The organism is Paenibacillus taichungensis (genome assembly GCF_047302525.1).
In the GTDB taxonomy this organism is placed as follows: domain Bacteria; phylum Bacillota; class Bacilli; order Paenibacillales; family Paenibacillaceae; genus Paenibacillus; species Paenibacillus taichungensis_B.
Window position 1 is genome coordinate 4,320,275 of sequence record NZ_CP168020.1, and the last position, 115,343, is coordinate 4,435,617.

A 115,343-nucleotide genomic window follows, 5' to 3' on the forward strand; every position below is an offset into this window, starting at 1 on the left:
AGACAATGTAGCTGGAATCGGCTCAGGTTCAATCGCCGGGAAGATGACGTGAGCAGTCATGATGGCATCCACTCCGGCCTCAATAGCGCGACGGAACGGCAGAAGTTCCACCTGATCCAGCCTGTTACGTTCATGAGGTACAGTGACCATACCGAGATGTGAATCCACCGCTGTATCTCCATGTCCGGGAAAGTGTTTGGCTGTCGCAGCAACGCCTCGGGATTGATATCCTTTGATGGCTGCTGCACCATGAGCAGCTACGCTCTCCGCATTCTCGCCATAGGAGCGCACGCCGATGACCGGGTTAAGAACGTTGTTATTCACATCCAACACTGGAGCGAGGTTCATATCGATACCGATGCTTTTTAACTCTTGACCTAGAATCTGTGCGCATTCAAGGGTATAGTCCGGATTACCCGTTGCTCCAAGCGCCATGTTTCCAGGTACCTGGGTCACTCCCTCTTTGTCAATCCGGGCCACCATCCCGCCCTCCTGATCCACGGAGATCATCAGAGGTGAATCCCCGGCTTCAGCGGCAATTGCTTGCAAGTCGGCAGACAGTCGATTGATCTGGTCTACACTTTCCACATTCCGTCTGAAATAAATGACGCCTCCAACATGATAATCACGGATCAGTCGATTGACCTGATCATCCGCATGCTGTCCATGGAATCCACACATAAACATCTGTCCTACCCGCTGTTCCAACGAAAGCTGATCGATCGAATTCATACGCATGCTTTCCTCCCCATTATGAACCTGCTCTTTGGTTTGACCTGAATTCTGATGGTTTCATGTGAAAATGTTTATGGAACACTTTGGAGAAATATCGCCGCTCCTTGTACCCCGTCGCTTCTCCAATGGCTGTAATACTCCATTCCGTTGTACTTAATAATAAGGCTGCGCTCTCCATCCGCTTATGGGTCATATATTCAACAAAGGTTACGCCCATCTGGTTTTTGAACAGCTGACAAAAGTAACCCGGACTGATGCCCAGCCAATCAGCTACCTCATCAATACCCAGATCACATTCCAGTCTGGCGTTCATATACTCGCACGCAGAACTGATCAGCTCAGACACAGAAGGGCGAGGCACACTTTTCTTATCATGACAAACATAAGCAAGTGCCTCCGCCAGTTCGATTAATTCCTTGATGGAGGTTGCTGAGTGCAATGCACTCCAGAAGTGCATTTCGTCTTGTTCAGCCATGACATGTACTTCGCGCAATTCACGAAGCATATGTACAAGCAGAAAACGCAGGCTGTTTTCGGCTACGCCATCCAGCGCACTCTTATGCTCGCTCATCCGAAGTTTGAGCATAACGAGCAGGTCAATCAATCCCTGTTTATTTCCCTGTCTGATCCAGCGGGTGATCAAGTCCAAATCCTCTTTTGTAATCCACATCGTTGCCCTTCTGGAAGGTTCTTTAGATGACTCTATTAAGTGATCAGCAGAATCTTTTCCCAGCTCATCGCTGCGCTGATTAGAATCATTCATGATCAGCAATCGCTGACAGTGCCGGTATCGCTCAGCCATCTGATCATCCAGTTTCACAGGCATAACATCCTGAATGACCCTTGTCTTCATACCTGAACCCAGTTCAAATGTCGCATCTAATTCCATCTGAACCTGTTGAGCCAATGCATTTGCCCGCAGTCTCCATTCATCTGATGCCTCCACCAACATGCACCATTCTCCCTTACGGGCCGAAATCAGCAGAGTTCCTTCACAGATCCGGTCTGTAATCTCCCTAAGTCTGGAACGGATCATTCCATGCCAGCTTTGGTGCCGGGTCCCAGACCATCCGATCGAATGTTTGAAATATCCCGACACATCGATAAGCAGCAGGATATACCGTAACGAGGATGCATGTTGTTCCGGGGAAGAAGGAGGAAAAGAAAATAATGAGTCTTCCTCTTTTCGCATCAGGTCAATGATATGTTTGTGCTTCACCCATACTTCCATCTCCGATTTGCGGTGGCGTTCAGCCTCCACTTCCAACCGTTTCTTCTGAATCTGACTAGCAAGCTCACGCAATTTATATTCCAGATCCAGGTAATCGATTGGCTTGCATATGTATTCATGGACATTGTAACGGATGGCCGTACGGGCATACTCGAACTGCTGATATCCTGTCAGCAAAATAATCTCACAAGTTTCACCTTGTTCCCGCAATATTCGTATCAGTTCCAGACCATCCATGGAGGGCATACGAATATCACATAACATGATGTCAGGGTGGCATTCTGCAACTTTATCCAGTGCTTCTGACCCACTTCTAGCCGTACCCACAATTTCAATGCCCATGTCTTCCCATGGCAAAATAAAACTCAAATTCTCCAAAATCGGCAGCTCATCGTCAACCAGCAACGCGGTTAGATTCATTCATCTTCCCCCTGCTCATATTGTGGAATAATACATTGAATGATGGTGCCATGTCCCGGAGATGAACATATAAACACCCCGTATCCGGCCCCATATTGAATCCTTATCCGATCTGCAACACTTCTTAAACCCAGCCCTCGACGCTCTGCCATTGAAGACAGTGGCTTCGTTCCCTCAGCCATGATGTATTCAGGTGGGTCTTCTGCCATGTATTCGAATCGGGCCAACATTTCCTGGGGAATACCGATCCCATTATCCTCAACTCGCAGCACCAGGTTATTCCGTTCCACAAATGCACTGATCCGAAGTACACCCTGATATTCAATTCCCTCGAACCCGTGCTGAATACTATTTTCCACAAGAGGTTGGAGGGTAAGCTTGAGCATAGATGAGGTGTACAGATGAGATGGAATATCGATCTCATACCGGAACAAATCACTGAACCTGTAATGCTGGATCTCAAGATAACTCTGCAAGTGCCTTAACTCCTCACTGAGCGAAATCTCCTCCTGATCCTGAATACTGATGCGCAGCATATTGCCAAGACGTGTCACCATTTCACTTACTTTACGCCCTTCTCCCCTCATGGCTAGTCCGTTAATGGATTCCAGCGTATTAAATAGAAAATGAGGTTTGATCTGGGCTTGAAGCACACGCAGTTCTGCCTTGGCCTTCTGTTCCTGCTCAGCACGCACACGTCGGAACAGACCTCCGATCCGATCCAGCAATTCATTGAACCCTTGGGCGAGTAATTGCATCTCGTCAAAGCCACTTCCTTCGACCCGGGCATTAAAATCCCCGTCATCTACACGCCTCATGAATCGTACGAGCACCGCGATATTGCCGGTAATCCGGTTCATGAAGAACACATTGAAAACCATCGCAGCAAGCAGACACAGCAGAATGATAATAATCGACCAGCCTGCGAACACATTCGTCTCTGCCGATAACGCTTCCCATGAAGCGACACTGACCAGACTCCAGTTATAGTTTTTCAGATGATATTGTGAAATGATGCTTTCACTGCCATCGAACACTGCTCTGGTGCTGCTGAACCCTGGTCCGTAAATTCCAGAACGCACCCCCAGATTCTCCATCTTCTCTCCGCTGTAGCGTCCGGAAGGATCGTATACGATCAGACCCTCTTCATTGATCAGCAGGAACGAAGTATCCTGTGCAGGATCACTTATCTGCAGATGGCGGAAGATGCGGTCCATCTCCCCTTTTTTAATCTGAACGACAAGGACCCCAATATTCTGAAAATAACTGAGTTCCTTAACTAACCGAATCTGAGTAAAGACAGGCTCTCCCCCCGTCAGTTCAGGATATTCTAGAGGAGCCAGCCATTTGGGCACGCCGTTGAGTTCCTTGATTTCTTTGAATATTGGATGAACTTTAAATTGTTGAAAAGGAAGCGCTTGAAAATTTTCTTTCGTAAATATAGAAACAATCTGGTTATCCTGAGACGAACGCGGACGCAAATCATACAAGAAGGCATAACTAATGAACGGGTAGTTGTATAAAAGGGAACGGAAATTACGCTGGCTGGCATTCAGCGACAATTGATTACCGATTCCAAGATCCTGTTTGCTCGGATCTTTGGCGTTCAAAGCCATCTGGAATACCGATGTGGCAATGCCATTGTCCGTGACATTGTTGATCTGCTGAAAAACATTCTCGATATTATAGCTAATCGCCTGGAGTGCATATTCAGACTGCTGATTGTATTTTTTCTCAATCGTATGTGATGTGACCAAGAACATGCCGATTCCAAGCGTGCACATCGGTACAATGATGAGCAACAGAAATGCCATGGCCAGCTTCATCCGCAAGTTCATTTCCCGTTCTCCCTATATAACGCATCGTTAATTAACCTTTAACACTACCTGCTGTTACGCCTTCAATGATTTTCTCCTGCAATATGGCGTAGATTACAACAACCGGTACAACACTGTATACAATACCTGCTGACATCTGGGCATAATTCATTTGATACTGATCACGAAACTGGACCATGCCGACAGGCAGTGTACGCAGTTTATCGGTGGATAAGAAATAATTGGCGAGTAAAAATTCGTTCCAGTTACCGAGGAAATTTACGATAAACACCGTAACAATGGCTGGAACTGTAAGGGGTATCACTATTCTAGCAAAGATACCCGGAGCCCTCAACCCATCCATAACCGCGGCTTCCTCAATTTCTCCAGGGAGCGACCGCATAAAAGCAGCCAAAATAATAATCGTGAACGGAATTGCATTCGCAACATAAGGAATGATCAGCGCCAAATGAGTATCCAAAATGCCAAGCTTGCGGACAAGTAAATAAATCGGCAGCATGAGCGCATTGTTTGGAATCAGCATTCCCGCCAGAATGAGACTGTACAGCAACATGCTCCATTTGCGGTGTCTCATCCGTGTTATAGCAAAGGCAAACATGGCACCAAGCACAATGGTTCCGACTGAGGACAAGACCGAAATGTACATACTATTCCAGAAATACGTTCCAATCTTGGCATTTACCCAGGCCTCCACGTAGTTATTAAACACCCAAGTGGAAGGCAGACCGAACGGATTCAGTGCAATCTCGTTGTTATCCTGCTTAAATGAAGAAAAGATTACGAATAAAAAGGGAAACAGAATCGCAAGTAGATACAACATCAACAAAACATGAGGTATACTGCCTTTTATGTTCTTTGCCATCAATATTCCACCCTTTCGTTGCGTCTCGCCACCAGCAACTGATATACCGCGGTGAGCACAAGCGTCAGAGCAAAGATCAGAACCGCAATCGTATTGCCATAACCGTATTTAAAATTGGTAATCGCATATTTGATCATATACGTGGCAAGCACTTCGGTAGAGCCTGCGGGTCCACCTTTGGTCATAACCAGAACAATATCTGCTGCCTTCATCGCACCGGCAATGGACAACATGATGACGACGGAAATGATAGGTCTGATTAGTGGCAATGTAATTTTGAATGCTCTTTGTACGGCTGTTGCTCCATCAATGGCTGCCGCTTCATCCAGATCCTTGGGAATAGCCAGAATGGCCGCCAAAACCATGACAATATAGAATCCCGTCCACTGCCAAGCATTGGTTACGAGAATGGATATCATTGCGAACCGATTATCGGACAGCCAATAGACCGGCGAGATACCTACGGTTTCAAGTAACTGATTCAACAGGCCAATGTTAGGCTCGTAGATGAATCCCCACAGAATACCGATGACGGCCGTTGACATAATGGACGGCAAAAAGACGGCTGTTTTGTACAATCCCTTCAATTTCTTTACGTTCGCAATGAGCAGGGAAAACAGCACAATGAGAGGTACCTGGATCAAAACGGAAAATGCGATAAAGAAACCGTTATTGCGAGTAGAAATCCAAAAACGTTCATCTGTCAATGCCTTAGTATAATTGGACAGTCCCACAAAACGGGGCTCTGCGGATACACCGTTCCAACTGGTCAGACTGTAATAGAGTGAACTGCCGATAGGATACAGGAAAAACATGATAAACAAGATCAGTGCCGGCAACACAAACAACGTATAGATCAGCGGGCTGCGGAGTGAAGTATTCATGATCTACCTCCTTCAGTGACTTCAACTTCTTATGCTCATATATAGAGCAGATTCCTCAGCAGTGTAATTCTTTAGATAGGACCAAGGGTTTTACCCCGGCAGTGTTCCAACCGGGGTAAACCAGCATGGTGTTAGCAGGTACTCTTCTTTGCTTGAAAGATCGTTATTCTACTGAAGCATTAGCCTCTTCCTGAACCTTTTGCAATTCTTCGGCCATTTTCTCTGGTGTCGTCTGTCCACCAACCAGCTTCTGAATTTGCAGGTTGCCGATCTCTGTCGTAACATCAGCTTGAACGAGTGCATCAAATGCCGGGAACGAAGTCTGCGATGCATTCAGAACAGCTACGATTTCTTTCATCAAATCGTCGGTGATGCTGTCAGTCAGCACTTTTTCATCCAGTTTCATCGCTGGTAACACACCGTCTTCTACGAGCCCACGTACTTGCATATCTTCGTTGTAGAAGTTTTTGATAAAGGCTTTAACAGCCGCCAGTTTCTGCGGGTCATCCGCAGCCGCTGCAGAGAAACCGTATCCATTATTGACGTCACGCATCAGGGCTGTCTGATCTCCTACACCGTTCTCTACCGGAGGCATATTGAAGAAACCAACTTTGCCAATGAGCGACTCCCCGCTCTGTCCTTCCTTGAATACAGACGATTTCCACGTTCCGTCATACATCAGAATCGCTTCACCGCTCGTAAATTGAGTCGTATATTCAGCATATTCATAACCAAGCTCGCCTTTTTTGAAGTAACCTTTATCCACCCATTCCTTATGCTTCGCGAATCCTGCGACAACGCCTGGATCAGTCCACTTGGCTTCGCCTGTAGCAAACTTCGCCGTAATATCAGGTCCAGCGTAACGGGACCACAGATGGTTCGTTAACATGAGTGGAACCCAGCCTGCTTTGGAAGCAGAAGCAAGTGGCACCTTTCCATCAGCCTTGATCTCAGCGAGCATATTATCCAGCTCAGCCATTGTTGAAGGCGCTTTCCAACCTTTTTGCGTAAAGTACTCTTTATTGTAGAAGAATCCTTCACCCGATCCCCCAATAGGCAGTCCGTACACTTTGCCTTCATAGGTGAATGGTTCAAGCGATGAAAATTGGTCCTGAATACCCAGCTCTTGCAAGATCGGTGTGAGATCCAACAACATGCCTTCTTTGGCATATACTTTGGAGTCCGGGCTACCGAACAATTCGAAGATATCCGGCGGATTGCCCGCTGCCATCTCTCCACGAAGTTTCTCCTTACGGTTTACATCGGATTCAACTCCGTCCAGTGTAAAGGTCAGGTTGGGTACTTCGCTCTCCACTTTGGCCACAACGTCCTGCAGAATGGCCAGCCTTTTTTGTTTGTCGGCACCCACCTGAGTGTGACGGAGAAGCATCTCAACCGGTTCCTTGCTTGTCTCCGCAGGCGCATTGCCTGCTCCCTTTTGTGGTTCGTTAGTTGAGCTCGAACAACCTGCCAATGTCCATGATGTGATAAGTAATAATGAAAGCAGTAATGTCATTCCTTTTTTCATTCGTATGACCCCCCTCAAGATATTGAGCATTTGGCTTTACACTCTGATTATAAAAAGTTGTAGCTTACATCGTAAGGATGACAATTCATCAATGGAGGGATAAAATCCTTCACTGGACAAATAATCTTGCATTTACAATGGATAACAGCAAAAAAAACAGCCCCTGCGAAACATGTTCGCAAAGACTGTTTGGTTGGTATATAAGTTGAACTTAAGAATAATTACACTTGCCACTCCGATGACAGAACAACCTTCCGATCGCTGTTATCCCCCGATTTTTTTTAATTCACTTTTACAAAGGTGAAAATCTGGGGATAAAGGCGAACGCTCCGCTTCTCCAGCTTATTTCTGTCCTCTACGTTCTCGTGTAAATAGTTAGTTCAAATTATATAGGTCCTGTATATAACTGTAGTTACTTATTGGAACAAGCCACGCCCGCTGTTTCCGTACGACCTTGTTCAATCAGACGATACGCCCGCTCTACTTCCTCATCACTTGGTGAAGGAACTCCATCGAGCGGATAAGCCTTCCCCAGCGCCTGCCATTTGTAAATACCCATCTGATGATAAGGCAGGATTTCGAACTTCTCCACTCCATTTAGCGTTCCAATAAACCGCCCCAGATTGAGCAAGTCTTCTTCCTCATTGTGAATCCCTGGCACATACACGTGGCGAATCCACATTTTTCGTCCATTGTCCGATAACCACTGTGCGGTGCGCAATGTTCTCTCGTTGGATTTGCCTGTCAGCTTGATATGTTTCTCATCATTGATGTGCTTCAGATCCAACAAAACCAGGTCCGTGTTATCTAACAAATCATGAATCCGATCCGGTTCATTGAAACCGTTGCTGTCCAGCGTAGTATGCAATCCCCAGCGGCGTTTCGCTTCTTTGAAAACTTCAGCTACAAAATGAGCCTGTAATGTTGGCTCCCCGCCGGATACCGTAAGTCCGCCGCCGGAACTGCGATAGTAGGACAAGTACGGCTCGATTTCAGCCAGTACCTCCTCCACGCTCATTTCCCTGCCACCATCCAGTGCCCATGTATCCGGATTGTGACAATACTGGCATTTGAGCAGACATCCCTGCATAAAAAGCACGAAGCGGATGCCTGGGCCGTCAACCGTCCCGAAAGTTTCGAGTGAATGAATATGTCCATTAACCATGCTGCCTCTTCCTTTCTGTATCGCATCCGCTGTGCGTTTAATATGGAGGTACTACTCCTATCTCCTATGAACTGTTGAGTTAAGCCCGTGTTACATCGAACCGTGGAAGGTCCGGTTAATGACATCGAGTTGTTGCTCACGTGTCAGTTTGATGAAGTTAACCGCGTAACCGGATACCCGTACAGTCAGCTGCGGATAGTTTTCCGGGTGATCCATCGCGTCAATCAACTGCTGGCGATCAAATACGTTCACGTTCAGATGGTGTGCCCCTTGATCAAAATAACCGTCCATCATAGCAACCAGATTAGATTTGCGTGTGTCTGACTCTTTTCCGAGTGCTTTAGGCACGATGGAGAATGTGTTAGAGATCCCATCAAGGCTGTGTTCATATGGCAGTTTGGCTACTGAACCCAGGGATGCCAGTGCACCTTTTTTGTCCCGACCATGCATTGGGTTCGCCCCTGGAGCAAACGGTTCGCCTGCTTTACGGCCATCCGGTGTTGTACCTGTTTTCTTGCCGTACACCACGTTGGATGTGATAGTGAGTACAGACTGTGTTGGAATCGCATTACGATACGCTTTGTGTTTGCGAATCATGCCCATGAAGCTTTCCACCAGTTCAACTGCGATGCTATCGACACTGTCTTCATTGTTACCGTAACAAGGGAAGTCGCCTTCAATTTCAAAATCAATTGCGATGCCTTGTTCGTTGCGGATCGGTTTAACTTTGGCATACTTGATTGCACTCAGGGAATCTGCTGCAACCGAGAGGCCAGCAATACCACAAGCCATCGTACGTACGATATCGCGGTCATGCAGGGCCATTTCAATACGCTCATAGCTGTATTTGTCATGCATGTAGTGAATGACGTTGAGTGAGTTCATATACAGTTTGGCAAGCCATTCCATCATCGGTTTGAAACGTTTCATAACTTCATTGTACTCCAGCACTTCGCTTGTGATCGCCGGATATTCAGGTCCAACTTGTGCTCCCGATTTCTCGTCACGACCGCCGTTGATTGCATACAGCAATGCTTTTGCGAGGTTGGCACGAGCGCCAAAGAACTGCATTTGTTTCCCGATCTTCATCGCAGATACGCAGCAAGCAATACCATAATCGTCTCCATAGATCGGACGCATCAGATCATCATTTTCATACTGGATGGAGCTCGTTTCGATGGATACTTTCGTACAGTATTGTTTGAAAGCTTCCGGAAGCTTGGTGGACCAAAGTACAGTAAGGTTCGGCTCAGGTGCAGGACCAAGGTTGTTCAGGGTGTGTAGGAAACGGAAGCTGTTTTTCGTAACACGGGTTTCTCCATTTACGGACATGCCTCCGATGGATTCAGTTACCCATGTTGGGTCACCACTGAACAATTCATTATAATCCGGCGTACGCAGGAATTTGACGATCCGCAGTTTCATAACAAAATGGTCAACCAATTCTTGAGCCTGTTCCTCAGTTAGCAAGCCTTCTTGCAAATCACGTTCAATGTAAATATCAAGGAAAGTAGAAACACGTCCCAGCGACATCGCCGCACCATTTTGCTCTTTGATCGCAGCCAGGTAACCGAAGTAGAGCCATTGGAACGCTTCTTTCGCGGTTGTGGCTGGCAAGGAAATATCGAAACCATGCATTTCACCCAGTTGTTTCAACTCTTGCAATGCACGAATCTGTTCGGACAGTTCTTCACGCAGGCGAATGACATCTTCATCAATCACATCGACTTCAAGTGCATTCAGTTCGCCTTTTTTATTTCGAATCAGGAAGTCCACGCCATACAGAGCTACCCGGCGATAGTCACCGATGATCCGGCCACGGCCATAAGCATCAGGCAGACCAGTAATAATCCCTGCTTTACGTGCTGCACGCATTTCAGATGTATAAGCATCAAATACGCCCTGGTTATGTGTTTTACGGATGTTCGTAAATATATCAATGACGCCTTGAGGCATTTCAAAACCATAAGCTTCACAAGCATCAATCATCATGCGAATTCCACCGAATGGCTGAATGGAACGTTTGAATGGAGCATCCGTTTGAACACCAACAATCTGTTCTTTGGATTTATCCAGATAACCTGGTTGGTGGGAAACAATCGTTGCTGGCGTGTTTACGTCAACATCAAGTACCCCGCCGTTATCGCGCTCTTTTTTGGTCAGATCGGATACGATATCCCATAACTCTTTCGTATTCTGAGTTGCACCTGCAAGAAATGCTTCGTCGCCATAATAAGGTGATAAGTTGCGTGCCAGAAAATCATTCACATCTACGGATTTCGTCCATGTTCCTTTGGTAAAGTTTCTCCAGCCTGTTTGTTGTTTGACATCTTTTTCGATCACCGACATAGTAATCCCTCCACAAATTTGGATTTCCGGACACATGACAGGATGCTTCACTCGTCTCATCTGTGCCCAGAGCCGCGATTAATGTGATAAATTTCACATGTAAGCCGGAACATGTTCTCTCTACTTGGGAACCGGAACCGCGGATGAATGTTTTTCTTACATTTTCAGTATACGTCTTCGCTCTTTCATCATCTGTGATTTTTATCACAAAGTTTGTGACCATCCTCACTTCACCTTTGCTGTGTCAAAGTGAACCTTATAACTATTCACATTTAGCCACTGCGCGGACAGAACAACTTCCGATCGCTGTTATCCCCGGATTTTTTGATTCTATTTTTTAAAGGGTAAAATACGGGGATAAAGGCGAACGCTTCGCTTCTTCAGTTTTTTCTGCCCCCTCCGTTATTGTGTGAATACTTGGTTCCAAAAGTAACATCACGGATTCCGTGTAACCTCTTTTAAAAAAGGTAACTGGGCCTTTCCATCTGGGTGAACCCTGAACCTATTGACCCTAACTTAAATTAATTGAATAACACTTGAAATGCGAAAATGGAATAACACTTAAAACGTGGATGCTTCCCTACTCCAATTTTTCTGCCCTCTCCGTTATTGTGTAAATACCTGGTTCAAACGGCTACTGCAAGGATTCCGTTATACCTTTTTTTACAGGAAGGACGGCAATCGGGGCTCCCCTCACGGGGAACCCTGACTATATCTGCCTAAATCCTGCTGTTGCTTTAGTTGTTATTCAAACTTGCCGTAGAATGCATTGCGATACACGTCTGCCAGCTCAGTCACCAGCGGCAGTTTTGGATTAGCTGTTGTACATTGGTCCTCGAATGCACGGTCTGCCAGATAATCGACATGTGCCTCAAAGTCTTTGGCATCGAATCCGATTTCCTGGAACGACTCTTCAATACCCAATGTTTTGTTCAGTTTGCGAATGGCATTGATGAGGCTAGTAACCCCTTCTTCTGTCGTACGTGCAGGCAATCCCAGAATGCGGGCAATTTCGGCATAACGCTCATCTGCAACAAAGTGCGAATATTTCGGGAACGATGCAAACTTGGTCGGTTTTTTCGCATTGTAGCGAATGACGTGCGGCATCAGGATCGCATTGGTACGTCCATGTGCGGTGTGGTACTGACCGCCCCATTTATGTGCCAAGCTGTGGTTAATGCCCAGGAATGCGTTGGCAAAAGCCATACCGGCAATCGTCGAAGCGTTATGCATTTTCTCTCGAGCCAATTTGTCACCTTGCAGCGCCGATTGCTCGAGGTATTGGAATACCAGTTGAATCGCTTTGATCGCCAGACCATCCGTGTAATCATTCGCCATAACGGATACATACGCTTCGATGGCGTGAGTCAATACGTCCATGCCTGTGTCTGCGACAGCCGTTTTAGGCAGAGTGTATACAAACTCTGGGTCAACGATCGCTACGTCTGGTGTCAGCTCGTAGTCTGCCAGTGGATATTTCGTATTGCCTTGATTTTTATCTGTAATAACTGCGAACGATGTTACTTCCGAACCTGTGCCCGAAGTTGTCGGGATGGCTACGAATTTCGCTTTCACGCCGAGACGTGGATATTTGTAGATCCGTTTGCGGATATCCATGAATTTTTGCTTCAAGTCGTTAAAGTCTGTGTCCGGATATTCGTAGAATAACCACATCGCTTTGGCAGCATCCATCGGTGAACCCCCGCCCAGTGCGATAATGCAGTCTGGCTGGAAGCGGCGCATCATTTCCGTACCGCGGTCTACCGTTGTTGTGGACGGATCGGGTTCTACATCAGAGAACACTTCAATGGCTACCGGCATTTGGCGTTGACGCAGATAGTGCTCTACTTTTTCCACATAACCGAGTTTGACCATCATCGCATCTGTAATAATGGCTACGCGTGTGATGTCCGGCATTTTGGCAAGATACTGTGTTGCACCTTTTTCGAAATAGACTTTGTTCGGCACTTTGAACCACTGCATATTCACGGTACGGCGAGCCACCCTTTTCACGTTGATTAAGTTTACAGCGGTTACGTTGGAAGAAGTCGAGTTACGTCCATACGATCCGCAGCCCAATGTCAGTGACGGCATGTTGGTGTTGTAGATGTCACCGATAGCGCCGTGTGTGGATGGCGAATTCACGATAATCCGTCCGGTTTGCAGGCGATCTGCGAATTTGCCAATGACTTCTTCGTTCGTCGAATGAATAACGGAGGAGTGACCCATGCCGCCAAAAGCAACCACTTCTGCTGCACGCTCAATCCCTTCAGCTGCCGTTTTCACTTTGTAACAAGCCAGTACCGGGCTTAGTTTTTCAGCCGACAACGGGAATTTTGTACCTACCCCTTCAATCTCGGCTACGAGAATTTTGGTACCAGCAGGGACCTCGATACCGCACATTTGCGCAATGCTGACTGCAGATTGACCAACAATTGCCGGGTTCACCGCACATTTCTCAGCGTTAATCGCACCTGCGGTCAGTTTGGCTGCCTCATCCTTGTTGACGAAGTAACAGCCGTTCGCGATCATTTTCTTTTTCACCTGATCGAAGATCGGTTCTTCGATGATGACTGCTTGCTCGGAAGCACAAATCATGCCGTTATCGAACGATTTGGACAAAATCAGATCCGTTACTGCTTGGTTGATATCTGCACTTTTCTCAATAAAGCAAGGTACGTTCCCTGGCCCTACGCCCAGTGCCGGTTTACCACAGCTGTAAGCGGCCCGCACCATGCCTGATCCGCCTGTTGCCAGAATGAGCGCCACATCGTTATGATTCATCAGTGCGTTCGTGCGATCCATGGAAGGATCATCAATCCACTGGATACAATCCGCTGGAGCACCATGTTTCACTGCAGCATCAAGCAGGATTTTGGCAGCTTCCCGGCTACAGTTCTGTGCAGATGGGTGGAAACCGAAGATGATTGGGTTACGCGTTTTGATGGAAATCAGTGCTTTGAACATCGTGGTGGATGTCGGATTCGTTACAGGGGTAATCCCCATGATGATACCGACAGGCTCCGCAATTTTCTGGAAGCTTTCGTACTCATTATCTTCAATAACACCTACTGTTTTATCATATTTGATGCTATGATATACATATTCTGTTGCAAATATATTTTTGGTGATTTTATCCTCATACACACCCCGGCCTGTTTCTTCTACGGCCATCTTGGCGAGCATCATATGTTTGTCCAGACCTGCCAGCGCCATCGCTTGCACGATGCGGTCAATCTGTTTCTGATCCATGGACATGAATGCTGCATGTGCTTTATTCGCTTTGTCAATTAACGTTTGAATATACTGACCTGCTGTCGGTTCTTTTACTGGGGCGACTTCGTTCTTTACAGCCATCTCCCTCATCCTCCTAAAGGTTCGTATTGGTTTGTCTCTCTTCTTTACATTCACATCGTACCATGGGGAAAGAGTTAATTATGTGATTTTTTTCACAAAGTATAACAAATTTAATTTAAGTTTTTTAATGTCCCTCACTTAGCCATTTACACTTCCTATTTAAAATATAGGGCTGTCAGATTCATCCTCCCCTTTTGAAAGTGAATTTAATCACAATGTTTGAAATTTCGCCATTTTTGCCCCCTTTCCACGCCCCTCAAACGGCAAGATAAGGTATATACTGAACTTAAAAATTGAACCACCGCAATTTGTACCGTCCTTCCCGGCCGAGAGATGACCCTGATCAGGACGGCAACGGTTTGCGGCGAACCACGGGGGCCAGTCCAAGCTGCAGAAGGCCGTCCGATGGACACAAAGGGGAGATAGACTTATGAGAGAACAACTAAGTGTACTGGAAAAACGCGGAAATACCAACTGTTTCTCGGAAGCGAATTTCAACCATCTGCTCGTAACGATGAAGGACAGAACCTATCCGGAGGGAACCCATCTGTATTGGGAAGGAGATGTCTCAGACAAACTTTATTATATGAAACGAGGCCGTGCCCAGATCACCAAATCCACGGATGAAGGCAAGGAACTGATCATGTACATGTATCAATCCGGTGATATGATTGGGCAGGCTGATCCGTTCTTCGGATCGAAACACAGCTTTTCGGCGGAAGTGCTGGAGGATAGTGAAATCGGTGTACTGGAGCATAAAGACCTGGAGATGCTGATCTGCCAACATTGTGACTTTGCGATCGACTTTATGAAATGGATGGGTATCCATCACCGTTTGACCCAGACCAAATTCCGTGATCTGATGTTATATGGCAAACCAGGCGCACTCTGCTCCACGTTAATTCGATTGTCCAATTCCTATGGCGAGCCTCATGGAGAGCATGTCATGATTCATAAAAAAATAACGCACACGGATCTGTCCAATATGATTGGAGCGACCCGTGAAAGTGTCAACCGAATGTTAAGCGATCTGCGTAAAAAAGACGCCATTGAATACGATAACGGCATGATTGTCATCAAGGATCTGCACATGCTGCAGGGCATCTGCCACTGCGAATTGTGTCCTAACGAGATTTGCCGAATCTGACGCTTTCCCAGTCTTGTAATCACTTAAAATGCAAATGAAAAAGCCCATCTTCTGTAATGAAGATTGGGCTTTTATTATTTAAGATACAGTAGTCAACTCGAGCTTTACTGCATCACGTGGATTCAACTTCATGTCCAAACCGTTTTCCATCAGTTCCTTGTCATTCACCATAATCATCCAGCGTTGGTTCATCCGGGGAATTACATTTTCAACGGAAACAACGAATTTGTTGTTCTCCGACATTCTTACAATCCCACTGGACTTCAATACATCACGCACAGTACATTCCTGTACATACACCCCGGCATATTGACGATTGAGATTTGGCATAATATTTCCACCGCTCACCTTGAGTAATGTTGTTTGGTAAACAACATCGTCTCCCCCACTGTCAGCGGCTTTTACATATATGATCACTTCATCTTTGACATGAAGCTCCATGTCCCAATTTTCCGGGTCAATATCCTTGCCATTCAGTTTGACCGCCCAGCTAAGTGAGGAGTCCAGAGAAACTTCCCCCACGGATTGGATCCGCTTGCCATCTGCTGTAAAATCGACAAGTCCACTGTTCAATAGTGCTTTCTTGAGCGTCAGACCTTCACTAAAATCTCTCTTAATGGACTTCGTTGCGTCAGGCAAAAAAGTGCTACCATCCACTGCCACAGTAATAGTATTCTGCGATTCGGTCTCTTTGACGATTGGCTGTTCGGAAGGCTGTGTCTCACTACACCCGGCTAATATAACCAGAATAAGCAGACATATACCTATGTAACCGGGGATTCTCTTCTTCATGTAGGTAACACCACCCTGCGTAAAATCATTCACCCTGTTGTCCATAACCTCTATTATGGCACAAAATTCATGCAAAAAAAGTGTCAATGCCGTTACTTTTCATCCAGCAGCGTCCATAACTGGTTTGTACAACACAAAGAGCCTGCAAGCAGGCCCTTTGGCTCCTAATTATCATTAAGGTCTATTGAGTAGCATGGTTACTGAACACAAGCCTGCATGTAGGTACGGCCTCCGTCTCCATCCTTCAGATACGGGTTGAGCCCAAAGAACTGTTCCTCCGACACATAAACGCCTGTCAGCAAACGCCCTTCAAGTAATCCACCGTCCACCTGTACACAGAACGAAGGTGCATCCACATATTCCTGGTAGAGCGGAATTTGACCAGATGAATGGTGTACCTTGGATACCTTGCCCTGCTCGTGCAGCGGCCGTTCAGAGAAATAGGTAGGTACAATATAACGGGCAATCACATCCAGCTCCTGTACAGTGTAGAAGGTGTCATCACCCAGCCAAGGCGCGAGCATGCGGATCTTCTCATATTGTGACCATACAATCGCCTGAATCAGCATCTCCGCTTTAACAAAACGCCCTTCGCCCACATCCAGATACACACGTTCTTCATGAAAGTTGGCTTCGGCCTGAACCCCGATGGAATCGGGTTGTCTCAGTTCACATCCAATACATTTCCAGCCTCTTGCTGTCTGAATCCATTTTTGCAGTACCGCCGGAGCCATTACCTGACCATTGCTATTCGTGGAATGAGTCTTCTCTCCTGCAACATCATCCTTAACCGACGGGGAATATGAGGTTCGTTTAAATAGCTCCGCAGCTTTTTTGTAGATTAAATGTACCTGGATGGATGCGCTCTCAAGTTCTGCAATATCTTGCTTGCCGTAGCGTACTTCACGGGATAAGCTTTCTTCTCTCATGACAAGTGGCCTCCTCGCTCCGGCCGCCTGCGGCCATTTTATTTACAATTATACTACAACTCGCGACAACATGTGCAGGACCCTTAAGACAAAAACTCCTGATTTCCACTGGAAATCAAGAGCCTTTATCCCATCAGTTCACTTAGTTTGAGCCGGGGAAGCTGTTACTACTCAACCCACTGCTCTGCCCAGTCTTGAATTTGATTCATAACGGGCTGTAGCGCCTTGCCTTTCTCTGTCAGTTCATATTCAATACGAACTGGCGTCTCCGGATAGACATGACGGATCAGAATTCCTTCGCTTTCCAGATCTTTCATCCGTTCTGACAACATCTTATCACTCATCGATGGAATCAGGTTCGAGATATCCTTGAATCGCTTCGAACCACTCATCAACGTTTGAATAATCAGACCGTTCCAGCGCTTACCCAGAAAAGAAAACGCCGTCTCAAAGCGCGGACACATCCGCAGATCTTGGCCTTCCACATTAATCACCTCTTTAGAGATCCAACTTACGTTTAGTTAGTATATTTCATAATAACATATTTAAGTCTCAAAGAAAACGTCTGCCGCTAAAAAGTTAAAATTTTAGAGGCATAACTCAACTTCGATGATACAACTCAGTATACATCACATGGGACAACGGAACCATGGGAAAATATCGTCTAACTCCCATGTAGCTATCTTACCCAAAAAGAACCCATCTGCCACAGTCATACTTGACTTGGAGAAGGGTTCTCTGGTATATCGCTTATTTTATGCGTTCACACAGCCAATTTGCAGCTTAAACCAGCACGTTACCAAGTGATCTTACAGGTTCGCTGAAGCCAAATTCCGGCTTAACGTTGCGCGTAGGATATGCCCACTTCACTCCATTGCTGATCACTTTTAAAATTTCCGGATTGTAGAAGGTCGGGTATGTTTCATGACCTGGACGGAAATAGAAGATTTTGCCTGAACCGCGGAGGAACGTACATCCGCTCCGGAATACCTCTCCGCCTTGGAAGTTGCTTACAAACACCAGCTCATCCGGCACTGGAATATCGAAGAATTCCCCGTACATTTCTTCTTTTTCCAGAATAATCTTGCTATTGATGCCCTCGGCAATCGGATGGGATGGATTCACACACCAGATAATCTCCTGCTCATTAGCTTCACGCCATTTCAGATCACAACTTGTGCCCATCAGCGCTTTGAATGGCTTGGAGAAGTGACCGGAGTGCAGCACAATCAACCCCATACCATCCAGGACCCGCTGTGCAACCTTCTGTGAAATCTCGTCGCTCACGCGATCATGCGCCATATGTCCCCACCATATAAGCACATCTGTAGAATTCAGCACCTCATCACTTAATCCATGCTCAGGCTGATCCAGTGTTGCAGTGCGAATGGCAAAGCCTTCGCCTCCCAGTCCGTTTGCCAACGCCATGTGCAAACCGTCTGGGTAGACTTCTTTTACTTCATCGTGAATTTTCTCATGGACAAATTCATTCCAAATGGTGACGTTAATCATATTCAATTTCCCCCTAGTGTAACTCTAAACCCACCACATATCTCCCAGCGGCTCTTCAATCAATACTTGTTGGAGATTTTGCACAGCTTTAGAGAATCCTTCTTCTACCGACATCAGACCATCTTCGTGTTCAATACTTACGACATAATCATATCCAACCAGACGCAGAGCGCTAATAATATCAGCCCAAGTCTTGTTATCGTGACCATAACCGACCGAGCGGAATTGCCAAGCACGATCAAGCATGTTTGTATAATCCTGCATATCTGTTACACCATATTTGTTCACGTTAATTGGATCAATAGTTGTATCTTTCGCATGGAAGTGATGAATCGCGCCTTCACGTCCCAAAATGTGGATCGCTTGTACCGGATCAATACCTTGCCACCACATGTGGCTTGGGTCAAGGTTGGCGCCAATCACTTCGCCTGCTGCTTCACGCAGTCTCAGCAAGGTAGCTGGTGTATGCACCGAGAATCCACCGTGCAGCTCCAGTCCCACTTTCACATTGTGATCTGCAGCGAACTTGCCCCACTCTGTCCAGTAAGGGATAACTTTGTTGTCCCATTGCCATTTAAGAACTTCTTGGAAGTCATTCGGCCATGGTGCAACAGGCCAGTTTGGATATTTGGCATCCTCATGGTCTCCTGGACAACCGGAGAATGTATTTACAACAGGCACTTCCAGTTTCTCAGCCAGTTCTACCGTCTTAACAAAATCATCGTGGAATCCTTTCGCAATATCCTTTTGTGGATGGAGCGGGTTACCGTGGCAGCTCAATGCGCTGATAGTCAGGCCACGTGATTCTACTGCATTTTTGAAGTTTTTCAATGCTGTCGGATTACTCAGAAGCTCATCCGGTTTACAATGAGCATTCCCTGGATGTCCACCAGTTCCGATTTCTACTGCTTTCAAGCCTTTGGATGCAACATAGTCGAGTGCATCCTCCAATTTACGTCCTCCGAATAGTACCAAAAATACGCCGAGTTTCAAGTGCGATTCCTCCCTAGATTAAATATCATATTAATTGCTGGTTTTATGAACCATGAACTGCATAAATATACCGTTCAGATCACATGATTGTATCGTTATTGTGGAAAATCAAGAGCTTTTCTATCCTGAAAATAAACGTAAGAATACTGGTTATTTCATTGGAAATGACATCCGGTCGGTTTAGTCGAAATAAACCGCTTTGCCTGTCTGAGCAGACTCGTAGATTGCTTCAAGGATCTGAGTAACCACGATGGCTTGTTCAGGTTTTACAACTGGATCTTTGTCTTCAATGATCGCTTCAAGCCACATTCTAGCTTCACGATCCGCTTCATTTTCTGCACTACCGGAATAAAAAGCAACCCCGCCTGCGTCCAGATCTACCTTAGTTTCAAACAGACGGCTGCGTTTCTCGCCATTGATACGCAGACCATCTTTCATATCCGCGCCACCTTCTGTTCCGCAAAGCAGTGATTTCGCTTCGCCGAACTCAGCTACGTTCAGCGCCCAGCTGGACTCGATGATAATTGTAGCCCCATTTTCCATCGTCACAAAGCCGAATGCAGAATCCTCTACCTTGAATTGTTCCGGGTCCCACGGACCAAAAGCATTGGCCGCATTCTCACGTTGACCCAGCTTGTGGAAAGTTGAGCCCATAACACTCTTCGGCTTGTAATTATCCATCAGCCAAAGAGTCAGGTCCAGCGCATGTGTACCGATATCAATCAACGGTCCTCCGCCCTGCTTTTCCTCATCAAGAAACACACCCCAGGTAGGTACAGCACGGCGGCGAAGTGCAATCGCCTTACCAAAATAAATATCGCCCAGCTCGCCTTCTTCACACATTTGTTTCAGGTATTGGCTGTCATTGCGGAATCGGTTCTGATACGCAATGGATAACTTTTTGCCTGTACGTTGTGCGGCTTCCAGCATAGCCTGCGCTTGTGCAGACGTCTTCGCCATTGGCTTTTCACACATTACATGTTTGCCCGCCTCAAGAGAAGCGACCGTAATCACGGAATGGGAGTCGTTTGGTGTACACACGTGCACCACATCAATGCTCTCATCCTTCAGCATCTCGTGATAATCCGTATATACTTTGGCTCCTTCAGCACCGAATTCGGCTGCTGCCTCCTCCGCACGTTCTTTCACAATGTCACAGAAAGCGACCATACGGCCCTGAGATTGTTTGGACAGGCTGGGCATATGTTTACCTTTGGCGATTCCGCCACAACCTACGATGGCGATATTAAGTACTTTAGACATGAACAAGTCCTCCATTAGCGGCATATTTTCTAATCCAGTTCATACTGCTCTCGATGCTTTGCAGTGGAGGATTCTGACATACATCCTGTTCCACAACAAGCCACTCGGCTCCCGCCTGATCTGACGCTGTAGCTACAGCCCCCAGATCTACCTCGCCTTGGCCAAATTCCACTGTCAGGACTTGACCTTCTGAACGACGCATGTCTTTCCAGTGGACCAGTGGCAGACGTCCCGCATACTTCGCGATGACTTCAGTTGGCGGGTATCCTGCGGCGTGAGCCCAACACGAATCCAGCTCCACTTGCAGGTGGGAAGCGGTTACGGTATCATACATCGCGTATAACGCCGGCTGACCCTCAACCTGCTCTGTAAATTCAAAATCATGATTGTGATACATTAACACCATGTCCTGCGCTGCACATTTCTCACCAATCTCATTCAGGGAAGCAAATACGTTATCCCATTGCCGTTGTTCTTCCGACAGATAAGGGACAATCAGGTTTTTGTTTCCGATGGCTTTGTGATAAGCGATCACGCCATCGAGATCCTCAAGCAGACTATTGTACTGAACATGGGTACCCACGATCTCCAGACCGAATTCATCCAGAATGGCCCTTACTTCTTCCGGGCTATGCCCGTAAAAGTTGTGGAACTCTACGCCTTGATATCCAAGCTCTGCAACCTTGGCGAGTGTACCTTTGAAATCGCGCTCCAGTTCATCACGTACCGTATATAGCTGTAATCCAACCTTCAACATTTACCGGTTCACCTCATCCGAAATCAATTAGTGTGACTGTACAGCCTCTGACTGATTTTCATCTGTATTGTTTTCTGCTCCTGCTTGATAAGTGCTCTCCAGCTGGATGTGTTTGCCCTCAAGCGAGGAGCGCTGGAACGCATGCATAGCTTCAAGCACATGGTAGGCGAGCTTACCGCTGGCCTTGTGTTCGCGTCCGGCTCGAATGGATTCAACCATTTCGGTAACGCCGATTCCACGCTCGTTCTGTCTGCTTTCAAAAGCAGGCGTCACAGTCTCCCATGTGTCCTGACCGAATCTGCGCAGCTTCACTTCCCCATTAAAAAAGTTCGGGTCCGGTATACTCAATGTGCCTTCGGTACCGTAAATTTCAATTCGTGGCAAATCCGAAGCGCCCCGGATATCGAAGCTGGTGATCATTGTTGCAATGGCACCTTCCTCAAAATCAATCGTTCCTGCCAGATGTGTTGGTGTCTGTACCTCAAGAGGTGTACCTTCCTTCGGTCCGGAACCAATAACGCGATCTGTGATCTGTACACCTGCTGAGGAACTAATTCTGCGAATCGGTCCAAGGAGGGTAATCAGAGCTGTCAAATAGTAAGGGCCCATATCGAACATCGGTCCGCCACCAGCGACATAAAAGAACTCCGGATTCGGATGCCAAGCCTCCGGCCCTCCACCCATAAAGAATGAAGTTGCTGCAATCGGCTTGCCGATCTGTCCTTCTTCAATGGCCTTGCGCGCAGTCTGAATGCCCGATCCAAGGAACGTATCCGGTGCTGAACCGACATACAACCCTTTTTCCTCAGCCAGTTCAATTACCTTGCGACCATCCTCAAGAGAGATTGCCAGTGGTTTCTCGGCATACACATGTTTGCCTGCTTCAAGCACAGCCAGATCAGTCATGGCATGACTGCCAGGAACCGTGAGGTTTAGCACAAGCTCAATCTCGTTATCTCGCAGCAACTCATCTACATTGTAAACGTTTGCGATATTGAATTCATCAGCTCGTTCTTGTGCCCGTTCACGGATCAAATCCGCAACAGCCACCACTTCAATGAGAGGATTATCTTTGAAATTTTCCAGATAAATGGCGCTAATGTTACCGCAACCAATAATGCCCGCTTTCATTTTCTCCACAGTGGTGTTCATCTCCTTATGAGTGGTGAGAACCTGTAACTTGCATATTTGTAATTGAAGGTTTTGCGCTTAATTGTTGCACTTGAATTTAATACTATGGTATTCCGTTTCGGCTTCAATTAAAATGAATAATATGATCGAAACATGAACTATCTGGTCATAATTTTCAAATTGCAAGGAGTATGCCAATGCCGACTGATTATTCCTGCCAGGTTCTTACAGCAGGCTTCTCGTTTCATCGCAAACCTTATATAGGCTTGCATCCTGAGGGAGTAAAGAATTACCTGATGAGGCTCCAGACGGACGGACGTTGCCGAGCTCGTGTAGACGGCGCCATGTCGCTTGTTGATGCGGGTGATCTGCTTCTTTTTAGTCCAGATGAGCCGTATGAACTGAGAATAGACAAAGAGCAAAATCCGATGGGTGAACGACTTGTGGAGAGTGGTGATTACCATATTTTCTTCAATGGGGACTGGGTGGATGAGTGGTGGAAACATCACAAGCGGCCGAACCGGATCAAGGTGCAGCTAACCGAAAGCCTGCTCACCCTGTTTCGACAGCTCGTACTGGAGCAGCGCCGTATTTCCAATCCTTACCCTGAAATCGCCAGTTATTATATGCGAATTCTTTGTCTTGAAGTGGATCGTATGCTCTCGGAGCATCCGACGAATACCAATACCAACTATGTGGCATATGAGATTAAAAGTTACATCGAGGAGAACGCTTCTTCTCTATTCAAGCTTGAAGATATAGCTACCCATATTGGAATCAGTGTCTCACGGGGAGTTCATCTCTTCAAAGAAGCGTTCGGTAAAAGTATTATGCAATATACACTGGATGTACGACTGAACATGGCCAGGGAACGGATCATTTTCAGTCCAATGACACTTGAACATGTAGCCGAATCTTCCGGCTTTAACAATTATACGTATTTCCACCGGGTATTCCGCTCCCGGTTCGGCATGTCGCCCAAAGAATTCCGCGTCATTCACCGGGAACAGATGTAATCGCTTCATTAATACGTATACGTATTATTCGTAACCGAAACTTATTTGCGCGCGGCAATCGCCTCGGATACAACCATAGCCAGGTCTTCATTACCAAACATGGATAGCACACCCAATACAGTGTCGTCAGGAATGTCACCGGCTTCCTCCTTGGATACAACTAGCTTCAGCACCTGCTGCAAACGCTCATTGCTCAGTTGTTCCGGGTAGGCTTGCCGGTACATCTCTTCCGGATCCAGTCCATGATTGACACACCACTGGGCAAATACCAGAATCATCATTTCCTCTTCCTGTTTATACGTCTCAATTACAGCTTCCTCAATTTGTTTGTTCCGTTCTTTTTCATATTCATCCATGGTATTATTCTTCCTCCAATATCGTTTAATGAATCATTGGTGCGGAAGGCTTCATTTACACTCCCGCACGACCTTCTGCAAGATTAACCGCGAATAAGCTGTTCGGCCAGGTCATGACTGTCCATGACGTGACTTGCACTTATGGCACAGTCATCCGGGGTTTCAAGATTTTCCAAAAATTGATCAATCGCTCCCGTGAATCCTCTTCGGGTCAAAATACTTTCCCAGCTGCCAAAGGTTTCCTTGCGTTCCTGTGCACCGCGTTCCTCATACTTCGCTATTTCCATGTTCAGCACTTCTACCGATCTTCCTCCACCATACAGCTCAAGCTTCTCCAAATCCGCTCCTGCTTGGCGTACCATATCGAATCTGCCAAATGCCGTTCTGCCCAGCTTGGCTGATCCAGCCGCATGCAACAGTCGGTCCAAGTCATTTTTACGTATCCATTGATGGAGCAACTGCACATTGTGATCCGAATACCATAACATCAGGTCAAGAATATGAATCAGATCATCATAGATGGTTTCCGCAGCAGGACGATCCTGAATACCAGTCCGATGCTTAGTAACTGTCAGCGATTCAAAACCCTGTCCAGCCTGCATCCATTCTTTCGCATTTTGATACAACGGTGCAAATCTCCGGTTAAAACCTACCGCCAAAAGAAGACCCTGTGCTTCCGCAAATGCGGTCATTTCTTCCGACTCCCGTAACGTATAGGACAGCGGTTTGTCCACGTATACTGCCAGCCCGCGCTCCAAACATTGCATAACGATGTCAAAATGAGCTTCTGTCACTGTATGTACAAACACCGCATCCAGATCCCAGGACAACAATTCTTTCATATCCGTTGTTCCATTGTTCAATCTATAGGTATGCTGTATTTCCTTCACCGGCTCGGGAGAACGGTTCATAATCCCCGCAATTTCCACGTTCGAGTGGGCAGTCAACAGCGGCAAATATACTTTACGTGCAATATCCCCGAGTCCGATGATCGCAGCACGGGTTTGCTTGGTTGTTTCCATTATGATCATTCCACCTTCAGATGAGTTCTATATTTCTACGTCCTATAGTGTAACCCTTCAGACAGCAACATGCCAGTGATTGCAGCTAGAACCGGCACGAATTGTCCATCCTTTGGTTGAACGTGGTAAACTTTAGAGAGAAAGCAATACGGATTGGGATACAGTAAGACCTTCCTGGTCTGAAAGGAGCGTTTGGGATTTTGCGAAAATGGGTATGGCTCCTCTTATATGTTTTACTTGCCGGAGTCACGTTTATTTACAGATATGAACTACTGGCCTGGACCGATCTGCATCAGTCCATTCCAATTCTACTCGCTATGGCGACGTTGTTTGCTCTTGTACCCGTAATTCCGTACAAAATCGTCATTATTGCCTTTGGCTACAGTTATGGTACTGCAACAGCAGCCTGGATATGCTGGCTTGGCACTACGCTCGCTGCACTGCTGGTATACACCGGAGCAAGGACGATATTCCGAAATCAGGCCAGATCCTATCTCGAACGCATTCGGGGTTTGAATCGGTTTACAACATGGATGGAGGCTCATCCCTTCATGGGTATCGTGTCTATGCGACTGCTGCCCATCGTTCCCCAAATGGCGGTTAATATCTATGCGGGCATTACCTACACCCCATTTTGGATCTTCATGGTTGCGACGGCGATTGGCAAACTGCCTGCGATTTTTGTTTTTGCCTATGCGGGTGCACAAGCAGAAACATCAATCTGGGTGAGCCTGCTAATCCTTGCCGGTTATCTGGTGTTCATGACGATAATATTGCTCTTGTTTCGCTTACGCTCTCGTAAAAAAGTCTAAGTGGGAACAGTCAGAAACATTTCAGATTCATCCTCTTTACGATCCTGCTTGGTTGGCTTGCCAATTCGGGATATAATAGAAGAGTAAGCCAAAATATTATTCTTCATCAGAAATGGAGTGACTATAGCATGGAACAACATACAAGTGAAAAAGCAACTTTTGCAGGCGGGTGCTTCTGGTGTATGGTATCCCCCTTCGAGGAACTACCCGGCATTCATAAGATTGTATCGGGTTATACAGGAGGACATACTGAGAACCCAACATATGAGGAGGTCTGCTCGGAAACGACAGGTCACGTAGAGGCCGTTCAAATTACGTTCGACCCGGCCATCTTCCCATATGAGAAGCTCGTTGAATTGTTCTGGCAACAGATCGACCCAACGGATACGGGTGGACAATTCCATGACCGTGGATCATCTTATCAGACGGCCATCTTCTATCACAGTGAAGAACAACGCCAGATCGCAGAAGCTTCCAAAGCAGCTTTGGCAGAAAGCGGACGTTTTGACAAACCAATCTTCACACCGATTTTGCCAGCGAAAACGTTCTATGAAGCAGAGGAGCATCACCAAGGTTACCATCACAAAAACCCTGCGCACTACAAACGGTACCGTAAAGGTTCCGGACGCGAAGACTTTATCGAACGCAACTGGTCCGGCAAAGTGGATAAAGACGGCCTGAAAGAGCGTCTGACGCCGCTGCAGTTCGAAGTTACCCAGAACAACGCAACCGAACCAGCGTTCCATAACGAGTTTTGGGATCACCACGGTGACGGAATTTACGTGGACATCGTATCCGGTGAACCACTGTTCAGCTCCACTGACAAATACGATTCCGGCTGCGGCTGGCCAAGTTTCACCCGTCCACTGCGGGACTACAATGTGAAGGAAAAAACGGATCTCAGCCACTTCATGATTCGTACCGAAGTGAGAAGTCGTGAAGGGGATTCCCATTTGGGTCACCTGTTCAACGACGGCCCTGCCGAAGCTGGTGGAATGCGTTATTGCATCAATTCCGCAGCCCTTCGTTTTGTACCCAAAGAAGACCTGGAAAAAGAAGGATACAGCGAATACGCCGTACTGTTTAATTAAGTAATGGTTCAATGAAGTAACGGAATTTAATGAAGCGCTAGCGAATCGACAGCACCTTAAAAGGACAATTCACGTGGAATGCTAATTTTAACGAACTTCAGTCACGTTGTTCCGATGAAATCTAGGGAACACCTGCTGCAGAACATGCAAATCGACGAAATAACGTCTCTACGATTCGTTAAACCGCAGACCTGAAGGAATTGGAGCTAATAGCTTATACTCAGTTCGTTAGACATTAATTAAGACTAAAAAGGGGCTTCCCGTCATCTTTCATGACGTATGGAAGTCCCCTTTTTATTTTGTTTTTTTGTATATAGATTGAAGTTGGCTTACATCATACTCACAATCCAGCCGATCCAATAGGCAAATGGAATCAATAACAACTGAGCCAACAATGTGCCAAATAAACGGGATACAAGCATACAGCCATAGATTTGATTCATTCGATCCAGCCGGATTTCACCGCGCAGAGATTTGTCGCTGAGCAACGAAATACGAGGATCAATCAGGATGGTTAACAAAATGGTCGCTACTCCATTAATGAGTCCGGTGGATTGCGAAGCAGCTACAGCCTGCCCCGGATAAAGATACGCAGCGTAAAGACTGGACAGGACTCCAGTCGTATAGATTGCTGTCACCGCTATGTTCAACGTCATTAGACGTCTGGGCATTCCGTTGTGTACTAATAACTTTGCCATTTTCCATGATGGTGGAGTAATGTAATACATCGCATTCTTAATCTTACTGCGTTTCAGCAGGCCTCGAACCATGGAAGGAATCGACCCTGCCGCCTCAAAATGAACGACCATTCGCGAAGCGAGTTTGACCATGGTTGGAAAACTTATAATAGCCAAGGCCGTTCCTACCGTAGCCGCACCCATCAGCCAGTGCAGTTGCGCTGCAAAGTGTGGATTCCCTCCATTCGTCGCAGTATCCACCAGACTGCCTACCATCGGCCCTTGGGCCATATTGGAGGTACGTGACACCAGCAGCAAAATTCCGGACAGGGACAAGGCCAGCGCTATTCTGCGAGTACGCAATCCCCCAAGGCGCAGTGCATAGGACAGACTGTCAGCTGCATGAATAAGCATGGTAAACAACATAGGAATGGCTAAGCTCAAACTAAACATATGTATATCTCCTTATCTTTCCTAATGTGCTTCTATTATACTTTTAATCATGGAAGTATTATACTCCTCATCCACATAAAAGTATAGAAAAGCGTTAAGAAGTTGAACGGTATAATGCAAAAAAACTACAGTAAACGGTTCGAGGTTCTCCACAATAATCGTTTATTCATCCGTGTACAGGGTAATATACAAATAACTTATATTGTACAGGAGGGAATCAATATGCCGTGGAACAAACAGGATTATCCCGTTTCCATGAAAAATCTGGAGCCTCGTGTCAGACATAAGGCCATCGAGATTGCCAATGCACTGCTGGATGACGGTTACGAGGAAGGACGCTCCATTGCGATCGCTACTGCAAAGGCAGAAGAATGGGATGAGAATCATCCCACATCGAAGCATTCGAAGCAGGCTACAAAACATTCTTCATCAGACAGCAAATCGGAGCAGGGAAAATCTTCATCTCCACGCCGTCATTCCGAACCTGTCTCTTCTTCCAAAAGCCATGATAATATTCATGTTGTTCCTACCGACTCTGGCTGGGCCATCAAGGAAGAAGGTCAATCTAAATCTCTGGCTACGTTCCGAACCAAAGCCGAAGCTGTGGATGTTGCCAAAGAAAAGAGTGAAAAACAGAACATTCGGGCTATTATCCATAATGAAGATGGTCAAATTGCCTCTTCCATCAAGCCTTGAGTGAATCTGTTCTAAAATAGGATATATCGTGAATGTATTACGTTAATATTTTTACTGAAGGCAAGCAAAAAAGCCCTTTCGCCGCTAATGGAATGATTCCCATCAAGCATGCAAAAGGGCTTTGTGTTTGGTATGAGGCAAGCCCACCTTATCCGAACAACATTCATTTCGAATAGGGTGGTCGTTTCGTTTAATGCGAAACCCCTCTAGCCACTGGAGCTCGTTGTGAAGCACCGCTGACTACTTTGGCTGCAGTCGACACGGGCAGTTTCACAGCTGAGGTCGTAACCGTCCGGCGAGCCGGGAAACTGACCATGTACGTAATCACTTTACTGGCAATCCATACGGCCAGAATGGTATATAAAGTTTCTTTTACCGGTAGAAAGAAAAGCGACAATCCGAGTACAAACGCATCGCTGACAAAGAAAACCGTTCCCAGCTTCCAGCCCTTCCAACGGCTAATGAGCACCGCCAAAATGTCATCTCCGCCTGTCGCTCCTCCGAATCGAAGCACCATGCCAGCTCCCACGCCGGTGATAACACCGGACAGGACTGCCGGAACCCACAGATTACCGTGAAACGGAATGACGAGGGTGGAGTACCGCTCAAACCCGTCATAGAACAATGAGAATGCGGCCACACCCAGCAGCGCCTGAATCATGAACTTCCAGCCCTTGAGGAACCAGGCCAGAATCATGACTGGAATATCCAGCAGCAGCATGCCGATAGCAGGTGATAAGCCTGTCGCGTACTTTCCAAGCAGGGCCAGACCGACAAATCCGCCCTCCGATAAATGATTCTGAAAATTAATGTGATAGTAGGCAAATGCCAAGATAAATGTTCCGAGCAGCATAATGGCGAACTTTCCCGCCTCTGTCTTAACTTGTTGTAAGGTTAACGATGTTCTCTTCATTCAAGTTCCCTCGCAGTTTGTAAAGGTTGGTTTGCACCGACCGTACCCTGCAAAAGGCAAGCCTGGAAGAAATCATCGTAATTGTCCTTCGAATATTATTCATTCCAATCCCCTCTTTCGCAGAGTCAGCCGTTTTTTTCTTTACGGTGGTGTACTCTACAAGGGGCGCTAAGTGTAAGAGAGATCGTAACGTTTCCAGATCGTCCTTGGGGAAATTATCCTTCGGGAACTCATGGTATCCTGATCCTTTCTGTCTGTTGGTGGTTAGCTGTGCTTGGTTAAACGAATTGAAATATCACACTATGCACAAAGTCGAACGTCTGATATCACACTTAACCCACTTCGATTGCAGTACCCTCTTTCGATCGCTGTTATCCACGAATTTTTCTGATCCCATATTTCAAATAGGAAAATTCGTTGATAAAGGCGAACGCTTCGCTTCTACAGACGGGTTCTGCACTCTTCGTTCCTGTGTGAATGTAAGTTCAACATGATTCAAAACGTGTAATCGTTCATTCTGCTTAAACACCAAAGCTAACTTGCTTGTTCTTCTATTATATAACACCGATGTGATTGGGTCGAAACAGCAGACCCTTCAAATATGCGCAAAAAGCACACTCTGGCCTGCTTGAGCCGCCAAACAGCCACACCAGGACAAGCTTCTCTAACTAATGGTGCTACCTGCTCCTTCATTCTATGACTGAAGCTTCCAAATATAACTGTCCAGTCACCCAACTGTGACAATTTGGGTCCATTTTTTATTTTTCCGCGGATTTTAAAGGAATCATTTGCCTCTTGCACATACACTATAGCAAATGTAATCGGCTTATCTTGGGTCCAGCTAAACGTTTCCAGACTTACTCTGCTGTTTATGGTATAATATAACAATTGATTCCCACTACCGTTTAAGCGAGGCGGATTGATGAAAACGTTAAAGCCAAGAGTCTTTATTGGCTGCTCGCTGGAAGCGAAGCCGATTGCAGCCGCAGTACACGAAAACTTGCGTTTCTCGGCCGAAGTTACCCCTTGGTACTCCGGAGTTTTTAATCCAAGCAGTTATACCATGGACGATCTGGAAACAGAAGTTCGTACGACTGACTTTGCCATTTTTATTTTTCATCCGGATGATATATCGAAAATTCGCGGGAAGTACTATGCCTCTGTCCGTGATAATACAATGCTGGAAATGGGTTTGTTTATGGGTCGGCTAGGACGAAAGCGTATTTTTTTCATTCTCCCTGAAGATATTACGGACATCAAAGACGCTTCCAAGATCGAAGGTTTACGCATGCCTACAGACCTGCTGGGTTTAAATCCTCTGGTTTATGAAATTCGTTCAGACGGGAAATGGGCGCCAGCCGTCTCGGTGGCCTGTTCCAAAATCGCAGACAGCATTGAAGAACAGGGACGATGGAGCGATCCCGAAGTGGAAAAAATCATTGAGAAACACAAGAGGTCTGAGGGCGAAGCCCGGTTACAGTTGCTCAAGCTGCTGCGATTCTTCAGGGAGTTACTGCGTACCCGCAAAGCAGATTCGGTTATGTTGGAGCGAATGAGCGATGCACTTCGAAGTGCATTTGTATCCCTTCCTCCATTTGCCGTGCGTGGGACTGCCATATACCGTACAGATGACAGTGGTCATATTGAACAATTATGTGGTAATGTTGGGGAACCGGGGAGAAAATATAACTTGTCCGCCAACGACGACAAACAGCCTGATGATCCGAAGCGAATTCTGGTTATTGATTCTTACCGGGAGAACAAAATCAAGATCAATCTCTACGACGACTACCTTGAGAAAGAGTATCTGCTATGCTATCCTGTAGCCAAGAGGTATGTAATCACGGTCCATATTATTGGACATATTGAAGCGGATGAGGCGATATTTCAGCAGATGGATTTGGAGAACCGTCATCTGTTCAACGCCATCAACGATTTGTTAGGAGGCGAACCGGAATGAAACCGGAAACGAAAAAAATAAGCAAGCGCTGGGGCAGCGAGAAAAAGGTACGCCTCAGTTCTGCGCCCGAATCATCACGACCGGTTCCGGAACCCAAAGAAGAAGATCGTTTCCACAAACCGGCCGTACCGCTAACTACGATTGGCCCTTCGCTGAAGGGTAAGGAAAGACCTTACAAAGTGATTCTGGAAAAAGAGGCTCTTTACGAGAAGCCTCAGTATCTGGCTTAACCGCTTTATGCTCATATACAACTCTGCCGTCTGGTTCGGCAGATCATCTGGCCCCGCCGCCCAAGGCAGGGGCTTTTTTGTTGCAACACTTTGACAACTCTTACTAACCTTCGCTAGTACCAACCAAAAGCTCTTCATCCATTCCTCTGTTACATCAAGTTGTTTTCTTTATGCCCTTAGGTTTCCTGCAAAACCCAAAAATTATACCTTATTTTGGAGAAGGCCTGTCCCTATTTCACCGCCTACAACCTCAGCATGAATCGCATATGGGCTACTTCCAATATTTCTCGGTTGTATTGTGTATCATCATTGCATATATTGATTATAATATAAGAACATACGTTCTGTAAATAAGAACATGTCCGAATTCAAGGTTAAGGAAGTGAAAGTATGTCATCATCCCCTTCCGCCCCATCCCCTGCGGATGAAGACCACCGATTGATTAAAAGCATGGTTGTACGCACCCTGCTGCTGGATGTGCTTGAACGGGATATTCGCACACTGGATACGTTGCAGCTGAAAATGCCAGAGGTCTACATTCTGTCTCTAACCCGCATTCAGAATGATGTACTTAAGGAAATGCTGACGCTTCGCAAACAGATGAGAACTCGTGGTGTCAAGGTTCTGGAGGAGAAACGGCAAGTTGATGGAATCGAAACCCAGTATCTGTGCAGAGGATATTTGCAGCGTTTCTATATGCTGTGGACGTTCGCAAGGAATGAAGTCAAAAAAGAGCTTAGTCGGCATTTGGATATGGACTTGACCCAGCCGTTATAGCTGATTCATCTGCTTAATGTACCCGTCATCGTTTGAATTCACATTTCTTTAGTCCACTTAGTTCGCTTACTCCTCAGACTCCTCACCCTTCTGCCTAAATCGAAACAGGTTGACCCCGGAAGGCTGCGTTCATTAAGATGGAATAGACATGTCTGTACATTCCGTTCAGACTTGCAATGAAAATTGATTCCTATAAGCAAACAAGCCTGCCAGCCATTAACGGCGGACAGACTTGTTCATTGGAATTACTTTCAACGTCTTATCAATCAAGGAGTTGTACTTCATGGACTTGAATTCGCGTTTAATTAATAATCAAACACCCGCACATACAGGCATTGCCGCAGATGTTACCGAACTGATCGGCCAGACACCTGCCGTCAGACTAAACCGACTCACAGGCAGCGACTCCGCTGACGTATTCGTCAAGCTGGAATATTTCAACCCCAGCGGCAGCGTCAAAGACCGTGCCGCCTATAACCTGATCGTTCAGGCTGAACGGGCAGGACTGCTGCTTCCCGGCGCAACCATTATCGAACCGACCAGCGGCAATACCGGCATTGGTCTTGCGATGAATGCTGCTGCCAAGGGATATAAGGCCATTCTGATCATGCCGGACAACATGTCCAAGGAACGCATCAACATTCTGAAAGCCTATGGCGCAGATGTCGTACTTACACCTGCTGCGGAACGGATGCCTGGCGCGATTCGCAAGGCCAAAGAACTTCAGGCCGACATTCCGGGAAGTTTCATTCCCCAGCAATTCGAGAATCAGGCGAACCCGGACATCCACCGGATCACCACGGCTCCCGAAATTATGCAACAGATGGAAGGCAAGCTGGACGCCTTCATTGCCACGGCGGGAACAGGTGGTACGATCACCGGAACGGGAGAAGAACTGCGCAAGCAGCTGCCGGACATTCGTATCTATGCGGTAGAGCCGAAAGGTTCACCTGTGCTGTCCGGTGGCGAGCCCGGACCCCACAAGCTCGTCGGTACAAGTCCGGGATTCATTCCGGACATTCTGAATACCGACGTGTGGGATGCCATTATCCAGGTGTCCGATGAGGATGCACTGGATACGATGCGGCAGCTTGCTGCCCGGGAAGGGCTGCTGCTCGGCCCTTCCTCTGGCGCTTCGGTGTGGGCCTCCCTTCGCATCGCGAAGGAACTGGGGCCGGGACACCGGGTGCTCTGCATTGCGCCCGATACCGGGGAACGGTATTTGAGCATGGGTATTTTTTAACAAAGAAAACTCTTGCACAAGTCAAAGGCCCCCTCCAAAATGAGCGCTTGATCACAGCCGGACGTTGAAGCCGCAGCGTACAAGTACTTACTTCTGGAAAGGGAGCCAGTTAAGTTAAATATTCTAAATATGAATGTGAACTAGTGAGTCAGGGTTGTCCATTCTACACCTTCGGGAAGCAGAGCCGCAATGCGGTCTTTGGCTTCCTTTTTGCTGTATAACGATTCATCGAGAATCGCGGCGGTACCCGAATCACTGCTGGTCCGAATCAAACGTCCCAGACCTTGCTTCACACGCAGCAGCATGTATGGAAGATCGATCTCTTCATAAGGTGCCGCTGAGGCTGTACGTTTTGCATTAAATACAGGGTCCTGTGGTGGATACGGAAGCGACCAGATCATCACGTTGGATAATGACGGACCCGGAACGTCCAGCCCTTCCCACAGATTAACGGAGCACAGCACACTTTCCTCATCCTGCTGGAACGCCGCAATCAGATCACTGATCTCCCGGTCGCCCTCATACATAAAGCGCAAACCTTCTGCTTCAGGTACATGAACGATGTCCTGCTTGAATGCACGCAATTCCTCCATCGTACGGAACAGGATTAGTGCACGGCCCCCACTCTCCTGAAGTAAAGACACAGCATCCCGCATGCGATTTTCGTTCTCCGGGTGGCCTGGGAGGGCCTCATTCGTAATCTTCATCCGCATTTTGTCCGCGTAATCATATGGCGAAGCGACCGAGAAGGATACAAAGTCTTCAATCCCCAGGCTGTCCGCCACATAACGGAATGAACTATCCACAGATAGCGTTGCAGAGGAGAACACGATTGGAATGCCTGTGTTGAACACACGCTCGTTCAGCATTTCCTTCACCGTACGCGGCATGATTGATAAGGTCGTCTCGTCTTCACTCTCTTCCGCCCAGCAGATGTACCCATCTTCCTTACGGAACAACGCAAGTGCAGACTGAATCATGTCCAGATGTTCTTCCACTACACGCATCTGATAGCCATCCAGCGAGAACAATCCGCTCTCAAATACCAATTCTTCGCCGATCGCATCCAATACGCTGGTCAGTCGTTCAATCTCACGCAGAAGCGGCGGTTCTACCCGCACTTCTTTCCGTTCCGATCCGGGAATTGCTACCGTATACGTATCCAGCAGCGCGAACAGTCGTTCACTGCTCTCAATCGCTTCATCCACACGCTCGGCGAGGGATTCACGAATCTCACCTTCAAGCAGGCGAGTGACGAGTTCCTCGAAGATGCGGTGTTTCAATTTGTAGCTCAGTGCGTTCAGGGCTGCTTCTTCCAGCAAATGTCCTTCATCAAATACAACCGAGCTGTGATCTGGCAGCAATGGCAATTGTCCCTCGCGTTTGCGCGCTTCATAGGTCCACACATGCTCCATGTAGTAATCATGGGAACAGATAATGATGTCCTTGGAACGACGATAATGGTCACGCGACAGCGTCAGGCCGCAGCGTTGACGTTTGGGACAAACGAAGCAATCCTGGAACGGGTCCCAGTTAATTTTATTCCACTGACGATCATTCAGATGTGGATACTGTTTGCGATCACCATACGGATGGAATGCCTGAAGCGTACCCGGCGTATTCACAAAATCCGGAAGGCTCTCATGCACTTCTTCAATGACAAGCGCATCCTCATCCGCAAATCTCACCGCACTTAATTTGTTCAGACAGACGTATTGGTCAGGTGACTTGCCCAGACGTGCATCCACTTCCAAATCCAGATGTGCAGCCAGCTTCGCAATATCTCCGCCCGGCTTCACCAGTTGTTCAATCAATGACTCATCGGCACAGGCGATTACCGCCGGTTTACCCGTATAACGAGCATAACAGACCGCGTAGAGCAGATAGACTAATGTCTTGCCTGTTCCCACACCAGCCTCAGCCATAATGGTCTTTTTATCTCCATAGGCCCGTTCTAGCTGGTACGCCATAAAAATCTGTTCATCCCGTACCTCGAAGCCGGACTCAGGCAAAATATCGTAAAAAACATCGGCAACCCATTCCCCTAAACGGGATACAAAGGGCTCTGCCGGATCATATGCAAAAGGATAACGTTGTGTAGACAATCCTAGGTCAGCCTCCATTCTTAGACAAGCGGTCCAAATTTCATTTTCCGTTCCAAAAAGGCCGCTGGGCAAAAGTTAATTATCCCACGCCATGAGGTGGGTGACAAGCTTTTTTTAATGGAAACGATGTATAGAACCGGCTTGCAGGGAAAATATATATTCGAATCCATCATAAGGAAAGGCGGTGCTCCATGAATCATCAGTCTTCACAACCTGAGCATTCCTCAGACAAGGCACCTGAGACATTAACGGATCGGCAAGGCCATCCCATCACGGACAATCAGAATGTTCGAACCGTGGGCAGCCGGGGACCGACTACGCTGGAGAACTATCATTTTCTCGAAAAGATCACTCATTTTGACCGCGAACGTATTCCAGAACGGGTTGTCCATGCCCGCGGCGCTGGCGCCCATGGCGTATTTCAGGCGTATGGAACGGCCGGGGATGAACCGGTATCAAAGTATACACGCGCACGTCTGTTTCAGGAAAAAGGCAAAGAAACGCCCGTATTCGTTCGCTTCTCCACGGTTATTCATGGTGGACATTCACCGGAGACGCTTCGGGACCCGCGCGGATTTGCCGTGAAATTCTACACCGAGGACGGCAACTGGGATCTGGTGGGCAACAATCTGAAAATCTTTTTCATTCGTGACCCACTCAAATTCCCGGATATGGTGCATGCCTTCAAGCCAGATCCGCTGACCAATGCACAGGATATGGAACGGTTTTTCGATTTCGTTTCGCTCAGTCCTGAAGCCACCCATATGATTACATTTCTCTTCTCCCCTTGGGGAATTCCGGCCAACTATCGACAAATGCAGGGGTCGGGCGTCAATACATACAAATGGGTGAATCAGGAAGGCACTGGCGTGCTCATTAAATATCACTGGGAACCACTTAATCAAGGCATACGCAACCTGCTCCAGAAGGACGCCAGCGATATTCAGGGGCAGAACTTTAACCATGCCACACTCGACCTGTATCACGCCATCGAACAAGGAGACTATCCGGAATGGGAGCTGTGCGTTCAGGTTATGGAGGACGGCGAGCATCCCGAACTGGATTTCGATCCGCTGGACCCGACCAAGCTGTGGCCGCCAGAGCAGTTTCCGTTTTTACCCGTTGGGAAAATGACGCTAAACCGCAATCCCGAAGACTACTTCAATGAAGTGGAACAAGCAGCGTTTGGCACAGGTGTACTGGTGGATGGACTGGATTTCTCGGATGACAAACTGCTGCAAGGACGCACCTTCTCCTACTCGGATACCCAGCGTCACCGGGTCGGTGCCAACTATCTGCAACTGCCAGTTAATGCACCCAAAAATCGGGTTGCCACCAATCAGAGCGGCGGGCAGATGCAATATCAGGTCGATCGTGCACCGGGTCAGAATCCACACGTCAATTATGAACCTTCCTCGTTGGGTGGCTTGAAGGAGGCAGCCCCACGCGGCAAGGAGCATGAACCTCATATTGAGGGTCGTCTTGTTCGTGAAAAAATTGAACGTACCAATGACTTCGGACAAGCCGGGGATACCTACCGTTCATTTGAAGATTGGGAACGAGACGAGCTGATCAGTAATCTGGTAGATGCTTTAGCCACATGCAAACCGGATATCCGCGAGCGCATGATCTCCCATTTCACACAAGCGGATGCCGATTATGGACGCCGGGTAGCGGAAGGATTATCCTCCGTCTCAACGGATGACAGTGCCACGGTTCAGCCCAAGCATGAGCCCACAGTGGAACAGGCTGCCAAGCGCAGTCATGAAGCAGATCCATATTAAGCACTGGCTGGTTTAGTTAAGGCGTATTTTAAGGTAAAGGACATGTTATATAGCAACGTATAGGTTCGTTTCATAACCCCCGGTAGCAAAGACTGCTTAAGCAGCTGCTATCGAGGGTATTTGGCGTTTCAACCTGTGCAGACTGTGAGCTGATCATGTGGACCCCTTCTATTTTAAATATTTATAAAGTTGATTTCGGCGGATCGGAGGTATGGATCATGATGTTTGCTAGGAAAAGGGGCTTTTTCTACGTTAATTTCAGATGATCCCCTGTTAAATGAGGGACATGAACTGAGCTCAGGATTATGCGCTGCTCACATGAATTTCCATTTCCGACCAGTTATACGAGGCTTGTCAGCAGGTTGAATCCATCTGATCAAATGATTATTGATGATAACGTTTACAACATTTACCATGAACCTGTGTCCTCTAGGACTTCATTTCCCAATTACTAAGGAGGTTTGCTTAATGAAATTATTCCCAATTACTTCTGTTCATGCATCATCTCAACGTTCGCTGAAATCGAAAATGACTCACATCTGCCTAAGTGCCGCGTTCCCTCTATTATTGCTCAGCGGTGGATCGGCTGGTGCGGCGGAGCTGATCGATAGCGGACTGCAAAATCCCTCTGATTCTGTGGCTGCCTCCAGTATCGCACTCGCTGCAGGTGATCTATATGTCGCTCCTGGCGGATCGGCCAGCAATCCGGGAACCCTCGCGAGTCCTACGTCACTGGCTAACGCGCTGACCCAGATCGCACCGGGCAAAACGATATATTTGCGCGGTGGCACCTACAGTTTCTCGGAAACGGTTACGATTGAGCGAGGCAACAGTGGTACATCGGGACAACGCAAGAATCTAGTGGCATATGGATCGGAAAAGCCTGTCTTTGATTTCTCGGCACAAGCCTTCGCCTCCACCAATCGCGGGCTGCAAATGTTCGGAGACTACTGGTTCGTCAAAGGACTTGAAGTGAAGGGCGCGGGCGACAACGGTATCTTTATCGGGGGCAGCTACAACCGCCTGGAACAGATCGAAGCTCATCATAACCGGGATACTGGCATCCAGCTCGGACGTTATGCTTCGACTGCTTCAAACAGCGAATGGCCTGCCTATAACGAGATTATTCGCTCCTATTCCCATGACAACTATGACCCGGATGACGGCGAGGATGCCGACGGTTTTGCTGCCAAATTGACGGTAGGCCCTGGCAACCTGTTCGATGGTTGTATCGCTGCCTATAATGTAGACGATGGCTGGGATCTCTATAGCAAAACAGATACGGGCGCCATCGGCGTCGTGACGATCCGCAACAGCATCTCCCATCACAACGGGCAGACTTCGGATGGTACATCCACCTCCAATAGTGACGGTAACGGCTTCAAGCTGGGCGGCGAGAAAATCGCGGTGAATCACATCGTGGAGAACAGCATTGCTTTTCAAAATAAAAAGCACGGCTTCACCTATAACAGCAATCCCGGTTCAATCCAGATGAAAAACAATACGTCCTGGCAAAATGGTCAAAGCAACTTTGCCTTTGATGTAGGCACACATATCTTCACCAACAACCTGTCCTTCGAAGGCGGCGCCAGCGACAAAACCAGCGGAACCGACGTTAGCAGCACCAACGTCTGGTGGAAAAACAAAAAAAGCGAGAACGCCAAAGGCCTGCTCGCCAGCGCAGCCGACTTTGTCTCCCTCGTACCTTCGGTGACACGCAGCGCGGATGGAACGCCTGTCCTGGGCAATTTCCTCAAGCTTGCGAACGGCAGTGATCTGATTGGATCGGGTACGCCATCGGGTACGAATATTGGGGCGAGATAGGTTGTAGTGTGGTTTGGAGTTAGAGTAAGACATGTGTGTTGAGTGCACATGCAGAGTAAAAGAAACGGATTAAACATGAAATCCCCTTCCCTATGCCAGTCGAATTGCTGGTTTTGGGGAAGGGGATTTTGAGTTGCTGTGCATACCCCTGCTGACCTATGGATTGATAGATACTCATGATTTGTATAAAACCTCAATGATGAGTTTACCACCTGTGCGAAAACCTTGCTCAAAAGCTGCTTCAACATACATAGATGTGGACTGTCCGATCAGGTCTACTAATTGCTCCAAATCATCATACTCTCTCTCAGTAAGCTGTATTTTGTATTCCTGCATGAGGTCCGATATCTGGCGATTGATCTCCTGATACTCAGCATTCTCAGGGTGAATCGATTCGTCCAACCGTAGGTTTCCGTGAAACAACTCTTCGATCAGGTTTGACATGTTATCCCCACCTAGTCTTTTTACCAACTATTCTCACTATACTTTAGCGGATTTTCCGCTAAAAATCAATAGCGGATAACACGCTAAAGTATGATGTTGGTGAGGTGATAATAATGTACGCTCGTATACGCAATTTGCGTGAAGACAAAGATTTATCCCAAACACAAATGGCCTCTTATCTTGGCTGTAGTCAACGTGTTTATAGCAACTATGAACGAGGCGAGTTGGATATTCCAACGGCTATATTGATAAAGCTAGCTGATTATCATCAGACCAGCACAGATTATCTTTTGAATCGGACGGATGTAAGAAGGCCATATCCTTAAATTAAGCAACTATAAGTTTTTTTATAAAACACACGACTGAATGCTTAATATTGAGAGCATTTCCCGTAGTGGAAAAATAACTGATCATTGTGTGGTTGTCACTTTGGTTACACACGTAATATAAAGATTGAATATTATTTCACATATAGAGTCCCCCCCCAATTAAACAAAAAACCCATACCATAAGGTACGAGCAATCTGTGATACTAAAAGGAAATTAGAATTTTTGGCTCTATTTTATAGCTAGTGGTTGACAGTTCTCAAGCGTTACTCTGATAAGAATTCTTTGAATAAATTTGCTTCAAATAATAAAGGTAAATATGCATTGCGTCCAAAATCAGACAACCAGCTGATTTTGAGCTGAAGTTTCCATTTCCGTTTTTTTTCATATTATTGAACAGAAGTGAGATAACTCGTTATTGATTTTTTATTTAGTCTGTACTGAGTTAATTGATTAGCAATATCAGACAACGTAACTTGAGAGGACTGTTGGCCAGCGACATATCTAAAAAAACCTTTTGTATTTTCTATTAATTGTGCTAATCCAACTGGTAATAGAACCATTGTATTTGAAGGTGCATATGCCTCACGATGTGTATTGGAACTAGGATGTACTAAAATAGGAGTTCCATTTTTACCAACATAAGTTTCACTAAACCAATTCATACTATTGCTTATTTGCTCCGTCTCGGACTTGTATATTTCTAATCTTGAAACTTCCACTTCATTTTTTGCTTCTATTACTAGATAATCATCCTCATATAGATTCCATAGTACATCACTACCAACTCCATATTCCCTTTCAGGTTCTTGAGTTTCAAATCCTAAAAGACGTCCAAAATCAGCAAAAGCACTCTCAAATTGCTTAGAAGTTCCTGGTGCAAACACAAGTTTATCCAGCAAATTATTTACATGGAGAATAATTCCATTCGGTTCATTAAATTCAGATATAAATTCTTTTATACGTGATGCTTGAACAGTGTCACGATTAGTTATTTTTGAATATTGAATTCCATGAGGCGGCTTCAATAAGTATGTGTTACTTCTGTGTGCAGACAATTGAACTTCCATTGCTCTTTCTCTGTTATCTTCATATAAATACGAGGCTGCCAATTGTAAGTACCAGCTCTTATCTGATTCTTCTAAGTCAGGATTTTCATTTAGACTTTTAATTATAAGCTCTCCCGCTTGCGTTAATTGACCAGAACATGCATAATCAAATGCCTGCCTTTCTACAATTGCTGAATCTACAAATTGAACATATACATGTGGTTTGTTTGACTTTGCAATTTTTTGTTTGTGAAGTTTAACCCACTTCTCGTCTCTTGTAATACTCTTATTCATTGTGTCATACAAGATTTTAAACGGTTCTCCACTTTCTTCTTTCATCAACTTCACAATTTGTGTACCTAATTTGATTTGCACCACAGTTTGGGGTGAGACCAAGGTTTCAAACTCATTTGTTGAAACAAAGGAAACCAAATCGGAACCGCATAGGAGAACAACGCAATAGTCATTAACAGAACGTACTGATCTTCCTAAACCTTGCTCTATTTTTTGAGCTTGAGCTATTTTAAGTAATTTCGATCCCGGTCTAGCATATAAACTGAACTGCTCAAACAATGTTGTTGCATTTGGTAGATCATGTATTATAAGTATTCTGCACATATCATCAGGTAAATCGACACCATCATACCTATTTGATAATACAAGATGATTTCCAACTGAAGACTTCAGTGACTTTAGAGTAGCCTTAATATTTTGAGGACTTGGTTTAATGAAATTATTTTTTTCCCAAAGCTTGGCCTTATTATCCGATGCAACAAGACTAATAATATTTACTTGTGGTACCGATCCTAGGCTATTTGCTATTTCTTGAGTATTTAAGGCAGAGTCAATTAAAAACGGTGACAATATCATTCTTTCTCCGATATCACTCGTACTTTCAGGTGAAAGTGGACTAAGTATTGCTTCTTTTGAAACCTGCATATCTTTTATAAGTGCCGAATCATCGTTCAAAGTTGCTGACATAAATATACGTCTTCTAGAATTAAAAAAAGAAGGGATTTTTTGAATAGGCAAAGATTTCGGCGTTAGTTCAATTTTGTCAGCCGATACAAGCATAAAATAGTGCTTTAAGTAATCCCTTACAATTGCCCATTTAAATTTCAGTTCATCTGCATTATTTTCTCTACCATAAGCTGAAATCTTTTGAGTCACAATATCAACTTTTTCTATCCATGACCAATAAGGAACCATTAATAAACTGTATTTGTCACTACCCTCAATAATATCTGTTGCAGTTCCAGGTGCTTGCAATTTAAGGCTTTCTTGAAACATACCTATGAGTTCTCCAAATAATAAGTGGTCTCGCTTAAATGATAATGTAAAAACTTCTCTTGCTTTAGCTAGTGCTGCATGTGCATCGTCAATAACAACAGTTCCTACTTCAGCCACCCTTCTAGTTACATCCCCTTGAATACCAAAAACTGACTTAGCATTAAATAACTTTTGAAACGTTGTCACTAGAATTGCATCTCCATTAATAAAATCTATTGGAATAACATTATCTGAACCAAAAGTAACGCATTTAACTCCTAACTTTTCTGCATCTTCCATGATTTGATCTAGGAGTTGATTATCTAAGCACAAATAAAGTGCAGGCCCAGCTCCCTCATTTATTGAAGATTGAAGCATCAACAATCCAACTATTGTTTTTCCCGCTCCCGTGTTCATTTTAATGATATTATCTCGTTGTGTCCTTGTATCAAACCATTTTGATAAAACCTCTTGTTGATCTCCTCTTAAATATGAGAATTTCGGATCTCTAATAGAAGTATCAAAAATAGCTTTAGGTTCTATAAGTATTTCCTCCTCAGAATCATCTAACAGTCTCCCGAAATCAACCATATATACCATCCTTTCAAAATTATAGAATATATCTAACAACAAGTTTAATTCTTAATATGGCTCTCCATTAATATCAAATCGAATAAGAGCATTACCATATTTAAAGTCTTCATCTACCTGAAAAAAATTATCCAATTTAGCTTCTTGCCAAATTGATTTTGGTATGTGCTCTAAGACGATTATCTGAAAATCCTTCTTTAAGTCATTATTTACGTAAGTAATAAAATCATTTAATAGTCGCATAGCGATTTTAATTTTTGCTCTATCTGTTTTCGAGACATCTTCCCATTCTTTTTGTTCCTTTGCCTTTACTTCTTCCTCCTCTCCAAAATATGGCCTACTAGGCTGATCTAATATTAACCAGTTCGGAACATACGGAGAATTCTGTCTTACTATAAGCTCTTGTAACCCTAAAAAGAGACACAAATGTAAGAAAAGATGGTTTGAACTACTTCCTACTTTAGTTGGTATTATGGCCTTCGGCTCCCTTAACTTCAACCTCTTTTCCTTGTACTGAAAAGCAGATTTGTATCCCTTATATGTTGGTATTGCATCCTCACTTTGTTCTAAATAATTTTGAACTAGTTCATCTAACAGTCGCAAAACTGAATCTTTTTGTTCAGTATAGTCTACCACATATTTTTCCAGTTCATTTCGAATTTCAACTTTCCCATTTAAATCATTCGTAATTTCACTCTTTATCCCTGCTTCGTTACCGCTTCCTTCATAAATTGCAATCTTAGCTTTTAACTCCCCTATAAATATTAATTTATCCATCTCATTTCTAGTCTGTGCGTCATTAATAGGAATGTTAATGATCTGCATATTTAACTTATCAACATCCAATTCGTATTTGCTAATTTTTTCATCAACGTTAAAATCAAAAGGTGGCTTGCCCGCAATATTTTTCTTTATTTCATGGTATTCTTCATTCAACACATTCATAATCAAATCAAGGTCCGGCAAACCAAAAAGTTTATAGTAAGCGTTCTTGATAGCAACAACAGGCTTTAAACTATCTAAATTAACTGCCTCAAGTTTTCTGTACTCTTCATACTCATTTTTGAAGCTTTTAAGATTTTTAATTTTTCTTATTAGGGAGTTTTTTTCTCTTTTTAGTTTATTTAACTTATCTAAATTAATCGTTATATTTTCTTCTTTATAACTTGTAACTGTAGCTTTTAACTTAGGTAAAACTACATCAACATTAAATACCTCATAATCGATTAAATTAAATGTTTGAGCTCTTTCAGATAAAGATTTTAGATCTTCTAGAAAGACGTTAGTAGCCCTGTCAAATACTAACTTTTTTCTATTCAGCGAATTAATTTCTTTATTTAATTCATTTATTTTTGCTTTAAGTAAAAGATTCTCTTCAGATTCAATACCAACTGCTAAGTCAAAAATTCTTGTTAACGCGTCCCTGTAATTATCTTTATTTTGCTTATCAAAGAAAACTTCAGTATTGATTATTATATTTTCCGATTGAGTATTAAACATAAAAAAATATCTAGGAGATATTTTACTACCTAACATTATGTTCTTACTCCCATATGTAAACACTGTTTTATCTGAGATACTAAACTCTTTTTCAATTACTTTTTTAACATCGATTTCTTCTATGTTCGTTTTTGGAATGTTTGGAACAATACCCACAGGTGAAAAATAATATTCCTTAGACAATCTTCTTTCTTTTATTCTTCCACGCGCTATAGTGTATATTTTGTTATTAATACTGAATTTGATGCCATACCATTCAACATTTTCATTTATTTTTTCCTCGGTTATATCAATTTCACTTGCATAGAAACAATAATCAATAATACTTATTATTTCTGATTTCCCTGTCTCACTCTCACCCGTAATAACATTCACTTTATTGTTTTTAAATTCCAATTCGCGCATCTTCCCATTTCTTAGCCAAAGAATAAGTTTCATGATATGGAATCTCATAATTTCACCCTCAACTGGAGATATAAATTTTCAACATTATCATCAAAAAGTCTAGCAATTTGGGATGCTGAATTTATAATACGACTAGCTCTACTACCGATAAGCTTTTTCTCACTACTAGGTATAAAATTCTTATCCTTTATAATATTAATTGTTCCTTCAGAACTTATACTCACAAATTTAAGGGCTGCTAATATTGCAATACAATTCACTGAAACCTCTAAAAGTGAGTAAAAACGCCCATTAAAATTTGCTAAAAGATCCGGCTTTCTTATAAGGAGTTGTTCAATACTTTTGACCTCCGTATTAGCTCTACCTATATAGCTAACAATCTGATTATGAAATGCTATTGGGAGAATCAACATTGCTTTGGCAGTACTTAACGATCCCAAGTGTCTAATAACCGAATACATAGCTACGCTACCTATCATTTCATTATTGAATATGTTAGTTTGATTGACAGTTAAATCATTACCTATGCTTTCGATCATAGCTCCTAAATCACTCATGGTTTATACCTTTCTTTCCAATCAAAATACCATCCAAGGATAGGCTTATCAGATAAAAGATAAAACTGACCGTTACTCATATTGGTTGTAAGTTCAGTTTCATCTAATGTGAGTTGTAACTCAAGCGTTTTATAATAACATTTAGATGCAAGCTCAATTAGTTCTTCGGGATCAATTGCATCAATGGGTGTTGTACGTAGTTTCCTCAGCATCTTTGAATAAACACTCTTAAATATAACTACCCAGCGGTCAAGACTTTCTTTGTCAAAAGCCTTTCTATCATCTTCCGAGATATCGCTATCTTGAATCCACTTAATAAGATTGTTATTTAATTCATACTTACTTGTAAAAATATTAACTAATGTTTCCTCAAAATCATCATCCATTCCACTTAAAATTTCTGCATCAATTAATTGCCTAATAGAGATATGAGTTTGTGCATTTACTGGTATAGATGCCTTTTTCGTCTCTAATCTGATAGGTAATTTTCTATTTCTACCTAATTCAAAATATCTAGTGAAATTTTTATAGTAGTCCTCAAAGGTAATTACAATTTTCTTCCGTGCTTTAATATTATCGTACATCATTCTTCTCAAGTGGCTATCCACAGAAGAGAAAACATCATCAATTCGAGTATCCTTTACATTTTTCTCTTTAATTTTAACTTTAATATTTTCTATCAAATCATCTTTGTTATGTTCAACAATTAATTTAGAAAAAAAAGCTTTTAACCAGCTTGGCTTCTGTTTAATTAGTAGCATTATATAAGTGTCCACTACAGATGCAGTCTTCCTAGGAGCAGGAGTACTGATCGTTAATAGATATTCTTTAATTTGTTGTACAGTAATCTGACTTTTTTGAAAATATGTGATTTTCTTCAAAAACTCATTTTCATTAGATTCCGATTTATTAGTTATTAAGTGAAAATCAGTTTTATTTATGAACTCAATTTGCATATCTAAAGTTGTTCTATTTGCAACCTCATCATTAATTATTTTCACCCAATTTGAAATTGTTTTCCAAATGTCTTCATCTTTTTCTGTTAAATTCACTATCGTAGCATCTGATTTTGTTTCAATAGAATGCTTTAGTTGAAAGAAAATTTGTTTACCATCAGGCTTATCGATATGAACATCGTCTTTTGCCTCGTACCCAACAGCTTGATCAGATTCTAATTGCAGCATTAAAAACAAAAAATAGTAATACTGATAATCAAAACCGATAGATTTAGACTCCGCGGCTGTTTGTTCCTGAACTGACTTTTTTTTCGCCATAATATTGACCCCTTGTAAACGCATGATAAGTTATATATTTGAAGTAAATTGCTGTAAATTAATCTACTACATACTTACTTTCTACATATTAAGACTAATTCCTCTTTAAAAATCCAAATTTACTCAAATCATAGGTTTTTAGAACTATAAAAATCAACAAAAAATTTTCTGAAGCATAATTATATTCGTTTAAAGAATTTATTCTATGATCTGATCACATCGTTATACACCTATCGAACTACGTTCTTCAATGATATCCACTATAACGGATCTTTTCTCGTGTTAAGAATTTGTATGTTCCCTAGATCTTCAGAGTTCCTGTAAATCTAGATCTATTAGATGGATGTTCAGGGAGTACAATCAATGAGCCAACAATAATTTATTCAGTATCTTCATCTTCTCAGCTTTTTTGTTTATTTTTCACATGTATAAAAGCCCAATCCTCACAATGTTTAGTTTGGAAAGAGCTTCGGATTTTTATAACATCACTCGGGGTCATATGGTAACGATTTAAGTTCTTGCATATTTCCCCAACTGTACACCAATCAACGTCTGCAATTCAGAAGTAAGTCAGTATTCCACTTCAGATATTTGTAAATAGAATGGGATAACAACATCGCTAATGATTTATTTTTCAGAATCAAGTAATTAAGAATTTAAACCCAATCTTTTTTTACCATATCTAATAAATTATAAATCTCCTGTTTAGCTTCTGGGTGCTCCTCCACGTACTTCTCACTGTAAATCATCAAATAGTTATAAAATTCATCATATTCCATGACTGCCATTACATCTTCATCATATACTGGAGGCTCCCCAATAAAACACACTTTCTGATCGCCAATGTACTCTTTCTCTTCTAACAAATGATAGGATGACAATTGTACTTCTAGTGGACCTGAACCACAACCATGTCTCTCATGGTCTCCAAGGTATTTTAATGCATCCAAAAATAAGATTCGACTAATTTATCTATTTCAGTTTTTGTTGTCAGTATTTTGTACATCAATTATCTCTTCCTTAATACTAATCCGAAATGCAGAATCAACATTCTTTATGTTCCCTTTGTCATCATTTAGAAGTTAGTCTTTGGGATTTTTATAACACCAATCCGGGTCGTACGGTAAAGATTTCAGTTTTTGTATGTCCTTCTGGCTGTATACCCAATCATTGTCTGCAATCCAAAAATAATCATCAGGATTCTGCTTGAGATATTCATAAATAAAATGAAGTATTAACACTTGATTACCATAGATATCCTCAATGTGCCCGACTTGGCATAGTGATATGTTAGGATCTAAACCTAAATCTTCGTGATAATAAAATTCAGTACTTGGGCTACTAATGCTGTGAATATGGAAAATCAATGAGGATTCATTGTCCCCTGTAAATGACTTATGATTAATATTCAACGTTGTATACAGGAACTCTCCTTCATTTGTATACGTCTTATTGTTATAAAAATAAAGAGCTGCATCCGAATGAAAAGCTGCAACAATAGTATCAGCTAGAAGCTGCTCTGGAGAATATTTATCTTTCTTTTTTAAAATAACAGCTGAAGTCCCCATGTTTTACTTCAATACCCCCTTGAGTTCATCTAAAGAGTTCACAACAGTAACACCTTTAGATTTGATTAATTCCAATTTTATCAAATCATTCGGATGTGGATTAGTCAACAGCTTGTCAATATATAAAATAACTTTTTTCTGATCATAGTTAAAGAAATCTTGGTGTTTTACATTAACGTATTTATCAAACTGTTCCACATCTGTGACGGCTTTTAATGATTTTTTAACTTCAATAATTTCATGTTTAGTTACTACGTCAAAATCCCCCGCAGGATTGCCGTCGGCCCTTTGAATTTTCTGGCTAAACGCTGTAACTTCCTTACTCTCTCTAACAGCGTAAGCAGCTTTAGCTTCAGTTGCTTTTCCTGAGTCCTTGCTGTTTAACAATTGATCAATGTCTCGATTAATATTTTTGGGATGCTGATCATCCCAATGCAGCATATTACCGACTGGATTGGTGTATGTCGTTTTATTTCCTTCTTTAACTATACTACCGTTATTAGAAGCTTGCCCTGTGACCTCAGAACCCTTCTTTTGCCCATTCGCTTTCTTCGCTTCAGCCGCTTCCAAATTCTTTTTAATCTTCGCCACAGCTGGATGAGAAGAAGGTAAGCGAAACGGCCCTTTGCCACCCGGCATACTCCCGCGAACCATCTGAAATGCCATAAATAGCTGGCTGAACTTCAGAGAAGTCAACATGATTTGAGCATACTTATCAGATACAGGCTCGCCTGTGAAGGGATGAATTCCATTTTCAAAGGCTTTGATCTGCATCGCATGAATATCTTCCCCTGGCGCTTCAGCATTCGTAGCTTGCATCCGATTAAAATCCAAATGCCCCTGATCCTTCTTATATGCCTGCAGGGCTGCCTGATCCGTAACGCCATTCTCGTTCACAGGCATCCACATCAGCTTCCCATACACATTGACTTGTGCCATCCGGTAGCCTTTATCCTCCGAACCTGCATCATTTCCCAAGGCCTTCATCATTGCTCCCACACCCACAGCGCCAGCAGCACTACCCAGACTAACCTTCTGAGCATCAGCATCCTCAAAACGCGTGGCAATATCCTTCAGTTCCTTAGAGGTTTTCACCATACTTTCCAGTGCTTTATCAAGTACAGGGCGCGACTGCTCAAACTCATAATAGAATCGCTCCTGCGTCGCTCCCGTCCACATCATTTGAATAGACATGATCTGTCGTGTCAGTTCACTGCGGATATGCTCCAATTGTTGTCTCGCCCGATCCGCCTGATTGGATACGTGATGTAGTTGCTCAGGTGTAACTTTGATTGTACTCATCCGTTTTCACCGCTCATCTAAGATATGATCAACCTATGTTAGCAGAAGTATTATCACAATACATCCTGCTATCTTCCTGATTTCACTTCATGAATCCACGCTCAGAATGATTTTCATCCGTAATATGGTCCCATAAGATCCCTCCGATCCCAAATATATGGAGATCCTTCGGTTATGACAGTTCTCACTACGGTACACTCGCAGGCAATACAATGACAAACAACTGGACTGAGGCTATTGATTTGGACGGTGATCGTATCGTAGATGATGCTTGGGCCCATTCCTGGGTTTATGAAGCTCCTAGTACTCCGGTGATTATTAACCTCCAAGCCTTGTTACCGCACCACAACTAACAGTACTATAATTCCGAGACAAATCAGCCAGCTTACTGGGTGACCGAAATTTAATCCCCAGCCGACTCCGAACCTTTTCTCGACCATTAGGTTTGGATCTTTGCGATTGAAATAAATCATACCTAATAGCCATTTATCATCATCATGGACAGGTCTGACATTGGAGCAATCGGCAGATCGCTCTAAGCGGCTTCCACCCTGACCAGCCCAGAACGATAAGGCGAAGGCGTATAGGATGATAAAGGCTATTATGATTAGGATAATGGGGATTGCGAAATTGATGTTAAGCAGAGATATCATGTTTAGTTGCACGACGGAAAACAGGATAACTATTAAGAAGCTTGCTGTAATCATAAAATATGACCAAGTACGGCGGAATGTTACGTCTTGTCTGATGGAACGGTTAGGATCAGTGGGTTGAACTTGATGCTTCACTCTGCGAATACTCCAATTCTCAAATATGAACAAAAGTGTTATGAACACTTGCATTATCGTAGGCATAAACACAGAACTATAAGATTTAGCTGCATAGCGGTCTACGTTCCAACTGCTGTTGAAATGGATCGGAATCTGATCAGGAATAAGATCGTAGTTGCGTAGCACAGTTAGAATACTAACACCAATAATTAAAAAATGAATGAGGAACCAATTACTAGACAAGCCAATGTTTCTTTTCCGAAATTCAGTGTCCACTGCCATGATCGATGGTTCCGGAGCAATAGGCAGCATAGGTAGTAAACTTTTCATTTTGAAATGATAGCTAATGTTTATGACTAGGGAGATTACGACCATGGCGAGTGAATAAGTGACAATGATCCAACTTTGTTGCTTGGAATGTTCATCACCGTATATTAGGCAGATGATACAAACAATGAATAGGATGGTATGCAAGGTAGCACTAATCCTAGCATATGACTTCCGCATCTGGCGCAGAGGCTCACTGTGGAATTGTACAGCGCTGACGGTGACCCCAAAACTAATCGTCTCTCTTGTTAAATAAGGCATGCTTACCATGAGTACAATGGTAGGTACAAATACAAAGATCATTACCATAACAGGCATTATCGTCATATCATTCGCCTCCTCTTATACATAAGTGTGTATTCGAAAACTCTATAACCCTTATAGCATAGGCGAATCATCACTATGCCTTTTGCGTATGATTATCCTATTAACTTAGGATAGGTAATCGACTTGAACATAAATTTAATTATAATCGCTTTTAGTGACTACAGGGGTGAAATTAACAATTTATCCAGATTTTTTGTTACGTAGAGTTACTCATCTGACAACTGCAAGATGTACATCAAATCCATCGCTGTAAAACTGGCTATTTCCCCTCTGAATACAAGAAGACATACATACTCTTATCCGATAACTCTTCTGAAAAACCAAAGTTTAACCGATCAAAGCTTCTGACATCCCTCACATCTGTAATTTTCCGCTCTGCCATATATCGTACCATCTCACCTCTAGCCATTTTGGCCCGGGTTGCCTTTTCAATGACTTTGCCCTCGACCATTTGTCCAAATACACAAGTGATAAATCGGGTTTCCTCGCTCAGAAAAGGCGTGATGTTTTTGCTATACTCTTTGGAAGCTAAATTCAGGATGCAGTTGCTTTCAGATTGAAGCTGATCTGCCAATTTGCTCCCCCAGAATTGATAGAGCGATTTGAAACCTGGACCTTGCAGCTTGCCCTGCATCTCCAACCGATAAGGTGTAACCCCATCCAAAGGCCGTAACATGCCATAAAAACCGGATAATATGCGTAAATGCTGCTGAAGATACGCCAGTTCCTCCTTTTGCAACACACCTGGCGACATATACTGATACTGAATGCCCTCATAGGCATAGATGGCTGGCGTAAGATTTGCTTTTATATTCATATTCCGAATCCGCTCCACGTTCTGTTCGGCGATTGCATCGTTACACTTCCACATCGCTTTGAGTTCGTCATAGGATAACTTTTGAAGCAGACTCAACAGCTGTTCTGACTCGTTTATAAATTGCGGCATCTGCGCAATAGCCATAAGATCGGTATCGATCTTCATCTTTTTGGCGGGTGATATGATAATTCTCATCGTGCTAATCCATCCTTAATCTACCGTTGTTTTTGTCGTTATTCATTGTACAGGATTGGCTAGGTGAATCCAATATCTAGGCTTAACTAAATCCTTCATTGTGCCTTTGAAATGACTCAAAAATGAACAAGTCAGCCCACGATTGGACCGGCTTGTTCATTAGAATTCAACACATTAAATTGTTGAAAAAGTAAGGCGTGCATTTCAAACCGCTAATTAGGGAGATACGCTCCCCGCGCTGCTATTTTGCTCTGTTTTTGTAGTCGGCAATTGAATCATTGGAGTATTTGACCCACTTACATATGGAAGGGCTCCATCCCATTTCTTGATGGTTTCATATTCAACGAGTTGACTCGATAGTGATTGTTGAAGCTCTTTATTCGCTTTAGCCTGACCTTCTGCTTCGATCAATAGTTTGTCTGCATTACCTTGCGCTTCCACGCGCTTACGATCTGCTTCTTTCTTAGCGATCTCAAGTTCAGTCGTTTTACGTTCCAGTTCTTGTGAAGCTTCGACACGCTTATCGATTGCCTCCTGAGTCTTAGCGTCAGGTTGAGGAACACCTACAGTAACGTTGGATACAATAAAGCCTAACTCTTTAACGTCATCAGAAAAACGTTGTTGGACATCCACTCCTGCTTCGGATGACTTTTCACCATAAACATCAATGACTGTAAACTTAGAAATACCTTTACGAGCTGCGTCACGGAAACGTGTTTTGAGATATGTATCCTCAATTTCTTGAATGCTAATTGGCCCAAATGTATTGAATATAGAAGATACTTTACTTGGTTCTACTTGGTAGTTGTATGCAAAATCGATTGTGATGTTTTTCCCGTCAGAAGTAGCAATCTGAATATCTCTGTATTCAACCGTTTGAATTCGGATCGGATATTTCGTTACTTTATCAAACGCTCCAACTAGTTTCCACCCTTGACTCAGTGTACTATCTTTTACGCCTCCATTTGGTGAATAAACGACCCCAACATATCCATTAGGAATTCGTGTTAAAAAAAAGGTCACCAGTAACACTCCCACAATAATAACTACTGCAACCGCAATAGCCCCTACTTTAAACGTCTTTGAATTTTCCATCTACATTCTCCTCTTGTTTGAATTTATTGTATTTCTTCAACACTCTACTACCTATTTTATTGAATAGCGGGAACATTAATGACCATAGAATAAATGCTAGGATAAAGATTAAAATTATTCCCCCAATAAATGGCATATTCGTCCTCCCCTCTATGGATGTAACCGAGTACAAATTTATAAATAGCAACTAATTATATCCTCCTTTATATATACTTTGTAAATTCGTATTCGGTTTCAATGATATCCAGTGCTTGAACTACCATTAGGTAAAGTATAGAAGAAAATGGTGAGTGAGAGACGTCGATTACCCGGTTACCCCTATCAAGAAAGTGATCATCATTTCATCTGGATATTATGAATCAGGAGTGAGTTGTCGCCCTTGCTCTTCTCTGTAGGTGACTGTCCTACTGTCACAAAAAAAGCCGCCATGTAGGCGACTTTGATGGTACCCTCTAACTAAAATAGTTAAGCTACGATAGGCATTGATGTTCAATCGGTGTGCGTTGTTTCAAGTTTGCCATTGAAAGCCTAAATCCAATTGGAGCATTTAATCATTTAGCACTGGCAGCCATTTTCGTGATCTTGTCGGCAATATCTTCTGCTTGTAAAAGAGATGAGAATGAATCCGCCGCAAAATATTTCTCCATTTCAATCTCAATCACATGATGATTTTTGACAGCATCTAAGGATGTCCACGTCACTGGGAGCTTGGGTGGCTCTTTACCTTCAACTTTAAGCACAATGACGTAGTCGCCTACATAATCGTTCACAGTCTCCCATGACACTTCAATACGGTCCTCTTTTTTGTCGATGATTTCACTTTTTACTTTGGGCGTTGGGTTCAGACCCAAAATATCGTATGTAGCTCTGCCCCCACGCTCGCCTGCATTGCCAATTACCATCAAGAATTTGTCTACAGTAATATAATCCACAATGGAGATCGTTGCATCTTTAGGAATTACATTTCTGATTTTATTGCGGGCAGCTTCCGTACGTTTTTCAAAATCTTCATTCCACTTTTTAGCTTCTTCTTGTCGACCCAGGATATCGCCCATGGCTGTGATTTCTTCCTGAATCGTGGAGTACTTGCTTGTCTCAAACACGACGGTCGGTGCAATTTTGGAGTAACTTTCATAGGCCGCGGTATTCCAAGTAATAATGATATCTGGAGTCAAATCCAATACCTTCTCTAAAGAGATGCTCCCCTCCAAACCAATATCTTGAACCGTGTCAGGTAAATAAGGTTTTAGAAACTTTGCAAAGTTCATTTGTGTACTGGACGCTCCAACAGGCGTTACCCCTACAGCCAAGACTGGCCCTAAATCCCAGTCAACAACAACACGTTTGGGATGTGCCGGAACACTAACTTCTCCCATGACCGTTGATACTTTCCGCATGCTCGTATCTTCTTTAGCCTCATTGGTAGGCATATTTTGAGTAGACTCTGCACTCTGTTTTGAATTTCCACCTGCTGATCCCTGGGTATTATTTTGACTGGGGTTCCCATTCGAGCACGCTGCAAGCATCAATGTAAAACATAACATAAGTGTTAATACCATTTTCGATCTTGTTCCTTTGTACATCTGTCTATCCCCTTCTGTTTTGTATTGATAATGATTATCATCAATAACATAACAAGTAGAAGAATGTTTGCCCATAGAGGATACGAACCCTTCCCATGGACTATCTGAATCACCTAAGCTCTCCTTCATTTTCTTTTTATATTGCCCTGGCGTCATCCCGACCTGCTTCTTGAACAGACGTGTAAAATAAAAAACATCACTATATCCCACACTTGAAGCAATCTCCTGTGCAGTGGCATCTGTCCGAATCATTAATTCTTTTGCTTTAGCCATCCGCGCCTGAATCACATATTCGATAGGGCTTCTCCCCGTACGGAGTTTGAACTGTTTCGATAAATATTGAATGCTGTAATTCCATTGTTCTGCCAAGGACTCAAGAGAAATAGAATCATTGAAATGTTCGTGAATATACTGGATGATCTGTTCTACCATATCCTTTTCCTTTGAAGTAACTCCTTGAAGCTTCAGTTGCTGGACAAGTGTATATACGAACTGGTAAAAACAGATTTTCACATGAAAACGTTCAAAAATCTGTCTTCGGTTCCATTCCTCATACATCGAATCGACATGACGGTACAGATTAACCGGAGCAAGAGGCTGGTAAGCATAGGGTAGCTGAAAAGGGTTGTTCATGAGATAGTTCTTCTGGATTTCTTTGCTAGCTTTGGGGGACATACTACCTCTATATAAAATGTAATAGTACGTGACCTCATCTTGTCCAACCTCAAACCTGATCCTGCTTCCCTTTCCTGCATGCAGTAGATAAAACCGTTTAAATATATGTATATCCTCATCCAACCAAAGAGAGCCTTGTCCTTGCACGATATATATAAAACCACTGACTGGGAGATGATATTGCTGCTTTCCCCCGCTACTTATTACAATTTGGCGAATATCCACCAGCTGAATCGATGAATGGTCCCACATTTGAATATACTCTTCCCAGTTCACTATTTTTCTCCCCCGTTTGACCGCATACTGAACCTAATATTCAGTAATAAATCCCTTTGTAATTCACTTGATGATATTCGATAACGATAATCATTGTCAATGACTTAAAGGCAAGGAGAAAATCCCCGTAACTCCCTAAGAACCAACAGAACCCCGGCAGCACGTCTGCATTCAGCAGTGCACAACCGGGGTTCACCATTATTTTAATTATTACTTATATCTCTTAACCTAACTCACCGCGTAAAATCATGCTGCCCAATCGTCAGCAACGTTGGTCTGCTCTTGCTCCACAACGATGTCGCAATCTTCGGATTGTAATAATAGAGTGCTCCGTGTGTCGGATCAGTGCCATTCAAAGCTTTACGAGCTGCCTGATAGGAAGTCTGGGTTGGCTTTGTATTAAACTGTCCATCGTCTATGGCCGTGAACTGCCCTTTTTGGAAAATCACTTTCGGGATCGATGACGGGAATGCATTGGAATGCACTCGATTCAAGACGACCGCGCCTACAGCAACCTGTCCTTCGAAGGATTCTCCACGCGCTTCCCCATGAATCAGCTTTGCCAACTGGCGCAGCGTGTTACCTTGGGCAGCAGCCTTCTTGTTCAGTCTGTTCAGTGTTGCTGGACCTGCAATCCCATCCGCACTCAGCCCCTGAGCCTGCTGGAACTTACGGACAGCGCCTTTGGTAATAGAACCGTAATATCCGGTCAATCCAGCTTTGAAATACCCCAGTTCGTTTAATTGCTCCTGCAATTGCAGTACATGTTCACCGCGAACGCCCTGCTCCAATTTCTGTGCTCCGGCAGAAGGAGCTGCCATTGTCAGTCCCAGAGCCATCGCAAAGGCACCGAGAAGCACACTGACTCGTCCTGCTCTTTTGCCAGCCTTTTTCCCCCTGCGATGGGTGACTTTCCGACTGACGGTAATAGGTTCCATGTGGTCAGTGCTTGTGTGCAAATCATGCAGATTAAACCTCTCATCCCCGCTATCTAATCTAAACTCTTCATCAAGGCTGTAGATATAGCTCGTCATCTTCATCTGTTTCATTTCTCTCATCTCTTTAACTGGAGTAAGCTCAATCACATCAAATCTCCCGTTTATCTCACTCATCCTATCGTTGCCATTATAGCTGTACATCACATTCATACCGACATTCTCAATCACACGTATCAGTTCACACTCACACACGCTATTATGTCCACTTATCATTTGCTTTTCATTCATTTTATTCTTCTCGTTCATCATATTCTTTTCAATCATTTCACACGTTTGATCCATTTCAATATTGTTCTTCATCATTCCATTAACCTCCACTTTTCTGAATCCAGATCCCACTTCTTCCCCCTGAATCCTCACGGTTGGACATCCCGAGTGTCATTATAGGATATAGAAAAAGTGACGTCTATCGGACCGATGGCGCAGGCGAAAATCCACTCGAAACACAGCAAAAAGAGGCATGAGCCCATGGTCACGCCATAGTCATGCCTCTTCTTGTATCAACCTTCTGCCGCTTATCCCCACCGTTATAGTCGTAGGCAGGCAGACCCGCACAAAAGTTGCGTTGTATTTATTGACATTTATTCGGCCAGTTCCAGACCCTTGGTTTCCCGGCCCAGGAACAGCACAGCCGCAGCGCCAATGAGGATGGTCACGAAGAAAATCGTGAAAATTAGGCTGATTGCGACTTCACGCTGAACCAGCATACCAACCATTAATGGAGCAAGCACGCCCCCAATCCGGCCTACCGATGTAGCAAGACCCACACCTGTTGAACGAACGGAAGTGGGGTACAATTCCGGACTATACGCATACAGACCGCCCCAAGCCCCCAGATTGAAGAAGGAAAGACAGATACCTGCGGTCAGGATCGTCGCTTCTGTTGTTGCCAGTCCAAAAGCTATCGCACTTACTGCTGTCAATGTAAGATAAACGACAAGTACAAATTTGCGCCCAAACCGCTCAATAAAGTACGCCGCTGTGAAGTAACCTGGCAGCTGTGCGATCGTCATAATCAGCACGTACTGGAAGCTTTTGACCAGCGTAAAGCCTTTTGCCATAACAACCGACGGCAACCACAGGAACATACCATAATAAGAGAAAATGACGGTAAACCACAAGATCCAGAGCATCAACGTTGTACGGCGATGAGGTGCTGACCATACCGTCGCAACCTTTTCGCGGAACGTGATTTTCTTAATCTTGGTATTGTTCTTGTAACGAGGCGGGTCCTGAATAGCACGGCGCAGATAAAGCGCGTAGAACGCCGGAACGGCACCAATGGCAAAAGCAATTCTCCAGCCATATTCCGGGATAACAAAGTTGGCAATGAGTGCCGATACAATCCAGCCACCTGCCCAGAAGCTCTCCAGCAGTACAACTGCACGTCCACGTTCTGCCGTAGGCATGGACTCCGATACCAACGTAGATGCAACGGGCAGCTCTCCGCCGAGGCCGATACCTGCAATCAGACGCAGTACACACAATACAGCGAATCCGGTGGCCAAGGCTGATAGACCGCTCGCAATCGTAAAGATCAGTAGGGTCCACATCAAAATGGCCTTTCGGCCGAAACGGTCCGCAAGTGCCCCCGCAAGCAATGCACCGAGCGCCATACCGATGGAGTTGATACTCGTAAGCACCCCGACTTGTCCAGGGCTGAGACTCCATTCCTTGGCGAGTGCAGCCACGATGAAGGAAATCATGCCGACTTCCATTGCATCAAACAGCCAGCTCATGCCGGCACTGAACAGCAGCTTGCGCTGCTTGGGATTCCGCAATACTTCCAGTTTGCTCATGTCTTATAGCTCCCTTGATCTCTATGTAGTCATTCTGACACTAAACCATTATTATGCAGAATGATCCAGAAATCAATGTAAAATACGCATATCCGTTGATCTTCTTCCCATACCTTACCCCTTGAGTGAACCCGCTGTCAGACCTGCGACAAAATAACGCTGGAGCAGAATGAACAGCACGATCATCGGAATGGCTGTTACCAGCACACCCGTGAGCATCATCGGATAGTTAGTCACGTATTCCCCGCGGAACTGCATGAGTGCGAGTGGTAATGTCAGCTTGGACTTACTGCTCAGCATCAGCATCGGAATGAGCAGATCATTCCACACCATTACGAGCAGGAACGTAGCTGTAGCTGCCAGAGAAGGTGCAGCCAGCGGCAACGCAATTCGTGTGTAGAGCCTCCACTCGCTTGCTCCATCCATACTGCCCGCTTCCAGTATTTCGGCATTCAGCATACGCATGAAGCCTGTCAGCATAAATACGGAGACCGGCATTAACATCGCGGCTGATACTACAATGAGTCCTGTCAGACTGTCCGACCATCCGAGCGTACGTGTCAGGGAATAGATCGGCAGCATGCTCACTTGGGAAGGAACGATCAGACCTGCAACGAACAAAGCAAACACAATTTTACCCACGCTGCCACCCCAGCGAACAATGGCATAAGCAATCATGCTGCTGAGCAATAACTCAATCGCAACCGTACCCAGCGTTACGACCAGACTGTTCCCGAAATACTGCCACATCGGCTGGTTGCGGAACATGCCAGTTAGATTGTCCCATGTAAACGGGTCCGGCCAGCTAAATGGACTGATGAAGAAATTGCTGCTCGTTTTGAACGATGACACAAATACAAAGTACAACGGCACGATAATTAGCAGCGCGTACACCAATAAAATTAGGCGGTTGAACCACTTTAGAAACATGTGAACTCCCTTCTGCCTCTTGTGCAGGATAAATGCTCCAGCAACAATATCAATAGCTTACCCGGTCAGCACGCAGCGCTTTGAACTGCAATAACGTCAGCAAAGCGAGCAGAACCAGGAAAATCATCGAACCCGCAGAAGCGAGGCCAAATGAGTAGCTGCCAAAGGCGGTATGATAGATGTATGTCGTCAAAATTTCAGTAGCATAGTTCGGACCTCCGTCCGTCATGGTGAAAATAAGATCAAATGCCTTGAAGGATTGAATCGTGGTATAGGCCACGACAATCGTTGCCGAAGGTGCAAGCAGCGGCCAGGTCACGGTACGGAATACCTGCCATTTGCTGCCGCCATCCATACGTGCTGCTTCATACAGCTCCGCTGGAATGCCTTGCAGACCTGCGATAAACACGATCATCATCTGCCCGGCATGTGCCCAGACTTGTACCGCGGCAATCGAGTAGATTGCGATCTTCGGATCACCAATCCAGTTGTGGGCAATGCTTCCCATACCGGCCTCATTCAATCCATAGTTAATGAGCCCGATTGAAGGATCATACATAAATGCCCAGATCAGACCCACCGATACGGAGGACAGAATCGCAGGCAGAAAATACAGCGCCCGGAGCGCGATGCGTGTCTTTGTGTTGCGTACCAGGAGCAGCGCCAGAACAAGTGAAATAAAGGTTTGCGCAATAACAACCGTCAACATGAACTCAACGTTGTTGCCAAAGGCTTTGCGAAATACGATGCTGCTGAGACTGTCCTTGTAATTATCCAGCCCTACAAATGCATACGACGGGGATACCCCGTCCCAATCCGTAAAGGAGTAGAACAGCCCCGTCAATGTAGGAAATACGAACAGTGCAACGTACAGCAGCAACCCGGGTAACAAAAACAGGGATAGCTGAATACGATTTTTCATCGTTTATTTCCCAATATGCTGATCAATGATCGCCTGTGCCTGCTGCGCTGCCTCTTCAGGAGAAGTGCCGCTCAGTACAGCCTGAATAGAGTTGGTTACGGCCTTCTGATTATCTCCGTTCAGGATGGTGAACCGTGGCTGGAACACGGTCTTTTTGCTCGCCCAATCTCCGGCAACCTGGAGCTCAGGTGTATCGTACTTCACATCATTCACAGTTACATTCTGTCCCGTCTGGTTGGCATACTCGCCAGCCACTTCCGGACTGCTCAGGAATTCGATGAACTTCTTCGCTTCTTCCGGGTGTTTGGACTTGCTGTTCACCGCAAGCATAAATGTCGTGGTATGAACACCTTCATACTTCGCCTGATCTGCACTTACGGTAATGGGTGCAAGTAGCTTCTGCTCCAGATTCGGATTTTGCAGCTTGTTCTGTGCCAACTGATACGATCCGCTTGCCAGCATGGCTGCTTTCTCCTGGATAAAGAGTGCTCCCGCTGCCGGGTCTTTCGTTCCCAGTGCGTCCTGCTGGAAGTATCCTTTGTCGTTCAGTTCTTTGATCTGAGTTAATGTTTTCACCCAAAACTCATCTGTCAGTTTGGCTTCTCCGGCTTCCACTTTGGTAAAAATGTCGTCACTCGGTGCATTGTTCATCACCATGGTATTCATGAATTGGCCCGGACCAATGTCCGCTCCAGCAAATGCAATCGGAATAATGCCGTTGTCTTTCAGTGTCTGGCAAAGCGCCAGGAAGCCTTCCCAATCCGTCGGCGGGGTCAGTCCGTATTTTTCAAATAGCTTCACATTGTAGATTGGATCGTTGTATACGAGTTGATACGGAATTGCATATTGCTTGCCATCGTGCTGGCCTGCTTCAATCAGCTTTGGATTGTAGGCCGACAGAAACGACGATCCAGTCAGATCCGTAAACAATCCGGCTTTGGCGAAGGCTTCGAACTGTGCACCAGGGAAGGAAGCAAATACATCCCCTACCGAACCATCACTGATTTTGGATTGTACAGTGGATTGATATTGGTCCGAAGGAAGAGTCTGCATTTCCACATGGATGTTCGGATTTTCCTTTTCAAACGCATCAATCGTCTTGTTCAGTGCTTCCACATCCTCTCCACGCCAGTGCATGAAGCTGATTGTTACTTTGCCCGGACCAGAGGAGTCGTCCCCTCCTGATGCCGCGTTATCCTCTCCGCCGCAGGCAGACAGCAGGATGGACATCACCAGCATGCTGACAAGGGGCAGGATATATTTTTGTTTTTTTCTCATGAAAGAAGACCTCCTGAAGGATGATTAATGTGAGTTGCACGAATGTTTTTAAACTGGGCACTCCGAGTGCAGTACCATCTTCCGATCGCTGTTATCCCCGGATTTTTTGAATTATTCCTTTCAAATGGGAAAATCCGGTGATAAAGGCGAGATGATGCTTACGAAGTAGCTTTCTTTCAGAAAGCTTTTAGCTTCGCTTCTTCAGATCGGTTCTGCTCTCTCCGTTAAAGTGTAAAAAAAGGGGTACCTCACTTAATTGGTGGTAACTGAATGCTGTTTCTGTCTGGTGCTCCATTTTTCGCGAATGATGGGCATCACGGTCCGGCCGAAAATTTCGGCTTCTTCCAAATGAGGATATCCCGACAATATAAATGTGGTCACGCCCAGATCACCATATTCCATCAATCGTTCTGCAACCTGTTCCGCTGTACCGACAATGAGAATCGCTCCGCCGGAACGTACAACAGACAAACCTGTCCACAGGTTGGGACCTACGACGAACTGCTGCTTCTCGGATAATTCCCGCAGCTCATTCTGTCTGCGTTGGTTGGTCGCATCCGTCTCCGCAAAGATTGCCTTGGCTTTCTCGATTGCTTCAGGTGGTACTTTGCTAATAATCTCCCAAGCCGCCGCCCATGCTTCTTCTTCCGTATCCCGAATGAGTACCTGTGCCCGCATGCCGTAACGCAACTGGCGATCTTGTCCCGTTTCCTCTTTGATCTGTTCGCGAATGACTTCAATTTCTTCGATCTGCTCCTGAATCCAGTCATGCGGCTCTCCCCACATGAGGAATGTATCTGCGTGTTCAACAGCTACCCGTTTTGCAATCGGTGAACTGCCACCCAAGTAGAACGGCGGATACGGATTTTGCACCGTTTCAGGCATACCTACCGGACCTTTGAAATTGTAATACTTACCGTTAAACTCCGAATTGTCTTCGGATGCTTCCTGATTCGACTGAGCACCGCTTCCGGCAAACTCGGTCAGATTAAGCCCGGTCGATTGGGTCCATGAGCGTTTCATCACTTCCATGTACTCGCTCGCCCGTTCATAACGTTCATCATGGGCATGAGCCAGTGGATCTCCCAGTTCCTCCAAATCCCGAACCGAACTGCCTGTCACCACATTGATCATGGCACGACCGCCAGACAGTTGATCTAGTGCAGCTCCCATACGTGCCGCCAATACAGGAGTGACCAGACCTGGACGAATGGCTACAAGTGGACGCAGTGTTTTCGTGTGACTCATGACAGCCGAACCCACAACCCACGCATCCAGACAGGCTCCCCCTGTCGGAATCAATACAAATTCAAAACCTGCCGTCTCCGCTGTCTGCGCCACTTGAATCAAATAATCCAGGCTCGGTTCCCGCTCCGGGGCAACCCCTACATATTTTCCGTCTCCTGCTGTAGGCAAAAACCAACCAAACTTCATCTCTTCCTGTTCGCTCACGCAAATCATTCCCTTCTGGTCATAAATTGATCTAATGAATAGTTCCACTCAAGCACTTCGGTTACAGAAAACCTTTCGATCACTCTTGTCCCCAGATTTCTTTTAATTCCCTTTTCAAGGGAAAATCCGGTGACAAAGGCGCACGCTTCGCTTCTTCAGGTCTTTTCTGTCCCCTACGTTGCCGTGTAATTCTTAAAGTTGAATTTATAAGTATGAACACTTCCAAATGCCGATTAATTAACTTGGTTTAATAGGTATGGACATCATAACAATTGATCTGTCTGTGATCAATGTCATTTCGCGGCCATTTTATTTTGTCATTTTGTGGTGAATTCACAGGAATAGGTCTTCTCGATCTTGAATATTAACAAAACCCACCTGTATAATAGGTTATAAGAAAACTTTCAGAGATTACACACTATACTTATATTAAAGAGGTGTTCCTGATGATCGAGAGCATGAAGGAGGACCACCACGAGTTTTTGGATATTATTTTTTTTACTCCGTCTGAATTCGAGAAAGCCGGTGGAGCATGGCCGATTCGAATTGGCCGTAATATAGCCAAGAGCAATTATCATATTGGCCCTCGAACTACGCCTTTTCATTATTTGATTTTTGTTCTGGAGGGCGAGGGAACTTTCATCCAGAACGGACATTGTTATTCCCTGCGTGCCCGTGATGCTTTCTGCCTGTATCCACAGGTTACCCATGAGTACTGGTCTGACCCGAAGGAATCTTTGCACAAAATTTTCATTGCCTTTGATGGAAAACATGCAGCTGAACTTTTGGCACGAATCGGGCTTACCCCGGACGCGCCGCATCGTTCAGGTGTACTCACGCCGGAGACGGCAAGTGGCATGCGTGCTTTTATGGAAGAGGTTCGCAAACCTCAGGGAGGCGCAAGCGACCTGGGACGACTTACCCGTTTTCTCGGATTGTTTGACCGGATTGCCAAATCGCCCGCTACCCGAGTGCTTCAACCAGACTCTGCCACACCATGGCTGCAAAAGGGCAAGGAGTATATGGATATTCACTTTGCTGGCGGCATTACTGTGGAAGGTGTATCTTCACACGCAGGCGTGGATCGGACCCATTTTGCCAAACAATTCCGCAAAGCCTACGGCCTGTCTCCTGTCCAGTATATTCAACGTCTCAAAATGAATCAGGCCAAACGGCTGCTCGTTCAGACCCCATTAACGTTAACTGAAGTAGCGCATTCCGTGGGTTACCCCGACCTGTTCTCCTTCTCCAAAGCGTTCAAAAAGCAGGTGGGTCTGCCACCCAACCGATATCGAACGGCCGAGAACAATAAAAGCTGATTTATCGCCAAGCTGCACGCTATGAATAGCAAAAAAGGCAAGTCTCCTTGACCGGAGACTTGCCTTTTCCTGCTTACAACTTACAACGATCTTTCTATAAACTACATACATCCGCTACTTCTTCTCCTCGCTCTTTCGAGCCAGCGGAATTCCGTTTTCCTTTGCATACCATGCTTCATAATGATGCACCGCCACACCTGCAAAAGAGGAATGAGAAGCGCCGAGATCAAACACCTTCTTCATTTCTTCGTCCATGTTAGTAATGGATTTGCTGAAAAAGGTTAGATGATCGCCCTCAAGCGTATCGGCCAGTTCGGCTCCAACCCATACCTTCTTGCCAAGCTCATCCGCTTCGTCCAGCTCTTCCTTGGACAGATCATACATCTGCTGACCACTATCCCGATAGGCCATAATGGCTACCGCATCAAAGTGATCAATCACCCAGCGGCTGAGTGTTCCTCCGCCTTCTGCCGACTCGCGTGCATCCAGCCAGAAAGGGATCGCGGCGCTCATGTAGAGTCCGGCATCATCACCAGCTTTGGTCCACGCCTTCATGTTGTCGCTCCACTCCGCAATAACGCTATTCTGCTCGTTCTCCCAGCGTTTTAGCTGATAAGGCTCAACATCCAGCTGAATTCCCTCAAAGCGTTCATTTTTGGCCGAAGCTGTATTATATGCTCGTACTTTTTCAATAAACGCAAGTCCCTCTTCCCGCTTCTCCGTATAGGCCCAGTCTGCATGACCGTTAAGGGCATGTACTTCGATCTCAGCCTGCCGCGCAGCCGCGATGAATTTGCGGTATGTCGTATCGGGTACCTCATCCTGAATTTGCAGGAAAATGGTATCCACGCCCTGTGCTTTGGAGAAGGAAATAATCTCAGGCGTCTGCTCTGCAATAATGGAAGCGTCCCACAGCCAGGTCGCTTTGTGTTCCTCATGTGAAAACCATTTGAGTAGCCAGGGCAGAAGAAGCAGGCAGAACAGCAGGGCCAAGATGGCCCATTTTGCCTTCACCGACAGTTTGCCCCACTTGTTCGTTATATTCCTCAGACGAGCAACGCTTCACTTGGCTCAAGCACAGGGTGCTGTACCGAATGACCAATCTTGTAAATATGCGGATGTTTATACGTTTTGAACGCATTACGTGTATCCAGAATCGGCACACCCATCTCGGCAATATCAAAGTAAGGCAAATCGCTGTGGTTGGTGATCAGCACGATGCAGTCGTACTTCTTGAACTGTTCCAAGTTGAACACTTCGCTATATACCGTCTCGCCATGCTTGTCCAGGAATGATTCAGCATGTGGATCATAATAGCTGACATTGGCTCCACCTTCCTTGAACTGTTCATAGATTTCCAGTCCTGGAGATTCACGTAAATCGGCAATATTTGGCTTGTACGACATACCAAGCAACAGAATGTTGGATTTACGTACCGATTTCGCGTACTCGTTCAGGATGGTCGATGTTTTGTTCAGTACATAATATGGCATATTGTCATTGGTGGATTGCGCCAGCTCAATGAACTTGCTGTAGAAACGGAATCCTTTAGCCTTCCAGGACAGGTACATCGGATCAAGCGGGATGCAGTGACCACCGATGCCAGGGCCCGGATAGAAAGGCATGAAGCCAAACGGCTTCGTCGCAGCTGCGTCGATAACTTCCCAGATATCGATGCCCATACGGTCACACATCATTGCCATTTCATTAACAAAGGCAATGTTTACGCTGCGGAACGTATTTTCCAGCAGTTTGGACATTTCAGCCACTTTTGGCGAAGATACAGGTACAACTGTTTCAACGTATTTGCTATACAACGCTGTTCCCAGTTTGAGGCAAGCTTCAGTTGTTCCCCCGATTACTTTTGGTGTATTAAAAGTAGTGAATCGTCCGTTGGACGGGTCCACACGTTCAGGCGAGAAGCACAGGAAGTAGTCTTTGCCTGCTTCATGTCCGATCTTGTCCAACTCATCCTGGATCAGTTCTTCGGTTGTACCCGGATAAGTGGTGCTCTCCAGCGTAATCAGCATGCCTGGTTTCATGTGCAGTTTAATCTGATCCACAACCGTCTCGATATAAGACGTATCCGGGTCCTGATTTTCACTGAGCGGTGTAGGTACGCAGATGCTCAACGCGTCGATCACGCGCAGCATACTGTAATCCGTTGTAGGCTGGAAGCGGCCGCTTTGCATCACTTTTTTCAATTCCTCGGACGAAATATCGTGAATATAGGAATCTCCCTGATAAATGCTCTCCACTTTGGATGCATCCAGATCAATCCCGATTACCGTGAAACCCTGATTGACCATTTCCACCGCAAGTGGTAATCCTACGTAACCGAGCCCGACCACGCCGAGCACCGCTTCTTTATTTTCAATAGCATTCAGTAATGTGTGGAATTGTTGATTCTCCATGATATTCCCTCCAACAGTGTATTTGTTTGGTTGATTGACGAATCCATTTGATAGATGTTTGTCTGTAAATGTACTTGTTTGGCTGATAAAAATTAATGAAGTCTATCTGTTTCTCTTGGCTTTGCTATGTGGTTGTGTTTAATGCAGACAACGCCTGATTCGGGCATCCAGCTCCACAGGTGAGAACGGTTTGGTCATATAATCATCGACCCCGCTGCGGAAGCATTGGCTGATTGTCTGTTCCACACGCTGTTCCGTCAATACGACGATTTTGGGCGGTTGTGCCACATCCAGGTTCTGGATATGTTGAATGAACGGCAGGCCATCAATGCCATACAGATTCAATTCGGTCAGCACCAGGTCAGGTGTAATTTTCTCAATCAGTTCCAGTGCAGCCAGTCCATCCACCGCTTCATAGGTTTCGTACCCCTGCATCTTCAGACGCAATTGCAGAAACTCGCGTACCGTCGGATCGTTATCCACAATCAAAATTCGTTCCGGCTCGTCTGCCGTCTGGTCCAGCGTGTAGATATGAATTTCCGACGGGTCTACCAGCTTGGCGGACTCAGCCATATGTTGAATGGTTGCCTTTGAAGGACGCTCACCTGCCGGGAAACTTGCCAGCGTGATTTGTGGATCGGCACCAGGTACCGTCTCCTGCAATTCATGCTTGATGCGAAGCCCCTCATAATGAACCTCATCCAGTGTCAACCCTGGCAGCAGGACAGCAATTGCCTGTGTGGCTCCATCCTCCCAGACCTGGAAGGCAGACTCGCTGGTCTGCTCCAGATGTGTCCTGACCTGCTGCTCCGGCTGAGACTGCCCTGCACAATGGATGAACATTAAGCCGCATGTTTCGGCACCCGTTTCTTTCAATCCCTGTTCTACACTGCGGTACACATTAACGGCAGCCTCACGCTGCAATGTCGCCGTATTTGGCATGTTCTTTTCCACCCTTCTCCCTCGGTTATCTATATTGTTTCTGCTGTATTACTTTGATTACGCTGTGCTTAGGCCGCCTCGCTTGTCTTCTCTTCCTCGGACCAGCTCTGGCGTGTCATGGTACCCCATGAGTTGTTGTTTTGCATGAACTGGATATGCCCCTGCAATCTCCACAGCACGCCGAGCTGATGATAGCCGACGAATTTCAGAGCGGAGTAGAACAGCATTTTGACCAGATCGGACAGCTTGTTATACCGCTTAAATGCAATTTCCTCGAGCACAAGGGCTCCCACACTGAGCAGATAACCACTCACAATGTTGAGCGATCCAAAGAGCACAAGTATCGGCCACTGGGTCATATCCATCAGTACATATCCCGTGAGAGCGAGAAGTCCGGTAATTCGGAAATACGGGTTCAGCGCTTCAAAAAGGATGTTGTACGGCATGGTCAGCATGCCCATGACTTTATATTTCGGGTTGAACAACATGCCGCGGTTCTCGAGCATGTTCTTCAGATTTCCACGTCCCCAGCGCTTGCGCTGACTGGACAAGATCCGGTAGGAATCCGGCGCCTGTGTCCAGCACACAGCTTCAGGACAGAAGGCTACACGGTATTTCAATTTATTTTCCAGCATATAACGGTGAAGCTTGATAATAATGTTCATGTCTTCACCTGGATAACCGTCCCGGTATCCCCCAACCGCAATAACCGCATCCTTGCGGAACATGCCGAAGGCACCCGAAACGATGATCAGACCATTCATATGACTCCAACCGATCCGTCCGCCGAGAAAGGCTTTAAGATACTCGATGGACTGGAACATAGGCCAAATCTTGCGAGGCAGTGAAACGTCCTGCACTGCCCCATTCTCGATTTTGCAGCCGTTGGCTATCCGTACATCCCCACCAATAGCAACCGTCTCTTCCGGATTCTCCATATACATGCGAGCCATACGAATCAGGGCATCTTTCTCCAGCAAAGAGTCGGCATCAATGGAAGAAATCAACGGATAATGAGACAGGTTGATTCCGGCATTAAGGGAATCGGCCTTCCCACCGTTTTCCTTGTCAATGACATACAGGTCGGGGAATTCCGGATTGTGGTAGATCCCGCGAATTTTCTGACAGGAAATCTTGCCACGAATCTTCGTGTTGGGTACCAGCTTCAGACGATATTCTTTCAGCAACACCTTTAAGGTGGTATCGCTCGAACCATCATTCACCACGATGACTTCATACGTTGGATAATTCAACGTCATCAGGCAGTTCACATTTTCAATAATCGTCAGTTCCTCGTTATATGCGGGCACCAGCAAGGAAACCGATGGTACCAACTCCGAGCCTGACAACGTATTGTATTTGGAATAATGCGATCGCCTGAAGATCGTCCAAATGTTACGGAATGATAAGGCCAAAATGGAAAAGTAAAGCGTATTTACGGCGACGACATAATAGATTGCGACCATGCCGTAGATTAATAGTAGATCTCTAAGCAGTGTAATCCCCTCCTACCGCAGCCACACCTGTACGTTTCTTGCTTGTTGTCCGGTTCCCACGTACGGGACCGAAGTACCGATCATACAGCAGCCTTTTTTTGTTATGTGCAATCATCTGGTCAACGGCTTTGTGGTCTGTTCCTGAGTGCTGCATCGTACTCTCAATCTGCTGCATTGCAATTTCCCGTTCAGCACCTGTGCCCTCCACAGCGGCCTGACACAAGGCCTCAAATCCCGGTTCACCCAGCTTGCCCAGGCTCTCCGCACTGTTATAGCGTACTCCCCAATCTTCATCACGCAGCGCTTTGCGCAGCAGTGGAATGCTGCCTGCCGCATGTTTCGAACCGAGCGCCTGCACCACTTCGGCACGCACCTCCGGGTCCGAATCCTGCATGAGCTTCAGAATGGTCTCGTCCTTAAGTGCCGGACTTGCGCTAAGATACAGCTTCACCGCTTCTGCCCGTACACCCTGGTGTTCTGCGCCAACGAGTCTGTCGAGTGCAGGCATCACTTCTGGCACAGCCTGTCCCCACATCGCAACCAATCCCACTTTGACAAAGTCAGGATTGCGATCTTCCAGCAATTCAATCAGAATTCTGCTTGTATCCAGACTGGTTTCGAGCAAAATATCTGCTGCCAGATGATGAATCGATTTTCCTTTGGTTAACAGCAGCGCGAGCATGTCTTTCAGTTCACCCTGACGGGTGGTGCATCTTGCGATCGAACGACCAATCATGATCGCCATCGGGCCAGGCTTCTCATCCTTAAGCAATTCCATCAAGCCTGGAACGGCCTCTGGACAACGCATGCCGCCTAATCGATAAGCCGCATCAATCTGGCGTCCGTAACGAATACGACTCAGTTCCTTCAGATCATGCTCTACAAATCCGGCTTCACGGCAGAGTACAATCAATTTGTTGCGATACTCCCCCTTGAACTGATCAATCCATTCAATAAGCTTGCTCTGGATAACCCGACGCTCAAGTGGGGCCAGCTTCCCAGGTGGCAATCTCAGGGGACTGTCCTCGGTCAGTGCCGTCTGCAGATACGTAAAGTAATCACGCTGCTTTAACTTATAAAACTCAATCTTGCGCCGTTTGCCGTTGTGGGACATTTTCATGGCAAACAGCAGGATTACACCCACAGCGACGAGCGCCGTACAGATGTATAGAAATAGATAAGCCAAAGCCAAATTCGGAAACATGTGAAAAGGTCCTCCTTTATACTCATTTATTCGGTCTGAAAACTTGGAATTTGTTCATACCGTTTCTTCATTTCCTCGTAGCTCAGTTTCAGTCGTTCACTGTACTGTACCTGCTCCCAGGGCTGCCAGCTGTACATAGGCAATGTCTTCACATCCAGTGTCTTCTGTTCACCACCAGGCCAAGAGATATTTCCAGTAGAACGATCCATTAGCCAAGGAACCAGGGTGACACCCTTGACTGCGACAGTTTCGAATTCCCGTCCACCTTTCAGCGCTCCATACTTGATCGCCTGCAGTGAACTTGGGTCACCAAATCCAAGCAGCATCCATGGAATACGCATCTCAACCTGATTACCGTTATATTGCCAGGCAGTTAACGAATCGGTCTCAGACTGACCTGGAGCTGTCGTTCCCCGCTTCAATGTACCGACCTTCTCATTCATGAACGGTTGGGCGGACCGGGTATCCGGTGGGGTCATCCGCAGGCTGACAGCCAGATTCCATGGATGGAATGGATCTGCCGCATTCTCTTGCTCCTCGGGCAGCATCCCGTAACCTTCCTTGCCATAGAGGCGCTGGTTAAAGTCATAGTCTTTGGCGATCTCCACTTGTGATTCATCATCCTGCCCCAGTGTAATCACCGTTTCGAGCCCATCACTGAGCGTTCGATTTGGAAGTCTCGTGCCCGGCTGATTACCACCATCCAGCGTATCCGTGCCGATGCGCAGCAAGGTCTGGTCCGGGTCAAAAGGTTGATCCAACGTCATGCCAATGTACAGGTAGGCTTCATCATGGGTCATCTTCATTTCCTTGATGCCATCCACCTTGCCTTGCCAGACGGTGACCTCTTCCTTCTTCAGCGCATTCCAGTCATCCAGTTTCCCGTCGATGGTTAGCTGTTCCTGCTTACCGGGGTCCATGGCGAGCAGACCGAACATCTTCTCATTTGTCAGCACATTCAGCCAATAGGACCGCCGATCAGCTGGAATTTCCAACGGCATCGTGTTCCAGGTTTTCTTGAACCACTCATCCTGCCACATGAACAAAATCGCTCCCGCATACCCTTCATCATAAATATCCTGGGTCAGCGATGCGTCGATCTCGCCCTGCTCGGCCTCGTTATGTCCGCCCTGATCCCGACCTCCCATACCCAAATGGGAGATCCCAAGCGAAGACGGTACACCATACTCTGTAATCATTACAGGCATATCGGAAAACTCGGCTTTGAGCTTGCGCAGATAACTTTTGTACGTGTTGTACTCGCCGTTCTCATCCTTGATCGTCTGGAGTGTCTGGTCCGTATGGAACAAGTCCGGGTAATAAGGATACACATGGTACGCTGCAAAATATCCGCCCTGCCACCCTTCCGGTTGAATATGACGCGCATCCACACTGACCAAATCCTCTTCGAACAGCGGCTCGCCCGGATGATCCAACACATCGGTTGTTACCCAGTTGGTGAAGGTCATTGGATGCTCCCACCCGTATTTCTTCTCCAACACGGCGGTATAGTCCAGCAGCTCTGCCAGCCAATTCTCGAACGGTGATGCATCCTGCGTCCCGGAAAAATGAACGCCTTTGTACTGCGGCACATCGGGATGGCTCTCATTCGTGTTGTTCACCATCGAAGGGTCCCACTCGGTACCCACATGCCATGCCATCAGGTACTTCCCGGCATTCGTCTTGTATTTGCCGCTTGACTCTCCCGGTTTATCGGGAATGTCCGCATCCCCATATACAGCCGATACCGCCTTTTCAATCTCCTGCTTGAACGTCTGCTCAATATGGTCAGCATAGGCATCCTGCTTCTCGATCAACTCTTCTTCCGGCGACCATATGCCCTGTATAAAATATAACGGTTGCTCCCGGCCACGGTTATACTCAACCAATGTGGTGTAAAAAATCGGCTCATGTACCGTGTACACCCGGATGACATTGGCCCCCAGATCCTCAATCTGCTGGAACCACTTCAAGTAATCCTCTTCGGTCAACGGAAATTCACCCGGGTAATGTCCTGGTGATGTGGCGCCCAGGTTCACACCTTTCACGAACATCTCCCGCCATGTGCCATCAGGTCCATATTCCATGAACCGGTCTCCATCGGTCTTGAATTTCATCTCCGTGCCATTATCCGCTGTGTACGTAACGAGTTGGGGTTGCATATAATGCCAGCCGGCAAATATTCCGCCCGTCACTACGGCCGCTCCTGTCAGCATCGTTAGCAACCAGCGTCTTCGTCTTCGTCTGCTCATGGCTCTTGATTGCTCACCTCTCTAGTATGCATCCTGCTTCACCTGCGGATCTTAAACAACATGAAGGTCTGCGGGAAATCCCGCATCGGATGTCCGCTTTGGGTAGAGATGTCAGCGGTGTAGTTCTCACTATAGCTCTAAGCCTCTGCATTTGTAACTAGGCTGATGGAAGCAAACATGAACTGCAACATTCTGCCCATAATTCGTAAAATGCGCCATCAACTAGCATCCAGGAGTCCTTCTTGCTCTTATGTTCGATGGACACGAATATATGCTACTTTAACCGTCCGTTTGAGGTTCTTCCAGCCTGCACATCTCTACCCGTTATTGTTATATGCAACGCGGATTGCGAGATCTGTTTCCGCTTGAACGCTTACCCCATTAAACGCTAATGATATTTTAAAGTTGCGGACATTTTTACAGTATTAACCATAAAGATTACAAAATTGATACTATAGTCCGATAACGTATCCTTGAAAACCCGCGCCCTATCAAGGTTTTCTGAAAAGTGCAGAAAATGAAAAAAGGACATCAGTCCCCCCCTATAGGACTGTGCCCATTTATATAACTTTTACATAAAGCCGAATGAACACTCGGTCATCACCCGGAAGTCACGGATTCCTTACATGAAATGTAAAAAAATACATCTTATTTCCTAAATTTTGACTCTATTAGGTCCGTTCAATAATTGTGTCCAAATTGCAAAATAATTCCGGTTGCCGCATCTGACATTGTCGGATATGCTTATAAAACAGGAACACTTGTTCCATACTGTAAATAAACTGTAAAATAACGTTGGCTGAATGAACCCCATCGCTGTACAGAAGCAGCCGAATCATGAATAAAAGGAGAGAAGTACTATGCCCCGCAAAGACGGACGTGTCATTATGCTGGCCGATTGCCAGTCATTTTATGCCAGTGTGGAGAAGTCTGCACACCCCGAATACAGAGACCGTCCGCTTGTTGTTGCGGGAGATCCTGCACGCCGTTCAGGCATTATTCTGGCAGCCTGCCCACTCGCCAAGTCCTATGGAATTACTACAGCAGAACGGCTGGGTGAGGCTCTTGCCAAATGCCCCGATGTTGTCGTCATTCGTCCCCGGATGGCCGAATATATTCGTGTTTCCCTACACATTACCCGTATCCTTCAGTCCTATACCGATCTGGTTGAACCGTATAGCATTGACGAACAGTTTCTGGATGTCACCGGAAGTTTGGACCTGTTCGGCAGTCCTGAAACGATTGCCCGTAGCATTCAGGACAGGGTCATGGAAGAGACTGGCGTCTATATCCGCGTCGGCATCAGCGACACCAAGGTTGTCAGCAAGATGGCCTGTGATCTGTATGCCAAAAAAGTCCCAGGAGGCATCTATACACTGCCCCGCAAGGACATGCAGAAAACGTTGTGGAAAGAGCCTGTTCGAGACATGTTTATGGTCGGTTCCCGGATGGGGCAGCATCTCTATAAGATGGGGATTCATACGATCGGTGATCTAGCCCAGACTCCATTGTCCCGGCTGAGAGAGCGTTGGGGTGTAAATGGTGAGGTACTGTGGCGTATTGCCCGCGGGATCGATGATTCCCCGGTAAAACCCGGGACATATGCTCACCAGCAGCAGGGCATTGGACATCAGATGACATTGCCTCGGGACTATGAATCGTGGGCAGACATCAAGGTGGTGCTGCTCGAACTGGCGGAGCTGGTCAGCCGGCGTTCCCGGGACAAATCGCTCATGGGTAATGTCGTCTCTGTAGGATGTCGGGGGCAGGATTACGATCGTCCAACCGGCTTCTCCCGCCAGATGAAGGTGAATGAACCTACCAACATCACTGATGAAGTATACGATGCGGCAGCAGCTCTGTTTCTGCGCCATTGGGACGGATTACCCATTCGCCGCATCAGCGTGTCATTGACCGGACTCGTACCCGATTCCGAAGTACAGCTGTCCTGGTTCGATGACCGTGAACGCAAAAGAGAACTGGAACGTGCCACGGATGACATCAAGCGCAAGTTCGGAGAAACCGCGATCATGCGGGCCTCCTCGCTCTGCTCGTCCGCGCAGGCACAGGACCGTTCTCATAAAATTGGGGGTCACTATAAATGAGTAAAAAATTGCAGCAAAACGGGATTTTTGAGTCGTCGCGCATGATGCTTCCCGAACACCGGGAAGCCTATATCATTCATCAGGAGCAGCTCGCTCCCCGTACCCGTCCATCCCTGGATGCCCAGGCAGCAGAAGAAATGTCCCGTTTGCTCAGTAACTCGATGGTGCTTGGGGATGCAGTCACCATCACCCTGTTCCATGAACATGACGATATCCGCTTTACCGGACAGGTGCTTCGACTAGACTCCCCTGCCCGTACCCTTAAGCTGCTGATGGAGAGTGGGACCCGGGACATTCAGATGAATCTCATTACGGATGTGGTACTGGCGAATGAATGATGCGAGCCAAAGACCCAGCCGTCAGACAATCTTACTTTCCCGGGCATTTGACTCGTCAATATGAACCATATCTTACGGAGCAGCTTATTTTCCGATTCATCGTATTTTGTCCCCGAGGCGAATGGACGTGATAGAAAAGGTGCATCCCGAATTCACCCCAGCGTTGCGGGTATACCGGAATAGATGAAGCATGGCCTTTGCTATGCAGGACCGTTTTCCTACAGTTCTGAACCAGACTGAAGCAGCCGACAAGCCACATTCATACCGGACCAATTCGTTCCAAAGAAGCAAAAGGACGAATTGGTGATTCATCGGCTACTCAGGAGGGTAAGGGGATGACTTCGTTAGAACAAACTCCAGTCAAATTCCTTGGAAAGACGCTCAAGCAGATGTACGCCTGCAATGCTGTTTCCTTTCCGATTCAGAGCCGGACCTACAAGACCGATGCCAAACTGGCCTGGAACCAGGGTCAGAATTCCACCCGATACTCCACTCTTGGCAGGCAGCCCGACCTGAATCGCAAATTCGCCTGATGCATTATACATACCGCAGGTAGTCATGAACGTTTTGGCGATCTGTACATAACGACGAGGAATAAGCTCATTCCCAGTGATGGGATCTGTCCCGTCATAAGCAAGCACCAGTGCCATACGGGCCAGGTCCGCACAAGTCACCTCTATGGAGCAATGACGGAAATAGACGGCAAGCACATCTTCGACGTCATCCTTGAGCACACCATTGTGCTTCAGAAAATAACCAAGCGAGCGGTTCAGATGGCCTGTTTCCGATTCAGACCGATATACCGCCTCGTTATGGTCCAGCCGATCATTATTCGCCAGCTTGCGGAAAAATTCCAAAATGCGCCGTGACTTCTCCTCTTTACAATCTCCGGCAATCAGGGACGATACCGTAATTGCGCCCGCATTGATCAATGGATTAAACGGAATGCCCGGTTCGACCAGTTCGAGCTTGATCATGGAGTCATAATCATCCCCGGTAGGTTCTTTTCCTACATTAAAAAAGACCGCTTCCTCCCCATGATCCATCAGGGCCAGAATGAGTGTAAATACCTTGGAGATACTTTGCATCGTAAACGGGACACCACAATCTCCGGCTGACACCTGATTGCCTTCGGCGTTCATGATATGTATACCCAGTTCGTCCTGTGAGGCCTTGAACAACTCGGGAATATAAGAAGCGACTTTCCCCTGTCCAGTGTGCAGACGGCTGGTCTCCAGCCATTCCGGTAACAACTGGTTCAGACGCTCCATTGCAGCATTGCTCATCTCCATCTCCTCCAAATCTCTGTATGAGCATTTCGCACGCATCCGAACGATAAGTTCCAATCGAAGTGATGCAAAATGCCCGGTATAGTATGTATTACCCGCGAGCCTGATCCCTTATCGCTTCACCTGAAGATTCAGCTCCAGAATCTCACCGGGTAACCCATGATAGTCCCCAACCCATGTGGATACAAAGTTCTGTCTGAGCAATATTCGACGGGATGCCGCATTGGACGGATCGATAACCGCATAGAGTACAGCAATTCCCGCAGCCTGTGCCTGAATAATCAGCCGAGCTGCGATGGAAGTTCCGTGTCCTCTCCCCCAATGCTCCGGCAGAATCATGTAACCCACTTCCGCTCGGGACGGATCGGATTCATCCGGGATCAGTTTGGCGTAGGCCATTCCTACCCCATCTTCACCAGATATCCGATAATAGCCACAATTGTTGCCGAGATTATAATTCATCATGGATTCAAATTCCGCTGTAGCTTCATGCTCAGGCAGAGCACGTTCGGTAATCTGCTGCATGACTTCAATATTAGACACAAGAGCATAATAATCAGCAAAATCAGATGGTGCATATTTCAAGAAATTCATGACGAACATACCTCCTCCAAATGGCTAACAAGGACTTGCTCTTTTTAATTCACCTAGAGTATACCAGAAGCCAAGTATGCATTGCACACAACCGCTTCATGTACAGAAGTCTCATTCTTCTCCGATCGAGCTGGTACCAAAAAAGCGGCCTCCGTAGGAGACCGCCCAGCTTGCTTTTTATAAAATAGAACTTCGTCCCGACTACGATCAGCTTGCCCGGGATGAAGGGTTAAGATTCATCTGCTGTTCACGTTGACGTGTACGACGTCCTTGACCCGGAGGCGTAATAATCAACGCAAGCAAGAGCGAGATGGCACACAGTACAGCGATCACAATAAAGGTAAGATGGAATCCGCCCAGCAGGGCGCTGATAAACGATCCAGCTAAGGCACCAAATCCAAATCCCTGATAGATGACGCCGTAGTTTTTGCTCTGATTTTTCAGTCCAAAGTAATCTGCTACAATCGCCGGGAAGACCGTGATATTGCCACCGAAACAGAATGCGATAGCGGCTACACAGGCGAAGAAGATGCCAAAGCTCAGCGGTACCAGGCTCAGCGTCATTACGGCAACAGCCGTAACCAGCAGTGCTCCGGCAATAACTTTCATCCGTCCTACTTTATCCGACAGCGCCCCCAGAATGATACGTCCAGCGGTGTTAAAGATGGCAACCATCGCCACCGCATTGGCAGCCGTAGCCACGTTAAGTCCTGCCAGCTGCACACCGATGTCTTTCACAATACCAATCAGATACAATCCACTCATACATGCCGTGAAGAAAATAACGAACAGCATATACGCTTCTTTCGTACGCAGCATTTCTTTGACCGTATAATCATGACGTGTTTCTTGTTGCTTCGCACCTTCAATGCTGCTTGCTGGAGCTTGTTCACGAACAACCGCTTCACGGATCAGGAACGAGCCGCCCACAATCAATACCAACACAATAATGCCCCAGTACATAAAGGCTTGAGCAGGACCAACGGCACCGATTAATGCCGAGTTCACGTATTTGAACAACAGACTGCCTGTACCAAAGGCCCCAACCGAAATACCTGAGATCAGACCTTTTCGCTCAGGGAACCACTTGATCAGGTTGGACAGGGAAGTAATGTACGCCGTACCATCCGCGAATCCAACCACAAATCCGGCCAGGATGTAGAGCAGTGTCAACGAACTCACTTGAGAACTGAGCACGAGTCCCAGACCAAGCACAACTCCGGCTACCCGAATCAGGCGACGAAGTCCCCATCGTTCTTGCAGTCGGCCTGCAAATAGTGTGGCAAATGCCAAAGCAAAGCTGGTAATCGAAAAAGTTATCGCGACCGAGCTGACGTCCCATCCGAAACGATCAGACAACGGTTGATTAAATAAACTCCAGGTGTAGATGGTTCCGAGACCCATTTGTACAATGATGGTTCCCAGTACAATAAGCCAGCGGTTCATTTTCATAGTTGTAGATGCTGAATTAGGTGCGGATGAAATAGCTGCTTTCATCGTGATCTCCCCTTTGCCGATGTCATATATATGAATGCGTTCACAAGCTAATCATACATGAAAGGGGATTCATTACACCGATTTGAGCATGAGTTGCATCAGATACGGAATGAAATGCCTCTAGATGCGCATGAGCTGCCTGAATTCTTTGACTTTACCCCGGCTAACGGGTACTTCAGCCTCCAGATCACGCAAACGAAGCAGGTACGTATTGTTAAACCAGGGCACTATTTCACGGATTTGCGACAGATTTACGACGTACGAACGGTGGCAGCGAAAGAACGTGTCCTGCGGCAGACGGCTGTGAAAATCCGATATGCTCACTGGCATGGTGAACTCACCATTTTTGGTATATACCTTCGTCACTTTCTCTTGCGCTTCCGCATAGTAGATATCTGCCGTATCCGTAACAATAATATTGTCATTGCGCAGCAGATTGATGCGTCGTCCCGTCTGGGCATTGGATTCCCGCGCCTGCATATTTGATGCAGACCATTCATCGTTTGCTTGAGCCGTATTGTGAACCTGTCCATCATCGCTGCCATGTTCACGTTTCTCCTGCTCATGATCCCGTCTGAATGCCGTTTCGAGTTTATTCAGCATCGTGGCAATTCGTTTCTCATCATAGGGCTTCAGAATATAGTCAAACGCCTCCAGCTCAAACGCTTCAGCGGCATGTTCCTTGTACGCCGTTGTGAATACGATATATGGCTTGCTCGCAAACTTCCCAATATGATGTGCCAGCATCATGCCATCCAGCGAAGGGATATTTATATCCAGAAAAATAACATCGACTTCCTGCTCCTGCAGAAACTTCAGCACATCCAGTCCATCTTCCAGACATTCTACCACTTCAATTTGGCTATGTTCCTGTATCAAGTAATTCAGTTCCTCACTTGCCGGAATTTCATCTTCAACAATAAGAGCTCTCATTAACCGTTCATCACCTTTGTCACTACATCTCCTTTGGGTACATCAAATAAAATATCGGTTCCTTGCTCCAGCCGTGTAATCGTTAACCCTTGTCCATAAATGAGCTTCACCCGACGATGCACGTTGTACAACCCGATCTGGTTGGCAGGCATCCGGTCATGGTATACACGCTCAATAATGTCGGCTCCAATGCCTGCTCCTGTGTCACTGACCCCAATTCGCACAAAGTCAGGATAGTCCTGTACCCGAATCCGTACCGTCCCGGGTCCTTTCACCTTGAGAATACCGTGGATAATGGCATTTTCCACAAGCGGCTGGATGACCAGACTTGGAATATGCACAGCCACCTCATCAATATCATAGATGACGTTAAGCCTGCTACCGAAGCGCGCCTTCTCGATTTCCACATAATTACGGACCTGCTCCAACTCCTTGTGAATATCAATAAGCTCATCCGACAGCTCCAGGTTATAGCGCATATATCCAGACAGATTCACAATCAGCTCACGCGCCCGATCCGGCTTGGTACGAATGGATGAAGCAATGGCGTTTAGCGCGTTGAATAGAAAATGAGGATGAATCGTGGTCTGCAATGCACGCAGCTCCGCCTTATTGGCCGCAGCCTTGATCTCCTCCACACGAGATACTTCCATCTGAGTTGAAATAATCTGGGACAGGCCCACAGCCATCGTTTGCAACGGATACGTAATCTTGTACGCTTTTCGGTAATAGATTTTCAAGGCACCCGTCACTTCGCCTAGCTCTTTGAGCGGAATGATGAGCAGGGAGTGGATATCTGGCGTTTTTTCGTCAATTACATCATTGCTGATCGTAATCTCTCCGCTAGAGATCGTCTTCTTCGTCATCTCACTAATAATTTCATTACCGATGTGATATCGTTCCTCACCAAATCCCACATAAGCCAGTACATTTCGGGTATCCGTAATCGCAACCGCATCAGCCTGAATATCCTCCTGAATAATCCGGCAGATCTTCCGCAAGGAATCCTCATCAATGGAACGGAAGTATGGCAAGGTCTTGTTGGCAATCTCCAGCGCCAGCTTCGCCTGACGAGCTGCAATCATTTCCTTTTCCCCTTCCACACTCTGCACCAGCAGTACGATTAGCCCAATATTCACCTCACCTAATATCATCGGCAGCGCAATCTTCGAGACAATGTCGGCCCCCAGTGGATCGGGATAGGAATACAGCAGGATAAGCAGCATCGTAAGCGCCTCACAGATCATTCCGGCCGCAATACCGATCATCCAGCGCTTCGACTTAGGCGTATACTTATGTATATACCCGGAGACCAGACCTGCAAGGATACTCGTGATCAGGCACGGGATCGCCGTGACCCCATCCATATCAATCAAGTACCGATGCACCCCGGACACAATCCCGGTAATGATCCCCACAGGCGCTCCAAACAGAATACCACCAGACATGATCGCAATAATGCGCACATTCACCAGCGATCCTTCTACATTAATACCGGTATAGGTACCAAAGATGGCAAATGCACAGAATAACAACGTAACCGCAATGTACTCCTGCCATCTCAATTTTCCCTTTTGCAAAATCTGTCTAAACCGCGGTATCCTCGACAGAAAGAATAAAAATATAATCAGCAGTGCCGCCCGTTCAAACAAACCCAGCAGCATCGTAAACATCTCCGTCAACTTACTTCCTCCACATCCGTCAAAAATAAACGCCCATTATCGCAGCAGCGCTTCTCTCACCTTGAAATCCATGTATTGCTCGTATGCAACAGTTTACCGCTCCATCAGGAGGAAAGCAAAGTCAATCCTGTGAAAATGAGATGCACAAGGATGCAGCGAATAGCTGTGCTCACTGTTGATCTACATAAAACTCCACTTCCAGAAATCCACTGTGTTATAATTATTTGGAACATTATGCTAATTGGTTCAACGTAATTTATTTAAGAAAGGTGTATTTAAATGTTTGTAATGCTACTGATAGGATCACTCCTGCTTTTTAGTGGTTTGTGGTACATCATTTACTTTATCTCGAAACGTACCAAAAACCCCAAGCGCTCGTCTGCTCATGTGCTGAGAGTGATTTTAAGTATTTCGATCCTCGTACTAGTTGTTGAAAACTACATATACGAAACAGTACCGTCTAATACCATTTTAATTTTAGTATTTATTGCATCATTAATAGCTACGAGCCCTTTTTTTGTTAAGAATAAAGAGTGATGAGACTAATTTTCTGTTTAGCTATACTTGCGAAATTATAATGAACTTATCAAGAGTTCTCTCCTATTAGAACTGCCTTATAATCAACATGCTTCGTTTAACTCGTATTCCAAGGAGGAACTTCTTTAATGAAAAATCTCTCTTGTGGTATTTTATCTCTATGTTTAATTGGAGCCTTACTTCTTTCTGCATGCGGAAAATCAGACGACTATAACACCCTTTCTAATAGCGAAAAACCAAGCAATACAACAAGCAAAGCCCCTTCAACCAACATTACACCAACAAACATTGAAAGTCTGATTGGGCCAGCAGAGATTGAAGAAATTAAGGACATCACAGCGGCCGAATTTAAGAAAGGCGTCAATATTAATTTCGACAAATATAAAAGCAGCTTCTTTGACGAAAAGATTATCTCCAAGTTAAGTAACAATCTCGAAGCGGTTGTAGAGAACAACGAAGAAAAGTTTAAACAGAATCTGAATAAACAGTCTTTGGAATCCATCAGAGAAGGCTTTTATTACAAAAACACAGCCGACCAATTCATGTTCTATGAGTTGGACCTTTTAGAAAAACTCGATCATCCAGAACAAATTAGAGTAGGCGTGCGCTTTGTAAGAAAGTCCTCAGACGGGAGTATTGAGAATCAAGGCATTACCTACTTCTTTACTAAAAACGAAAAAGGTGAGTGGGGTATTGAAAATATAGATTAAATCCCACTTTTTCTTGACTCAAACAACTAAAAGGGCGGTCCATAAGTCATCTTCCTGACTTATGGACCGCCCCATCCACTAAAATTACTTCATACACATTCGATGTAATTTGGTTTTTTATAAAGTGAACTCCCAGTTACACAGTAACGGAGAGGACAGAAAAAACCTGAAGAAGCGAAGCGTGCGCCTTTATCCCCGGATTTTACCCTTTGATAAAGGGAATTCAAAAAAATCCGGGGATAACAGCGCTCGGAAGGTTGTTCTGTCATCGTAGTGCCCCGTGTAAATGAAACTGTTTCATTTTATACCACCCAACAGACATTGAATCCCTACCTAAACATGCCCCACAGCTTAATCAAATGAAACGTATTGTTCGGATCGATCTTCTGCGCGAGAACAAAAGCAACGAATTGTTCCTCCTGAGCCGCAGAAAAATTCTCATTCAAAATGACCGACGACGACTTGACCAGCCTTCTCACCTTGGCCTTATCCTGCAAATCGGACTTGGTGACCCCATCTATCAACTTTTTGATACGCTCTTTGACAGCGGGATTTTTCATCTTCGTTTTGATCCGCTCCACCAGCTGCGGACTGATTCCATATTGTTGGTAACCCAAAACGTACAGCACCTCCTGAATAATGAACTCACTTCTTATTCATATGACAGGAGGGCCTGTACACTTGACATTTTCCCACGGAAAATGTGGAAAACCACACATCCACAGCCCCAATCAATCGATCAAATCACCCTGGAATACTTGCTGCTGCTGTAAAAAGTCACGTAAAGGGGCGTAGTCGACAGACGTCCAGAAACTCGCTTCCGCAATAAGGCTGGAGACGTCATCTCGCGCCTGCTCCAATATGGCAAAATCCGCAACCATGTCGGCAAGACGGAACTCGGGTAATCCACTTTGCTTGGTGCCAAAGAAATCTCCCGGTCCCCGCAGATCCAGATCTCGACGGGATACTTCGAACCCATCTTCGGTTTCCGTCATGACCTTCATACGCTCCTGCCCAACCTCCGTCTTGGGGTCAGCAATCAGCACACAATAGGATGCATGAGCGCCTCGACCAACCCGGCCACGAAGCTGATGCAGTTGCGACAGACCGAACCGGTCCGCATCCATAATGACCATCAGCGTTGCGTTAGGTACATCGACCCCGACCTCCACAACCGTTGTAGAGACCAGAAGCTGAATATCGTTGCTGTAAAAGTCACGCATCATCTCTTCCTTCTCGCCAGCCGTCATCCGTCCATGCAGCAGACCTACACGGTACTTCGGAAAGTTCTGCTGCATCTGGATATGCAGGTCAATTGCATTCTGTACATCCAGCTTCTCCGACTCTTCAATGAGCGGGCAGATCAGATAAGCTTGGCGTCTCTGGTCCACTTCTCGCGAAATAAATCCAAGTACTCGGTCCATCATGTCATGCTTGACCCAGTACGTCGAGATTGGAATTCGTCCCTTTGGACGTTCCGAGATGGTGGATACTTCAATATCACCAAAAGCCGTAATGGCTAGTGTTCGTGGAATGGGTGTCGCCGTCATCGTTAACACGTCCGGGTTGTACCCTTTACGCCGCAAAATGCTGCGCTGATTTACACCGAAGCGATGCTGTTCATCCGTAACGACAAGACCCAGATCGCGGAAAAATACATCCTCCTGTATCAGAGCGTGTGTACCCACGACGATATCGATCATGCCCATCTGCAAGGATGCAATCAGATCTTTGCGCTTGCGTCCATTCACACTGCCCGTTAACAGCCCCACAGTTACGCCAAAAGGTTCAAACAGCTTTTGCAGTGATCGCATATGCTGTTCTGCCAGAATCTCCGTAGGGACCATCAGAGCACCCTGAAAACCGGAACGAACTGTCGTATACAGGGCAATCGCCGCAATAACCGTTTTACCTGAGCCCACATCTCCCTGCAGCAACCGATTCATCGAATACGGTGAACGCATATCATGCAGAATTTCAAGCTCTACTTTCTTCTGTGCATCCGTCAGTTCAAATGGCAAACTGCGAACAAACTCCCGAATCGTCGTATTATCCGTTGTGTGCACTACACCATCCATGCGATCCCGATTCAATGCTCGATAAGCCTGCATCTTGAGTTGAAACAAAAATAGTTCCTCATACACCATCCGCTGTCTGGCCTGCTGGCCTTCCCGGTTATCCTGCGGACGATGAATCCCGGCAATCGCCTGTTTGCGAGGCATGAATCCATATTTCTTCATTAGTGACTGAGGCAGAATTTCGGGGATCATTTCCCCGAATTGGACTAACCCCTGATTAATCGTTTTGCGCATCCAGGACTGCGTAAGCTTACCGGTTACCGAATACACAGGCTGCAGCGTGCCCGATCGTCCTTCCCCTTTATCCGGGAATTCCGAATCCGTTACGGTCATCTGCATACGTTTCTGTTCCCATTTCCCCGTAATGACAATCTCCCGGTTGGGCGTAAGCTGCTCCTTCAGAAAATGCCGATTGAACCAGGTAGCTGAAATCATCCATTCTTCCGTCATCACCTTACAGGTGAGGCGTGACTTTTTGCCATAACGCTGCAAAACCGGGATACCCATCACTTTACCCTGTACAGTGATTTTATCCCCATCCTTCACTTCGCTAAGCGAACGCAGGCGATAATCCTCGTAACGGAACGGATAGTATTCAAGCAGGTCTTTTACAGTAGAGATGCCAAAGGCGTGAAGCTCTCCCTCTTTGAGAGCACTCACGCCGCTAATTTGTTTAACCGATATTTCTTCCCATTTCATGTCTAATCCCTCATTCCGGAACAGGCCACATAAAGATGGCAATTACGCCAGGCCCAACATGGCTGCCAACGACGGCCCCAATATTGGTATATACCACTTCATTCAGTGTAAAATGCCCGCGTAATTGCTCTGCACAAGCGATCGCTGATCCGGGGTCTGCGGTATGACCTACCGCGAGATTAACACGTTGACCCGCCAGATCCTGCTGAAACAGCTCAATAATGCGTGCCATGGCTTTTTTGTGACCTCTGACTTTCTCCACTGCGTAAATAACGCCTTCCTCATCAATGGACAAGATCGGTTTGATATTCAGCAGTGTCCCCAAAATGGCCGCAGCCTTGCCAATCCGACCGCCTTTCTGCAAATACTCCAATGTATCTACGAGAAAGAACAGCTTGCGGCTCTGCTGCATGGCTGCTACAGCCGCAGCGATCTCCGCAGCGGATTTGCCTTGTTCGGCAAGCTCGGCAGCCTGTACGACCAATAAACCATATCCATAGGATGCAGACTTCGAATCCAGTACCGTTATATCACCCTCGCGTTCCAGCAACGATTTGCCGAGCAGTGCCGATTGATAGGTACCACTCATGCCGGAAGACAAATGAATCGATACAATGGACCGTTCCGGGTCCTCATCCAACAGTGTGTTATAGATACTCATAAAGTCGGTAGGAGAAGGCTGTGAGGTTGTAGGCAGCACAGATACTTTCTCCAATTTTGCATAGAACTGTTCCGAAGTCAGATCAACGCCGTCTGCATAAGCTTCTTCCCCGAACAAAACACGTAGTGGAACAACATGAATCCCGTATTTACGGATCAGTTCTTCCGGTATATCTGCCGTGCTATCGGTTACGATCGCAACCTTGTGGCTCATGAGATCCCCTCCTCTTTGCTTAAGTGCTTCAGGACTCTACAGAGAACAAATAATAATAAACCGGCTGTCCTCCAAGATGCACCTCTACCTCAGCATCAGGATATTGTTCTTCAAGCCATGCGACAAGCGCAGCGGTAATCTCAGGGGTAGCCTCGTCCCCTTCAAGGATGGTCACCACTTCATCTCCGCTCTCCATCATCTGTTGCAGCAGGCCTTCACATGCGTGCAGCATGCTTTCGTCCGTTGCTACGATCTTGGAGTTGTGGATACCGATGTAGTGTCCCGCTTTGATATCAAGCTCATCATATTGTGTATCTCTGACCGCATGAGTCACTTGACCGGACTGTACCCGACTAATCGCTTCAAGCATATGGTCACGATTAGTTTCCGCAGACTCATCCTCCTGGAAAGCAAAAGCCGCTGCCATGCCCTGAGGGATCGTCTTGCTCGGAATCACAATAATTCGACGCTCATCTTCAAGCAGCTCCCGAGCCTGTTCGGCAGCAAGTACAATATTGGAGTTGTTCGGCAAAATAAATACCTGTTCTGCCGCGATCGAACGCACCGCTTTCACAAAATCTTCCGTGCTCGGATTCATCGTCTGTCCACCAGACAGAACAACATCCACGCCGAGACTCTGGAAAATCTCCGCAATACCGTCACCGGAAGATACCGCGATAAAACCATATGGTGCCATCTCATCTGCTGGGAGCACAGCTTTTTCCACGCTACGCACCGCTTCAGGCGGAATCTCTGCGAACAGCTCAGGCGAAGGTGCAATGTCCATGCCTGCAGTCAGCAGATCACGATGCTGCTCACGCATATTCAGAATGTGAATTTGTGTAATTTCTCCATAACGGAGAGCCAGGTTTAATACATCCCCAGGTGTCTTGGAATGCACGTGAACCTTAATTACTTCATCATCAGCAATTATAATGATGGAATCCCCGTTAACTGACAACGCTTTCCGGAATGCTTCATCATCAAATGCAACACCTGCGTTCTCTCCAAGCTCGCGGTTAATAAAGAACTCCATGTCATATAGAAACTCAATATCTTCCGTTTCCAATCGCGCTTGGGCAGACATTGGCATCTCCGGCACGATTACCTGCTGTGCAGGCTTCGCAGAAACCACTTCTGACGGTGCAGCCGGTTTCAATGCAGATGCCGCTACGGTTGGTTGTACGTCTCTCTGGAAGGATGTACGACTTGCCCCGTCCGTTTGCAACAGAACGTCCATAAAGCCTTCGTAAATATATACAAGCCCCTGACCGCCTGAATCCACAACACCGACCTGTTTCAATACAGGCAGCAATTCCGGAGTCATTGCCAGTGCTTCTTTTGCTTTTAACAATACTTCATTCATTAATTCAGTTATATCATTCGTCCGTCTTGCGTAGTAGCTGGCATGTTTCGCCGCTTCCTTGGCTACGGTAAGAATGGTCCCTTCAACGGGTTTCACTACGGCTTTATAAGCTGCGTCCACACCGTTCTGCAGGGCTGCGGCGAACTGGAGTGTATTCAGTTCCTCATAAGGAGCAGCTGAACGACTGAATCCGCGGAACAATTGCGATAATATTACTCCGGAATTCCCCCGTGCGCCCATAAGCAGGCCTTTTGATAAAATACCGGCAGCTTCTCCGATGGAGGCAGAACTCTTGCGTTTAATCTCTGCGACTCCTGCACTCATTGTCAAATTCATGTTCGTTCCCGTGTCGCCATCCGGCACAGGGAAAACATTCAGGGAATTGACGTGCTCTGCATGCTGTCCAAGTTGTTCCGCTCCGGCAAGTACCATTGCGGTGAAATCTGTTCCATTTAAAGAACGTATACTCAAGTGAGAATTCCCCTTCCTAGCTTGATACACGAACATCTTGCACCAAGATGTTATCTGGTCTGTTCATGCGCAAACGCTTATCGCGTTATTCTTCGTCCATACCTTGTCCGGCACAGGCATATAATACATAATGTCAGCCGGATTAACGGTCTGGGCGGCCGGGCAACCGATATCCTGCAATTGCTCTGTAACCCCTAATTCGGGGCATACGGATATGCACCGGTATCAAGAGCCGGCATGAATGCCGCATGGAGACTGGTGCCAATGATGGAATGCCGCAGCTCACAGCGTTGCCAAAAAAGCAGACCACCGACCTTTAAGGCCGGTTTTTTCTCCGGCTTCCCCGCGGCAACAGCCTGTTCACCACTGTATTATGGACTATTCAACATTGTACTATATTAGACAGGAGAAATAAATAAAGTTTTTGGATCAGTTGACGAAGCTTTTTTCAATATGATATTATATTCAAGTATTGTTTTATGCAGGTTTAGTAATGGAAATAATCCGGCTATGCCGGCTTGAACAACGCCATTAGCTACTGGAACCTGACCACAGCGGTCAGGAAGAACAATTTAGCCCGTCTGGAATGACATTCGTGTCTCCTTAGGGCAACTGGTTATTTTAGGATAGGAGGTGTAATCTATGTCTCGCAAATGTTATGTGACAGGTAAGAAACCGGGCACCGGTAACCACGTATCCCACGCTAACAACCGTAACCGTCGTTCTTGGGGCGTAAACGTTCAGAAGGTCCGCATTCTCGTGAACGGTAAACCAAAACGTGTATACGTAAGCACCCGTGCACTGAAAGCCGGTAAAGTGACTCGCGTATAATCACGCAAAGCTACTATAAATCGGGTAAGCAAAAAGCACCTTGTTCCTTGCAGGTGCTTTTTTGGTATTCAGAAATAAAATCATGAATACACACATCAGCATGTGAATGGCCGCCGCATGGCGCTTCGCAGGTCCGAATTCCAGATGATCCTGTAGCCAAAGCGGCGGTATTCGCCAATGGAACCTTTTAATCATGTCAGTTCTTTTGAAACGTATTAAGAATCGCCTTTACAAACCCTCCCAAAAACTTCGGCAGTTTGAATGTGTAAAATTTCATACTTCACCCTCCCCATCATGCTCATGCATCCGCCGTATCCTATGCTCCAGGCCTTCCTTGCCTTAAACACGACAAAAAAGGCTACATGAGAAACCTGCTCATGTAACCATATTTATGCGGAACCCTTTGTCCCTATTCCACAATGACGAGCCTGGTTATCAGGTCATTTAGGTTTGGGTAGGAATATATTGATAGACAGCGATCATGAATACACTCAATAAGTAATACAGTATGCTGAATATCACAAAAGTAACCCGAAGTCCTGTACGGTCAAATTTGCGGAAGTACATAATGACAACACCAACCCCGATCAATGACGTAATCGCATTGTATGGGGATTGAATAACCGCAAACAAAGCAAGCACCAGTCCCGTAACGAGACTCGCAGCCATTGTCCACAGCGTTTCCTTGAGGCTCATGCTCAGCCTCCGTAACTACTGCGAATTTCGGCAATCGCGGCAGCGCGATCTTCACGTCCAAATACAGCACTTCCCGCAACGAGCACATCCGCTCCAGCTTCAACCACAAGCGGAGCCGTGTCGGCAGCAATACCGCCATCCACTTCAATATGCACGTCATGACGTCCTTTTTCGTTCAACCAGCTACGAATTTGCTTGATTTTGTTCATCGTGCCAGAGATGAAAGCCTGTCCACCAAAACCGGGATTTACGGTCATGACAAGCACCATATCCACATCGTCCAGCACTTCCTGAATAGCACTCGCGGGAGTTCCCGGATTAAGAGCAACCCCTGCCTTAACTCCCTGTTCCTTGATCAGATGAATAACCCGGTGCAGATGCACACAAGCCTCGGCATGAACCGTAATAACAGCCGCGCCAGCTTTCGCAAATTCCTCCACATAACGTTCTGGGTTCTCAATCATCAAATGCACATCAAGTGGCAAGCTTGTATGTGGAGCGATCGCTTTTACAATCGCAGGTCCAAGCGTAATATTAGGGACGAAATGACCGTCCATGACATCAACATGAATCCAGTCTCCGCCAGCAGCTTGGGCTTCCGCCACTTCCGCGCCGAGACGGGCAAAATCCGCAGATAAAATAGATGGGGCAATTTTAATCATATTAATACCTCCGCTTTTTGTCTTTCATTTCTGTAAGGAATTGTTCGTAATGCTTATAACGGCTTTCGGAGATCATTCCCTCCGCCTTGGCTGCAAGCACCCGGCAACCTGGTTCGTGCGTATGGGTACAGCCTCGGAACTTACACTGATCCGCATATTGAGCGAACTCCCGGAAACAAGTGGATAGTTCCTCCACACCAATCTCCAGAAAGTCCAGTTGGCTGAATCCCGGCGTATCGGCGACAAAGCCACCATTATCCAGCGGTATGAGCTCCACGTGCCTGGTGGTGTGTTTCCCTCGGCCAAGGCGCATGCTGATTGCACTGGTCTCCAGGGTCAGACCTGGCATCAAGGCATTCAGCATCGAAGATTTACCCACACCGGATTGCCCGGAGAATACGCTAATCTTGCCGGCAAGACGCTCCTTGAGCAGTTCATTACCTTCACCAGTTCGTGAACTGGTAGAGATAACTTCATATCCAATTTGCTCGTACAAAGCCTTTACTTCAGCCACTGTATCCCGGGCATCGTTTTCTGGATCAGCCAGGTCCTGCTTCGTGAGCACAATCAGTGCATCCAGTCCGGCTTGTTCGATATGTACCAGGAATTTGTCTAACAGATTGAGATTCATGTCCGGTTCCTTAACGGAAAATAACAGAACAGCCAGACTTACATTGGCAACAGGTGGACGAATTAACTCCGTCTCACGTTTTCGAATCTCATCTACTGTTCCTTCCCCGTTCTCTGTCAGCATATAGCCGACTCGGTCACCCACAAGCGGTGAGGTACCCCGTTTTCTGAAGATGCCTCTGGCCCGGCATTGAACGGCGGAGCCTTCAACCGAAGGCACCCCGCTGTCTTCCAGTGGCATGACATAATAGTAACCGCTTAGCGCTTTAACGATGATACCTTCTGGCATAGCTCCGTCGCCCTCCTTTAATTTACAGTACATTTACCTTGAACGTCGGCAATAAGCCGCCCTTATGGACGGCTTGATGCGTTAACGACTTCCTTTTTCTTATCTTTTCCCTTGGCGAGACCATTTCCGTTCTTCATCGCAGAAGTATCTGCCTCGCCATTTTCCCCTTCACCCTCAACAGGTGTATCCGGTTCACCTTCCTGTTGTGTATCCACGGTGCCTTCATCACCACCACCGCCTTGTTCAGGCTCCTCCGTTGTTGGAGGCGGCTCTGCACCCTTCTCGGGCTCAATGGTAGGCACAACTACCGTTCCATTTTTGGCATCACTGTAGGACACCAGATACGTATCCAGGAATTGTCCATCCCGGTAAACAGAGACAACACCATCGACGTTTGGAGCCAGAATAAGCGGAATCGTCAGCATTTGGGCAGACTTGATTGTCCGGGTTCCCCATTCCTGACTTTTGCCACGAGCATCCTCGAAAGTAATTCGAATTTTGCTGCTCTTTCCTTCTTCTTTTGGCGAAACGTTAATGTTATAGGCGTAGTTCAATGCCTCTGGCGGATATCCTGTACTAATGAAAATGGTAATTTTATCACCCGGATTCACGTCTGTACCGGCTTCCACAGGCCATTGCTGTGTCACTTTGCCTTTATCTACGGTGTAACTCGACTCTTCCTGAACCTGAGCAAGGATTAGCCCGGCGGATTTGAGCATACTCTCCGCCTCACTTCGAGTACGGTTTTTCAAGTCCGGCATTTTTATTGTTTCGGAGCCTTTGCTCACTGTCAGAACAATCTGAACCTCTGCCGGATCGTATTCTACATTCACCCCAGGAGTTTGGGATAGAACCGTCCCCGCAGATTTATCATTCGAGAACTCTTCTTTACGCTGAATCTGATCCTCTTTGATATCCAGTCCGGTGAGTTGTTTGACCGCCTCATCGTATGAAAGATCTTTGAGATCAATCATCTTCGACAGTGCTTTTTCCGCCCCAACACTCAGCTGGACCTCAGAGCCTTCTTTGACGATATCGCCTTCATTCCTGCTCTGATCGAACACAATGCCCGGATCAACGCCTTCCTTGTACTCCCGGATGACATTATCACTGACAACAAGCCCGTTGTCCTGCAACATTTGACGTGCCTTTTCTTCGGTCTGACTCACAACATTGGGCACCTTCACATCAGGCACAACAAGCATGCCTTTCACGTACCACACAACTCCAACCATGGCGATAAGAATAAGCACTGTCAACGAGATCAGCAGCGCTGGCTTCTTCCAGTTCTTTGTTTTTGGTTTGCCCTTGTTGTTATCTTCGTCAGACTCCATCACGGGTATAGCACCTGTGGATGTAACTCCACGTGGCTCCGGCTTAATCGCCGGCATAACACGGGTCTGATCGATATCATCCTCATCCGGAAAATCAATCTTCGATTCATTACGTCTTTCCGGCATCAGGCAGGTTTCCAGATCCGTCTGCATTTCTTTAGCGGATTGATAACGCTCCTGCGGGTTTTTGCGCATGGATTTCAGAATAACGTTCTCCACGCTTTGCGGGATAAGCGGATTGAATTTGCGCGGTTCATCAAACTCTTCCTGCAAATGCTTCAAAGCAACGCTAATTGGACTCTCTCCCAGGAACGGAAGCTGCCCAGTCAGCATTTGATAGAGTACAATACCAAGAGAATATAAGTCCGACTTCTCGCCAGTCACGATGCCTTTGGCATGCTCAGGGGAGAAGTAATGTACGGAACCGACCACCGAGCCGGTCTGTGTAATCGTTGTGGACGTAACCGCACGGGCAATCCCGAAATCCGTTACTTTCACACGGCCATTACGACCAATCAATATATTATGGGGTTTGATATCCCGATGAATGATCTGATTATGATGTGCATGATCGAGAGCATCTGCAATCTGGGAGGCGATTCGAACGGCCTCGTCCACCTGCAGAGGCGCCCGTTCTTTAATAATTTCATTCAGGTTTTTGCCTTCAACATACTCCATGACAATATAATGAACTTCATCTTCCTGTCCTACATCATAAACACTAACTACGTTAGGATGTGACAGCGAAGCTGCTGATTGTGCTTCTCTGCGGAAACGGCGAATAAACTCTTCGTCATGCACAAATTGCTGCCGTAACACTTTGATGGCAACGTTCCGGTTGAGCAACAGATCCTGGGCCTTATACACAAGAGCCATGCCGCCACCGCCGACACGTTCGATCACTTCATAGCGTCCGCCTAGCTGGTGCCCAATCATGACTCACACCCCGTTTCCGATATCACGGAACCTTCCTTTTGCAGTTCGAATAATGCCACCGTGATATTATCATCTCCTCCAGCAAGCAAAGCTAGCTGAAGCAAGCGATCAGCCCGATCTTCCAATGCCAGTTCCAGATTACCTGCGACCTGAATGATCTGCTCATTGCTGACCAGATTACTAAGCCCATCACTGCACAGGAGAAGAACTTCGCCTTCTTCCAACTTGACGGTATCCAGATCGACCTTCACTTCAGCGTCTGTCCCAAGTGCACGTGTCAGCACATTGCGACGCGGATGATGAGAGACATCTTCTTTGCTGATCTGACCATTTTTGAACAATTCATTGACCAATGTATGGTCCTCGGTCAACTGGATGACATGTTTGTTTGCAATTTTGTATGCTCTGCTGTCACCGATGTGACCAATAACGCCTTCCGTATCATTCAATAATGCCGCAACCACGGTGGTTCCCATGTTATGGTAATTATCATCCGAGGAGGCAGTACGGAAGATCACTTCGTTGGCATGCAAAATAGCATCGCTCAATGCGGCTGACAAAGACGCATGTGAAAGACCCGGCTCAAGCGTTCCCAGATCCTGCACCAACGTCTCTACCGCCAGGCGGCTCGCTGTATCTCCTGCAAGATGTCCGCCCATACCATCGGCAACAATACCCAGAATATAACCTGTATCGAGATTTCGAATCCAGGCTGAATCTTCATTCACCGAACGCACCCGTCCGATATGGCTCACATGAACTGTTTTGATCAAAACGTTCTCACCTCAACTCCATATGCTTTGCACGAAGCTGACCGCAAGCGGCAGCAATATCATGTCCCTGTTCACGACGAATGGTTACATTAACACCCTGCTCCGAGAGAATCTTCTGAAAATTAAAAATGTCGCTTCTGGATGTTCTTACGTACTTGCGCTCAGGTACATGGTTGACCGGAATCAAGTTCACGTGGCACAGCATGTTCTTAAGCACGCCTGCCAGTTCTGCCGCATGTTCCGGCTGATCATTCACACCACCGATAAGTGCGTACTCAAACGTAATTCTGCGACCCGTTTTAGCCAAATAATAACGCAACGACTCCATTACATCCTCAAAAGGAAAACGGCGGTTTACCGGCATCAATTTGGAACGCAATGCATCATTTGGCGCATGGATGGAGATCGCCAGGTTAATCTGCGTATCTTCATCAGCAAACTTGTAGATGTTCGGTACGATTCCACTTGTGGACACCGTGATATGGCGCTGACCGATATTCAGCCCTTTTTCGTGAATCATAATACGCAGGAACGTCATTGTTGCTTCATAGTTCTCAAAAGGCTCACCTGAACCCATGATTACGATGCTGCTGACCCGCTCACCGCGTTCATCCAAAATTTTCTGGGCTTGCACAACCTGAGCAACAATTTCGCCAGCTGTAAGGTTACGTTTGAGTCCACCAAGCGTGGATGCACAGAACGTGCAACCAATCCGGCATCCAACCTGTGTTGTTACACAGATGCTGTTACCATAGTTGTGCTTCATGATAACTGTTTCGATCGCATGATCATCATGCAGACCAAACAGGAATTTCACCGTTCCATCCTTGGATTCAAACTTCGTAATTTCAGTAAGTGTAACGAATTCAAATTGTTCAGTCAGCTTTTCACGCAGCGCTTTGGACAGGTTCGTCATTTCACTGAAATCATTCACACGTTTCACATAAATCCAGTCGAAGATCTGACCACCGCGAAAAGCCGGCTCCCCGTTCTCAACAGCCCACTGTTGCAGCTCCTCCAGGGAATAATCATATATAAAAGGTTTCATTTTGTTGTCAACACCTATTCCTTCTTTTCTTTTCATTCTTCCTATTCTATCACAAAGACCACTTTACATCCATGTATACCCTTGATGCCTGTACTTCATGCATTATAACACCTCAGTGCCTGCATCGCATCCTATCATCACTTTTTACTGATGTTTGACCGCGAGGCTAATCACAAAGAAATCCGCCGAAGTTCCCCTCGGCGGCTATCCTTCAGTGCTCTATTAAACTGTTAATCGGCTATCCTTGTCAACCTGGCAATGAAAAAGCCATCACTGTGAGCGTACTGTGGCAAGATCTGCACACCACCGTTCACAACCTTCCAATCGGCTGTTTCCATACCAGACCAGGCAGAGTCTTCAGCCGCCTTGTATTCGGGATGCCGATCCAAGAAGTCAGCGACCCTATGCTCGTTCTCCGCCGGCTCGATTGTACACGTACTATACACCAGAATACCACCCGGCTTTAATAACGGTGCAACCCGATCCAGCAGTTCACGTTGCAGATTGGAGATATCGTGGATATCTTCCGCAGTTTTGGTCCATTTGACATCCGGCTTGCGGCGAATAACACCCAGACCGGAACATGGCGCATCCAGCAGAATGCGGTCAAATGATGCCTCCGGATAACGCTCATCCAGATCAAGCGCATCACCTGTCACAGCATCAATGCAGCTGAGTCCCAGACGATCTGCCTGATCCATGATCAACTGACGTTTGTGAGCATGTACATCATTGGCCACAATCCGTCCACGGTCCTGCATTTTCTCCGCCATATGGGCTGTCTTTCCGCCGGGAGCTGCACAGCAGTCCAGTACAGTCTGACCTTCTTCAGGCCGAACTGCCTCGGCTACAAGCATGGAACTTTCATCTTGAACGGACAGCAGGCCATCCCGATACCAGGACGTAAGTGCCATGTTGCCACCACTACGAACGAGAATACCGTCCGGACTAAGCCGGGAAGGTTCCACGATCGCCCCCGTGCTCTCCATCTCTTGCATCAGTTTCTCACGTGTAGTCATTGTCGTGTTCACACGAACACTAACCGCAGGCGGTTCATTATTTGCACGACAGATCGCTTCCGCTGTCTCTTCGCCATATTGGCTGATCCAGCGTTCGACCATCCACAGCGGGTGTGAATGCTCCAGTGAGATACGTTCAGCTGCAGGCAAATGTTCGGGAATGTGCAGTTCATCACGATTACGAATCATGTTTCGCAGAACGCCATTCACCATACCGGAGATGCCCTGATGACCCAATTTCTTAGCCAAATTAACGGCTTCACTCACCACCGCGTGTTCCGGAATACGGTCCAGATATAACATTTGGTACACGCTGATGCGCAGCAGGCTGCGAACCCAAGGTTGCAGCTTGGATACACCTTTGGCTACATAGCGTTCCAGAAAATAATCAAGGGTATTCCGTCTTGCGATCGTACCATAGACCAACTCTGTAGCTAGTCCAGCATCTGCCGGACTTAGTTCGGCCTCTTTCAGACGCCGGTTCAGCTCAAGGTTGCTGTATGCTCCTTCTTGCTCAACGGCGCTGAGTACCTTTACGGCGAGTGCACGAGCAGATGTTTTGGGCCGCTCCGAGCGTGATGCACCATTGCCCGAAGCTGGGGATGCAGATGAATTTCCTGCACGACCCGATTTTCCCGAGTTCGGACGACGTTGGTTTCCTCCGCGCCCGGAGGCATTTCCTGCGACTTTATGACCATTTCCTGATGGACGGCCCGGTGTATTTCCGCTCATTGCAGCACCGTTCCTGGTTTCAGGGTACCACCGCGAGCAAAGTCAGCAGCTTGCATTACTTTTTTGCCTGCGGGCTGAACCTCAGTAAGCCAGAGAGAACCGTCACCTGTGCGAACTTCAATGCCGTTTTTGCCCAATTGTAACACCGTTCCCGGCTCAGCTTGTCCAGCATCCGAAGACGTGAGCACATCCGCCTGCTCCGGATTTGCTGCTGCCCAGACCTTGAAGACCTGCTCATCCCACATCGTAAATGCACCCGAAAATGGCACAAGACCGCGAATCTGATTGAACAATTCACGCGACGTGCGATTCCAGTCCATCTTCTCGTCATCCCGAGTCAGATTACGTGCATACGAAGCTTCAGCTTCATCCTGTGGGACAGCCGTTGTTTCGCCTGCAACCAGCCGCGGCATTTCTTCCTGAAGCAATTTGGAACCCGCTTCACTGAGCTTTACAAACATGGACCCTGATGTATCTTCATCCGTAATCGCCACTTCCACACGTGAGATCATATCTCCCGTATCCAAGCCTTCCGCCATAAACATCAGTGTAACTCCCGTCACCGACTCTCCATTGATAATGGAACGTTGAATCGGGGCACCACCGCGATATTTTGGTAAAAGAGAGCCATGCACGTTCACACAACCACGAACGGGCATATCCAGCACCGCTTTGGGCAGAATTTGCCCAAAAGCCGCAGTCACAATCAGATCCGGTTTCCATTCAGCCAATCGGGCCACCGCTTCTGGAGCACGCAGTTTCACTGGTTGAAATACAGGCAGGCCGTGGCGTTCTGCCGCAGCCTTGACTGGTGTTGGCGTAAGCACCTTTTTACGGCCCTGTGGTTTATCCGGCTGTGTCACTACCCCAACCACGTTATATCCCTCGGCAATAAGCATATCGAGAGACGGAACTGCAAATTCAGGTGTTCCCATAAAAACAATATTCAAATCGATCACTCCTTAGTTACGACGCGGCCCGGTTTGATCGGCTGCAATTTCGTATACCTTTTCAGCAATATCCGTAAAGAGTACGCCATCCAAATGGTCAATCTCATGTTGGAATGCGCGAGACAACAATCCGCTACCCGTAATAATCAGTTCCTTGCCTTCGCGGTCCAGCCCTTTGACTGTAACCGTCTCAAAACGATGCACATCACCGTTAATGCCAGGAATACTCAAGCATCCTTCGGGTCCAAATTGCTCTCCCTCGCTCGAAATAATCTCCGGATTGATCATCTTGATCAGGCCCTGCTCATCTCCGCAATCGATCACAATAAGGCGTTTTAAAATACCAACCTGTGGTGCAGCCAGACCTACGCCTTCTGCGTCATACATCGTATCTGCCATATCATCCAGCAGTTTCTGTACATTGGGTGTGACTTTAGTTACTTCTTTAGCTCTTTTGTGTAGTACCTCATCCGGTTCTTTCACGATAATACGAATCGACATGTTGTAAGCACCTTCCTAATCCTCATCATAATTTCAGGACATCAGGCTCTTTTCAAAAATAGTACTGATTTTCTGCTATGTAGCAGGTATCAAAAACTGATTTTAAGATCGAGCCATCATTCATGTTGTTTTTAATCTATGTTTATACCGCTTGTTTACATCCGCATTTTACTACAAATGCTCACATTAACATTTGCGGGTCTACATCCAGACTAATTTGCAGTTTTTGCGCCTGAACGTCGTCGTCCATGCGCCGGGCCGTCGCGAGCGCCAGTCCAATGGCGTCGACATCCCCCCGCCATTTTATCATACATTGGAATCTGTATCTATTCTTGATCCGAGGAATCGGTGATGCTACCGGGCCAAGCACGTCAAAGGCATCATTGCTGAAACGATCCAAACTGCCTAACCAGCCAGCAGCATTTGCCTTTTCTTTCAGTATTCGTGTATAGTTCTCAGCCAGCCGAATCAGTACCGGAAGCTGCTCATGTGAGAAAGTAACCAAAATCAGGCGACAGTAAGGTGGGTACTGCAAATTGCGCCGATGCAATAATTCCTCACGGACAAACGAAACATAGTCATGCTGGCTCGCATGCCCAATCGAATAATGCTCTGGTGTATAGGACTGAACGAACACCTCGCCTGGAAGTTGATGTCGACCTGCACGGCCCGCCACCTGGGTGAGCAGCTGAAATGTTTTTTCGGCAGCCCGGAAATCTGGCAAATTGAGTGCCGAGTCTGCTGTGATGACACCAACCAGGGTGACATCAGGAAAATCAAGCCCTTTGGCAACCATCTGGGTACCCAGCAATACGTCTGCCTTTTTCTCGCGAAACTGCTTCAATAGCTTCTCATGCGAACCTTTTTCGCTCGTTGTATCCACGTCCATCCGAATGACGCGAATACCCGGGAACAGCTTCGCCAATTCTTCCTCTACCCGCTGCGTACCAGTACCGAAATATCGAATATGCTCGCTACCGCAATCCGGGCACACTTCTGGTGCCGCTTCCGCATATCCACAATAGTGACAACGAAGATTGTTGGAGCGCTGATGATAGGTTAATGAAATATCACACTCGGGACAGCCTGCGACGTATCCACAACTGCGACACATCACAAAGGTGGAATATCCGCGTCGATTCAGCAGAAGCACGGTCTGTTCCCCACGTTCCAGCCGTTCTTCGAGCCCTTTGTGCAAGGCACGGCTGAACATCGAGCGATTTCCATCCTTCAACTCTTCACGCATATCAACAATCCGTACCTCCGGCAGCTTATTACCAAGTGCGCGGGTAGGCATCTCCAACAACAGTGGTGCAAAATCATCATTGCTCTGTGAACGAGCAGCATAGTAACTTTCCAGCGAAGGTGTCGCTGAACCCAGTACAACGACCGCCTGGTGCTGCTGTGCTCTTTTTACCGCCACATCACGGGCATGATATTTCGGGGTTTCTTCCTGTTTATATGAAGTCTCGTGCTCCTCGTCCATAATGATCAAACCAAGACGACTGAACGGAGCAAAGACTGCTGAACGGGCGCCAATGGCAACTTTCACCTGACCTTCCCGAATTTTGCGCCACTCATCATAACGCTCTCCACCAGACAACCGACTGTGCATCACGGCAACCTGATCACCAAAACGTCCTTTAAAACGCTCAACCATCTGCGGTGTCAATGCAATCTCGGGTACAAGCACAATTGCCTGTCGATCCTGTTCAATACAGCGCTGAATGGTCTGGAGGTATACTTCCGTCTTGCCGCTGCCTGTTACACCATGAAGCAAAAAGACGCCATGGCGCCTTTCCTGTAATCGACCATTGATATTGTTATAGACAAGCTGCTGCTCGTCGGTCAGATTCAGTGGCTCGGTCGCACGAAACTTACGTCCCTGATAAGGGTCACGAAAGACTTCGACGTCCTCCGTCACAACCAACCCTTTCTCCTCAAGCCCTTTGACTGTAGCCGCTGATACCTGAAGTGTAGACAGCAATTCTTTCATCGCCATCGGCAACAGTTCTTTCATTTCCAGCAAGAAAGCCAAAACTTCCTTCTGCCGTTGTGCCTTTGCCGGGAATGAATTCAATGCCTCTTCCGCAGCCGTTACATCCACAGCTAGATCAATGGATTTCATCGTTTTTTTATTCAGCTTGTCCTTAATCGCCTGGCTTTCCAGCAAGATACCACTGAGCAACAACTTCTTGATCAGCGCAGCATGATTGGGGTATTTACGACTCAATTGTTGGAGGGGAACCTGCCCACGACTCTTCACAAAACGAATAATATCTTGCTGCACTTTTTCTGAAGTCGATTCTTCTCCCCACACAAAAAGAACTTCTTCACCTGACGCCGAACCTTCCATTTGTCCATCCAGGGCATCTCCAAGTGAGATATAACGTTCTGCTTTCCCTTTCAGCGCGGTCGGTATCATCACCTGCAAAGACAAAATACGGTTGCTGGCATATCGCTCACTCATCCATTCCGCTAATTCAACCAAATCTTCAGACAACGGTGGAACGATATCCAACAGCTCCTGAATCGGTTTGAGTTTGAAAGTCTCCGTACCCGTGCGAGGCACCAGATCAATCACGAATCCCTGCACCGTCCGATGACCAAAAGGTACACCTACCCTGCTGCCAATCTCAATCCATTCACGCATGGATTCCGGCACCAGATAATCAAAAGGCCGGTCCGTCTGCTTCACAGGAACATCGACAATAACCTTGGCGATCTCCATATTAATTCCTCCCGGCAATGCGCTCCGCCGCAATTGAAAGCAACCGGCGGGCCACCTCATCCTTGGCCACCACCTGAAGCTCTTCCACTAAACCTTCACGGTCATAGATGTGCACCGCGTTGGTATCTGTTCCAAATCCGGCACCCGCCTGGGTGACATCATTGGCTACGATCAGATCACAGTTTTTCCGTTCCAGTTTCTCACGTGCATACATTTCTAATGAATTTGTCTCGGCAGCAAAACCAATCAAAAATTGATGACTCTTCTGCTTACCCAGCGTTTCAAGAATATCTATATTTTTAATAAGTTCAAGCGATAATGTATCGCCTTTCTTCTTGATTTTCTCCGTGTACACTTCCTTGGGACGATAATCCGCAACAGCTGCGGCCTTAACCACGATATCTGCATCATCCCATTGGCCTGCTACCGCATCATACATATCCTGCGCAGACTGTACCGGGATCACATGTACATTGGCTGGTGGCTGAACCTGGGTATTTCCCATAACCAAGGTCACATCTGCCCCCAGATCACGCGCTGCCGCTGCAATGGCAAAACCCATTTTTCCTGAGGAATCATTGGTAATATATCTTACCGGATCAATGCGTTCAATGGTTCCTCCTGCAGTGACCACAACCTTCTTCCCGCTCAACAAAGAAAGCTGTTTATTACGTTCCCGTTTTGCAGACTCCTGCTGCTCAAAAAAGCGTTCCACCACATCGACAATCGTCTCTGGCTCTTCCAAACGCCCTTTGCCCACATACCCGCACGCCAGTTGTCCTTCACCCGGTTCAATCATCATGGTTCCGCGCTCAGTTAACAGGCACATATTATGTTTTACCGCCGGATGATCATACATATGTACATTCATCGCTGGCGCAATCATCACCGGAGCAGTGGTTGCAAGCAAGGTTGTTGAGAGCATATCATCTGCCATGCCATTTGCCATTTTGGCAATCACATTGGCTGTTGCCGGAGCAACCAACACAAGATCGGCCATATCAGCCAGATGGATATGCGAGACGACCGAAGGCTCCCGCTCATCAAATGTATCACTATATACCACATTTCGGGTCAAGGTTTGCAGCGTTAATTCGGTAATAAACTGTTTGGCGGAATCCGTCATAATGACATGAACGTCCGCTCCTTTTTGCACCAGCCTGCTGCATAATGTAGCCGCTTTGTATGCGGCTATGCCGCCAGTCACACCAAGCACGATTTTTTTACCGTTCAACATGGTTATCCCCCCGATATATACGACGTTTATAGAGGTTGTTCAAAAAGTCCGCTTTTGATTACGAATCATGCCTAGCGGCATCATCAGCATCGAATATGAAATTCAGCCGAAATGTCCGTTGCTCACGTAGTTTTCTCTACGCTCCGCTACTCCATTTCTAGCTTCATTCCATCTTCTCGGTTTTGAAAAACAGACTTTTTGAACACGCAATTAAAAGGATGAATAGAGAAAAAAATAACAACCTCGCGGTTGTCAAATAAATCCGGCTTGCGCCGTATGCAGTTGAAGAGCAGCCGCAGGCGGCTTACTCTTCTTCCTCTTCGTCCTGTCCTTTGATGACAACGAGCAGATCACCATAAATTTCTTCAAGTGCAACGCCAACCTGTTTATGGGATCTGGCATTTCTCAAATCCGTTTTCTCACCTTCACGAAGCTGTCTTGCCCGGCGGGAAGCGGCAACAACAAGGGAATACTTGCTGTCGACTTTGTTCATCATTTCATCAATAGAAGGATACAGCATATTTACAAAACACCTCTTTGCATTAGTATAATCACAATTCGCCGCCTGACGGAATCATGGTGCACCGCTGGATACGTTAACCAGACTGGAGCTACTCTCATATATCCTATGACAGCAGCTCCATTGATTATCGCATTTTGCGGCGGCAAATGGATTATTTATTGATCTTACAATGTTCGGCGATAATGATGCTTTCTATTCGTTTACACGCCAAATCAATTTCATCATTAACGACAGCGTAATCGTACTGCTCCAGCAGACTGATCTCATCTACCGCGACGGACATCCGATGATCAATCGTCGCCTGACTTTCCGTACCACGGCCCTGAATGCGATCTTTAAGCTCGTCCAATGAAGGAGGCAACAGAAATACAAAGATCCCTTCCGGGAACTTTTCTTTCACTTTCAACGCGCCTTGAACTTCAATCTCAAGAATGATGTCTCGGCCTTCGTTAATCGTTTTCTCCACAAAATCACGCGGTGTTCCGTAATAGTTCCCTACATATTCTGCGTGTTCCAACAATTGATCTTCAGCAATCATGTTCAGGAATTCATCATGGCTTCTGAAGAAATAATTGACGCCATGTTCCTCACCCAGACGTGGCTGACGAGTCGTTGCCGATACAGAATAAATCAATTCCGGCACCCGTTTGCGCAAAGCGCTGCATACTGTACCCTTCCCGACCCCTGATGGGCCAGACAACACTACCAGTAATCCCTTAGACATATTACACTCCATTTTATTCGTCGTTGTCATCATCTTTCGAAGAAAGACGATGGGCGACCGTTTCTGGCTGAACCGCAGACAGAATGACATGATCGCTATCCGTAATAATAACGGCACGAGTACGTCTTCCGTACGTTGCGTCTATCAGCATATGACGGTCTCTTGCCTCTTGTATAATTCTCTTGATCGGCGCCGATTCCGGACTCACGATGGATATAATCCGGTTCGCCGATACGATGTTACCGAATCCAATGTTAATGAGTTTGATTGCCATAATCAGGTTCTTCCCCCTATACATGCGACTCTTTTGCCGAAATATGACCGTTCATTCGATATTCGCCGTTTGCTCACGAATTTTCTCCAGTTCCGCCTTCATCTCGACAACACGGTTCACCAGAGCCAAATGGTTGGCTTTTGATCCAATCGTATTGACTTCCCTATTCATCTCCTGAATAAGAAAGTCCAACTTGCGGCCTACTGGCTCATCACTTTTCAGCAGTTCCCTGCTCTGTCCAAAGTGACTCAGTAGACGCGTAAGCTCTTCCTCTATGTTAGAACGATCGGCAAACATAGCAATTTCCATACCCAATTTATGCTCGTCAAAAGGGAAAGAGCCTTCTTCCTGCATTTCCGTAAGCCTTTGTCTTAACTTGTTGCGATGATCACTCACCACAGTCGGCGCAAGAGCAAGCATCTCGGTATGCAGTGATTCCAGACGACAGACACGTCGTTCCAGATCACTGGCCAAATGAAGACCCTCGCGGGCGCGCATCTGCTCCAGACCGGATAAAGCCTCTTCCAACCCCTGCTGCAGGACACGCTCCCATTCGTCCTTCTGCTCTTCCGGAAGCGAACTCGTCCCATCCGAATGAACCATGACCTCTGGAAGTGCCAGCATATCCATAATGCTCGGTTTGCCCTGCATACCATAGCGGCTCTCCAATTGCTCTGCGGCCTGAAGATAGGCCCTGACCGCCTGCTCATTCAGAACAGCGGGAAGAGCCTGGTCTTCATCTTTTTCTTTCATCACATAAACATCAATCCGCCCACGTTTTAAGCGGCTCTGTACCTTTTTCCTCAATCCGTCTTCATAACACGTCCACTCTCTCGGGAGACGCATCATCACTTCGCAATAACGATGATTGACAGACTTGATTTCCAATTGTACCTTATAGCCTCCAAAATGAAAGGCGGATTGACCGTATCCGGTCATACTGAATGACATCGGCATCACATCCGTTACACTATTGTAATTGATTATTAGGGTTGAAACAAGTAGGACATTGATGCTCCGACTTCTCCCACACATATTGGGTCAGTTCGGCCGTCATACTATAGAACATAAATGGAGTCATTAAATAGATTCCTTTGAAATGTTTTGTTGCTACATCCAGAAGCTCCTTGGCTATCTTCACACCCATTGCTCGACCTTCTTCGCCTTCGAGGCCAGCCATCCGGGAGCGCACTTCATCAGACAGCTGAATACCCGGAACCTCATTATGCAGATACTCTGCATTTCGGCCGCTCGCTAACGGCATCACCCCTACAAAGATCGGCACATCCAGATGTTTGGTCGCTTCATGCATGGCTACGATTAGTTCGGGATCGTATACCGGCTGCGTCATAATATAATCGGCCCCGGAAGCAATCTTTTTCTCAAGCCGCTGTACAGCTTTATCCAGATGTTTCACATTCGGGTTAAATGCGGCACCGATAACAAAACCCGCCTTCTGTTTGAGCGGTTTACCGGAGAAGGACACGCCGTCGTTCAACTGCTTGATCATACGTATAATTTCAAAAGAAGTCAGATCGTATACCGAGCTTGATCCGGGTAAGTCTCCAAATCGTGCAGGGTCACCTGTTACAGCAAGTACATGATTAATGCCTAGAGCATCAAATCCCATCATGTGCGACTGTGTCCCGATCAGATTCCGGTCACGACATGCAATATGCACCAGTGGGCGCAATCCTGTACGATCCTGAACAAGATGGCCGAGAGCCATATTACTCATCCGGGTAACCGCTAGAGAGTTATCAGCCAATGTTAACGCGTCTGCACCAGCCGCTTTCAATGTCTCGGCACCTTTCATGAACTTCGCAATGTCTAGATCACGCGGCGGGTCAAGTTCGACGATGACCGTATGGCGTTGTTTGACCAGATCCACAATCGTGGGCTGCCCACCCCGTCCAGACCGTTCATCTACATTCTCATGCAGAATAATACGTGGTTTCGACTCGGATGGATCAGGTTCCAGTATTGGAACAGGTGTGTATTCAACAAGAGCCTGAGCAATTGCCGCGATATGATCAGGTGTTGTACCACAGCAGCCTCCGATGATACGTGCGCCCAGATCAGCGAATTGCACTGCGGTCTGTCCGAAGTACTCCGGAGACGCTCCGTAACGGAACTGACCGTCGACGTAGTCAGCTGCACCCGCATTCGGGTAAACAGACATTGGGATACCGATACGACCTGATACCGTTTCCATCGCCCGCATAATTCCGTTTGGACCGGAACGGCAGTTGAAACCAATGACGTCAGCCCCTTGCTCACGCATGATTCGGAAAGCTTCAGGCATCGTATATCCATCCAGTGTGTGCCCTACATCCTCAACAGCGAACTGTCCAATTACCGGAAGATCACTCAGCTTGCGCGCCTGTAGAAGGGCGATATCCATCTCCTCGATATCATAGAAGGTTTCGAGCAGAATGCCGTCCACTCCTTCATCGAGCAGTGCAAAAATCTGTTGCTGATAGAAACGCTTCAACTCACTTGTTGATACGTTCGTCCGCTTTCCTCCACGAATGGAGCCAACCGCGCCCAGAACATAACCGTTTGCGCCAGCTACTTCTTTGGCGATACGCACACCTGCACGGTTGACATCCTCGACCTTGGACTCCAGACCAAACTTGGATAACTTATCGTAATTGGCAGAGTACGTATTGGTTTCATGAATTTCCGTACCCGCATCGCGATAACGACGATGCACATCTGCCACCACTTCAGGTGAAATCAAGTTCAACTCTTCATAAGAAATCCCTACCGGGAATCCCATCTGATACAGGAAAGTTCCCATCGCCCCATCCCCTATGAGGACCCGTTCCTGCATTACACTGCGTAAATCCGCCTTCATCCCTTTTCCCCCCGCCTGACTGATCATTTCATACTAATGTAACACAAAAAACATCTGAAAACGAAGAAAAACACAGGTTTTTCGTGAAATTCAGTCTCCATAACCATCTGAACAAGTATGAATTCATATAACTGCAAAAAAAGAGGCCCTAAGGCCTCCTCATTTAAACGTATTCTTTACGAAGTGACTCCCTTGAAAACAACTTCAGCAGGTCCAGTCATGTAGACGTGATTGTCTGCTTCGTTCCACTCAATATGAAGATCCCCGCCCTTGAGACTGATCACCGCTGTGCGATCCGTATGTCCGTTCAGAACGGATGATACCAGTGTTGCGCAAGCTCCGGTTCCACAGGCCAGTGTTGGTCCAGCACCGCGTTCCCACACACGCATGTCCACATATCCGCGATCGCGAACTGTTGCGAACTCTACATTGATTTTTTTCGGGAACATGGGATGAACCTCAAGAAGTGGCCCCCATGTCGATAGATCGAAATTCACAGCATCATCCACATAGATGACTGCATGAGGATTACCCATGGAGACAGCCGTAAATTTGAACTCTTGTCCATTTGCTTCAATGGAATGATCCACCACCGGATTAGCATCGACAGTGGTTGGAACCTGAAGTCCATTCAGGATAGGTTCTCCCATATCCACTCGAACGGTTTCCACTTTACCATCACGAATGTTCAAGCTTACTGGTTGTACACCCGCACCAATGGTTTCAATCGTAATCTGTTCTTGGGTCACATGACCGTGATCATATACATATTTGGATACACAGCGTATGGCATTGCCACATTGCTCTGCTTCCGAACCGTCCGAGTTCATGATGCGCATCTGAAAATCCGCCTTCTCTGAAGGCAGTATATAAACCAGGCCATCCGCGCCGATGCCGAAGAAACGGTTGCACCATTTCACAGCTAATTCTGCTGCATCAGCCGGAAGCTGTTGTTCTCCAAACACAACAATAAAATCGTTGCCGAGTCCATGCATTTTTGTAAATTCCATAAGCTTGCCCACTCCTTTTGGCAGTCTGCTGCCAAAGCGTTATTCTTGCTTCTCTACAGGATACCCCCGGAAATTCATATCCAACATTCCCAATAAAAAAAGCTATCCTGCAAAATGCCGAGGGATCTCGCCTCGAATCATTTTGAGGATAGCATAACGAAAACGGTAAGCAATTGCTATTGATTTTATGCCGAAAACTTTGTACTTTTCGGTACGAAGCGCCCAGGGCCCATTCGGCGACGGTTGCGACGACCTCCCCACACGCTGCCCACTCCCATAAGGAAGGTTGGAATACCTGCGGCAACGATGGAAATGGCCCATTCGCGCATACCCAGTGGTACTGTTTTGAAAATAGGCTGCAACGCCTCTACATACATGACCGCCAGCATCAGCACGATGGATGAAATAACTGCAAACACCAGATACTTGTTCTGCAATGGATTCCGGTGGAAAATGGAGCGGGAACTACGGCAGTCAAATACATGAATGAGCTGTGCCAAAACGAGAGTAGCAAAGGCAACAGATTGAGCTTTAATGAGCTGACCCGGTTCATCTGGCGCGGCCTGTAGGGTAAGCCAGAACGCCCCGAGTGTACAAAGCCCGATCAATACACCCCGACTGACGATTTTCCAACCCAGTCGTCTGGCAAAAATATTTTCCTTGGCGCCACGCGGCTTGTGTTCCATCAGATCTTTTTCCGGCTGATCCACACCGAGCGCCATCGCTGGCAATCCATCCGTCACCAGGTTGACCCACAGAATCTGGATCGGCACGAGTGGCAAAGGCAAGCCCATCATCATCGCGAAAAACATCGTTAAAATCTCGCCAACATTGGATGCCAGCAAATAGCGGATAAACTTGCGGATGTTCTCATAAATATTACGCCCTTCTTCAATTGCAGATACTATAGTAGAAAAATTATCATCACTCAGGATTAACGCCGATGCTTCCTTCGTCACATCCGTGCCTGTAATTCCCATCGCAATACCGATATCTGCCGCTTTGATAGCCGGTGCGTCATTCACGCCATCTCCGGTCATCGCTACGACATGTCCTTTGCGCTGCAATGATTTTACAATACGCAGTTTGTGCTCAGGCGATACTCGTGAGAACACGTAAATGCCCTCCACCTGTTTATCCAGTTGCTCGTCCGTCATGCCCGCCAATTGCTGGCCGCTAAGTGAAGCCCCACCCCGTGGAAGGATACTCAACTGCTGGGCGATAGCCTCTGCCGTCGTGCCATGATCGCCAGTGATCATAACGGTACGTATGCCTGCTCTGCGACAAGTCGCAATTGCATCCCGTGCTTCACGCCGCGGTGGATCAATCATACCTGCAAGTCCGACAAAGACGAGCTGGTTCTCGGCAGCATGTTCATTATCCACCTTTTCTTCCGGTCTTACTTCACGGTAAGCCATCCCGAGAACACGCAGTGCAGCCCCTGCCATACTCTCGTTCGCCGCCATAACTTTCTGCCGCAGAGTACCCGTGAATGGCACAACATTGCCTTCCCACAAAATGTAGCTGCATTGCCCGATCAGAACATCAGGTGCACCTTTGGTATAAATCATGCGCCCACCCTGATGGTGAACCAGGACCGACATCCGTTTCCGATCAGAATCGAACGGAAATTCCTGCTCACGTGCATATAACTCTTTGAGGCCAGCGGGGGTAAGCCCCATTTTGGAGGCCAGTGTTACGAGTGCGCCTTCCGTAGGGTCGCCTTTCAGCTCCCATACGACGCTGTCTTCCTTGACCGTTTCATTAACATGATCTTTCTTTGTACCTTTCTTCGCTTCTTTCTTACTATCCTTATTTGTCTCTTTGCCTTTCTTTTTATTCCGCATCTCATCCGCAACACTCTCGATAATACTGGCATTGTTACATAGTGCGCTAATCTGAAGCATTCTCCGCAATGTCTGGTCACTCTTCAGTTCCAAGGTACGACCATTCTCAATCATCTGTCCTTCCGGTGCATAACCATCCCCGGTGACCTTGATGCTGCGTCCCTCCAGCCACACGTCCGTAACCGTCATCTTGTTCTGGGTCAACGTACCCGTTTTATCCGAACAGATGACCGAGGCACAACCTAGGGTTTCGACGGAGGGAAGCTTGCGCACAATCGCTTTTCGTTTGATCATACGCTGTACGCCCAGAGCTAGCGCAATCGTTACAATCGCTGGCAACCCCTCTGGTATGGCGGCCACTGCGAGGCTGACCCCTGCCAGAAACATGCCTACTGCCGGTTGTCCATGCAGAATACCTGCAACAACAACCATGACGGTTAATCCGAGCGCCACAAAAATCAAAATTTTACCCAGCTGTTCCAGTCTGTGCTGCAGTGGTGTTTCCTGTTCCTCCGTATTCTGGATCAGATCGGCGATTTTGCCCATCTCGGTATCCATGCCCGTCCGAATCACAACAGCCTTTGCGGTACCACGTGTGACCATCGTTCCCATGAATCCAATGTTCTTCTGATCTCCGAGTGGCACGTCATCTGCAGCTATGGGAAGGCAATGTTTGCTTACAGGAACCGATTCCCCAGTAAGTGCTGATTCCTCCACATCGAGGCTGTTCGTGGACAGCCAGCGCACATCGGCAGGTATGCGATCACCGCTCTCCACAAGCACGATATCCCCCGGTACCAGAAGTTTGGCTGCAAGATGGACTTCCTGACCCGACCTGAGCACTTTGGCCAATGGAGCAGACAATTGTTTCAATGCACGAAGGGAACGCTCCGCCCGGAATTCCTGTACAAAACCAAGAATGGCATTAAGTACGATGATGGCAACAATCGTTACAGCATCCAAGTATTCTCCAAGCAATCCGGACACCAGCGTGGCTCCCATCAACACCAGAACCATGAAATCCTTAAATTGATTAAGCAATAATGTAATTGGAGATATGCGCTTTCCTTCGCTCAGCTCATTCGAACCGGCGGCCTTCCTTTTCTCTGTTGCAGTCTCTTCGGTTAATCCTTCCTCAAGACTGACGCCAAGAGTGTTACGAAGCTCTTCAACGCTTAGTTGGTGCCACTTGGTATGTTCCATGCTTCAAAATTCCCTCCCAGTCTGTATTTCCTCTGTAAAACGTCACACTTACTTCACCGGCTATGCTAATCAACAGGTTGTACGCGATGCCGGACAAACTACCTGCTCTATATGTATTCGGACAGGACCCTAATTAGCACCCGATGGCGAATCCTTTCCCTGATGGACAGAATAAGCTAAAATAAAGGTCTGCGGTCATACACGCAGTGGCAATCCGATTTTTTGCTATGCAAACGAATACGAATCTGCAACGGGTTCTTTTTTACATATCCCGGTGTTCATTTCAGTTATAGATAGAGAGGACGTTGAAAAAAATGGCATTGGACGGCATCGTAACACGAGCTATCGTACATGAACTGCAAGGCTGCAAGGGCGGACGCATCAGCAAAATACATCAACCTAACGGCCATGATGTTGTACTGACCCTCCGTGCTCAGCGCGGAAATAGCAAATTGCTTATTTCGGCCAGCCCGACATATCCGCGTGTGCACTTTACCGAAAAAACGTTTGTTAACCCTACTGAAGCTCCCATGTTCTGCATGCTGCTGCGCAAGCACTGTGAGGGAGCGATCATCGAGGAGATTCGTCAGGTTGGCATGGAGCGGATTATTCATATCGACGTGCGTCAGCGCGATGAACTGGGTGATGTTTCGGTCAAACGGATCATCATTGAACTGATGGGGCGTCACAGTAATATTGTTTTGGTCGATCCGATTACGGGAACGATTCTGGATGGGATTCATCACGTAACGCCGTCCATCAGCAGTTACCGGGTCATTATGCCTGGCTTTTCGTACACCGAACCACCAGAGCAGCATAAAAGCAATCCGCTGGAAGTGAGCAGCACTGAATTCGAAAATAGCTATACTGCTGCTGAAGAAGATGCCTCTCGCTGGCTGGTGAATTCATTCAGCGGTCTTAGTCCGCTGATCGCTGGAGAGATTGCCTCTCGGGTATCTGCCGATCAAGGTGACGATCAAGCTGCAAGCGAAGGTGAAGAAGCTCGAATCGAATCCGATGCGCTGTGGACTGCTTTTGAGTCCGTCATGGGGCCAGTAAGAGATAATAGTTATACGCCTGTGACCGGGCTGAATGCCAAAGGCAAAATGATTTTCTCGGCCGTTCAGCTTCAGAGCATTCAGGACGCAGAGAAAACCTATGACACGATGAGCAAGTGTATGGAGGATTATTACGGAGACAAGGCCGAGCGGGATACGGTCAAGCAAAGAGTGAGCGATCTTCTGCGTTTTCTGCAAAATGAGCGTAGCAAAAACATCAAAAAGCTGGACAACCTGAACAAGGATCTGCTGGAAGCCGACGATGCGGATAAATTCAGATTATGGGGTGAGCTGCTGTTTGCCTCCCTGCATCAGGTTAGTAAAGGGGACAAGAGTGTGGAGCTTGTGAACTTCTATGATGAAGATCAAGCCAACATAACCATTCAGCTTGACCCATTACTTACGCCGTCTGACAACGCACAACGTTATTTCAAACGATATAACAAATATAAGAACAGTCTGGCTGTTATTCATGAGCAACTTGGAAAAACGAAAGACGAGATCGACTATCTCGACAATCTGCTCCAGCAACTGTCTATCGCATCCATGAACGACATTGAGGAAATTCGCGATGAGCTTGTGCAACAGGGTTATCTTCGTGACCGCAACAAAAAAGGCAAAAAGAAAAAGAAAAACGACCGCCCTACAGTGCATCAATTTACTTCTTCAGAGGGAATTGAACTTCTCGTAGGCAAAAACAACCTGCAAAATGAGTACGTCACCAACCGTTTGGCTTCTTCCAATGACACTTGGTTGCATACCAAAGACATCCCTGGTTCACATGTCGTCATTCGCAGCACCGACTTTGGCGAAGCAACCCTGGAGGAAGCTGCACAACTCGCGGCTTACTTCAGTCAAGCCAAAGAATCCAGCAGCGTGCCGGTGGATTACACCTTTATCCGACATGTACGCAAACCAAGTGGCTCCAAACCAGGCTTTGTCATTTACGACCACCAGAAGACCCTGTTTGTGACGCCGAACGAAGAACTGGTTAAAAGTTTGCCATCCACGATCAAAAATGGATAAGATGCTTGCTTTTCAATCTTGTTAGGCAACATAAAATCCCCCGGAACAAAAGACTGTTCGGGGGATTTTCTTTGTTTAAAAGTTGACTTAACGCTGTTGATTCACTTTATTATTTTGAATATAAATTCATTTAAGTGTATAATAATTCAATTGAAATTTATAAATAATCTTCTAAGGATGTGTCCCGTGACTCTACATATCAGACCAACTCAGCCTAATGATGTACTGCCGCTGAGTGCATTAATGCACGAGTATGTCGTCGGGTTTTATAATAACCCCTGGCCTGGTGATCAGGCAATCGAGCTTTTGATCAAAAACCTGCTTGATCAGCAGATAGGTGTTCAATTCGTTGCAGAGCAGGACGGTGAGCTCATCGGGTTCGCTACACTCTACTTTACCTATAGCACGATGAAGGCAAACCGCGTTTCCATTATGAATGACTTGTTTGTGACGGAAGCTTGGAGAGAAGGCGAAGCCGAGGCCAAACTGTTTGAACACTGTCAGCAGTATACACGTGAACACGGATGTGCTTACATGTCCTGGATCACAGCAGCAACCAACGAGCGGGCACAGCAATTATTTGAACGTCTTGGAGCTGCTCGTGGCACTTGGGTGAATTATTCCATCACCTAGCCTAATTTATATGCAATTAAAAAGGACATAGAGACATGGCTAGCGACTAACGCTCATCCCATTTCTATGTCCTTTCATTATTTCCCCGTTCCGTTTTGCACCGAATCAAGACTTTCCGGCTGCAGCCCGGAGTTTATCGAGTACATCAATGGTTACGGTTTTGCTACCCAGATCCCCGTGGAAAACTACCCCTTGTCTTACACCATGGTAATCCGAACCACCTGTTTGAATGAGCCCAAATTCCCGTGCCAACTCCGCATATCTGAGCTCTTCTTCTGGTCCATGATCCGAATGAACCACTTCAATACCGTCAGGATGGGAGTCCACCAGAATGCGACGAACCAATTCATCGTCTCCGTATAAACCAGGATGGGCAATAACAGCAGCACCACCCGCATCTTTAATCCACTGGCATGCATCTTCCGGTGCAACTCGGGGGACCGACACAAAGCCCGGTTGGCCTTCAGCCAGATAACGATTGAACGCATCCCTCATATCAGCAGCATATCCTTTCCGTACCAACACATCGGCCATATGAGGTCTACCGATGCTTTCATCCGGTTCCAGCGGTCGGCCAAGGCCATCAATGACCTCCTGCCAGCTGATTTCAAGTCCAAGCTCCTGCAGCTTGGCAATGATCAGATGATTACGTTCTTCCCTCGCTTCCCGAAGCCCGCGCAGTCGCTCCAGAAATTGCTCATCTTCTGTATTCACAAAATACCCCAGCACATGAATATCCTTGCCACCCGCGCGGGTACTGATCTCTACCCCTGCCACAACGTCAATCCCATACTCACGGCCAGCCCGCTGTGCCTCGGCTACACCTGCTACTGTATCGTGATCTGTCAGCGCAACCGCAGACAGTCCTCTTTGTTTGGCGAGCTTCACATTCTCGGCAGGTGGCTGCATTCCGTCCGACGCTTGGCTATGGGTATGAAGATCACAACGTCCGTTAATTTGATGCATGAACAACAGCTCCTTTTTATATCAAATGATTAGCAGCACGGATTTAAAATAAATATGACCCTCTTATTCCGCTCGTCCTTCTGATGTTGTCTTCTCATGCTGACGTAAATAATTCAGGAAAGCTACTGCTGATAAGGGAAGCAATGAAGATTTCAGATGTATGGCGTAGAACTGTCGTTTGAACTCAAGTCCACGAATATCCACGATATGAACCAGTCCAAGGGCCAGTTCATGCTGAACCGACGACGGGGATAACATCGTGATACCCACACCCGCTTCCACGGCGGATTTTACAGCCCCTGTACTGCCAAGTTCCATCACCACATTCATGTCCTGCGGATCAATATTTCTCTTCTGCAACTGATCTTCCATCACCTGACGGGTACCCGAGCCTTTTTCCCGCAACACAAATGCGTAGTTCAGCACATCTTCAAGCTCTACTTTTCCACGGTCTGCCAGAGCATGCCC

95 protein-coding genes (2 of these 95 running past the window's edge) are annotated in these 115,343 nt (G+C 46.4%); 19 read left to right on the forward strand and 76 right to left on the reverse strand.

Annotated features, from left to right (window positions below; translation table 11 throughout):
* The 9 genes from nagZ to adhE form a co-directional block, all read right to left on the reverse strand.
* On the reverse strand, window positions 1–738 hold the beginning of the coding sequence (gene nagZ, locus ACDJ58_RS19330; protein ID WP_413372434.1) for a beta-N-acetylhexosaminidase. Its footprint begins 924 nt before the window's first position; the window shows 738 of its 1,662 coding nt (coding positions 1–738); the start codon lies at window positions 736–738; its stop codon lies off the left edge, out of view.
* A gap of 13 nt (window positions 739–751) precedes the next feature.
* Window positions 752–2,386 carry a response regulator transcription factor gene (locus ACDJ58_RS19335; RefSeq protein ID WP_413372435.1) on the reverse strand — a complete coding sequence of 545 codons (1,635 nt, stop codon included), beginning with the start codon at window positions 2,384–2,386 and terminating at the stop codon, window positions 752–754.
* Window positions 2,383–4,224 (reverse strand): cache domain-containing sensor histidine kinase, encoded by a 1,842-nt coding sequence (locus ACDJ58_RS19340; RefSeq protein ID WP_413372437.1) that lies wholly within the window; start codon window positions 4,222–4,224, stop codon window positions 2,383–2,385. The genes ACDJ58_RS19335 and ACDJ58_RS19340 overlap by 4 nt, the downstream gene beginning before the upstream one ends.
* A 31-nt stretch (window positions 4,225–4,255) precedes the next feature.
* Window positions 4,256–5,086, reverse strand: coding sequence for a carbohydrate ABC transporter permease (locus ACDJ58_RS19345; RefSeq protein ID WP_413372438.1), 831 nt, complete (start codon window positions 5,084–5,086; stop codon window positions 4,256–4,258).
* Window positions 5,086–5,970 (reverse strand): carbohydrate ABC transporter permease, encoded by an 885-nt coding sequence (locus tag ACDJ58_RS19350; RefSeq protein WP_413372439.1) that lies wholly within the window; start codon window positions 5,968–5,970, stop codon window positions 5,086–5,088. The genes ACDJ58_RS19345 and ACDJ58_RS19350 overlap by 1 nt, the downstream gene beginning before the upstream one ends.
* A 163-nt stretch (window positions 5,971–6,133) precedes the next feature.
* Complete coding sequence (locus tag ACDJ58_RS19355) at window positions 6,134–7,498, reverse strand: extracellular solute-binding protein (RefSeq protein WP_413372440.1); 1,365 nt, start codon at window positions 7,496–7,498, stop codon at window positions 6,134–6,136.
* Window positions 7,499–7,910: 412 nt separating this feature from the next.
* Window positions 7,911–8,663: a pyruvate formate-lyase-activating protein gene (gene pflA / locus ACDJ58_RS19360; RefSeq protein WP_076291851.1), complete on the reverse strand. Its 753-nt coding sequence runs from the start codon at window positions 8,661–8,663 to the stop codon at window positions 7,911–7,913.
* Between the two features lie 90 nt (window positions 8,664–8,753).
* Window positions 8,754–11,012 (reverse strand): formate C-acetyltransferase, encoded by a 2,259-nt coding sequence (gene pflB / locus ACDJ58_RS19365; protein ID WP_413372442.1) that lies wholly within the window; start codon window positions 11,010–11,012, stop codon window positions 8,754–8,756.
* A gap of 744 nt (window positions 11,013–11,756) precedes the next feature.
* Window positions 11,757–14,369, reverse strand: a complete 2,613-nt coding sequence (adhE, locus tag ACDJ58_RS19370; RefSeq protein ID WP_413372444.1) for a bifunctional acetaldehyde-CoA/alcohol dehydrogenase — start codon at window positions 14,367–14,369, stop codon at window positions 11,757–11,759.
* 430 nt (window positions 14,370–14,799) lie between these two features.
* Here adhE and ACDJ58_RS19375 point away from each other — a divergent pair, with 430 nt between their 5' ends.
* Window positions 14,800–15,516, forward strand: coding sequence for a Crp/Fnr family transcriptional regulator (locus ACDJ58_RS19375; protein ID WP_076291848.1), 717 nt, complete (start codon window positions 14,800–14,802; stop codon window positions 15,514–15,516).
* A gap of 78 nt (window positions 15,517–15,594) precedes the next feature.
* On the opposite strand, the gene ACDJ58_RS19380 is transcribed toward ACDJ58_RS19375, so the two are convergent.
* From ACDJ58_RS19380 to ACDJ58_RS19415, 8 genes are all read right to left on the reverse strand, one after another.
* Window positions 15,595–16,308: a hypothetical protein gene (locus tag ACDJ58_RS19380; RefSeq protein ID WP_063565665.1), complete on the reverse strand. Its 714-nt coding sequence runs from the start codon at window positions 16,306–16,308 to the stop codon at window positions 15,595–15,597.
* 197 nt (window positions 16,309–16,505) lie between these two features.
* On the reverse strand, window positions 16,506–17,237 hold the full coding sequence (locus ACDJ58_RS19385) for a hypothetical protein (RefSeq protein WP_413372445.1): 732 nt from the start codon (window positions 17,235–17,237) through the stop codon (window positions 16,506–16,508).
* 167 nt (window positions 17,238–17,404) lie between these two features.
* Window positions 17,405–17,701 (reverse strand): winged helix-turn-helix transcriptional regulator, encoded by a 297-nt coding sequence (locus tag ACDJ58_RS19390; RefSeq protein WP_148661829.1) that lies wholly within the window; start codon window positions 17,699–17,701, stop codon window positions 17,405–17,407.
* Window positions 17,702–18,020: 319 nt separating this feature from the next.
* Window positions 18,021–18,749 (reverse strand): ThuA domain-containing protein, encoded by a 729-nt coding sequence (locus ACDJ58_RS19395; RefSeq protein ID WP_091001546.1) that lies wholly within the window; start codon window positions 18,747–18,749, stop codon window positions 18,021–18,023.
* Between the two features lie 24 nt (window positions 18,750–18,773).
* Window positions 18,774–19,742 carry a sugar phosphate isomerase/epimerase family protein gene (locus tag ACDJ58_RS19400; RefSeq protein ID WP_024631039.1) on the reverse strand — a complete coding sequence of 323 codons (969 nt, stop codon included), beginning with the start codon at window positions 19,740–19,742 and terminating at the stop codon, window positions 18,774–18,776.
* Window positions 19,743–19,922: 180 nt separating this feature from the next.
* Window positions 19,923–21,005, reverse strand: coding sequence for a Gfo/Idh/MocA family protein (locus ACDJ58_RS19405; protein WP_274567693.1), 1,083 nt, complete (start codon window positions 21,003–21,005; stop codon window positions 19,923–19,925).
* Window positions 20,998–21,762 (reverse strand): sugar phosphate isomerase/epimerase family protein, encoded by a 765-nt coding sequence (locus ACDJ58_RS19410; RefSeq protein ID WP_413372446.1) that lies wholly within the window; start codon window positions 21,760–21,762, stop codon window positions 20,998–21,000. The genes ACDJ58_RS19405 and ACDJ58_RS19410 overlap by 8 nt, the downstream gene beginning before the upstream one ends.
* 27 nt (window positions 21,763–21,789) lie before the next feature.
* Window positions 21,790–22,902, reverse strand: a complete 1,113-nt coding sequence (locus ACDJ58_RS19415) for a Gfo/Idh/MocA family protein (protein WP_413372447.1) — start codon at window positions 22,900–22,902, stop codon at window positions 21,790–21,792.
* 188 nt (window positions 22,903–23,090) lie between these two features.
* On the opposite strand from ACDJ58_RS19415, the gene ACDJ58_RS19420 reads away from it, so the two are divergent.
* Window positions 23,091–23,909, forward strand: coding sequence for an AraC family transcriptional regulator (locus tag ACDJ58_RS19420; protein ID WP_413372449.1), 819 nt, complete (start codon window positions 23,091–23,093; stop codon window positions 23,907–23,909).
* 41 nt (window positions 23,910–23,950) lie between these two features.
* On the opposite strand, the gene ACDJ58_RS19425 is transcribed toward ACDJ58_RS19420, so the two are convergent.
* On the reverse strand, window positions 23,951–24,265 hold the full coding sequence (locus ACDJ58_RS19425) for a hypothetical protein (RefSeq protein WP_379441304.1): 315 nt from the start codon (window positions 24,263–24,265) through the stop codon (window positions 23,951–23,953).
* An 83-nt stretch (window positions 24,266–24,348) separates the two neighbouring features.
* Window positions 24,349–25,287, reverse strand: a complete 939-nt coding sequence (locus ACDJ58_RS19430) for a Gfo/Idh/MocA family protein (RefSeq protein ID WP_413372451.1) — start codon at window positions 25,285–25,287, stop codon at window positions 24,349–24,351.
* Between the two features lie 200 nt (window positions 25,288–25,487).
* Here ACDJ58_RS19430 and ACDJ58_RS19435 point away from each other — a divergent pair, with 200 nt between their 5' ends.
* Complete coding sequence (locus ACDJ58_RS19435; RefSeq protein ID WP_413372453.1) at window positions 25,488–26,099, forward strand: TVP38/TMEM64 family protein; 612 nt, start codon at window positions 25,488–25,490, stop codon at window positions 26,097–26,099.
* Window positions 26,100–26,227: 128 nt separating this feature from the next.
* Window positions 26,228–27,190 (forward strand): peptide-methionine (S)-S-oxide reductase MsrA, encoded by a 963-nt coding sequence (gene msrA, locus ACDJ58_RS19440; RefSeq protein WP_413372455.1) that lies wholly within the window; start codon window positions 26,228–26,230, stop codon window positions 27,188–27,190.
* A 329-nt stretch (window positions 27,191–27,519) separates the two neighbouring features.
* On the opposite strand, the gene ACDJ58_RS19445 is transcribed toward msrA, so the two are convergent.
* Window positions 27,520–28,320, reverse strand: coding sequence for a lipid II flippase Amj family protein (locus ACDJ58_RS19445; protein ID WP_413372457.1), 801 nt, complete (start codon window positions 28,318–28,320; stop codon window positions 27,520–27,522).
* A gap of 222 nt (window positions 28,321–28,542) precedes the next feature.
* On the opposite strand from ACDJ58_RS19445, the gene ACDJ58_RS19450 reads away from it, so the two are divergent.
* Entirely contained in the window at window positions 28,543–29,016 is a 474-nt protein-coding gene (locus ACDJ58_RS19450; protein ID WP_413372459.1) for a DUF2188 domain-containing protein, read from the forward strand.
* 190 nt (window positions 29,017–29,206) lie between these two features.
* On the opposite strand, the gene ACDJ58_RS19455 is transcribed toward ACDJ58_RS19450, so the two are convergent.
* Complete coding sequence (locus ACDJ58_RS19455; protein WP_413372461.1) at window positions 29,207–29,929, reverse strand: YitT family protein; 723 nt, start codon at window positions 29,927–29,929, stop codon at window positions 29,207–29,209.
* Window positions 29,930–30,851: 922 nt separating this feature from the next.
* On the opposite strand from ACDJ58_RS19455, the gene ACDJ58_RS19460 reads away from it, so the two are divergent.
* The 4 genes from ACDJ58_RS19460 (at window position 30,852) to cysK (ending at window position 34,139) form a co-directional block, all read left to right on the forward strand.
* Window positions 30,852–31,889 (forward strand): nucleotide-binding protein, encoded by a 1,038-nt coding sequence (locus ACDJ58_RS19460; protein ID WP_163755096.1) that lies wholly within the window; start codon window positions 30,852–30,854, stop codon window positions 31,887–31,889.
* Window positions 31,886–32,119 (forward strand): hypothetical protein, encoded by a 234-nt coding sequence (locus ACDJ58_RS19465; protein WP_064636670.1) that lies wholly within the window; start codon window positions 31,886–31,888, stop codon window positions 32,117–32,119. The genes ACDJ58_RS19460 and ACDJ58_RS19465 overlap by 4 nt, the downstream gene beginning before the upstream one ends.
* Before the next feature lie 390 nt (window positions 32,120–32,509).
* On the forward strand, window positions 32,510–32,896 hold the full coding sequence (locus tag ACDJ58_RS19470) for a hypothetical protein (protein ID WP_064636668.1): 387 nt from the start codon (window positions 32,510–32,512) through the stop codon (window positions 32,894–32,896).
* 283 nt (window positions 32,897–33,179) lie between these two features.
* A complete protein-coding gene (gene cysK, locus ACDJ58_RS19475) occupies window positions 33,180–34,139 on the forward strand; it encodes a cysteine synthase A (RefSeq protein ID WP_413372464.1) in 960 nt (319 codons plus the stop codon).
* Window positions 34,140–34,279: 140 nt separating this feature from the next.
* On the opposite strand, the gene ACDJ58_RS19480 is transcribed toward cysK, so the two are convergent.
* Window positions 34,280–36,244, reverse strand: a complete 1,965-nt coding sequence (locus ACDJ58_RS19480) for an ATP-dependent DNA helicase (RefSeq protein WP_413372466.1) — start codon at window positions 36,242–36,244, stop codon at window positions 34,280–34,282.
* A gap of 191 nt (window positions 36,245–36,435) precedes the next feature.
* Here ACDJ58_RS19480 and ACDJ58_RS19485 point away from each other — a divergent pair, with 191 nt between their 5' ends.
* Both ACDJ58_RS19485 and ACDJ58_RS19490 read left to right on the forward strand, forming a co-directional pair.
* Window positions 36,436–38,028 (forward strand): catalase, encoded by a 1,593-nt coding sequence (locus ACDJ58_RS19485; RefSeq protein ID WP_413372468.1) that lies wholly within the window; start codon window positions 36,436–36,438, stop codon window positions 38,026–38,028.
* A gap of 468 nt (window positions 38,029–38,496) precedes the next feature.
* Complete coding sequence (locus tag ACDJ58_RS19490) at window positions 38,497–39,852, forward strand: right-handed parallel beta-helix repeat-containing protein (RefSeq protein ID WP_413372470.1); 1,356 nt, start codon at window positions 38,497–38,499, stop codon at window positions 39,850–39,852.
* 174 nt (window positions 39,853–40,026) lie between these two features.
* Here ACDJ58_RS19490 and ACDJ58_RS19495 read toward each other — a convergent pair whose 3' ends face one another.
* Window positions 40,027–40,296 (reverse strand): DUF6809 family protein, encoded by a 270-nt coding sequence (locus ACDJ58_RS19495; protein ID WP_413372472.1) that lies wholly within the window; start codon window positions 40,294–40,296, stop codon window positions 40,027–40,029.
* Window positions 40,297–40,409: 113 nt separating this feature from the next.
* Here ACDJ58_RS19495 and ACDJ58_RS19500 point away from each other — a divergent pair, with 113 nt between their 5' ends.
* Window positions 40,410–40,622: a helix-turn-helix domain-containing protein gene (locus ACDJ58_RS19500; protein WP_413372474.1), complete on the forward strand. Its 213-nt coding sequence runs from the start codon at window positions 40,410–40,412 to the stop codon at window positions 40,620–40,622.
* Between the two features lie 390 nt (window positions 40,623–41,012).
* On the opposite strand, the gene ACDJ58_RS19505 is transcribed toward ACDJ58_RS19500, so the two are convergent.
* The 17 genes from ACDJ58_RS19505 to ACDJ58_RS19585 all read right to left on the reverse strand — a co-directional run bounded on the left by ACDJ58_RS19505 (window position 41,013) and on the right by ACDJ58_RS19585 (window position 63,564).
* Window positions 41,013–43,532: a DEAD/DEAH box helicase gene (locus ACDJ58_RS19505; RefSeq protein ID WP_413372476.1), complete on the reverse strand. Its 2,520-nt coding sequence runs from the start codon at window positions 43,530–43,532 to the stop codon at window positions 41,013–41,015.
* 51 nt (window positions 43,533–43,583) lie between these two features.
* The gene (locus ACDJ58_RS19510) at window positions 43,584–45,428 is read right to left on the reverse strand and encodes a DUF3732 domain-containing protein (protein WP_413372478.1); all 1,845 of its coding nucleotides are present in this window, start codon (window positions 45,426–45,428) and stop codon (window positions 43,584–43,586) included.
* A 53-nt stretch (window positions 45,429–45,481) separates the two neighbouring features.
* Window positions 45,482–45,994: a three component ABC system middle component gene (locus tag ACDJ58_RS19515; protein WP_413372480.1), complete on the reverse strand. Its 513-nt coding sequence runs from the start codon at window positions 45,992–45,994 to the stop codon at window positions 45,482–45,484.
* Window positions 45,991–47,268: a hypothetical protein gene (locus tag ACDJ58_RS19520; RefSeq protein WP_413372481.1), complete on the reverse strand. Its 1,278-nt coding sequence runs from the start codon at window positions 47,266–47,268 to the stop codon at window positions 45,991–45,993. Before ACDJ58_RS19520 ends, ACDJ58_RS19515 begins: the two co-directional genes overlap by 4 nt.
* A 656-nt stretch (window positions 47,269–47,924) precedes the next feature.
* A complete protein-coding gene (gene cdiI, locus ACDJ58_RS19525; protein WP_413372483.1) occupies window positions 47,925–48,218 on the reverse strand; it encodes a ribonuclease toxin immunity protein CdiI in 294 nt (97 codons plus the stop codon).
* A 132-nt stretch (window positions 48,219–48,350) separates the two neighbouring features.
* Entirely contained in the window at window positions 48,351–48,836 is a 486-nt protein-coding gene (locus ACDJ58_RS19530; protein WP_413372485.1) for a hypothetical protein, read from the reverse strand.
* 3 nt (window positions 48,837–48,839) lie between these two features.
* Window positions 48,840–50,138, reverse strand: coding sequence for a WXG100 family type VII secretion target (locus ACDJ58_RS19535; RefSeq protein WP_413372487.1), 1,299 nt, complete (start codon window positions 50,136–50,138; stop codon window positions 48,840–48,842).
* A 335-nt stretch (window positions 50,139–50,473) separates the two neighbouring features.
* A complete protein-coding gene (locus ACDJ58_RS19540; RefSeq protein ID WP_413372488.1) occupies window positions 50,474–51,562 on the reverse strand; it encodes a DUF1648 domain-containing protein in 1,089 nt (362 codons plus the stop codon).
* 259 nt (window positions 51,563–51,821) lie between these two features.
* Window positions 51,822–52,574 (reverse strand): peroxide stress protein YaaA, encoded by a 753-nt coding sequence (yaaA, locus tag ACDJ58_RS19545; protein WP_413372489.1) that lies wholly within the window; start codon window positions 52,572–52,574, stop codon window positions 51,822–51,824.
* A gap of 216 nt (window positions 52,575–52,790) precedes the next feature.
* Entirely contained in the window at window positions 52,791–53,669 is an 879-nt protein-coding gene (locus ACDJ58_RS19550) for a prohibitin family protein (RefSeq protein ID WP_083584859.1), read from the reverse strand.
* A 551-nt stretch (window positions 53,670–54,220) separates the two neighbouring features.
* Window positions 54,221–55,684, reverse strand: coding sequence for an AraC family transcriptional regulator (locus tag ACDJ58_RS19555; RefSeq protein WP_413372491.1), 1,464 nt, complete (start codon window positions 55,682–55,684; stop codon window positions 54,221–54,223).
* 752 nt (window positions 55,685–56,436) lie between these two features.
* On the reverse strand, window positions 56,437–57,024 hold the full coding sequence (locus tag ACDJ58_RS19560; protein ID WP_064640754.1) for a cell wall hydrolase: 588 nt from the start codon (window positions 57,022–57,024) through the stop codon (window positions 56,437–56,439).
* Window positions 57,025–57,782: 758 nt separating this feature from the next.
* A complete protein-coding gene (locus tag ACDJ58_RS19565) occupies window positions 57,783–59,000 on the reverse strand; it encodes an MFS transporter (RefSeq protein ID WP_063565627.1) in 1,218 nt (405 codons plus the stop codon).
* Window positions 59,001–59,114: 114 nt separating this feature from the next.
* On the reverse strand, window positions 59,115–59,930 hold the full coding sequence (locus ACDJ58_RS19570; protein WP_109998601.1) for a carbohydrate ABC transporter permease: 816 nt from the start codon (window positions 59,928–59,930) through the stop codon (window positions 59,115–59,117).
* Window positions 59,931–59,979: 49 nt separating this feature from the next.
* Window positions 59,980–60,852, reverse strand: a complete 873-nt coding sequence (locus ACDJ58_RS19575; protein ID WP_175480658.1) for a carbohydrate ABC transporter permease — start codon at window positions 60,850–60,852, stop codon at window positions 59,980–59,982.
* A 3-nt stretch (window positions 60,853–60,855) separates the two neighbouring features.
* Complete coding sequence (locus tag ACDJ58_RS19580; RefSeq protein WP_413372494.1) at window positions 60,856–62,130, reverse strand: ABC transporter substrate-binding protein; 1,275 nt, start codon at window positions 62,128–62,130, stop codon at window positions 60,856–60,858.
* A gap of 252 nt (window positions 62,131–62,382) precedes the next feature.
* The gene (locus ACDJ58_RS19585; protein ID WP_413379744.1) at window positions 62,383–63,564 is read right to left on the reverse strand and encodes an LLM class flavin-dependent oxidoreductase; all 1,182 of its coding nucleotides are present in this window, start codon (window positions 63,562–63,564) and stop codon (window positions 62,383–62,385) included.
* A gap of 464 nt (window positions 63,565–64,028) precedes the next feature.
* Between ACDJ58_RS19585 and ACDJ58_RS19590 the strand changes: the two genes are divergently transcribed.
* A complete protein-coding gene (locus ACDJ58_RS19590) occupies window positions 64,029–64,901 on the forward strand; it encodes an AraC family transcriptional regulator (RefSeq protein WP_413372495.1) in 873 nt (290 codons plus the stop codon).
* 114 nt (window positions 64,902–65,015) lie between these two features.
* On the opposite strand, the gene ACDJ58_RS19595 is transcribed toward ACDJ58_RS19590, so the two are convergent.
* The 6 genes from ACDJ58_RS19595 to ACDJ58_RS19620 form a co-directional block, all read right to left on the reverse strand.
* Window positions 65,016–65,915, reverse strand: coding sequence for a hypothetical protein (locus ACDJ58_RS19595; RefSeq protein WP_413372497.1), 900 nt, complete (start codon window positions 65,913–65,915; stop codon window positions 65,016–65,018).
* A 32-nt stretch (window positions 65,916–65,947) separates the two neighbouring features.
* A complete protein-coding gene (locus tag ACDJ58_RS19600) occupies window positions 65,948–67,315 on the reverse strand; it encodes a nucleotide sugar dehydrogenase (RefSeq protein ID WP_413372498.1) in 1,368 nt (455 codons plus the stop codon).
* 138 nt (window positions 67,316–67,453) lie between these two features.
* Window positions 67,454–68,257 (reverse strand): response regulator, encoded by an 804-nt coding sequence (locus tag ACDJ58_RS19605; protein WP_413372500.1) that lies wholly within the window; start codon window positions 68,255–68,257, stop codon window positions 67,454–67,456.
* A 68-nt stretch (window positions 68,258–68,325) separates the two neighbouring features.
* Window positions 68,326–69,723, reverse strand: a complete 1,398-nt coding sequence (locus ACDJ58_RS19610) for a glycosyltransferase family 2 protein (RefSeq protein WP_413372502.1) — start codon at window positions 69,721–69,723, stop codon at window positions 68,326–68,328.
* 22 nt (window positions 69,724–69,745) lie between these two features.
* Window positions 69,746–70,957 (reverse strand): HEAT repeat domain-containing protein, encoded by a 1,212-nt coding sequence (locus ACDJ58_RS19615; RefSeq protein WP_413372503.1) that lies wholly within the window; start codon window positions 70,955–70,957, stop codon window positions 69,746–69,748.
* 26 nt (window positions 70,958–70,983) lie between these two features.
* Window positions 70,984–73,209 (reverse strand): hypothetical protein, encoded by a 2,226-nt coding sequence (locus tag ACDJ58_RS19620; protein WP_413372505.1) that lies wholly within the window; start codon window positions 73,207–73,209, stop codon window positions 70,984–70,986.
* An 860-nt stretch (window positions 73,210–74,069) separates the two neighbouring features.
* Between ACDJ58_RS19620 and ACDJ58_RS19625 the strand changes: the two genes are divergently transcribed.
* Window positions 74,070–75,314 (forward strand): DNA polymerase IV, encoded by a 1,245-nt coding sequence (locus ACDJ58_RS19625; RefSeq protein WP_413372507.1) that lies wholly within the window; start codon window positions 74,070–74,072, stop codon window positions 75,312–75,314.
* Window positions 75,311–75,652, forward strand: a complete 342-nt coding sequence (locus ACDJ58_RS19630) for a YolD-like family protein (RefSeq protein ID WP_024631096.1) — start codon at window positions 75,311–75,313, stop codon at window positions 75,650–75,652. The genes ACDJ58_RS19625 and ACDJ58_RS19630 overlap by 4 nt, the downstream gene beginning before the upstream one ends.
* A gap of 344 nt (window positions 75,653–75,996) precedes the next feature.
* On the opposite strand, the gene glsA is transcribed toward ACDJ58_RS19630, so the two are convergent.
* From glsA to ACDJ58_RS19655, 5 genes are all read right to left on the reverse strand, one after another.
* On the reverse strand, window positions 75,997–76,938 hold the full coding sequence (gene glsA, locus ACDJ58_RS19635) for a glutaminase A (RefSeq protein WP_413372510.1): 942 nt from the start codon (window positions 76,936–76,938) through the stop codon (window positions 75,997–75,999).
* A 114-nt stretch (window positions 76,939–77,052) separates the two neighbouring features.
* Window positions 77,053–77,535: a GNAT family N-acetyltransferase gene (locus tag ACDJ58_RS19640; protein WP_413372512.1), complete on the reverse strand. Its 483-nt coding sequence runs from the start codon at window positions 77,533–77,535 to the stop codon at window positions 77,053–77,055.
* Between the two features lie 207 nt (window positions 77,536–77,742).
* Window positions 77,743–79,032 carry an OFA family MFS transporter gene (locus tag ACDJ58_RS19645; RefSeq protein WP_413372514.1) on the reverse strand — a complete coding sequence of 430 codons (1,290 nt, stop codon included), beginning with the start codon at window positions 79,030–79,032 and terminating at the stop codon, window positions 77,743–77,745.
* 120 nt (window positions 79,033–79,152) lie between these two features.
* Window positions 79,153–79,965 (reverse strand): LytR/AlgR family response regulator transcription factor, encoded by an 813-nt coding sequence (locus ACDJ58_RS19650; protein WP_413372516.1) that lies wholly within the window; start codon window positions 79,963–79,965, stop codon window positions 79,153–79,155.
* The gene (locus ACDJ58_RS19655; protein ID WP_413379746.1) at window positions 79,965–81,629 is read right to left on the reverse strand and encodes a LytS/YhcK type 5TM receptor domain-containing protein; all 1,665 of its coding nucleotides are present in this window, start codon (window positions 81,627–81,629) and stop codon (window positions 79,965–79,967) included. The genes ACDJ58_RS19650 and ACDJ58_RS19655 overlap by 1 nt, the downstream gene beginning before the upstream one ends.
* Before the next feature lie 683 nt (window positions 81,630–82,312).
* Between ACDJ58_RS19655 and ACDJ58_RS19660 the strand changes: the two genes are divergently transcribed.
* The gene (locus ACDJ58_RS19660) at window positions 82,313–82,894 is read left to right on the forward strand and encodes a hypothetical protein (protein ID WP_413372517.1); all 582 of its coding nucleotides are present in this window, start codon (window positions 82,313–82,315) and stop codon (window positions 82,892–82,894) included.
* A gap of 329 nt (window positions 82,895–83,223) precedes the next feature.
* On the opposite strand, the gene ACDJ58_RS19665 is transcribed toward ACDJ58_RS19660, so the two are convergent.
* The 4 genes from ACDJ58_RS19665 to ACDJ58_RS19680 form a co-directional block, all read right to left on the reverse strand.
* Window positions 83,224–83,511: a stage VI sporulation protein F gene (locus ACDJ58_RS19665; protein WP_413372519.1), complete on the reverse strand. Its 288-nt coding sequence runs from the start codon at window positions 83,509–83,511 to the stop codon at window positions 83,224–83,226.
* Between the two features lie 114 nt (window positions 83,512–83,625).
* Window positions 83,626–85,671 carry an ATP-dependent DNA helicase RecG gene (gene recG / locus ACDJ58_RS19670; protein ID WP_413372520.1) on the reverse strand — a complete coding sequence of 682 codons (2,046 nt, stop codon included), beginning with the start codon at window positions 85,669–85,671 and terminating at the stop codon, window positions 83,626–83,628.
* 10 nt (window positions 85,672–85,681) lie between these two features.
* Window positions 85,682–86,545 carry a DegV family protein gene (locus tag ACDJ58_RS19675; RefSeq protein WP_413372522.1) on the reverse strand — a complete coding sequence of 288 codons (864 nt, stop codon included), beginning with the start codon at window positions 86,543–86,545 and terminating at the stop codon, window positions 85,682–85,684.
* 28 nt (window positions 86,546–86,573) lie between these two features.
* Window positions 86,574–88,382: a DAK2 domain-containing protein gene (locus ACDJ58_RS19680; RefSeq protein WP_413372523.1), complete on the reverse strand. Its 1,809-nt coding sequence runs from the start codon at window positions 88,380–88,382 to the stop codon at window positions 86,574–86,576.
* Window positions 88,383–89,024: 642 nt separating this feature from the next.
* Here ACDJ58_RS19680 and rpmB point away from each other — a divergent pair.
* The gene (gene rpmB, locus ACDJ58_RS19685; protein WP_024631107.1) at window positions 89,025–89,213 is read left to right on the forward strand and encodes a 50S ribosomal protein L28; all 189 of its coding nucleotides are present in this window, start codon (window positions 89,025–89,027) and stop codon (window positions 89,211–89,213) included.
* Window positions 89,214–89,409: 196 nt separating this feature from the next.
* On the opposite strand, the gene spoVM is transcribed toward rpmB, so the two are convergent.
* The 19 genes from spoVM to ACDJ58_RS19780 form a co-directional block, all read right to left on the reverse strand.
* Complete coding sequence (gene spoVM / locus ACDJ58_RS19690; protein ID WP_019424875.1) at window positions 89,410–89,490, reverse strand: stage V sporulation protein SpoVM; 81 nt, start codon at window positions 89,488–89,490, stop codon at window positions 89,410–89,412.
* Window positions 89,491–89,657: 167 nt separating this feature from the next.
* Window positions 89,658–89,909 carry a hypothetical protein gene (locus ACDJ58_RS19695; protein ID WP_053784311.1) on the reverse strand — a complete coding sequence of 84 codons (252 nt, stop codon included), beginning with the start codon at window positions 89,907–89,909 and terminating at the stop codon, window positions 89,658–89,660.
* A gap of 2 nt (window positions 89,910–89,911) precedes the next feature.
* The gene (rpe, locus tag ACDJ58_RS19700; protein ID WP_053784310.1) at window positions 89,912–90,571 is read right to left on the reverse strand and encodes a ribulose-phosphate 3-epimerase; all 660 of its coding nucleotides are present in this window, start codon (window positions 90,569–90,571) and stop codon (window positions 89,912–89,914) included.
* A 1-nt stretch (window position 90,572) separates the two neighbouring features.
* Window positions 90,573–91,490, reverse strand: coding sequence for a ribosome small subunit-dependent GTPase A (gene rsgA, locus ACDJ58_RS19705; protein WP_053784309.1), 918 nt, complete (start codon window positions 91,488–91,490; stop codon window positions 90,573–90,575).
* 62 nt (window positions 91,491–91,552) lie between these two features.
* Window positions 91,553–93,760, reverse strand: a complete 2,208-nt coding sequence (gene pknB / locus ACDJ58_RS19710; RefSeq protein ID WP_413372525.1) for a Stk1 family PASTA domain-containing Ser/Thr kinase — start codon at window positions 93,758–93,760, stop codon at window positions 91,553–91,555.
* Window positions 93,757–94,533, reverse strand: a complete 777-nt coding sequence (locus tag ACDJ58_RS19715) for a Stp1/IreP family PP2C-type Ser/Thr phosphatase (RefSeq protein WP_413372526.1) — start codon at window positions 94,531–94,533, stop codon at window positions 93,757–93,759. Before ACDJ58_RS19715 ends, pknB begins: the two co-directional genes overlap by 4 nt.
* A gap of 7 nt (window positions 94,534–94,540) precedes the next feature.
* Window positions 94,541–95,581 carry a 23S rRNA (adenine(2503)-C(2))-methyltransferase RlmN gene (rlmN, locus tag ACDJ58_RS19720; RefSeq protein WP_301244211.1) on the reverse strand — a complete coding sequence of 347 codons (1,041 nt, stop codon included), beginning with the start codon at window positions 95,579–95,581 and terminating at the stop codon, window positions 94,541–94,543.
* Between the two features lie 230 nt (window positions 95,582–95,811).
* The gene (gene rsmB / locus ACDJ58_RS19725; protein ID WP_413372527.1) at window positions 95,812–97,332 is read right to left on the reverse strand and encodes a 16S rRNA (cytosine(967)-C(5))-methyltransferase RsmB; all 1,521 of its coding nucleotides are present in this window, start codon (window positions 97,330–97,332) and stop codon (window positions 95,812–95,814) included.
* Window positions 97,329–98,282 (reverse strand): methionyl-tRNA formyltransferase, encoded by a 954-nt coding sequence (gene fmt / locus ACDJ58_RS19730; RefSeq protein ID WP_413372529.1) that lies wholly within the window; start codon window positions 98,280–98,282, stop codon window positions 97,329–97,331. Before fmt ends, rsmB begins: the two co-directional genes overlap by 4 nt.
* A 12-nt stretch (window positions 98,283–98,294) precedes the next feature.
* Window positions 98,295–98,783 carry a peptide deformylase gene (def, locus tag ACDJ58_RS19735; RefSeq protein WP_413372530.1) on the reverse strand — a complete coding sequence of 163 codons (489 nt, stop codon included), beginning with the start codon at window positions 98,781–98,783 and terminating at the stop codon, window positions 98,295–98,297.
* Window positions 98,784–98,964: 181 nt separating this feature from the next.
* Window positions 98,965–101,514 (reverse strand): primosomal protein N', encoded by a 2,550-nt coding sequence (priA, locus tag ACDJ58_RS19740; RefSeq protein ID WP_413372531.1) that lies wholly within the window; start codon window positions 101,512–101,514, stop codon window positions 98,965–98,967.
* Between the two features lies 1 nt (window position 101,515).
* Complete coding sequence (coaBC, locus tag ACDJ58_RS19745) at window positions 101,516–102,751, reverse strand: bifunctional phosphopantothenoylcysteine decarboxylase/phosphopantothenate--cysteine ligase CoaBC (protein WP_413372532.1); 1,236 nt, start codon at window positions 102,749–102,751, stop codon at window positions 101,516–101,518.
* Window positions 102,752–103,055: 304 nt separating this feature from the next.
* Window positions 103,056–103,271: a DNA-directed RNA polymerase subunit omega gene (gene rpoZ, locus ACDJ58_RS19750; RefSeq protein ID WP_024631120.1), complete on the reverse strand. Its 216-nt coding sequence runs from the start codon at window positions 103,269–103,271 to the stop codon at window positions 103,056–103,058.
* A 154-nt stretch (window positions 103,272–103,425) separates the two neighbouring features.
* Window positions 103,426–103,998: a guanylate kinase gene (gene gmk, locus ACDJ58_RS19755; protein ID WP_413372533.1), complete on the reverse strand. Its 573-nt coding sequence runs from the start codon at window positions 103,996–103,998 to the stop codon at window positions 103,426–103,428.
* A 13-nt stretch (window positions 103,999–104,011) separates the two neighbouring features.
* On the reverse strand, window positions 104,012–104,272 hold the full coding sequence (gene remA / locus ACDJ58_RS19760) for an extracellular matrix/biofilm regulator RemA (RefSeq protein WP_006209218.1): 261 nt from the start codon (window positions 104,270–104,272) through the stop codon (window positions 104,012–104,014).
* 51 nt (window positions 104,273–104,323) lie between these two features.
* Window positions 104,324–105,223, reverse strand: a complete 900-nt coding sequence (locus tag ACDJ58_RS19765; protein ID WP_413372534.1) for a YicC/YloC family endoribonuclease — start codon at window positions 105,221–105,223, stop codon at window positions 104,324–104,326.
* A 19-nt stretch (window positions 105,224–105,242) separates the two neighbouring features.
* Complete coding sequence (locus ACDJ58_RS19770; protein WP_413372535.1) at window positions 105,243–107,132, reverse strand: bifunctional homocysteine S-methyltransferase/methylenetetrahydrofolate reductase; 1,890 nt, start codon at window positions 107,130–107,132, stop codon at window positions 105,243–105,245.
* A gap of 176 nt (window positions 107,133–107,308) precedes the next feature.
* Window positions 107,309–108,142 carry a diaminopimelate epimerase gene (dapF, locus tag ACDJ58_RS19775; protein ID WP_076288227.1) on the reverse strand — a complete coding sequence of 278 codons (834 nt, stop codon included), beginning with the start codon at window positions 108,140–108,142 and terminating at the stop codon, window positions 107,309–107,311.
* Between the two features lie 185 nt (window positions 108,143–108,327).
* A complete protein-coding gene (locus ACDJ58_RS19780; protein WP_413372536.1) occupies window positions 108,328–111,192 on the reverse strand; it encodes a calcium-translocating P-type ATPase, SERCA-type in 2,865 nt (954 codons plus the stop codon).
* 314 nt (window positions 111,193–111,506) lie between these two features.
* Here ACDJ58_RS19780 and ACDJ58_RS19785 point away from each other — a divergent pair, with 314 nt between their 5' ends.
* Together ACDJ58_RS19785 and ACDJ58_RS19790 are read left to right on the forward strand one after the other, a co-directional pair.
* Complete coding sequence (locus ACDJ58_RS19785; RefSeq protein WP_413372538.1) at window positions 111,507–113,276, forward strand: NFACT family protein; 1,770 nt, start codon at window positions 111,507–111,509, stop codon at window positions 113,274–113,276.
* 177 nt (window positions 113,277–113,453) lie between these two features.
* Window positions 113,454–113,909 carry an N-acetyltransferase family protein gene (locus ACDJ58_RS19790; protein WP_413379748.1) on the forward strand — a complete coding sequence of 152 codons (456 nt, stop codon included), beginning with the start codon at window positions 113,454–113,456 and terminating at the stop codon, window positions 113,907–113,909.
* 105 nt (window positions 113,910–114,014) lie between these two features.
* On the opposite strand, the gene ACDJ58_RS19795 is transcribed toward ACDJ58_RS19790, so the two are convergent.
* The gene (locus tag ACDJ58_RS19795; protein WP_413372539.1) at window positions 114,015–114,875 is read right to left on the reverse strand and encodes a PHP domain-containing protein; all 861 of its coding nucleotides are present in this window, start codon (window positions 114,873–114,875) and stop codon (window positions 114,015–114,017) included.
* Between the two features lie 63 nt (window positions 114,876–114,938).
* Window positions 114,939–115,343: the final stretch of a selenium metabolism-associated LysR family transcriptional regulator gene (locus ACDJ58_RS19800; protein WP_413372540.1), read on the reverse strand. It continues 513 nt past the right edge of the window; only the last 405 of its 918 coding nucleotides appear in the window; the start codon falls outside the window, past its right edge — the gene reads right to left on this strand; it ends in the stop codon at window positions 114,939–114,941.

Coding starts and splice junctions, on each gene's coding strand:
- rsmB (WP_413372527.1), bottom strand. CDS start 97,332: ATGAGCGGAAATACACCGGGCCGTCCATCAGGAAATGGTCATAAAGTC.
- rpmB (WP_024631107.1), top strand. CDS start 89,025: ATGTCTCGCAAATGTTATGTGACAGGTAAGAAACCGGGCACCGGTAAC.
- ACDJ58_RS19650 (WP_413372516.1), bottom strand. CDS start 79,965: ATGAGAGCTCTTATTGTTGAAGATGAAATTCCGGCAAGTGAGGAACTG.
- ACDJ58_RS19785 (WP_413372538.1), top strand. CDS start 111,507: ATGGCATTGGACGGCATCGTAACACGAGCTATCGTACATGAACTGCAA.
- ACDJ58_RS19455 (WP_413372461.1), bottom strand. CDS start 29,929: ATGAAGAGAACATCGTTAACCTTACAACAAGTTAAGACAGAGGCGGGA.
- ACDJ58_RS19450 (WP_413372459.1), top strand. CDS start 28,543: ATGCCGTGGAACAAACAGGATTATCCCGTTTCCATGAAAAATCTGGAG.
- pknB (WP_413372525.1), bottom strand. CDS start 93,760: ATGATTGGGCACCAGCTAGGCGGACGCTATGAAGTGATCGAACGTGTC.
- ACDJ58_RS19795 (WP_413372539.1), bottom strand. CDS start 114,875: ATGCATCAAATTAACGGACGTTGTGATCTTCATACCCATAGCCAAGCG.
- pflA (WP_076291851.1), bottom strand. CDS start 8,663: ATGGTTAATGGACATATTCATTCACTCGAAACTTTCGGGACGGTTGAC.
- ACDJ58_RS19590 (WP_413372495.1), top strand. CDS start 64,029: ATGATCGAGAGCATGAAGGAGGACCACCACGAGTTTTTGGATATTATT.
- ACDJ58_RS19585 (WP_413379744.1), bottom strand. CDS start 63,564: ATGAAGTTTGGTTGGTTTTTGCCTACAGCAGGAGACGGAAAATATGTA.
- coaBC (WP_413372532.1), bottom strand. CDS start 102,751: ATGTTGAACGGTAAAAAAATCGTGCTTGGTGTGACTGGCGGCATAGCC.
- ACDJ58_RS19345 (WP_413372438.1), bottom strand. CDS start 5,086: ATGGCAAAGAACATAAAAGGCAGTATACCTCATGTTTTGTTGATGTTG.
- ACDJ58_RS19645 (WP_413372514.1), bottom strand. CDS start 79,032: ATGAAAGCAGCTATTTCATCCGCACCTAATTCAGCATCTACAACTATG.
- ACDJ58_RS19500 (WP_413372474.1), top strand. CDS start 40,410: ATGTACGCTCGTATACGCAATTTGCGTGAAGACAAAGATTTATCCCAA.
- ACDJ58_RS19420 (WP_413372449.1), top strand. CDS start 23,091: ATGCCGACTGATTATTCCTGCCAGGTTCTTACAGCAGGCTTCTCGTTT.
- ACDJ58_RS19625 (WP_413372507.1), top strand. CDS start 74,070: ATGCCCCGCAAAGACGGACGTGTCATTATGCTGGCCGATTGCCAGTCA.
- ACDJ58_RS19485 (WP_413372468.1), top strand. CDS start 36,436: ATGAATCATCAGTCTTCACAACCTGAGCATTCCTCAGACAAGGCACCT.
- ACDJ58_RS19495 (WP_413372472.1), bottom strand. CDS start 40,296: ATGTCAAACCTGATCGAAGAGTTGTTTCACGGAAACCTACGGTTGGAC.
- ACDJ58_RS19780 (WP_413372536.1), bottom strand. CDS start 111,192: ATGGAACATACCAAGTGGCACCAACTAAGCGTTGAAGAGCTTCGTAAC.
- dapF (WP_076288227.1), bottom strand. CDS start 108,142: ATGGAATTTACAAAAATGCATGGACTCGGCAACGATTTTATTGTTGTG.
- gmk (WP_413372533.1), bottom strand. CDS start 103,998: ATGTCTAAGGGATTACTGGTAGTGTTGTCTGGCCCATCAGGGGTCGGG.
- pflB (WP_413372442.1), bottom strand. CDS start 11,012: ATGTCGGTGATCGAAAAAGATGTCAAACAACAAACAGGCTGGAGAAAC.
- ACDJ58_RS19375 (WP_076291848.1), top strand. CDS start 14,800: ATGAGAGAACAACTAAGTGTACTGGAAAAACGCGGAAATACCAACTGT.
- def (WP_413372530.1), bottom strand. CDS start 98,783: ATGTCGATTCGTATTATCGTGAAAGAACCGGATGAGGTACTACACAAA.
- ACDJ58_RS19395 (WP_091001546.1), bottom strand. CDS start 18,749: ATGATTAACGTCACCATTTGGAATGAATTTGTCCATGAGAAAATTCAC.
- ACDJ58_RS19575 (WP_175480658.1), bottom strand. CDS start 60,852: ATGAAAAATCGTATTCAGCTATCCCTGTTTTTGTTACCCGGGTTGCTG.
- ACDJ58_RS19695 (WP_053784311.1), bottom strand. CDS start 89,909: ATGAGCCTCAAGGAAACGCTGTGGACAATGGCTGCGAGTCTCGTTACG.
- ACDJ58_RS19570 (WP_109998601.1), bottom strand. CDS start 59,930: ATGTTTCTAAAGTGGTTCAACCGCCTAATTTTATTGGTGTACGCGCTG.
- ACDJ58_RS19335 (WP_413372435.1), bottom strand. CDS start 2,386: ATGAATCTAACCGCGTTGCTGGTTGACGATGAGCTGCCGATTTTGGAG.
- ACDJ58_RS19555 (WP_413372491.1), bottom strand. CDS start 55,684: ATGGTAGAACAGATCATCCAGTATATTCACGAACATTTCAATGATTCT.
- spoVM (WP_019424875.1), bottom strand. CDS start 89,490: ATGAAATTTTACACATTCAAACTGCCGAAGTTTTTGGGAGGGTTTGTA.
- ACDJ58_RS19550 (WP_083584859.1), bottom strand. CDS start 53,669: ATGGAAAATTCAAAGACGTTTAAAGTAGGGGCTATTGCGGTTGCAGTA.
- ACDJ58_RS19465 (WP_064636670.1), top strand. CDS start 31,886: ATGAAACCGGAAACGAAAAAAATAAGCAAGCGCTGGGGCAGCGAGAAA.
- ACDJ58_RS19445 (WP_413372457.1), bottom strand. CDS start 28,320: ATGTTTAGTTTGAGCTTAGCCATTCCTATGTTGTTTACCATGCTTATT.
- ACDJ58_RS19530 (WP_413372485.1), bottom strand. CDS start 48,836: ATGGGGACTTCAGCTGTTATTTTAAAAAAGAAAGATAAATATTCTCCA.
- ACDJ58_RS19385 (WP_413372445.1), bottom strand. CDS start 17,237: ATGAGAGAAGAAAGCTTATCCCGTGAAGTACGCTACGGCAAGCAAGAT.
- ACDJ58_RS19425 (WP_379441304.1), bottom strand. CDS start 24,265: ATGGATGAATATGAAAAAGAACGGAACAAACAAATTGAGGAAGCTGTA.
- ACDJ58_RS19380 (WP_063565665.1), bottom strand. CDS start 16,308: ATGAAGAAGAGAATCCCCGGTTACATAGGTATATGTCTGCTTATTCTG.
- ACDJ58_RS19770 (WP_413372535.1), bottom strand. CDS start 107,132: ATGAAGGCGGATTTACGCAGTGTAATGCAGGAACGGGTCCTCATAGGG.
- ACDJ58_RS19515 (WP_413372480.1), bottom strand. CDS start 45,994: ATGAGTGATTTAGGAGCTATGATCGAAAGCATAGGTAATGATTTAACT.
- ACDJ58_RS19675 (WP_413372522.1), bottom strand. CDS start 86,545: ATGAGCCACAAGGTTGCGATCGTAACCGATAGCACGGCAGATATACCG.
- ACDJ58_RS19660 (WP_413372517.1), top strand. CDS start 82,313: ATGAAAAATCTCTCTTGTGGTATTTTATCTCTATGTTTAATTGGAGCC.
- adhE (WP_413372444.1), bottom strand. CDS start 14,369: ATGGCTGTAAAGAACGAAGTCGCCCCAGTAAAAGAACCGACAGCAGGT.
- ACDJ58_RS19430 (WP_413372451.1), bottom strand. CDS start 25,287: ATGGAAACAACCAAGCAAACCCGTGCTGCGATCATCGGACTCGGGGAT.
- ACDJ58_RS19410 (WP_413372446.1), bottom strand. CDS start 21,762: ATGTTGAAGGTTGGATTACAGCTATATACGGTACGTGATGAACTGGAG.
- rpe (WP_053784310.1), bottom strand. CDS start 90,571: ATGATTAAAATTGCCCCATCTATTTTATCTGCGGATTTTGCCCGTCTC.
- recG (WP_413372520.1), bottom strand. CDS start 85,671: ATGAAATGGGAAGAAATATCGGTTAAACAAATTAGCGGCGTGAGTGCT.
- ACDJ58_RS19470 (WP_064636668.1), top strand. CDS start 32,510: ATGTCATCATCCCCTTCCGCCCCATCCCCTGCGGATGAAGACCACCGA.
- ACDJ58_RS19540 (WP_413372488.1), bottom strand. CDS start 51,562: ATGACGATAATGCCTGTTATGGTAATGATCTTTGTATTTGTACCTACC.
- ACDJ58_RS19640 (WP_413372512.1), bottom strand. CDS start 77,535: ATGAATTTCTTGAAATATGCACCATCTGATTTTGCTGATTATTATGCT.
- ACDJ58_RS19630 (WP_024631096.1), top strand. CDS start 75,311: ATGAGTAAAAAATTGCAGCAAAACGGGATTTTTGAGTCGTCGCGCATG.
- ACDJ58_RS19490 (WP_413372470.1), top strand. CDS start 38,497: ATGAAATTATTCCCAATTACTTCTGTTCATGCATCATCTCAACGTTCG.
- ACDJ58_RS19580 (WP_413372494.1), bottom strand. CDS start 62,130: ATGAGAAAAAAACAAAAATATATCCTGCCCCTTGTCAGCATGCTGGTG.
- ACDJ58_RS19560 (WP_064640754.1), bottom strand. CDS start 57,024: ATGGCAGCTCCTTCTGCCGGAGCACAGAAATTGGAGCAGGGCGTTCGC.
- cysK (WP_413372464.1), top strand. CDS start 33,180: ATGGACTTGAATTCGCGTTTAATTAATAATCAAACACCCGCACATACA.
- priA (WP_413372531.1), bottom strand. CDS start 101,514: ATGGAGATCGCCAAGGTTATTGTCGATGTTCCTGTGAAGCAGACGGAC.
- ACDJ58_RS19565 (WP_063565627.1), bottom strand. CDS start 59,000: ATGAGCAAACTGGAAGTATTGCGGAATCCCAAGCAGCGCAAGCTGCTG.
- rpoZ (WP_024631120.1), bottom strand. CDS start 103,271: ATGCTGTATCCTTCTATTGATGAAATGATGAACAAAGTCGACAGCAAG.
- ACDJ58_RS19600 (WP_413372498.1), bottom strand. CDS start 67,315: ATGGAGAATCAACAATTCCACACATTACTGAATGCTATTGAAAATAAA.
- rsgA (WP_053784309.1), bottom strand. CDS start 91,490: ATGCCAGAAGGTATCATCGTTAAAGCGCTAAGCGGTTACTATTATGTC.
- yaaA (WP_413372489.1), bottom strand. CDS start 52,574: ATGAGAATTATCATATCACCCGCCAAAAAGATGAAGATCGATACCGAT.
- ACDJ58_RS19765 (WP_413372534.1), bottom strand. CDS start 105,223: ATGTCATTCAGTATGACCGGATACGGTCAATCCGCCTTTCATTTTGGA.
- ACDJ58_RS19520 (WP_413372481.1), bottom strand. CDS start 47,268: ATGGCGAAAAAAAAGTCAGTTCAGGAACAAACAGCCGCGGAGTCTAAA.
- ACDJ58_RS19390 (WP_148661829.1), bottom strand. CDS start 17,701: ATGTGTCCGCGCTTTGAGACGGCGTTTTCTTTTCTGGGTAAGCGCTGG.
- remA (WP_006209218.1), bottom strand. CDS start 104,272: ATGGCAATCAAACTCATTAACATTGGATTCGGTAACATCGTATCGGCG.
- ACDJ58_RS19620 (WP_413372505.1), bottom strand. CDS start 73,209: ATGAGCAGACGAAGACGAAGACGCTGGTTGCTAACGATGCTGACAGGA.
- rlmN (WP_301244211.1), bottom strand. CDS start 95,581: ATGAAACCTTTTATATATGATTATTCCCTGGAGGAGCTGCAACAGTGG.
- ACDJ58_RS19790 (WP_413379748.1), top strand. CDS start 113,454: ATGTGTCCCGTGACTCTACATATCAGACCAACTCAGCCTAATGATGTA.
- ACDJ58_RS19615 (WP_413372503.1), bottom strand. CDS start 70,957: ATGTTTCCGAATTTGGCTTTGGCTTATCTATTTCTATACATCTGTACG.
- ACDJ58_RS19460 (WP_163755096.1), top strand. CDS start 30,852: ATGAAAACGTTAAAGCCAAGAGTCTTTATTGGCTGCTCGCTGGAAGCG.
- msrA (WP_413372455.1), top strand. CDS start 26,228: ATGGAACAACATACAAGTGAAAAAGCAACTTTTGCAGGCGGGTGCTTC.
- ACDJ58_RS19355 (WP_413372440.1), bottom strand. CDS start 7,498: ATGAAAAAAGGAATGACATTACTGCTTTCATTATTACTTATCACATCA.
- ACDJ58_RS19405 (WP_274567693.1), bottom strand. CDS start 21,005: ATGTCTAAAGTACTTAATATCGCCATCGTAGGTTGTGGCGGAATCGCC.
- ACDJ58_RS19505 (WP_413372476.1), bottom strand. CDS start 43,532: ATGGTTGATTTCGGGAGACTGTTAGATGATTCTGAGGAGGAAATACTT.
- ACDJ58_RS19535 (WP_413372487.1), bottom strand. CDS start 50,138: ATGAGTACAATCAAAGTTACACCTGAGCAACTACATCACGTATCCAAT.
- ACDJ58_RS19655 (WP_413379746.1), bottom strand. CDS start 81,629: ATGCTGCTGGGTTTGTTTGAACGGGCGGCACTGCTGATTATATTTTTA.
- glsA (WP_413372510.1), bottom strand. CDS start 76,938: ATGAGCAATGCTGCAATGGAGCGTCTGAACCAGTTGTTACCGGAATGG.
- ACDJ58_RS19340 (WP_413372437.1), bottom strand. CDS start 4,224: ATGAACTTGCGGATGAAGCTGGCCATGGCATTTCTGTTGCTCATCATT.
- ACDJ58_RS19610 (WP_413372502.1), bottom strand. CDS start 69,723: ATGGTCGCAATCTATTATGTCGTCGCCGTAAATACGCTTTACTTTTCC.
- ACDJ58_RS19605 (WP_413372500.1), bottom strand. CDS start 68,257: ATGCCAAATACGGCGACATTGCAGCGTGAGGCTGCCGTTAATGTGTAC.
- ACDJ58_RS19350 (WP_413372439.1), bottom strand. CDS start 5,970: ATGAATACTTCACTCCGCAGCCCGCTGATCTATACGTTGTTTGTGTTG.